This is a genomic window from Chitinasiproducens palmae (assembly GCF_900095735.1).
Classification (GTDB): domain Bacteria; phylum Pseudomonadota; class Gammaproteobacteria; order Burkholderiales; family Burkholderiaceae; genus Chitinasiproducens; species Chitinasiproducens palmae.
In genome coordinates this window covers 115,344-230,686 of record NZ_FNLO01000006.1, presented here as the reverse complement: position 1 = coordinate 230,686, position 115,343 = coordinate 115,344, and the positions used below count along the sequence as shown (strand labels likewise).

87 protein-coding genes and 3 pseudogenes (2 of these 90 cut by a window edge) are annotated in these 115,343 nt (G+C 64.2%); 32 read left to right on the top strand and 58 right to left on the bottom strand.

The window, feature by feature from the left end; all coding sequences use genetic code 11:
• Both BLU54_RS11895 and BLU54_RS24215 read left to right on the top strand, forming a co-directional pair.
• Positions 1-265, top strand: a pseudogene (locus BLU54_RS11895) (IS3 family transposase); it begins 877 nt to the left of the window's first position.
• Between the two features lie 143 nt (positions 266-408).
• Positions 409-534, top strand: a pseudogene (locus BLU54_RS24215) (conjugal transfer nickase/helicase domain-containing protein); the annotation flags it as partial.
• Positions 535-554: 20 nt separating this feature from the next.
• On the opposite strand, the gene brxL reads toward BLU54_RS24215, so the two are convergent.
• The 10 genes from brxL to BLU54_RS11840 form a co-directional block, all read right to left on the bottom strand.
• On the bottom strand, positions 555-2,657 hold the full coding sequence (brxL, locus tag BLU54_RS11890) for a BREX system Lon protease-like protein BrxL (RefSeq protein WP_091908370.1): 2,103 nt from the start codon (positions 2,655-2,657) through the stop codon (positions 555-557).
• A gap of 4 nt (positions 2,658-2,661) precedes the next feature.
• Positions 2,662-5,187: a PglZ domain-containing protein gene (locus BLU54_RS11885; protein ID WP_091908368.1), complete on the bottom strand. Its 2,526-nt coding sequence runs from the start codon at positions 5,185-5,187 to the stop codon at positions 2,662-2,664.
• A complete protein-coding gene (locus BLU54_RS11880; RefSeq protein WP_091908366.1) occupies positions 5,184-6,992 on the bottom strand; it encodes a DUF262 domain-containing protein in 1,809 nt (602 codons plus the stop codon). The genes BLU54_RS11885 and BLU54_RS11880 overlap by 4 nt, the downstream gene beginning before the upstream one ends.
• Positions 6,989-10,801, bottom strand: a complete 3,813-nt coding sequence (gene pglX / locus BLU54_RS23270) for a BREX-1 system adenine-specific DNA-methyltransferase PglX (protein WP_139169661.1) — start codon at positions 10,799-10,801, stop codon at positions 6,989-6,991. The genes BLU54_RS11880 and pglX overlap by 4 nt, the downstream gene beginning before the upstream one ends.
• A gap of 10 nt (positions 10,802-10,811) precedes the next feature.
• Positions 10,812-13,532, bottom strand: a complete 2,721-nt coding sequence (locus BLU54_RS11865; protein WP_091908364.1) for an ATP-binding domain-containing protein — start codon at positions 13,530-13,532, stop codon at positions 10,812-10,814.
• 2 nt (positions 13,533-13,534) lie between these two features.
• On the bottom strand, positions 13,535-17,176 hold the full coding sequence (gene brxC, locus BLU54_RS11860; RefSeq protein WP_091908362.1) for a BREX system P-loop protein BrxC: 3,642 nt from the start codon (positions 17,174-17,176) through the stop codon (positions 13,535-13,537).
• 28 nt (positions 17,177-17,204) lie between these two features.
• Positions 17,205-17,780: a BREX protein BrxB domain-containing protein gene (locus BLU54_RS11855; protein ID WP_091908360.1), complete on the bottom strand. Its 576-nt coding sequence runs from the start codon at positions 17,778-17,780 to the stop codon at positions 17,205-17,207.
• On the bottom strand, positions 17,761-18,549 hold the full coding sequence (locus tag BLU54_RS11850; RefSeq protein WP_091908358.1) for a BrxA family protein: 789 nt from the start codon (positions 18,547-18,549) through the stop codon (positions 17,761-17,763). The genes BLU54_RS11855 and BLU54_RS11850 overlap by 20 nt, the downstream gene beginning before the upstream one ends.
• A gap of 2 nt (positions 18,550-18,551) precedes the next feature.
• Positions 18,552-19,052, bottom strand: a complete 501-nt coding sequence (locus tag BLU54_RS11845; RefSeq protein WP_211435342.1) for a BrxE family protein — start codon at positions 19,050-19,052, stop codon at positions 18,552-18,554.
• Positions 19,053-19,114: 62 nt separating this feature from the next.
• Positions 19,115-20,029, bottom strand: coding sequence for a WYL domain-containing protein (locus BLU54_RS11840; RefSeq protein ID WP_091908356.1), 915 nt, complete (start codon positions 20,027-20,029; stop codon positions 19,115-19,117).
• Between the two features lie 236 nt (positions 20,030-20,265).
• Between BLU54_RS11840 and BLU54_RS11835 the strand changes: the two genes are divergently transcribed.
• The gene (locus BLU54_RS11835) at positions 20,266-21,330 is read left to right on the top strand and encodes a LysR family transcriptional regulator (protein WP_456236525.1); all 1,065 of its coding nucleotides are present in this window, start codon (positions 20,266-20,268) and stop codon (positions 21,328-21,330) included.
• A 668-nt stretch (positions 21,331-21,998) separates the two neighbouring features.
• Here BLU54_RS11835 and BLU54_RS11830 read toward each other — a convergent pair.
• Positions 21,999-22,217 carry a hypothetical protein gene (locus tag BLU54_RS11830; protein ID WP_091908354.1) on the bottom strand — a complete coding sequence of 73 codons (219 nt, stop codon included), beginning with the start codon at positions 22,215-22,217 and terminating at the stop codon, positions 21,999-22,001.
• A complete protein-coding gene (locus tag BLU54_RS11825) occupies positions 22,214-23,629 on the bottom strand; it encodes a YeiH family protein (RefSeq protein ID WP_091908352.1) in 1,416 nt (471 codons plus the stop codon). The genes BLU54_RS11830 and BLU54_RS11825 overlap by 4 nt, the downstream gene beginning before the upstream one ends.
• A 184-nt stretch (positions 23,630-23,813) precedes the next feature.
• Between BLU54_RS11825 and BLU54_RS23265 the strand changes: the two genes are divergently transcribed.
• The 6 genes from BLU54_RS23265 to BLU54_RS11795 all read left to right on the top strand — a co-directional run bounded on the left by BLU54_RS23265 (position 23,814) and on the right by BLU54_RS11795 (position 35,081).
• Complete coding sequence (locus BLU54_RS23265; RefSeq protein WP_139169659.1) at positions 23,814-24,236, top strand: hypothetical protein; 423 nt, start codon at positions 23,814-23,816, stop codon at positions 24,234-24,236.
• A gap of 48 nt (positions 24,237-24,284) precedes the next feature.
• Complete coding sequence (locus BLU54_RS24210; protein ID WP_235837932.1) at positions 24,285-24,380, top strand: restriction endonuclease; 96 nt, start codon at positions 24,285-24,287, stop codon at positions 24,378-24,380.
• Between the two features lie 354 nt (positions 24,381-24,734).
• Positions 24,735-26,558 (top strand): AAA family ATPase, encoded by a 1,824-nt coding sequence (locus BLU54_RS11810; RefSeq protein WP_091908347.1) that lies wholly within the window; start codon positions 24,735-24,737, stop codon positions 26,556-26,558.
• A gap of 3 nt (positions 26,559-26,561) precedes the next feature.
• Positions 26,562-27,212 (top strand): 4Fe-4S cluster-binding domain-containing protein, encoded by a 651-nt coding sequence (locus BLU54_RS11805; protein ID WP_091908345.1) that lies wholly within the window; start codon positions 26,562-26,564, stop codon positions 27,210-27,212.
• A 58-nt stretch (positions 27,213-27,270) separates the two neighbouring features.
• A complete protein-coding gene (locus tag BLU54_RS11800) occupies positions 27,271-33,693 on the top strand; it encodes an AAA domain-containing protein (protein WP_235837914.1) in 6,423 nt (2,140 codons plus the stop codon).
• Positions 33,690-35,081, top strand: a complete 1,392-nt coding sequence (locus BLU54_RS11795; RefSeq protein WP_091908341.1) for a hypothetical protein — start codon at positions 33,690-33,692, stop codon at positions 35,079-35,081. The genes BLU54_RS11800 and BLU54_RS11795 overlap by 4 nt, the downstream gene beginning before the upstream one ends.
• A 67-nt stretch (positions 35,082-35,148) precedes the next feature.
• Here the strand turns inward: BLU54_RS11795 and BLU54_RS11790 are convergent.
• Positions 35,149-35,979, bottom strand: a pseudogene (locus BLU54_RS11790) (oxidoreductase); the annotation flags it as partial.
• 93 nt (positions 35,980-36,072) lie between these two features.
• Here BLU54_RS11790 and BLU54_RS11785 point away from each other — a divergent pair.
• Entirely contained in the window at positions 36,073-37,053 is a 981-nt protein-coding gene (locus BLU54_RS11785; protein WP_091908337.1) for an AraC family transcriptional regulator, read from the top strand.
• A gap of 128 nt (positions 37,054-37,181) precedes the next feature.
• Here the strand turns inward: BLU54_RS11785 and BLU54_RS11780 are convergent, their stop codons facing one another.
• The 13 genes from BLU54_RS11780 to BLU54_RS23730 all read right to left on the bottom strand — a co-directional run bounded on the left by BLU54_RS11780 (position 37,182) and on the right by BLU54_RS23730 (position 50,795).
• Entirely contained in the window at positions 37,182-37,928 is a 747-nt protein-coding gene (locus tag BLU54_RS11780) for an SDR family oxidoreductase (RefSeq protein WP_091908335.1), read from the bottom strand.
• A 182-nt stretch (positions 37,929-38,110) separates the two neighbouring features.
• Positions 38,111-39,331, bottom strand: a complete 1,221-nt coding sequence (locus BLU54_RS11775; RefSeq protein WP_091908333.1) for an LLM class flavin-dependent oxidoreductase — start codon at positions 39,329-39,331, stop codon at positions 38,111-38,113.
• Positions 39,321-40,178, bottom strand: coding sequence for an LLM class flavin-dependent oxidoreductase (locus tag BLU54_RS11770; RefSeq protein WP_170845129.1), 858 nt, complete (start codon positions 40,176-40,178; stop codon positions 39,321-39,323). Before BLU54_RS11770 ends, BLU54_RS11775 begins: the two co-directional genes overlap by 11 nt.
• Positions 40,168-40,926 (bottom strand): SDR family oxidoreductase, encoded by a 759-nt coding sequence (locus BLU54_RS11765; protein WP_211435341.1) that lies wholly within the window; start codon positions 40,924-40,926, stop codon positions 40,168-40,170. Before BLU54_RS11765 ends, BLU54_RS11770 begins: the two co-directional genes overlap by 11 nt.
• The gene (locus BLU54_RS11760) at positions 40,923-41,882 is read right to left on the bottom strand and encodes an aliphatic sulfonate ABC transporter substrate-binding protein (RefSeq protein ID WP_091908329.1); all 960 of its coding nucleotides are present in this window, start codon (positions 41,880-41,882) and stop codon (positions 40,923-40,925) included. Before BLU54_RS11760 ends, BLU54_RS11765 begins: the two co-directional genes overlap by 4 nt.
• Before the next feature lie 16 nt (positions 41,883-41,898).
• Positions 41,899-42,744, bottom strand: coding sequence for an ABC transporter ATP-binding protein (locus tag BLU54_RS11755; protein ID WP_091908326.1), 846 nt, complete (start codon positions 42,742-42,744; stop codon positions 41,899-41,901).
• 2 nt (positions 42,745-42,746) lie between these two features.
• Complete coding sequence (locus tag BLU54_RS11750; protein ID WP_091908324.1) at positions 42,747-43,538, bottom strand: ABC transporter permease; 792 nt, start codon at positions 43,536-43,538, stop codon at positions 42,747-42,749.
• On the bottom strand, positions 43,535-45,091 hold the full coding sequence (locus BLU54_RS11745; RefSeq protein WP_091908322.1) for an acyl-CoA carboxylase subunit beta: 1,557 nt from the start codon (positions 45,089-45,091) through the stop codon (positions 43,535-43,537). The genes BLU54_RS11750 and BLU54_RS11745 overlap by 4 nt, the downstream gene beginning before the upstream one ends.
• Positions 45,088-46,398 carry a CaiB/BaiF CoA transferase family protein gene (locus tag BLU54_RS11740; RefSeq protein WP_091908557.1) on the bottom strand — a complete coding sequence of 437 codons (1,311 nt, stop codon included), beginning with the start codon at positions 46,396-46,398 and terminating at the stop codon, positions 45,088-45,090. The genes BLU54_RS11745 and BLU54_RS11740 overlap by 4 nt, the downstream gene beginning before the upstream one ends.
• A gap of 14 nt (positions 46,399-46,412) precedes the next feature.
• On the bottom strand, positions 46,413-47,138 hold the full coding sequence (locus BLU54_RS11735) for a GntR family transcriptional regulator (protein ID WP_091908321.1): 726 nt from the start codon (positions 47,136-47,138) through the stop codon (positions 46,413-46,415).
• On the bottom strand, positions 47,131-48,564 hold the full coding sequence (locus BLU54_RS11730) for an aldehyde dehydrogenase family protein (RefSeq protein WP_091908319.1): 1,434 nt from the start codon (positions 48,562-48,564) through the stop codon (positions 47,131-47,133). The genes BLU54_RS11735 and BLU54_RS11730 overlap by 8 nt, the downstream gene beginning before the upstream one ends.
• Before the next feature lie 521 nt (positions 48,565-49,085).
• Entirely contained in the window at positions 49,086-50,330 is a 1,245-nt protein-coding gene (locus tag BLU54_RS11725) for a cation:dicarboxylate symporter family transporter (RefSeq protein WP_407919416.1), read from the bottom strand.
• 255 nt (positions 50,331-50,585) lie between these two features.
• A complete protein-coding gene (locus BLU54_RS23730; protein ID WP_170845128.1) occupies positions 50,586-50,795 on the bottom strand; it encodes a hypothetical protein in 210 nt (69 codons plus the stop codon).
• 19 nt (positions 50,796-50,814) lie between these two features.
• Here BLU54_RS23730 and BLU54_RS11720 point away from each other — a divergent pair, with 19 nt between their 5' ends.
• On the top strand, positions 50,815-52,500 hold the full coding sequence (locus BLU54_RS11720) for a carboxylesterase/lipase family protein (RefSeq protein ID WP_091908315.1): 1,686 nt from the start codon (positions 50,815-50,817) through the stop codon (positions 52,498-52,500).
• Between the two features lie 751 nt (positions 52,501-53,251).
• Here BLU54_RS11720 and BLU54_RS11715 read toward each other — a convergent pair.
• Positions 53,252-54,133: an alpha/beta fold hydrolase gene (locus BLU54_RS11715; RefSeq protein WP_091908555.1), complete on the bottom strand. Its 882-nt coding sequence runs from the start codon at positions 54,131-54,133 to the stop codon at positions 53,252-53,254.
• A 2,397-nt stretch (positions 54,134-56,530) separates the two neighbouring features.
• Between BLU54_RS11715 and BLU54_RS23725 the strand changes: the two genes are divergently transcribed.
• Complete coding sequence (locus BLU54_RS23725) at positions 56,531-56,698, top strand: hypothetical protein (protein ID WP_170845127.1); 168 nt, start codon at positions 56,531-56,533, stop codon at positions 56,696-56,698.
• A 10-nt stretch (positions 56,699-56,708) separates the two neighbouring features.
• On the opposite strand, the gene BLU54_RS11705 is transcribed toward BLU54_RS23725, so the two are convergent.
• Both BLU54_RS11705 and BLU54_RS11700 read right to left on the bottom strand, forming a co-directional pair.
• Entirely contained in the window at positions 56,709-57,647 is a 939-nt protein-coding gene (locus BLU54_RS11705; protein WP_091908313.1) for a ParB/RepB/Spo0J family partition protein, read from the bottom strand.
• Positions 57,648-57,657: 10 nt separating this feature from the next.
• On the bottom strand, positions 57,658-58,827 hold the full coding sequence (locus BLU54_RS11700; RefSeq protein WP_091908311.1) for an AAA family ATPase: 1,170 nt from the start codon (positions 58,825-58,827) through the stop codon (positions 57,658-57,660).
• Between the two features lie 110 nt (positions 58,828-58,937).
• Between BLU54_RS11700 and trfA the strand changes: the two genes are divergently transcribed.
• Entirely contained in the window at positions 58,938-59,903 is a 966-nt protein-coding gene (gene trfA / locus BLU54_RS11695; RefSeq protein WP_235837912.1) for a plasmid replication initiator TrfA, read from the top strand.
• Positions 59,904-63,145: 3,242 nt separating this feature from the next.
• Here trfA and BLU54_RS11690 read toward each other — a convergent pair.
• A complete protein-coding gene (locus BLU54_RS11690; RefSeq protein WP_091908307.1) occupies positions 63,146-63,772 on the bottom strand; it encodes a hypothetical protein in 627 nt (208 codons plus the stop codon).
• Positions 63,773-63,996: 224 nt separating this feature from the next.
• Positions 63,997-64,134: a hypothetical protein gene (locus BLU54_RS23720; protein ID WP_170845126.1), complete on the bottom strand. Its 138-nt coding sequence runs from the start codon at positions 64,132-64,134 to the stop codon at positions 63,997-63,999.
• A 320-nt stretch (positions 64,135-64,454) separates the two neighbouring features.
• On the opposite strand from BLU54_RS23720, the gene BLU54_RS11685 reads away from it, so the two are divergent.
• The 5 genes from BLU54_RS11685 to BLU54_RS11665 all read left to right on the top strand — a co-directional run bounded on the left by BLU54_RS11685 (position 64,455) and on the right by BLU54_RS11665 (position 69,917).
• Entirely contained in the window at positions 64,455-64,850 is a 396-nt protein-coding gene (locus tag BLU54_RS11685; protein ID WP_170845125.1) for a TonB-dependent receptor domain-containing protein, read from the top strand.
• Positions 64,851-65,034: 184 nt separating this feature from the next.
• Positions 65,035-65,940 (top strand): LysR substrate-binding domain-containing protein, encoded by a 906-nt coding sequence (locus BLU54_RS11680; protein WP_091908553.1) that lies wholly within the window; start codon positions 65,035-65,037, stop codon positions 65,938-65,940.
• Positions 65,941-66,100: 160 nt separating this feature from the next.
• Positions 66,101-67,093, top strand: a complete 993-nt coding sequence (locus tag BLU54_RS11675; RefSeq protein WP_091908552.1) for a hydroxymethylglutaryl-CoA lyase — start codon at positions 66,101-66,103, stop codon at positions 67,091-67,093.
• Positions 67,093-68,307 carry a CaiB/BaiF CoA transferase family protein gene (locus tag BLU54_RS11670; protein ID WP_091908303.1) on the top strand — a complete coding sequence of 405 codons (1,215 nt, stop codon included), beginning with the start codon at positions 67,093-67,095 and terminating at the stop codon, positions 68,305-68,307. The genes BLU54_RS11675 and BLU54_RS11670 overlap by 1 nt, the downstream gene beginning before the upstream one ends.
• A gap of 74 nt (positions 68,308-68,381) precedes the next feature.
• A complete protein-coding gene (locus BLU54_RS11665; RefSeq protein WP_235837911.1) occupies positions 68,382-69,917 on the top strand; it encodes an MFS transporter in 1,536 nt (511 codons plus the stop codon).
• Between the two features lie 351 nt (positions 69,918-70,268).
• Here the strand turns inward: BLU54_RS11665 and BLU54_RS11660 are convergent, their stop codons facing one another.
• On the bottom strand, positions 70,269-71,930 hold the full coding sequence (locus tag BLU54_RS11660) for a methyl-accepting chemotaxis protein (RefSeq protein ID WP_091908550.1): 1,662 nt from the start codon (positions 71,928-71,930) through the stop codon (positions 70,269-70,271).
• Positions 71,931-72,399: 469 nt separating this feature from the next.
• Here BLU54_RS11660 and BLU54_RS11650 point away from each other — a divergent pair, with 469 nt between their 5' ends.
• Entirely contained in the window at positions 72,400-73,539 is a 1,140-nt protein-coding gene (locus tag BLU54_RS11650) for an SMP-30/gluconolactonase/LRE family protein (RefSeq protein ID WP_091908298.1), read from the top strand.
• A 25-nt stretch (positions 73,540-73,564) separates the two neighbouring features.
• On the opposite strand, the gene BLU54_RS11645 is transcribed toward BLU54_RS11650, so the two are convergent.
• The 15 genes from BLU54_RS11645 to BLU54_RS11570 all read right to left on the bottom strand — a co-directional run bounded on the left by BLU54_RS11645 (position 73,565) and on the right by BLU54_RS11570 (position 89,377).
• Positions 73,565-73,885 (bottom strand): antibiotic biosynthesis monooxygenase family protein, encoded by a 321-nt coding sequence (locus BLU54_RS11645; protein WP_091908296.1) that lies wholly within the window; start codon positions 73,883-73,885, stop codon positions 73,565-73,567.
• A gap of 111 nt (positions 73,886-73,996) precedes the next feature.
• Positions 73,997-74,959 carry a DMT family transporter gene (locus tag BLU54_RS11640; protein ID WP_091908294.1) on the bottom strand — a complete coding sequence of 321 codons (963 nt, stop codon included), beginning with the start codon at positions 74,957-74,959 and terminating at the stop codon, positions 73,997-73,999.
• A gap of 373 nt (positions 74,960-75,332) precedes the next feature.
• Complete coding sequence (locus BLU54_RS11630) at positions 75,333-76,601, bottom strand: porin (RefSeq protein ID WP_091908290.1); 1,269 nt, start codon at positions 76,599-76,601, stop codon at positions 75,333-75,335.
• 107 nt (positions 76,602-76,708) lie between these two features.
• Positions 76,709-77,677: an ABC transporter permease gene (locus BLU54_RS11625; protein ID WP_170845124.1), complete on the bottom strand. Its 969-nt coding sequence runs from the start codon at positions 77,675-77,677 to the stop codon at positions 76,709-76,711.
• Positions 77,674-78,609 carry an ABC transporter ATP-binding protein gene (locus BLU54_RS11620; protein ID WP_091908549.1) on the bottom strand — a complete coding sequence of 312 codons (936 nt, stop codon included), beginning with the start codon at positions 78,607-78,609 and terminating at the stop codon, positions 77,674-77,676. The genes BLU54_RS11625 and BLU54_RS11620 overlap by 4 nt, the downstream gene beginning before the upstream one ends.
• Positions 78,606-79,643 (bottom strand): ABC transporter substrate-binding protein, encoded by a 1,038-nt coding sequence (locus BLU54_RS11615; protein ID WP_091908286.1) that lies wholly within the window; start codon positions 79,641-79,643, stop codon positions 78,606-78,608. The genes BLU54_RS11620 and BLU54_RS11615 overlap by 4 nt, the downstream gene beginning before the upstream one ends.
• 20 nt (positions 79,644-79,663) lie before the next feature.
• Positions 79,664-80,539 (bottom strand): sulfurtransferase, encoded by an 876-nt coding sequence (locus tag BLU54_RS11610; RefSeq protein WP_091908284.1) that lies wholly within the window; start codon positions 80,537-80,539, stop codon positions 79,664-79,666.
• Between the two features lie 68 nt (positions 80,540-80,607).
• On the bottom strand, positions 80,608-82,011 hold the full coding sequence (locus BLU54_RS11605; RefSeq protein ID WP_091908548.1) for an NtaA/DmoA family FMN-dependent monooxygenase: 1,404 nt from the start codon (positions 82,009-82,011) through the stop codon (positions 80,608-80,610).
• A gap of 403 nt (positions 82,012-82,414) precedes the next feature.
• Complete coding sequence (locus tag BLU54_RS11600; RefSeq protein WP_091908281.1) at positions 82,415-83,350, bottom strand: amidohydrolase family protein; 936 nt, start codon at positions 83,348-83,350, stop codon at positions 82,415-82,417.
• A 137-nt stretch (positions 83,351-83,487) separates the two neighbouring features.
• Positions 83,488-84,699, bottom strand: a complete 1,212-nt coding sequence (locus BLU54_RS11595) for an LLM class flavin-dependent oxidoreductase (RefSeq protein ID WP_091908279.1) — start codon at positions 84,697-84,699, stop codon at positions 83,488-83,490.
• Positions 84,700-84,801: 102 nt separating this feature from the next.
• On the bottom strand, positions 84,802-85,791 hold the full coding sequence (locus tag BLU54_RS11590) for an ABC transporter substrate-binding protein (protein WP_170845123.1): 990 nt from the start codon (positions 85,789-85,791) through the stop codon (positions 84,802-84,804).
• Between the two features lie 338 nt (positions 85,792-86,129).
• Positions 86,130-86,822, bottom strand: coding sequence for an NAD(P)H-dependent oxidoreductase (locus tag BLU54_RS11585; protein WP_170845122.1), 693 nt, complete (start codon positions 86,820-86,822; stop codon positions 86,130-86,132).
• Between the two features lie 103 nt (positions 86,823-86,925).
• Positions 86,926-87,705 (bottom strand): ABC transporter ATP-binding protein, encoded by a 780-nt coding sequence (locus tag BLU54_RS11580; protein ID WP_091908547.1) that lies wholly within the window; start codon positions 87,703-87,705, stop codon positions 86,926-86,928.
• Positions 87,702-88,571, bottom strand: coding sequence for an ABC transporter permease subunit (locus BLU54_RS11575; protein ID WP_407919415.1), 870 nt, complete (start codon positions 88,569-88,571; stop codon positions 87,702-87,704). The genes BLU54_RS11580 and BLU54_RS11575 overlap by 4 nt, the downstream gene beginning before the upstream one ends.
• Positions 88,572-88,795: 224 nt before the next feature.
• Positions 88,796-89,377, bottom strand: coding sequence for a DUF1264 domain-containing protein (locus BLU54_RS11570; RefSeq protein ID WP_235837910.1), 582 nt, complete (start codon positions 89,375-89,377; stop codon positions 88,796-88,798).
• 293 nt (positions 89,378-89,670) lie between these two features.
• On the opposite strand from BLU54_RS11570, the gene BLU54_RS11565 reads away from it, so the two are divergent.
• Positions 89,671-90,306: an O-methyltransferase gene (locus BLU54_RS11565; protein ID WP_091908269.1), complete on the top strand. Its 636-nt coding sequence runs from the start codon at positions 89,671-89,673 to the stop codon at positions 90,304-90,306.
• 103 nt (positions 90,307-90,409) lie between these two features.
• Here BLU54_RS11565 and BLU54_RS11560 read toward each other — a convergent pair whose 3' ends face one another.
• Entirely contained in the window at positions 90,410-90,976 is a 567-nt protein-coding gene (locus BLU54_RS11560; protein ID WP_091908266.1) for a MarR family winged helix-turn-helix transcriptional regulator, read from the bottom strand.
• Between the two features lie 331 nt (positions 90,977-91,307).
• Between BLU54_RS11560 and BLU54_RS11555 the strand changes: the two genes are divergently transcribed.
• The 9 genes from BLU54_RS11555 (at position 91,308) to BLU54_RS11515 (ending at position 101,068) form a co-directional block, all read left to right on the top strand.
• On the top strand, positions 91,308-92,570 hold the full coding sequence (locus BLU54_RS11555) for an amidohydrolase/deacetylase family metallohydrolase (RefSeq protein WP_091908264.1): 1,263 nt from the start codon (positions 91,308-91,310) through the stop codon (positions 92,568-92,570).
• A 17-nt stretch (positions 92,571-92,587) separates the two neighbouring features.
• Positions 92,588-94,993, top strand: coding sequence for a xanthine dehydrogenase family protein molybdopterin-binding subunit (locus BLU54_RS11550; RefSeq protein WP_091908263.1), 2,406 nt, complete (start codon positions 92,588-92,590; stop codon positions 94,991-94,993).
• Positions 94,990-95,865 (top strand): FAD binding domain-containing protein, encoded by an 876-nt coding sequence (locus BLU54_RS11545; protein ID WP_091908261.1) that lies wholly within the window; start codon positions 94,990-94,992, stop codon positions 95,863-95,865. Before BLU54_RS11550 ends, BLU54_RS11545 begins: the two co-directional genes overlap by 4 nt.
• Positions 95,862-96,389: a (2Fe-2S)-binding protein gene (locus BLU54_RS11540; protein WP_091908259.1), complete on the top strand. Its 528-nt coding sequence runs from the start codon at positions 95,862-95,864 to the stop codon at positions 96,387-96,389. The genes BLU54_RS11545 and BLU54_RS11540 overlap by 4 nt, the downstream gene beginning before the upstream one ends.
• Before the next feature lie 24 nt (positions 96,390-96,413).
• A complete protein-coding gene (locus BLU54_RS11535) occupies positions 96,414-97,256 on the top strand; it encodes an SRPBCC family protein (protein WP_091908257.1) in 843 nt (280 codons plus the stop codon).
• A 3-nt stretch (positions 97,257-97,259) separates the two neighbouring features.
• Positions 97,260-98,534, top strand: coding sequence for a YlbE family protein (locus BLU54_RS11530; protein ID WP_091908255.1), 1,275 nt, complete (start codon positions 97,260-97,262; stop codon positions 98,532-98,534).
• Between the two features lie 3 nt (positions 98,535-98,537).
• The gene (hpxZ, locus tag BLU54_RS11525; RefSeq protein ID WP_091908253.1) at positions 98,538-98,927 is read left to right on the top strand and encodes an oxalurate catabolism protein HpxZ; all 390 of its coding nucleotides are present in this window, start codon (positions 98,538-98,540) and stop codon (positions 98,925-98,927) included.
• A complete protein-coding gene (locus tag BLU54_RS11520) occupies positions 98,924-100,141 on the top strand; it encodes an amidase (RefSeq protein ID WP_091908251.1) in 1,218 nt (405 codons plus the stop codon). The genes hpxZ and BLU54_RS11520 overlap by 4 nt, the downstream gene beginning before the upstream one ends.
• Before the next feature lie 90 nt (positions 100,142-100,231).
• Positions 100,232-101,068, top strand: a complete 837-nt coding sequence (locus BLU54_RS11515; protein ID WP_091908249.1) for a phytanoyl-CoA dioxygenase family protein — start codon at positions 100,232-100,234, stop codon at positions 101,066-101,068.
• 153 nt (positions 101,069-101,221) lie between these two features.
• On the opposite strand, the gene BLU54_RS11510 is transcribed toward BLU54_RS11515, so the two are convergent.
• From BLU54_RS11510 to BLU54_RS11495, 4 genes are read right to left on the bottom strand one after another with little or no spacing between them, the layout of a single operon-like run.
• Positions 101,222-102,121, bottom strand: a complete 900-nt coding sequence (locus BLU54_RS11510) for an amino acid ABC transporter ATP-binding protein (RefSeq protein ID WP_091908247.1) — start codon at positions 102,119-102,121, stop codon at positions 101,222-101,224.
• Entirely contained in the window at positions 102,118-102,774 is a 657-nt protein-coding gene (locus BLU54_RS11505; RefSeq protein ID WP_235837909.1) for an amino acid ABC transporter permease, read from the bottom strand. The genes BLU54_RS11510 and BLU54_RS11505 overlap by 4 nt, the downstream gene beginning before the upstream one ends.
• On the bottom strand, positions 102,774-103,418 hold the full coding sequence (locus BLU54_RS11500; protein WP_091908243.1) for an amino acid ABC transporter permease: 645 nt from the start codon (positions 103,416-103,418) through the stop codon (positions 102,774-102,776). Before BLU54_RS11500 ends, BLU54_RS11505 begins: the two co-directional genes overlap by 1 nt.
• Before the next feature lie 16 nt (positions 103,419-103,434).
• Complete coding sequence (locus BLU54_RS11495; RefSeq protein ID WP_091908241.1) at positions 103,435-104,298, bottom strand: transporter substrate-binding domain-containing protein; 864 nt, start codon at positions 104,296-104,298, stop codon at positions 103,435-103,437.
• A 420-nt stretch (positions 104,299-104,718) separates the two neighbouring features.
• On the opposite strand from BLU54_RS11495, the gene BLU54_RS11485 reads away from it, so the two are divergent.
• The 3 genes from BLU54_RS11485 (at position 104,719) to BLU54_RS11475 (ending at position 108,872) form a co-directional block, all read left to right on the top strand.
• On the top strand, positions 104,719-105,261 hold the full coding sequence (locus BLU54_RS11485; protein WP_091908237.1) for a MarR family winged helix-turn-helix transcriptional regulator: 543 nt from the start codon (positions 104,719-104,721) through the stop codon (positions 105,259-105,261).
• Between the two features lie 102 nt (positions 105,262-105,363).
• On the top strand, positions 105,364-106,452 hold the full coding sequence (locus tag BLU54_RS11480; RefSeq protein WP_091908235.1) for an XdhC family protein: 1,089 nt from the start codon (positions 105,364-105,366) through the stop codon (positions 106,450-106,452).
• A gap of 836 nt (positions 106,453-107,288) precedes the next feature.
• Positions 107,289-108,872 (top strand): aldehyde dehydrogenase (NADP(+)), encoded by a 1,584-nt coding sequence (locus tag BLU54_RS11475; RefSeq protein WP_091908546.1) that lies wholly within the window; start codon positions 107,289-107,291, stop codon positions 108,870-108,872.
• Between the two features lie 35 nt (positions 108,873-108,907).
• On the opposite strand, the gene BLU54_RS11470 is transcribed toward BLU54_RS11475, so the two are convergent.
• From BLU54_RS11470 to BLU54_RS11445, 6 genes are all read right to left on the bottom strand, one after another.
• Entirely contained in the window at positions 108,908-109,630 is a 723-nt protein-coding gene (locus BLU54_RS11470) for a GntR family transcriptional regulator (protein ID WP_091908233.1), read from the bottom strand.
• 81 nt (positions 109,631-109,711) lie between these two features.
• On the bottom strand, positions 109,712-110,947 hold the full coding sequence (locus BLU54_RS11465; protein ID WP_091908231.1) for a metal-dependent hydrolase family protein: 1,236 nt from the start codon (positions 110,945-110,947) through the stop codon (positions 109,712-109,714).
• A 43-nt stretch (positions 110,948-110,990) separates the two neighbouring features.
• On the bottom strand, positions 110,991-111,989 hold the full coding sequence (locus BLU54_RS11460; RefSeq protein WP_091908229.1) for a 4-hydroxyproline epimerase: 999 nt from the start codon (positions 111,987-111,989) through the stop codon (positions 110,991-110,993).
• Positions 111,990-112,110: 121 nt separating this feature from the next.
• Complete coding sequence (locus BLU54_RS11455; protein ID WP_091908227.1) at positions 112,111-113,013, bottom strand: dihydrodipicolinate synthase family protein; 903 nt, start codon at positions 113,011-113,013, stop codon at positions 112,111-112,113.
• A gap of 61 nt (positions 113,014-113,074) precedes the next feature.
• Positions 113,075-114,349 (bottom strand): NAD(P)/FAD-dependent oxidoreductase, encoded by a 1,275-nt coding sequence (locus BLU54_RS11450; protein ID WP_091908225.1) that lies wholly within the window; start codon positions 114,347-114,349, stop codon positions 113,075-113,077.
• Positions 114,350-114,406: 57 nt separating this feature from the next.
• Positions 114,407-115,343: the 3' portion of a branched-chain amino acid ABC transporter substrate-binding protein gene (locus tag BLU54_RS11445; RefSeq protein ID WP_091908223.1), read on the bottom strand. Its footprint extends 206 nt past the window's final position; 937 of the gene's 1,143 nt are visible here — the last part of the coding sequence; its start codon lies off the right edge, out of view; the stop codon is at positions 114,407-114,409.

Sequence of the window (115,343 nt, the reverse complement as noted above, 5' to 3'; positions counted from 1 at the left end):
CAGCCGACCAGGCAAGCCGACCGATAACGCCAAGTGCGAAAGCTTCAATGGCCGGCTTCGGCAGGAGTGTTTAAACGCACATTGGTTTTTGTCGCTGGACGACGCGAAGAGCAAGATCGAAGCGTGGCGAAGGGTTTATAATGAGTGCCGTCCCCACTCTGCATTGCAGTGGGCGACACCTGCCGAATTCGCCCGCCAGGCGCGGGAAACGGCGTTGTCAGAAGTAACTGCGAAGCCGGTTTTCTCTACTTCTGAGCGGGACTAATTCCGGGGTACGGTCACTGTATCCGCCTCCCGCAAAATCCGCACAATCTGCTCGTCGCCATATCGGCTCTTCTTCATGACGCTCCCACCCTCGATGCGCCATTATCCCAGATCAATTTGGCCTTACATTACCGGGACAGGTCAACAGGGCCTCGAAAGTCACGGCGGCTGCATGGCTATCTGCTGAACCAGCCACAGCTGATCTTTGATGAGACACCGCCAAACAATCCCTATTTGACAGCGATGAACCGCACGCCTACAGATACTTGATGGGAAAGCCCGGATCGGTTCTAGCCTCTGAAAATATCCACCTTTGTCTCTAGGCACTTGCGCAGGCTCAGATCATTTGCGCCAACCTCGAACCAGCCCGCTGGCTTCTGATAGAAGTCGAGGCCACGCCCAATTTTGATCACCCATCCGTTATCCAGGCGGATTTCGCGGTCGTGAATGTTCGGATTGAGCTTTACCTCTAGTTCTACATCCAACTCCAGCAGGCTCTGCTTCAACTCATCGAGCTTTTCGGCAATGTCGGCTAGTTGGGTTCGGTCGTCATAACCCGTGATCAGGTCGATTTTCTTCACCGTTCCAGCCTTCAGCACCGTCTCGCAGAAGCGCACGAAATTCTGAATCTGGTGTTGCAGGCGAATGTACGGATCTTCGATCACGACGGACTTCGCGCCTTGCAGATAAGGGCCTAAGATCGACTCATAGCTGTGTCCAGTATCGCCATAGAGAATGGTGAAGTGCTGTTCCTTGAGTTCGACCGATGATGCTCCCCCCGCCATCAAAACCACAGCCGGGGCCGCCGATACCGGCGTCGCCACCGTTGGGGGCTCCTGCGCAGCAGAGGCCATTTCTACGACGGGGCGCACTTCGGCTGCCTCGGCAGGCCGCTCATTCACCGGATTCAAACGACGGCGCGCAGGCTCTTGCGTTGCCGGTGCATCCTTCGACTCTGGGCAGAACACCACCACCTCATCACCACCGGCCTTGAAGTAGGACAGGTTGATCCGGGCGAACTCATCATCCGGCTTGCGCTTGTTCATCTGCTCCTTGACGCGGCGGCGGCATTCCGTCGCATAGGCCACGTATTCCTCGAACTCCTCGTCCGTTGGCGGCCCGTTCGGATGCAGCACCTTCAAGAATGCGCAGACGGTTTTCTTGATGCCTTTCTCGTCGCGCCCTTCAATTGATTTCCCGAGTCGAATGCGCTTGCTCACTTCCTCATACCGATTCGTGTGCTTGAACTGGTAATGGAAAGCTTCGGCCAAGTAATCGGTGATAAATCCGTAGTTGCTGGTCAGGAACTCGCTGCTGTTCTTGGGCATCTCCCAACCTGGGATGTACGCGGCGAATCGGTCCATCACTGCCAAGTCAAGCTCTGGCGGCAAGGGCTGAAACAGGTCGTGCTCGTTCGAATTGACCACCTGCTGCACCGACACATCGATGTTGCCGACAAAGCTCAAGCTGGCATCCGCGATGACTTCGGCTCCGCGCGAGAAGCGTCCATTGGCCATGAAGTCCTTCATGATCTGGATGGTGTCCGGGTCTCGCACCTTGATCCCGCCAACTTCGTCGAACGCAACAGTGTCCCAAAAGCCAACCAGTCCCACCTTGCGACGTGCGTTGTTGTAGAACAGTGTGGCTTTGGTGGCCTGGCCACCCGAGATCAAGGTGGCGTAAGGCGAAAACTCGCTGAAGAAGTAGGACTTGCCCGTGCCGCGTGGCCCCAATTCGATGTAGTTGTAGTTGGGCTCCACCAAAGCGGCCAACCTGGCGATGAAGTGCATCTGCACGCGCTTCGAGAGCTTGCTTGGCTCCAAGCCTACTGAGCGCAATACCGCAGCGATCCACTCATCACGCGTGAAGGCTGATCGGCCTTCTGCGTAGCGTTCGAAATCGAATCGCGTCAGTTGGATCGGTCGCAAGTCCTCAATAGAAAACGCATAATCGTCTTCATCAATGTCGTTGTGCGCCAGGGTGACCTCGGCCCAAATGCCACCTTCCAGCAGACGATCGTTATCCCGATAGAACTTCTCGGCAATGGCGATGCGTTGCGAGTTGAAGTTCTCCAGCGATGCCCAGTGGCGCTTTTCCTTTTCGACATAGCGAACATGCACTTTGTCGATGAAGCGGTGCTTGCCTTTTGTGGCCACCTTGGACTGCGCGGCATTGGCCTCATCTGGCCGCACATAGTTCTCCTGCAGCGACGAGAGCACTGCTTCCATGCCGGCGTCCATCTCAGCCTGGTCATTGCTGGCGCAGTACTTGGCAAGCAGGAACTCCAGGACGAACGTCGGGACGTTGGTGCCTTTCTTGATCCGGTGCAGCAAGTCCTTGCGCAGTACCTTGCCATCGAAAGTGGCGTTCAGTTTTTGGTCGAGTTCGTCCATGGGCTTACTCCGTATAGTCCGTTTCAAGCGCCAGATTGCTGTAGGCCGCCAAAGTCGTCGGGTTCAACGCCACAACTTTGAACTTGCCCCTGAAATCCTCATCCATTCGCAATGCAATCTGTTTGCGCTGGTTCGGCATCAGGGTCACCGTTCTCGTCGCAGGGTTCACATCACCACCGGGGCGCGGCTCTCCCACGACATTACCCTTGCTGTCCTGGGACTCAAGCAAGATTTCCACGCTCATGTCCTGCGTGAACATGTCATCGGATATCAAGGCCACTTCAATCACGGGCAGCAGGGTGGTGATGCGCTTGGCGCCGTTCTTGTAGCTCAGCTCCACCAGCACCTTGCGTGGTTCCGCATTGGCACCCTGGTCAAGACGAGCAACCAGAACGGGAACGACCGCCTCCGCCAAAGACGCACCACCATGAAAATAAAAATGGCCAGCGCGGTACGGAGCCATGCTGCGTGGCAACGCTACCTGGGTGAAATCGCCGCGAATACCAACCTTGTCTGCGCTGACGACCAGGCTGTGGCTGTCCGCCGTGCCGTTGCCCAGCATCATGCGGTCATGGGCATTCAGCCATTTCCCCTGCGGTTTCACGCACACATCGCCAGCCTCTGCCTGCGCGTTCAGGAAGAAACCGTGATCGGTCACGATGACCGCCTCTTTAAAGCCCATGCCACGCAGCTTGTGCAGTGCCACGCGGATCAGCTTGAGCGTGCCGGGGATCAGCCCCAAGGTTGTCTCGGGATTGTTTTCGAGTTGACTGTCTATTTCCGTAGAGCGCAGCACCAGCAGATCGACGGTCTCGGCGATCTTCGGTTTGCCACGCACAAAGTCGCCCAGCGGCATTTCCTCGAAGCGATCACCATACCGCTTGGCCAGTACACCCATGCGCTGCGCCACGCTTCCCACAGGTTCACCGTCTAACTTGGGCACCAGCGAATCGTTCTCCAGCGCCAGGGCCAGCCCGGTGCGGGCATTGGGCAACAGGCTGGCCATGCCGACCAAGGTGATGGAGGGCAACTGCGCATACGCCACCTGTAACTCAACAGGGCCATCCTCGGTCAGCAGCTTTTCAAGCGCCACGCCCAATTCGTAGCGCAAGGCATCTACCATCAAATACGCCACCTTGCGGCCACGCTCCTTGAGGCGATCAGCCACAAGGCGATCGAAAACATCGGCGTTGGCCAGTCGACCAGCAGGCGGCCAGCCTGCCGTCTCGATGTGCTTGACGAAGAGGCCTTGCACCTTTTCCGCCAGGCGGCGATAGCGCGCACGTGCCTGGTTGATGACCTCGTGCATCAGCCCATGCTGATCGAGAAAATCGCCCGCGGCCTGCTCAAACTCACGCTGCAGACGATCTGCCTCGCGCAAACTGTTCAGATAGAAGTCGATCAACTCCGCCTGCGATCGCGCATGACCAGGCAACTGGCGTTCGAAGTCGTCGCAGGCTTCCACCAAGCTCAGGCCCGAGCGCACCAGTTCCCACTGTGCCTGGCTTTCTCCTTTACCCAGCCAGACAGAGCCCTTGTGCCTGGCCAGCACTCGGCGCGTGGCATCCGTGTCGTCCGTGACGATGCCCTTGATGGCGGCGCGCAGGAACGTCCGCTCCTCAAAGGGAAAGGTATCCCGCTCGCCCAGGTCTTCCAGAGAGCCGCACAGCTCAACGAGATTGAGTTCCTTCTCTATGGTCTCTGCCCGGTCGATGTAGGCCGCACGTGCTTTGGGGTCATTGCGCAATTGATCGCACACCCCTTCGACGATAGGCCTGGCCTCCGGCGGCGCGTGCGGCACGCCATTCAGGGCATCGGGCAAGGCCAGGGGTAAATCAAAGACGAACTCACTGAAGAGCACATAGCGCCACAACTCGTCCGCCAGGGCGGGCCAGGTCTTGCCGCGCGTCTTCACGCTCAGTCCCAGGGTCGCTCGCAGGAAGTCGCGTGCCTCCTGTACCCAACCTTCCTGGACCTTCAATGCGTCGATCTGCTTGGCGCTGGGCACCAGAAGTGCGGCCAAAATCTCGCGGCCCGATTCCACCTGCAATGTGACTCGCAACTGGGGCCAGCTTACGCCGCCGCCAATCGCGTCGATGACAGCAAAAGTCGGCCCGGAGGGCGACGTGGCAAACACCTGGCGGATCTCAGTCGCGTGGTCCGGCCTCGCACGTAAGCACAAGCTCAGGTAATCGTCACCATCATCTTGCGGGAACACCGCACCGCATTCTGCATACAGGGCAAATGGATCTGCTTGCTTCTGTTCGTCGGTTTCCGGGCGCTTGGCAGGCACATAGATCAGCACAGCCCCCAGCGGCGCCTTGGGCTGGCCCACATCGCGCAGTGCCAACAAAGCAGCTTCGCGGCTTTCGATGCTGCTCTCGGATGCATCCACCACCCGCACCTTGTCAGCCGCCAGATCTAAACACTGCTCACGGTAGCGCTTGTCGGCGTCATACACCACCAAGGCGCCAGCTTGCATCAGACGTGGCCGCAGTACGCCTTCTCGGATAAATTCTGCAATCGTCATTTGTCCTCCCGCAGGCTCAGGATGGACATCACATCCTTGAGCATCTTGTCTGTTCGCGCCGTAATGGCGACCTCGTTCCACTCATCTCGGCTGGCCAATTCGGCATTCAGATACAAGCCGTTGCGGTAACCGATGAAGTCGCCCTGGTCGTTCTTGCGATCTCGCTTTTTCAAGAATTCCATCGTGCCGAGCTTGGAGTTGTAGCCACTCAGTGTCAGATTGCCGAGCTGGTGAGCACAGCGCTCGCGAATGGCAGCCGCAGTGTCTTTCTGCTCCCCTTCGAGCATCGTCACCCAGCCCGGCCCTAAGTTTTCGGTCTTCGGCAGGATGTGTTCGACGGTAAAGATGGGGCGATCATTGGCGTCATGCGCCCACAGGTCGCGTTTGTTTTCTCGGGTTTGGTGTGTCTCTTCCAGCTTGCATAGCATGAACCGCGTGGCCTCGTAGTTCTCAAGGTACACATCGCCCTTAAGGCGCGACTCACAAACCTCCTGCGCGGCTGCCCGTGCCAGCAGCCAATCAGTGGTCTGCTGAACGAAGCCGTCCAGCGTCGTGATCTCGCCACTGCGAATCTGCGTCAACAAGTAGCCGACCAGTTCCATGAACATCGGGTCTAGTTCGCGGGTGGGCGGCATATCGGTGAGGTTGCGCCAAAAGAACCACTTGGTGAGCAAAGTGGCCAGGCGGCTCACTGCATCACCCTCGGTCCATTTCTGACTCTGCGCCACCTGGCTGGCCCACAGCAAGAATGCGTAAGCCGGCGCAGCTCCCAGGCGCTGAAGGTCTTGCAAGGCCGCTGCGGCAGCGTCGCCCCATTTCGCGCGTGCAACGATGGGATTGAGCAGCGCCGAGTAGGTTGTGCCCTTGGCCTGAAGTGCGCCGAACAGCCACACCGGACGCTTGCGCAGCAGGGTGTCGTAGATGGTGATCAGGTTCGATCGTGTGGCGCGGGTGCAGCCTTTGACCTCGACCCGCTTGAGGTACTTGAACATGTTGTACAGCTGGCGCAGGAAGCGCTCCTGCACTGCCGGGTCGGGCAACAGGTCAATCAGGTCTTTCCATTCGTCAAACGCCCGGTCGATGCCGTAGTCCGGGCGCTTGTCCAACTCGGCTAACAGGTTGTTCTTGATGATGTCGATGGCCGAGAGCGGGATGCCTCGGTTATTGATCGACTCGAACAACATGAAGGCATCGGAATGGCTGCGCACCTCGATCTTGACCAGCATGGCCGCTTTAAGCTTTTCCAGCAGGGCCAATACGCTGTCCTGGCTCAGCCCTTCAAGTCGCTCGCAGAAGTAACGGTAGGCGCGTGCAATGCGGCGGTTGCCGAAATTGCTCAAGCCCTTCGGCGCTTTCACCTGCTTGGGGAACAAATCACTCAGCACCTTCTGGAAATCGGTCTTGTTCTGCGCCTGCTCGCTAGGCTCCAGACGCCACTGGCCAGAGGCGCGGACAAAGATGCGGCTCTCCAGGTTGTCCAGCTCTACCAGCAGACGGCGATCCGGATTCGGAATGGCATTCAGCTTGTCGTAGAACGCACAGAACAACAGGCTGATGGTGGTGAACCGTTGCTGGCCGTCGATCAGCTCCAGTCGGCCACCGGCCATGCCATCTTGCTGAGTGTTCACGCAGATGATGGAGCCCAGAAAGTGCCCACTGGGCGACTCCTCCAGGTCATTGAACAGCGCGTCCCAGTTCTTGCCGCCCCACACATACTCGCGCTGGTACTTGGGAATGAAGAACGATGTTGTTCCATCGGGACTGAAATAGAAGCTGACCGGCAGCGCTTTGACGTCCTGGATCATTCATCGCCTCCGGTCTTCTTTCTGCCGCGCGTCTTCTTCGGCGCTGCTTCGGGCTCGATGTACAAATCTTCCAGGCCGTGCGCTATGGCGAGTGACTTGTCGGTTTTGCACTTCTCGCGCACGCGCTCGGGCCAGTAGTTCATGGCCAGGTGCGCCCAGTCGTAGTCGCCTTTTTCCAGCTTGGCCCAGGTGTCTTTGAGCACCTTCTGCCAAGGTTTGTGGCGGAACAACGGCCACAGCGGCGCGGCGCTGATCTGCACACCGTCGTCGTGATTGGGCTTGTAGGTGGGCGCGAGCTTGAGCAGGGTGTCACGCAGTTCGATCAGCTCTAGCTCGAAGGCTTGCAGTGTTTCGAACTGCTTTTCGTCGTCTCGTGTCCTGGCCGAACCCTTGTTGCGCAGCGCCGTGACATCGTCGCCGACTTGCTTGAGCTTGGGCTCGACGAAGTCGTTGATAGCGGTATAGAGCGTCTGGCTGCTGAGACTGGGGTAATACACCCATACCGTGTAGCTCCCCGATGAAGTAGACAATGGCCAATACAAAGGAGCGTTTCTGCGGTTTGATGTGTATCTTTTGAGATGGTCCGCAAAAAATCCGGTTGGCTTCTCGATATAAGTCTCCAGGTCCTTTATGGAAAGAGCGGTGCAAATCTTGCTTTCGACTTCATCGGCCTTGCTTCCAAATATTTCGACCAATGCCCCCCGAACTCTGGATGCAAAATTCGAAAGCTGACCGCTTTCGTGATCAATCATTCCAAAGTTTCTTTGAGATACCTCGTGCTTGCCAGCTGAACCTTTGGCAACAGCGGATGATGATTGGGCAGATAAAACCATCGCGCCAGGTGGTGTTGACGGGGTCGGCTCGAACAGCCTAGATGGCTCAATTGAGCACCCAATTCTCGCTGCGGTCGGGTTCCAGCGATAGAAGGTTACACCGACAAGGTAGCTAAATATGCGCGAGGCATTCTCTCCGAGTGAGATCAATGGGCTCCAATTTTCGGCATCGACCGGTGGCAAATCGTCAGCTGAAACTCCGATTCTTTGAGCGATAAGAGCAGAGGCGTTCTTTGCTGCGCTTGTGACTTGCTGGAAAACCCCTTCGGAAAATCCCTGAGATTCGATGTTTGAATCGTCGAAGTATGGCCGAATGAAAAGAGGATTGGTTTCGTCGGTCGATTCCCATTCTCTTATCGCGTAGACCGCGCTGGCGGCGATCTTTTCCAGTTGGTCGGCAATAGGAGCCAAGTCATCCCAAGCAATGGGTAGATCCTTTAGTGCAATTGTCTCAGTTCTACGATGACGTCCATGCGCCTCGAAAAGAGCGAGGGCTGGACTACTATTGAGCAATGCCAAGAGCGGTAGATTCATTGCTAAGAGTTCGGGAAGTACAAAGACCGAACTTCCGGAAAATATTTCTCCGGCAGGTGCTACGCGAACTCCAAATCCCAACGTTCCAACGCGGGGATATCCCAATCCAGCGCGGAACCAAAGCTCTGAACTCTGCATGACCTGTGCGTCAGAACCGTGCTTGCTGGCCCCCCATGCTCGTACAGCGGCGCCGTCATTTTCCCAGTAGATTCGAAGTCTGCTTGCAGCGAAAAAAGGCTGGAAATCGCCTCCAGATCGGTATGGCTTCCATTTGTCCATGCTCCCAGCAGGAACTTCGTACCAAAGCCTAAGAAAGCGGAAATCATCGAAGGTCGTGTTCCCTTTGGCGATCCGCGCTACATTCTCCAAACGACCGGTCCGCTTCCACAGAGCAAGTAGGTTTTTTGGTACGTGGTGGCAGTAAGGGGCTTCTGCCACCCTTATGAAGTCTTCAGCCCGATGCTTGATCCATGATGCTCCAGGGTCTCGCATTAGCTCCGCTCTATGCTCGCGGGGGTGCTTTAGTAGATCTAACGACCAAAGCTCATCGTCGTTTCTATTTTTTGATGCTGTCCATATTGACGCTTCGACAGCCGCATCATCCATTACGCCATTCCCAACCTCGACGAGAAGTCGAGGAGAACCAAGATCGATCAGGTTCTGTCTAAGATCTCTTAGCTGACGACTGTACTGCCACATACTTGGCGTAATAGCCCCAAGCATTCCGTTCGAATTGAGCAGTTGAAGAGCTCGTTCGATGAAGGCCGCATAAATATCCTTCCAGGTATCTGGGTATGCACTTGTTAAGTGCGATTTCGTTGCAGCTGCTGGCAATCCAAACGGCGGATTCATCACCACCACATCGAACACTTCACGGCATAGATCGATGAGGCGGAGTCCTTGCAAGGCATCCTGTGCAAAAAGCCGCCCCTGATAGGTCGATTTGGCTGCCTGAGCGAATTCGGTGAGCGCCTCACGCAGCCGTGCTTCTGCCTGCTGCCAGTTCTCTAACTCCTGTTGGGCAAACAGGCCGGTGCCCTTGCCCACATAAACCTGGCGAATCAAGTTCGGTAGCTCGCGCTCGACCTGGAGCAGAACACCCAGCTCCGGCAGCCCCTTGAGCATTTGCAGGGTCTTCTCGAACAGCTCGGCATCTTTGCTGTCGAGGTTGGCCGCAAACTGCTGGCGCAGTTCACGCTCTGCTGGCGGCGCAATAGCTGCGACCACATGACCCCGTCCGATCAAGGGACGGTCTTTGGCCTTCACTCCCGCGTCGTGCCAAGCGCGCTGCGCCCGCAGCCACAGCGCCAGCGAGGCAATCTGCGCAGCGCGCGGATCGATGTCCACGCCATAAATGTTGTGTTCGATGATCAGGCGCGGTACGTCGCGCAGAAATGCTGCCTCGTCCTCGTAGGTCTGGCTCAGCGGTTTGAGCGCAGCATCGGGCTGCGTGGGGACATCCAATGAACCGGGGCCGTGATGATGCTCCCAGGCCCATGCCTCACGATAAATCTCGACGAACAGATCGAAGGCATACAGACCAAAGTGCATGGAGCCGCAGGCCGGGTCCAGCAGCTTCAGTGTGCGCGGGTCACGCAGTTTTGTGGCGGCCTGGGGCTGCTCATCAGGTTTCACCAGAAGGTATTGGCAGCGCTCGCGCAGGTCCGTTCCCCCGCCTGTGGCGTTGAACCACAGGCGCCCCAGCGTGTTGTCCACCAGAAACTCGACCACGTAGCGCGGCGTGAAGAACTGGTTACGCACCGCCAATTCGCGACTGTTGCGCGGCGCCTGACTGGCATCGCGCATGGCCTTGCGCTCTTCCTTGGAGTTGAAGTACTGGTAGATCCAGCCGATGGTTTCATCCTCGCTCCACAGCGGGGCGATTTCGGCATCGTTGATCAGGTTAAGCACTTGCAGCAGCGCCGCCTCACGCGGGAACAGGCGGCCCTGCGGCGAGTAGCGCTCGAACAGGCCGGGCAGGTCTTGGGCGAGCTCATCGAACACGCTGAACAGATACACGCGGTAGGCATCGCCGGTTTCGCCCAGGCCGGTGCCGGCCAGGCGCGCATAGAGCTGAAAGCCCTTGGCCTGGAAACCATTGCCGACTGATTCGACTAGCAGGCCGCGTGCTTCGGCCATGCGCAACGCCGCCAGACGGTTGAGCACCGTGAAGGCCTGCTCGCGCACGATGCGATCCAGACCCTGGGTGGCATTCATGTCGCCGCTGGCGGTGTAGTGCGCCAGGGTATCTCGCAGGATACGCGCGGTTTCGCGCTGGGCGTCGTTGATGTGGCGCAGGCTGGCCAGGTCAGCCACGGTGCCCGCGTTCGGGTCCATGCCGTAATCGTTTTGGAGCTGGCGGGTGAATTCCTCTTCCAGCACGCGGCGCGCATCATTGACGAAGCGCTGAAGGCGGTTTCTTGTTGTTTGGTCGAAGGCCATCGATCGATTCCTATTGTTCTGTGCCTGCTTGCTGTGAAGCGGGCGCTTGCCAATCCTGGCCAAAGTGAGCGCGCAGGCTCTCGATGGCGGGCGGCAAAGCGCCCTCACAGGTCACGCCTAGGTAAGTGGCCGCCCGTGTGGTGCCCACGTACAGATATTTGTCGAACAGTGCCGGGTGCTTTGCTGCGAGCTGGTCAATGCCAACGAAGAACACCGCTTCGAACTCCAGCCCCTTGATGTGCTGGATGTCGAACACGCGCACGTTGCTTTCCTGGCCCACCGCCTGACCCTCGCGGCAGGCAATGACCTGGTTGTTGTCTTCGGACAGGGCTTCGTTCAGCGCCTCAGCCACTGGTGCCACGTCGTCCTCGGCATTCACAAAGATCGCGGTGGACGGCAGCTGGCCGACGAAACGCTCGATCTCTCGGATGCGATCTGCCAGCCAACTGACAACGATTGCTGTGTCCGTTGCGTGCTCCAGGAGCGCGGGCGCGACGCCGCCACTGTCCACATGTGCAGGCAAGCTGACGTTCTGCTCGCTGCCGCCGACGGCACGGATCATGGCGCGAGCGAGATCGTTTAGTTGCTTGCTTTGCCGGTAGGAGACGGTGATCTCCTTGATGTCGAAGTCGGCAAAGACCCACTTCATTTCGTCGGCGGAGCGCGCACCCCAGGTGGTCAGACGTTGATTGAAGTCGCCGCAGGCAAAGAACGAGCGCAGCCGTGGATGCGCCAGGGCAGCCATGCAGGCAAGCTGGATAGGTGAAAAGTCGGTCGCCTCATCCACCAAGACCTGGTTGCGGTAGTGTCCCAGGAAGGGCTGGAGTGCCGACCAAGCGGAGCTGTCGATATCGCGCTGAATATTGGGCCGGCTGATCAGGTCGCCTGCGGCGCGCAGGATGGAGAGCAGCACAATGTCCAGTTCGAGCGGATGGATATCGCGGGCTTCGAAGCCTTCGTTGTGATACCAGTTCTCGGCCTGCTGGCGTTCGCGTCGGAACGCTCGGTAGCGCTTCGGAATGCCGTCGAGATAGCGCTTGACCGGGTTCACGAAGCGGCGCGCGTTGGTCTGCACAAGCAGACTCGCACCCACTTCGACGCGGTCGGTCTCCGTCAGGCCGCGCTCTGCCAGCCACTCGATGATCTTGCCGTTGCGAGACGACTTGCTGACCGCGCGCTTTGATGCTGCAGATCGTGCTTGGGCTCGCACCGCTTGCATGTAGGCGTTGAGAGCGGCGGCACGACCGGTGCGCGGTGCTGTGGTGTCCTCTTCCTCATCGGCATCAAGCTCGTCTTGTTCGTCGGCGTCGGTGGTCTGGGCTTGCTGCAGGCCGTCGATGAAGCGCGCCAACTCATCCAGGAACGCCCGATTGCGATTCAGCTGGAGGTTGAGCGCTGCCTTGATCTTGCCATCAGAGGCTTCCTTCAGGCCGGCGACGAGCGCCTGGACCTTGGGGAGCTCGGCTGCCAGCGATCCGAAGGTGGACGCCAACGCGCCATCGCCCGCTTGCGTAAGGATGTTGTGCAGCCGCTCGCCCAAGCTCTGGACTTCTGGCACCTTGGCTTCGCGGAGCATGTTGGCCGCTTCATGCAGCTCTTGCACGTAGGCGTTGCGCTGCCATGTGTTGAAATCATCGAACCACTGAATCGGGCGATCCAGCGCCCCTGCGCTCAGGCTTGGCAGGCTGTCTTTCAGGACAAAAGTGCCACCACCCGATGCGGTTCTGAGAACGCCGAAAGCGTTTCTGGCAAGTTCGCGCCGATAGTCCTGCCAGGTTTTGATGCGCTGATCGGACGCTGGAACGTCTTCACGAGCGAAAGCCTCCTTGAGGTACTGCTTAAGCAACTCGGTGGGCGTGAACATCAGCCAACTGTTGGCGTGGACGGTGCCCTGAGCGGTAGCCACCATCTCGACCAAGCGCTGTTCACCTTCTTCCAGAAAGGCGGTATCGAGCTTCTGGCCCAGGCGACGGATCAGGGTCGTCGTTTTACCTGTGCCAGGTGGGCCAAGAATCAGCAGGCGCTTGTCGAGTGGAAGGCGGAAAATCTCATCCTGGTATTGATCCAGAACGGGCTGGTCGCGAAGCCCCATCTTGGTGATGACACTGCGACGCACGCCGTCAATGATGTTGGCCTTGACGGTTTCTTCCGCCAGCAGTTGGCCCAAAAGGTCTTCAGTGACCTCTTCTCCAACAACTTCAGTCAACAGCGCCCGCAGCGACTCGATGGTGAGTGGGCCAAAGTGTTTGGCTTCCACTACGGTGTTGCGCGAATCCCAGCCGTTAGCCAGTGCGGAGGGTCGGAGTTGGGCGCGCTCTAGAACTTCGACGATATCGCCATTCGGCAGGGTGAACTCGGCCCCCACTGACAGCGAAGCCAGACGACCGACTGGCGCGCGATAGCTGGCCAGGTTGGAAAAGCCTGTTATCGGCGTAGTGCGGCAGATGTAGTACGTGCGCTCTTCACCTTCCTCGTCCGCGACGACAACACGAGCAATCGCTGGCTCCCTTTCCAGCACGGCATAACTGTCTCGATTGGCCTGGTTGATTTGGTCAAGGCGCTGCACGGTCGCGCCGGACGTCATGGTGTTGATGCTCGCCATGACATCGGAGCCGAGGGCTCGCCCATCGTGCAGCTTGCTTTTTGCAGCAGCAGCGATGCTGCCAAGCTGGGTCAGTGCTTCCTCTGCAAGCTGTTCGATGTGTTGCCTGGACTCTTTGGACACTTCCATCGCTAGCTCCCGCCCGTTCCTGGTTGATCACTGAGCACCAAAGACACCTCGATCTCGGAGTAGAGGCCAAGCTGTACCTTGATTTCAGTGAGCTGTTGGATCAATGCGTCGATGTCTGCGGCAGAGGTCATCTTCACGGGCACAGCGATCGACTTGCTGAGTTTGGCCGGACCTTTCTCGCCAGTTTTGGCCCTCTCTTCCTCCATGCGCTGGCGCAGGCGTTCCTGGCCTTGACGCTGGATCGACCGTTTCAGATCGTCGAGAGTGCTGTTGATGTCGTAGTCGCGCGCCAGCAATTTTTTGAGTCCAGCCAGATCCTGCGGCGCTGCGAGCGTGAGCCCGTCCAGACGATTCACGGCATTGCCACGCTCCTCCTGGGTGAGTTCTTCCCACTCGGGGATACGTTGCAGGTCTTCAACGCCTTCCTTTAAACGCAGCTTTTGCTGGTCTGAGAGCGTGATGACCGCATCGCGCACGCGGCCCTTCAAATGAGTGAGCTGTGAGTTGAAGTCTGCGGTGTGTTTGTAGAAATCTTCTTTGCCCAGGCGCTCCGACAGGGTTCCCAGGTCTTCGGCAAGTTCGCGGCGCAGCTCGCCTGGCACGCCGGTGTCCGGCAAGGTTTCAATGTCGCGGCGATGGGCTTGCAAGTCGCGCAGGGTGACGTCAAGGCCGTTGTCCAGCACCCGTTTCACTTCCAGCGACCACTTGAGGTTGTCGTAAATGGCGGAGGTTTCGGCGCCCAGGCGCTGCGGAGCATCAGAGGCATCGGTGAACAGGACGTCGGCAATGTCCTGGTTCAAGGTGCGAATACGGTCACTGCCTGCCAACCCAAGGCCAACAAGCTTCTCGGCCAAGGAGCCGTAGTCGTGCTGAAAGCGTGGGAAGTGCTTCGTCGCCGCCTTGCTGATCTCTTGTTCCAGCGGGATCACCATGTCACCGATCAGTTCAGAGAGGCGCTCAGCCGCCCGGCCGAGGGTTTCGATGGATGGACGCTCGTCGCGAAGTGAAACACCGATTTGCTTGAACGAGTTGTTGGTTTTCAGGGCGTCGATCGCCTGCTGCCCAGCCGCCGTGACTTCACGCCCAGAGACTTTGAGCTTGATTTCACCGGCCATGAGCATGGCGGCCACGATGTAGCGCGTTGTATCGGGCGACCAACCAAACGGGTCGTTGCCGAAGTCGTCAAGCAGACGCTTTCCATCGACCGTACCGCGCTTGTCGATGTAGTCGCGGATGCTGATCATCGCCTTGTGATCGGTCTTGAACGAGGCGCCCCCCGCTACGGTTTGCACCAGTCCGAGCGGGTCCAGCGTGCTGCTGATGGCTGCGGGGTTGGCAACCTTCAGGAATTTCTCGGCGGTGTCTGTCCCGGCACGCACCGGCGCTTCGACATAACGGTCGAAGACTTGGTCTGCGACGTCTGCAAGCAGCTTCTTGGCTGCTTCCAGCAGGTCGGCGTTCAACGCCGATACGGCAGTGGCTTGGCCTCGAAATACGAACGAGCCAGCCTGCAGGGTTTGTTTGATCTTGCTCTGTAGTTGAGTCGCAAGCTTGGCGGCGCGATCAAGCTGGCCTGAGCAGTAGTCCTTGACCTCTTGGTCGGGCTCGTTGCGATGCAGCTCGGCGATGCGCTGGCAGCGGTAGATTTCATTGGCCAGGTCGTCGAGGTCGGCATTGGAGCGGGCCAGCAGACCAATGACATTGCGACCGGCGCGACTACGGGAGTCGTCCAGCATCCGATGCTTGGATGCCTCGTAATCACTGGCAGGCACCAGTTCTACAACAGTCTGGATGGCATTGTTGTCACCAGCTAGGCTGGTGGTGGCGCTGCCAGCCTGGACTTTCAGGCCCGTTGCGACGGCCATAGTCCCGTGAAGGCTGACTCGGGGAAGCGGGTCGAAGGACTCGCGCAGCGCATCGTTGAAAATACGCTTCACATCGACGGTACGCAGCGCAATGGCACCGCGCTCTTGTTCGATGTCACGCAACTTTTCACTGAGAAAGACCAGGCTGCCGTCTTTCTCGCCCAGCGGCACATGCACGTCGCCCAGCATTTCCTCGACGGCCTTTTTGACCGTGTCGAGTTGCGAAGGCGCGGTAACAGATGGGTGCATCAAGCTGGCGACGTTCTGCACCGACACAGGCAGATTGCCCAGGATCTGCAGCACAGCGACGGACTTGGCGATGTCTTGATGGAGTTGCGAATCCGGGAAGCGAATCTGTACTTTGCCGACCGCCTGGTGGATGGACGTGAAGGCACGGCGGATATCCTTTTCCAATTCGTCGTACAGGGTGACAGTGGTCGCCAGCCAGCCCACGGGCTGATCGGCCATTGCCTTGGAGCCACCTTCGCCCTTCAAAACGTCCTGGATCACCTTGATCGCCGAGCGCAGACCGATGCCACCGGTGGATTTGGCCAGCGCACCCAGCAGGTGCAGCAAGATGTCAAAGTGCGCCGGCAAGAATGGGTACAGATTGGTGAAGCTTTCTTTGCTGAAGTCTGCGTCGTAATACTTGGCGTCTTGCAGTTTGGTGTTGTGTCGCAGCGCTTGGCCGTGGGCATCGAACAGCTTGCCCAGTTCAGTCTCCCCCGTTGGCGATTTACCGAGCAGGCGGCGGTAGCAGATCTCCTTGATGTCACTCGATTCAAGGTCAATCTGGATCGGGAAACGATCCTTGAGTTTGTAGAGCTTGTCGGAGTTCAATGCGGCGCGCGGATCATCCTCCGTCAGCGTCTGCTGCGCGGTAGAGATGATCCATGCCTTTCCGTCGCCCAGGCGCTTGAGATTCTTCGCCAGGCCATCGAGGTTGAGAATCAGGTTGTCGCGTGAGGCGACGTACTGTCCGACTTCGTCGACGATGAAGATGATGTTCTGCTTGCCGCTCTTTTCGCGAACGATGTCGATCATCTCCTGCACGCGCTGGTCTTCGAACTGGAAGAATCCCTCGGTGCTGGACGAGAAGGACTTAGCTTCCGGGAAGAGTGCGGGATACATCTCGTGGGCAATTTTTGGGATCAGGCCGTCGATAGCCAATGGGTTGTTCTGCACGCGCGTCCAGGTTGCGCCTGGCAGCGCTTGGGCGATGCGATCGTGCAACTCGGGCGTTCGACCATCTTTCTCGACCATCCGCTCGAATGCGGCGACCTTGAGGTTGCGCGAGTAGCCAGCCCACTGCAGTACCTTGAAATAAAGAACGGTGGAGACATCCTCCATCGTGGCGCCGGCGAGCATTTCGCTGGCAAGGTCAAGCATGACCACCGCGGCCGGGAAGCGCTTCGCGACAGTGGTGAGGAGCGCTCTTGTCTGCGGCTTGTGAAGACGGTCTTGCAAATAGTTGATGAACGGCGTGCCGTCGATGGTGCGCTGATCATCGAACGCCAGGCCGAGGTACTTGGTGAACGAACTCTTGCCCGAACCATAGAAGCCCGAGACCCAAACACCCACTTCGTTTTCGCCACCGGATTCCATCGCGAGTTGCATGCGATCGAGGAGCTTGCGGAACTGCTCCTCGATGCTTTCGGTAACCACGTACTCGGAGATCTCGGCCTTGAGGCGACCTTCTTGCGAGGCACCATAGGTGATGACCTTCTCGATGGTCCGGTAAATGTCCTTGCTTGGATCGAAGAGTGAGCGAATCGTCATAGATTTGTCCCAGGATTCTTTTGTCTGTTCAGCCGCCAACGTGTACGGAGCGGTAATTTCCATCTTCCGGGTAGAAGCCGAGAAACTTCAGGCGCGTTTTGCCGGTTCGCACGCCGGGGTAAAGAAAAATCGTCGGTACGTGAAACTTGCCTTGAAGCTGGCTTTCGATAGCACCAATCCGCATGAATGGATGCAGTGCTTCCAGGTCAGTGACCAGCAAGAGAGCGTTCTGCTGTCCCTCCAGAGGCTGCAAGGCAGCCTCAAGCCGATTGAGCAAGCCGTTCTCTGTTGTCAGGATGTCTGCCAGTGCTTTGTTGGTACGCGGCCAGTCCAGTGGTGCGGACTTGTCTTCCATCACGCAAAGTGTCCAGAATGGATCTTCTTTGAGCAAAGCCCACATTTGCTCGACGATGGAGAAGGTTTGCACATCCCAGCCTTCCTGGTGAAGCTTGGCCACCCAGGCAGGCGTTTGTCGTTTCACTTCGAGAATTTGCTCTGGCGGGAAGACCAGGTAGTAGATCGGCTCGAAGCTCGCATGGCCGAGTTCCCGCCCATGCCGAATGCGCTCGCGCAATTCGTCAAAATCAGCTTTGATTGAGAACATCGCAGAGCGCCTCCATATCCGTTTTTTTCCAGCTGATGCGGATCACATCGCCAGCAGCCTGGACGATGAGCAACCCTTTCAGCGAGAGTCGTTTGATTTCCTCCAGCACGTCTTCGCGCGCCAGACCAAATAGTTTCCAGTCGTCGTGGATCAGCAGCGCGTTGTCGCTGATGCCTGAAAAATGCAGTTCGTAAGCCAAGAAGGCGGCCACAGCTGGAGAAATACGAAACGGCAGGATGCGACGGCTCGAACGCAGCCCGCGCTCAAGCATTCCGTAGTCGGCACAGCAACCCGTTAGATAGCCAGAGACCCGTCGCATGGTAGTTTCCGACCAGCGCTTGATGGTCTTTCCGTCATCGATGCCGCGCTCGACAAAAGTCCGTGCATCGTCGTTGGTGATCTCGGTGAATGCACCGGCATATCGAGCCCAGTAGACGTGGCGCACGAAGTCGCCAAGGATCGGGTTCGCCCGACTCGTAAATACGAGCATGAGTTGCGTCAGATCAGCCGTGGACAAGGTTGCAGATAGACTTTTTAAATGAGCTGCCGGTGCGCCATTTGCTACGAGATAGCGTGGCGCGAAACATTCGACGACGATGTTGCGGAGTCGGCGTGCGGTGACGGTGGGGAACCGACCTGAATCCAACGCGACCAGATGCAACTGATTGGCCGACATGCCTGGCGACCACAGGTCGAGCAACGTCTTGGTTTCGTTGACGAGACCAAGACCTGCTTGCAACTGAGTCGTGTAGGGGGTGTTGTCGGCCACGATTACCCCACCAAATACGGATAGGTTTTGGCGTTTTGGGTGAAAGCCGACAAATAGGCGGCAGCGATGGCCTTCAGCGTGTCGGTGGAATCGAGATCCTTGATGTTCCCGACCACCGTTGGACCGACGCTGGACGTGCGGCCCGTTGCCGCCAATTGCTTCAACGCATCCAGCGCCGCCTCTTTGCTCTGTAGCGCCTGGTTGGCAAGTTTTTCTCCTACGCTGCTTTGCACGGTCGCGTGTAGGTCTTGCTCGACCTCTTCGGGCAACCGGAACAGGTGGTAGCTGCCCACGCTCAAACGATCGTCGTGCAATAGTCGGGCTGCTTCCAGCACGCCGTGATACTGAGCGAGACGACTCGTCTTGGAAAAAACAGGCTCAAGGAAAAGCTTGCTTGATGCCTCATAGAATGCCGTCGGCCACCAGGTACACTGAGCACGCTCGCCAAGGAAGCCGACAAGCATCCTCATCTCTAGCAATGTCGTTAGGTAGGGTTCTTTCATCTCATTTCTCATCATTCGTTTGCTCTGCTGAGGCTGCGCCATAGAGGCAGAGTGTTTCTTGATCAGTCAAAAGCGACTCCCGCTTCAGCACCTTCCGCGGATGCATACCCCGGCGCAAGCACTGCGTTGCGCACGCCATAAATGGCGAGATGGTCTTTCAACCAGAGCCGATACTCAGGGCCGCGCAGGCTGTGGTCAGGGGAGCAGTCCACACTCCACTTGCGCAGGACGTAGCCGGCCGTGGCGGCTCGCAGCTTCATGTGCAGCACGCCGTCCTGCATGCCGTAGTCCATTTCAGTGATCTCGGGCCAAGGCTGGTCTGGATGGGGCACTAGTTCCAGCTCGACGATCCGAGTCCACTGAATGTCTTGATCGCTCATCTCATGGAGGGCCACTGACTGGTCCTTGAGGATGACGGGACCTTTGATCCGGGTGATGACGAAGTCCCGGAAATCGTGGGACTTGCGATCGAAGGCGCGAACGTGCCAGCGCAGACCGTTGTCGATCAACGCAAACGGGACGATCTCCCGCTCTGTACGACCACTTGAGATGGAGTGGTATTCGATGCTCAGCGGGCCTTCCTGGTGGATTGCCCGGGTCACATGCGCCAGGATGTCCAAGTCAGGATGAGTGAGCCGGGACGGGCTTTCGCTGGCGACCCATGCCTTGAGCCGCATTGGCTCGCCATCACCGAAGCCCTGAGTCAGCCATGAGAGCACCCGCTCTGGCGGGAAGTCGAAGACGGGCTGAAAGCTAGGCCCCAGCACGTAGGACTTGCCTTTGGCGTCGTAGTCGATGTTGCCGGGAGCCAGCTCTTTGTACAGAGCCAAGTCCCTGGATGCCGCCGCGGACTGAATGCCAAACCGCGTGACCAAGTCCTGGCGACGCATCTCCCCAATAAAACGCACGCGCAGCTCCACGAACGCGAGCCGGTCGCGCTGTGGCTGGGTGAGATCTGCAAGCTTTTCGTGGGACATCCTGGTTGGCTCGTTCGGGTTAGCGAATGCTTGTATAGATTTTTGAAGAAAGTATATGGTCTGCGTTGAAAGTCGTCTATCAATCGATTTTGTTTTGTTGATATGCTGCATTATGATGACCATTTTGATGTGAAATGAATGACCCGGCCTGGCTGAAGTCGCCGAGGGGCCCGATCAAGCATGCTCGTGGGGGGCTTGTCTCTTTGTGCTGCACTGCCTTGACGTGAGCTGCCGGTATGCCTGCCATCGAAGCGAAGCGTGCATCGCTCGGCATTTTTGAGCGGCAACCGAGACGACCAATGGCTGTTGGGGGCTCTGATGAAGGTGACCAAGCAGGATGGCGAGATGGTCATTTCATTTTCAGGACTTCGCCACACGATCCGGGAGGCATGCCCTGCATGGAGTTGCGACACCTTCGTTGCTTTACGGCACTGGCCGAAGAGCTGCATTTCACCCGAGCCGCCGAGCGGCTGCATATTGAGCAGCGCCCTCTGTCCCGAGCCATCAAGGAGCTGGAAGACGAACTGGGGGTCAGTCTTTTCGACAGGGATCGACGCGGAATTCGGCTGACTCCGGCAGGCGCTGCCTTTTTGCTGGATATCCGCAGACTCTTCACTGTTGTGGACCAGGCCAGAGAAAACGTCAGGGCCATCGCGGCCGGTCAAAAAGGCAGCCTACGCGTCGCCATATCCGATGGCGCAGCCGATCAGCGGCTGTCTGCGTTCCTCGCACATTGCCGTGAGGACGAGCCCGAGATTGAGGTGCGGCTGTCCGAAGTCCCGCTGGCTGAGCAGTTGCGTGGGCTGCGGTCTGGCGATTTCACGATAGGGTTCGCTCACACGGCCGAGGTTGGCGATGGCATATGGGCCCAACCAATCTGGCAAGACCCATTGGTGATCGCCATGCCGATCCGCCACGAGTTGCTTGCCCATAAAGAGATACCGCTTCACAAGCTCGGGGAGCACCCGTTGATACTGTGTGACCCGCAGGTGTACGAGGGCTACTGCCGCGAGCTGACACGTCCTCGGCGACCCTTGGAGCGGGAGCCAAACATTGGCGAACACGCGTCGTCTTTGGACATAATGCCTACGCTGGTAGGAGCAGGCTACGGCATTGTCTTCACGACGGCGGTGAGGATGGCAACCAGTCAGCGCACTGATGTGGTTGCCCGGCCCTTGGCGGTGGATTCGGCTGTGATCAATACCTACCTGCCGCGCGCGAGCAATGACGCCTTGTCGCCGTCCTTGGAGCGGTTCATCGCTCGCCTGCGTTCGCAAGGCGGCAGCGCAGCAGATAAGTGAGGCCAACGTTCCCGATGGGCCAGCCATGGCTTCCAGTGGCTGTAGGTAGACTGCTGTGGACACACGTCTGTTGCCAGATGGCTGGAACTGGTACAGTCACTGGCCGGTTACAGTGCACGGAACCGGAAAATCCATTTTAGTCAATGGGTTGGATGCACGGGTTTGTTCCCATCGCCGGCTTCGCTGGTGCATCCACACTTGCGTAGCGCTCCGCGGGCCACGCGCCGTGCAGCAGTGCGCGTGCGTCAGTCCCCGTGGCTCGCCAACCGGCGACCGCTGCGTCGGCATCCGTGCGCGCAACGCTGAGAAAGATCCTCTGCGTCCGGCGACGCATTCCGTCGCCGGACGCCACGGAACGCATGAGACTGCCGCCGTCGCAGCGCGTGGCGGCGCTTCCGGATGTCTTTCGAGGCACGAAGGACACCCTCCAGACCCAGCCCGGCCGGGCTGAACCGTGTCGAAGCGGAGTTGCAGGTGCGGCGTTGCAGGTGCGACTTATATGCTCGCGCACCGGGACCCTCGGCTTGCGACGGGCGTGGCGGGAGCCTGAGCGCTGCTTGCGGCAGGCATATGACGAACGCCACGCTGGATCGCACACGCGTCGTGACGCGGCTAGGGCCGGGTTCAATAAAGCACCCATGCACCGACCGGGCTCGCTGTCCCACACGCTACGACGCAGACTCCGCCGCCGCCGCGCGCGAGGTGAAGTCTCTGCAGTGATCCCGCGGCATGACCAGTTGGTCGTGCAACAGGCACAGCCGGCTCTCCCCGACCGTCGCGCCATACGCCGAGCCGAACGATGCCAGTCCCGGGATCCGGGCTTCCAACATCGCGCGGTCATCGGCCCAGCGCGCGCAATGCCGACACGCCGTGGCAGGATCGCTCATTGTCCGAGTCCTGCCCAGTACGGTGCGAAAACGTGTGCTGACAAGACATAACCGATTACCACGTTCACCGCGACGCCGGCCGTGAAAGCAACGAGCGGTTTGACGCCGGTCCCGGTCAACGTGGCAAGACGTGTGGTCAGGCCGATGCTGAGGAAGCAGAACGTGAACGCCCAGGTGCGCAGCGCGACGATCGGCGCAACGAACGCGGGCGTGACCACGCTGCGATAGTCGGCCAGCGAGTAGTGGGACGCGATCCAGGTGACGATGGCAGACGCGATGACGAAACCAATCACGAACTTGGGAAAGCGGGTCCAGATCTCGCTGGCCTGCGCCCGACCGTGGACCCGGTCGGCCGGATCGCGCTCCCAGCGGGTGGTCGCGAAAATCGCCAGTACGAACGCCCAGATGCCGATCCAGATATCGCGTCCGACCACTTTCATCAGCACGAAGGCTTGCAGCGACGCTTCCGGCGCGCCGGCGACCGCGCCGGAAGCGTGCCGCGCATAGTCGCCATAAGCCTGCGCCGCGGCAATGCCGGCGGCGTCCGCGAATTCGGACGTACCGATCCAGGCCCCGGCGATGCCGGTCGGCAGTCCCAGCAAGCGTGAAATGCCCGGCAGGACGAACACCATGACGATTGCCCAGACCACGACCAGGGTGATCGCAACCGACGCTTGTTCACGCCGCGCGCGCACCGCGCCCGCGATTGCGATGGCGGCCGACACGCCGCAGACTGCGCCGCCGACGCCGAGCACCGCCGCGAAACGCTTGTCGATGGCAAGCGCGCGTGCCACGCCGAAGATCACGAAGAAGGTCACGAGCGAGACGATCGTGGCCTGGCCGATCGCTACCGGTCCAGCCCAGAAGATCAGCGTCAGCGGCAGCGTCGCGCCGAGCAGGACGATGCCTATCTTGATATAGAACTCGACGCGCAGCGCAGGCGCGAGCCAGGCCGGCAACGTGAACAAATTCGATACGATCAGGCCGAGCGCCAGCGCGATCAGCGGCGGCTCGAGGTTATAGGTGCTGGCCTGCGTCCACGCGCCCGCGGCGAAGATCAACGCCGACACGATGAACAGAACGAGGAAGCCCGGGATGAACTGTCTGACCGGCAGGCGCAATGCCGCGATGGCGACCGAGAACACCGCGGCGAATACCACGAACAAGGCGACGTAGCTGCCGGCGTGCGCCCCGAAGTCGGCGGCGAGCTGACCGACTGAGGCCCACTTGGCGGGTGCCACCGCGAGCCATTTGATGCTGCCGCCCGACGCAAACAAGATGTAGGCGACAACGATGGCGAACAAACCGATGGCTACCGCCCACCAGTCCTCCGTGCCGATCGGCCGGCGTCCGCCGGCGGACGCCGCGATGGGTTCGGCGGGCGCGCCGCCGACGATCGAACTGTCACTCATGGGTGCCGCTCCTTCCACTTTGCGCAAAGAGAGACTTAGCAGTATGAAAGTGCCGCCGCCGTTACGGAAATGACATTTTCTACTTTCGATATAGCGTGCGGTTGGACTTGCTGCGCCATGCGCCAGGTGCTCCCCGCCTTCGCCGCGGAGTGTTGACAGACGAGGCGCCTCAATAAACGAACGCGTGTCGCGCAACACGCCGGGAATGATGGCCGCCTTTCCGCCGGGCAGCCTCGCCGCTTCCGGTTTCCGGTTTCCGGTTTCCGGTTTCCCGTTTCCCGCTTCCCGCTTCTCCGCCGCCCGCGACCCGCTACCCGCGCGCATGGCATATTACGGCTGGAGCCAGATCGACGACGGCGGCACCGCCTCGCCCGCTCCGTTTCACGCCCCTAGCGGCCGCTTGCAGGCGGCCGCTCGACAATCGCTTCCGTATCCAACCCTCGCGGCGGGTCGAGCGTCCCCCGCACGCAACGAACCGCCGCCATGCACAGTCATGCCGATTCCGGACTATCAATCCCTGATGCTACCCGTGCTCCGCACGTTGCGGATGGCGAAGAGCATCGCATGCGGGATGTCGTCGAACGCCTCGCAGTTGAGCTCGGCCTGAGCTTGGAAGAAAGAAGTGCACTGATTCCGTGCGAATAAAGGCGTATTCATCACCACATCCGGCTTTGCCCGGGAACCGAAAGAGTACGCGAGCCACATTGCGTCGAAAATCATTTTGATCGACGGCGATCAACTGTGCGATTGATGGTCGATCACAGTGTCGGGGTGTCCACGGTAACCACGTTCCACGTCAAGAAAATCGACTCCGATTATTTCGACGGCGACGTTCTGTAGCGCCGCACTGCCCACCGGGCGTCTGCCGAAACCCGTTCTTGCAAGTGGACAATCGGCTGCGATCTGCAAGGCACCGCGTGAACGCACGCACGGCCGATGCGCGGAGATGCGCTCGCCTGACGCTGCGCCCCGTATAGCCGGTACGCTTTCAATGCCTCCGAGCGCGCGTCGGATTAATGACGGAGCACCTTGGCGGTTTGGAGACGGAGCCGCGAACTGCCTGTGGTAACGTTTTACTTCCAAGACGCACGAATAATCGATGCCGATGCCCTCCTATGTCAAACCCCGATGGTTGCGCGATTTACTGCGCTTCCTGCCGCTGAAAAGCCAGTTCGTTCTATCGGGGAATGTCCGGGATTTACAAGCGTGCGAGGTGGCGCCGGGTACGGTCACCGCGCAACCGCTGATCAGGGCGCTGGCAGACGAATTGCGGCAAGCAGGTTATGCACAGTTGGTCGTGTGGGACCCGGTCGGCGGCTTTCGCGTCGCGGAAGCGCTGGGCGCACCGGCGACGTCGGGCGAAGAAACGCTGCGGCGGCTCGGGCTGATGCCGGTGGACGGTGCGGCGCCCGGCGGCCTCGATGTGTTGGCTGCGACAGTCGAACGGCTGGTGGCGCTGGATGGCGAACCGATCGGACTCGTGGTCGATTTCGCGTCGCGCCTCGCGGTACGGACGGAATCGCTGAGCGCGGCGGAGCACGCGCTGTTCACGCGCGCGCTGGTCCTGGCGCACGCGGTTGCGCCGCGCCCGGCGGGCGAGCAGCGGCGGCCGTTCTTCAATACAGTGCTGTGGGTCGTCGACAAGGAAGGCGATCTGCCGGACTGGTTGCTGATCGACAACCCGCGTCTGCGTCACATACCTGTGCCGAAGCCCGACAGTGCCGCGCGTCAAGCGCTCGCGGCTGCGCTGCTGCGCGGCGTGCCCGGCTCACAGCAAGCGTCGTCCGATGTCGCCGCGGACGCGGCGCGGGCGTTCGTCGAGGGGTGCGAGGGCTTGTTGCTGGCCGATATGAACGCGATCGCGACGTTGGCACGCGTCGAGCAGGTCCCGATCGAGAAAATGGCGGACGCAGTGCGCCGGTACAAAGTGGGCGTCACCGAGGATCCGTGGCTGCTGATCGACCGCGACAAGATCAGGAACGCCAACGCGGTGATCCGCCGGCGGGTGAAGGGACAGGCTCACGCGGTCACGCATATGCTCGATCTCATCAAGCGTGCGATGACCGGCGTGGGATCGCAGCGCAAGGGCAGCCGCCCGCGCGGCGTCGCGTTCCTGGCCGGGCCTACCGGCGTCGGCAAGACGGAGCTTGCGAAGACCATTACCAGCCTGCTGTTCGGCGAAGAGAGCGCCTACATCCGGTTCGACATGTCCGAGTTCAGCGCGGAGCATGCCGATCAGCGGCTGATCGGTGCGCCGCCGGGGTACGTCGGCTACGACGTCGGCGGTGAGCTGACCAACGCGATCCGCGAGCGTCCGTTCAGCGTCGTGCTGTTCGATGAAATCGAAAAGGCGCATCCACGCATCCTCGACAAGTTCCTGCAAATCCTCGACGACGGCGTCTTGACCTCGGGCCGCGGCGACCGCGTCTACTTCTCCGAAGCCCTGATCGTTTTCACCTCGAACCTCGGCATCTATCGGGAGGACGAGACAGGCAAGCGCGTTGCGAACGTTCTGCCTACCGATGCGTTCGCCGACATGCAGGCGAAGGTCCTGCATGAGATTCAACGGCACTTCAAGCTGGTGCTGAATCGCCCGGAAATATTGAATCGTATCGGCGAAAACATCATCGTCTTCGATTTCATCCGCGACGACGTCGGGGAGGAAATCTTCGAGCAGATGGTCAGGAGCGTGCTCGACGACATCGGCATGCAAGGCATCGCGGTTGCCCTGAGCGACGAGGCCAAGGACCAGCTACGACAGCGATGCCTCAGCGATTTGTCGAACGGCGGTCGTGGCATTCGCAATCAGCTTGAGACGCATCTGATCAATCCACTTGCGCGCGGGCTGTTCGATCAGGACGCAAAGGCCGGCGATGCGTTCTCCGTCGAGGCCACGGCCTCCGGCGAGCCGCAGTTGCGCCGCCGCTAGCCGATGGACATCCGCCTGTCACGTTTGCATTTCCCGGTGACCACCTTGGGGCCGGGGCAACGCATCGGCATTTGGTTGCAGGGTTGTAGCATCCGGTGCCCCGGCTGCATTTCGGCGGACACATGGTCCGAGCACGGACGCATGACGCGCGTGGCCGATGTGCTGGCCCAGCTCGACAGTTGGTTGCCTCACGCAAGCGGCGTCACTGTCTCCGGCGGCGAACCATTCGATCAACCGGAGGCGCTGCTTGCCCTCCTCGCTGCGTTGCGTGCGGCGCCCGGCGCCGCGCAGCGCGACGTGCTTGTCTACAGCGGTCATCCGATCGAGTCGATTGCCGCCACGCTGGCTCGCGCCGAAGGCTTGATCGACGCGCTCGTGTCGGATCCGTTCGAGATCGACACGCCGCAGTCGCTCGCGCTGCGCGGCAGCGACAACCAGCGCCTGCATCTGTTGACACCGTTGGGGCAGGCGCGGCTGGCGAGCTACGAACGTCGGCGTGCCGGCGTGGACCGTGCGCTGGACGCGATGTTCGACGACGACGGCAGTGTGTGGTTTGCGGGCATCCCCGCGCGAGGCGATTTCAATCGACTCCGCGACCTACTCAATCAACAGGGCCATCGGGTCCAGATCAGCGCCGACAAGGCGCGCAGGTGACAGACCGGACATGTCCGCAATGATGCGTTTTTGCCCCAATTGCAAGACCGAGCGGTCTGTGCAGGAATGGTACTGCGAGGGCACGGTAGACGGCGCGCCGTGCAACTGGGACCTGTCGAATGTGGCGATCCGCGAGCATGGCTGGCGGCCGCGCGAGGTGGCCACGGTCGAGACCGTGGCCGCGGCGGAACGCCGGGCCGGCGCGGAAGCGCCCGCAGGCGGCGGCGCAGCCGGTACGCAGCACGTTTCGACTCCCCGCACGCCAGCGGGCGGCGACGAGCACGCTGCCACTCGTGACGATGCGGCAGTCGCCGTCACCGCGGACGATGGTGCCGGGTTGCACTGCGTGAATGGCCATCCAATGCACGCCGGCGATCTGCTCTGCCTGGTGTGCGGCGGCGATCCGTCACCGACACCGTCAAGCGCGCAGGCGAGCGAGCCCGCCGCGCGCTCGACGGTGTCGCGGGCGGACGCCGCTGCAATCGCGAGCACCGATGCCGCCGCGGCGGGCGAAACGCAGATCGACGGCTGGCGGTTGCTGCGCCAGATCGCCAGTACCGACGGCGTGCGCGAACGTTATCTGGCCCGGCATCGCGACACCGGCAGGCAGGCAGTCCTCACGCTTTACCGCGCCGGCGCGGAGCCCGATCCGTCGGTCTACGACGTGTTGAGACGCCTGCCGCGCGAGCATGTCCCGGAGATTCTTGCAACCGGGCGCTGGGACAACCGCGCATATGAGGTCGCGGAAGAGATGAGCGGCGGGACGCTCGCCGACCTTGGCATCGCGTTGCGCGACACCGCGACGCTGCACCGCGTGGTCGACGAACTCGGGCAGGCGCTGCACGCATTCTCGGAAGTGGGACTGCGCCACCGCGATCTGCGGCCCGGCACGCTGTTGGTTCGTAGCGAACAGCCGCTCGATCTGGTCATCAGCGGTTTCGGCTCGGCGCGGTTGTCGGAGTTCGATCTCGACATCGTCTCGCCGCTCGAAACCACGCGATACATGGCGCCCGAAGCCATTGCCGGCGGCGTGGCGGCGGCTTCCGACTGGTGGAGCCTGGGGATGGTTCTGCTCGAACAGATCACCGAGGGCCGCTGCTTCGAAGGTGTGCACCCGCGCGCCTTCCTGATCCATGTCCTCGCCAACGGCGTGTCGCTGCCCGACGAACTCGATCCGTCGCTGAATCTGCTGCTGCGCGGTCTGCTTGCGCGCGATCGGCACCAGCGGTGGCAGTGGCCACAGGTGCATGCCTGGCTGGCTGGCGAACCGGTCGACGCGCCGTCAGCGGCGGCTTCCGATGCGGACAGCACGGAGGGCGCGGAGCTCAGTCTTGGCGGTCGGAGCTACCATAAGCCGACCGTCGCTGCGCTGGCCGCCGCCGAGCGCGATAATTGGGACGAAGCACGCGACCATCTGCTACGTGGCGTGCTGGCGACTTGGGCCGAACAGGCCGGAGTCGCGCCGCAGGCGCTGGCAGGCCTGCGCCAGGCGGCCCAGCTCGACGGCGTCGATGACGACGTTCGCCTGATGGTCGCCCTCAAGCTGCTCAATCCTGAAATTCCGCTGATCCTGCGCGGCGAGATCGTAACGCCGGGCTGGCTGCTGCAGCATCCAATCGACGGCTATGGACTGGTGAGCGGCCCCGTGCCGGGCTTCCTGCAGCGGCTGCAAACGGAAACCTGGCTGTCCCGGCTGCAGGCACGCGCCGACGAGGTACGGCTGCGCGCGCGCAACCACGGTATCGAACTCGACGAAGAGACGTTGCGCATTGCGCTGCTCTCGACCTCGCGCGCGCGGCTGGCGGCACAGTGGGAAGCGCGCAGGACCTTGCTGCCCGACTCCGATCATCCCGGTCTGCTGTCGCTGGCGGAGCGGCGGGTGATCAGCGAGGAAGATCTCATCATCCTGCTGAGCGCGGCAACCAGCCAATACCGCTCGGTCGACGAGATTGTGCAACAGGCGACTGCGCTGGCCGAGCACGAACAGGTGCTCGCGTTCGACGCCGACACGGCGCGACAGGCGTTGGCGCTGCCACGCGCCGAGCTGTTCCGCCTCGTCGATCAGCGCATCGCGGGTTTCGCTCGCACGGGCAGCCCGACCATCGACGGCTGGGCCGAACGCTTCCGGCTCGAGCGCCGTTTGCCGTTGCACGAGGTTGCCGTTCTGCTGTCCGTGCCCGCCGAACAATGGTTGGAGCCGCAGAAACAGCAGTACGTGACGCAGATCCTCGACTTTTTTGAAAAGAAAGTGGCAACAGCGGTCCTGCGCGGGCCGCTGGTGCGCATGACGATCGGTCGGACCACGGGCCGCATCGATCTCAACGAGTTGCACGGCGGCCGCCACACCGGCACCGCGCTGCTCGAGCACCTGCTGCAACGCAACGCCCGCTCGGTGCCGATCGATCCGGCGGTCTTCGACGCGAATGGCGTGCTCGATGGCCGCTTCAACACGCTGTATCGGCAGACCACGCTCTATAAACGCGACACCGGCATCGACGGCCTCTATCTCGGTTTCCCGTTCCTGCTCTACAAGGATCAGCGCAGCACGACCCGGACGCGCATCGCGCCCGTTTTGCTGTGGCCGGTCGAACTGCTGATGGAGCCCGGAACGCGTGGTCAGGCCGCGCTCGCGTTCGACGGCGAACGAGAGGAAGTGCGGCTGAATCCGGCGCTCGAAGGGCTGCTCGGAGCGGAGAGGCTGAAGGCCTGGCGAAGCGCCGGCGACGACGTGCTCGGCCGTTCGGCGTTGAAATTGGCCGACGTGATGGATGCGTTCGGCATGCTCGCCGCCGCCGAGGGGCGGCAGTTGGCGGCCCTGCCGCCCGCCTCGCTCGAACTGCCCGCCGGCGAAATGCGGCTGGCATGCGCGGCGGTACTGTTCCATGTGACATTCATCGGGCAGGCCGTGGGCGAGGACCTGCGGCAACTGAAGATGCTGTCGCCCGCTGGAACCGCGCTCGAAGCGATGCTCCGCTTGACATCGAACGACGCTGCGCAGGCAATCGAGAACGGCGCACCTGCCGAGCGCGACCGCTATCTCACCGTGGCGAGCGATCCGTCGCAGGAAGCCGCCGTCTTCCAGGCACGCAATGGTTCCGGTCTGGTCGTGGAAGGTCCACCCGGGACCGGCAAGAGCCAGACGATCGTCAACATGGTGGCCGACGCGATCGGCAACGGCAAGAGCCTGTTGATCGTTTGCCAGAAGCACGCTGCGCTGGAAGTGGTGCACAAGCGGCTGATCGCGGAGGGACTGGGCGAGCGCATCGTGATGGTCAACGACATCAATCGCGATCGCGAACCAACCATTCGCGCCGTGCGCGAACAATTGGAGATGCTCTTCAAGGGGCCGCCAGCCGAATACGATTGGTCTCGCCAGCGCGAACAGACGGCCGCCCGCATCGCTAGCCTCGAAGGCGAACTCGACCGGCAGCACGAAGCGCTGCACAGGGTGGACCCGGCGAGCGGCCGCAGCTACCGTGCGCTGCTTGGCGAACTGATCGCGCTGGAGGCAGGCGCGCCACCGCTTGATGCGCCAGCGCTGCGTGAACGCCTGGCGGCACTCGACATCGCTGCGCTGACCACGCTCGAGGATCAATGCGCCCCGCTGGTGCGTTACTGGTTGCCCGCCAGGTTCGAAGGGAGTGCGCTTGAGAACCTGCAAGCCTTTGCCACCGACCGCGCGACACTCGATGCGTTTCACGCCGCTTTTGCGGCCTTGCTGGAGGCGGAGCGACTGCGCGCCGACACGCTCGCCGCGCATCCCGCCACGTTCGACCTCGACGATCCGGAACCCGCGCGCGCATGGCTGAGTGCGAACGCGCAACGGCTGTTGGACCTCAGCGACGACGCGCGTGCGAGTCTGGCGCGGTGGCTGCCTCTGTTCCGACCCGCGGCCGAGAGCCGAACCGTCGGCGACGAACGATGCGCCACGCTACAGGTGCTGCACGATGCGCTGCGGCAGATCGATGCCACCGCCTATCATGCGGCACTGTCGCCCGCGATGGCGAACTTGTCGGACGGCGAATTCGAGACGCTGGCGGCCCGCATCGCATGGCTGGCGAAGCCGACGACGTGGCTGAGCGCGCTCAATCCGATGACTTATATCCGGCGCGCGCAACTCAGACGATTTGCCGAGCAAGCCGGCTCGACCGGCAGCGACCGATCCGAGCAACGATTCCATCAACTGCAGGCCGTCGCGCACCTCGAAGCGCAGTGGCGTCCGCGCCGGGCGGAATGGGCTGCCGTGCGCCGGGCGCTGCAACTGGACGCTGGCGGCACGCTCGACGGCACCGCGCTTGCCGACGCCGTCCGGCATGATTTCGAACGGCTGAAAGCGGTAGGCGGGTGGGCTCGACAGCTGTCGTTGGCGCCGCACAGCGAGGCGTTCGACGCGGCAGTACTGAGCGGTGAGCGCGGGCAGGTCGACGCTCTGCTGCACGGTTTCGAGACAGCGTTCGTGCGCCAGCACGTGCGTGAACGGAGCCTGCGCGCGCTGGCCGCGCTGCAGGACTGGCTGACGCCGGCGTTCGCCGACGCATGCCGACGCGCGGTGCAGGACAATGCCGCAGCGCATCCTGCGCTGGCACCGATAACCGCCGCGTTGCCGGCGCTTCCGGCATTCCAGCAATTCCGCCTGCGAGCGCAGCGCCTGGATGCCGAGGCGCTGCAGGTCTTCGCCATGCTGCGACGCCACGAGGCAGTGCTCGAACGCGTGCCTCCCGACGACCTCGACGCCGCGGTCCGCCGCTTGATCCGGCGCGAGGCGCGGCTCGGCTGGAAGCGGCGCTTCGAGCAGACCTTTCCCGAACTGCTGCTCGACCGCAGCGAAACGACCGCCAAGATCGCGGCGCTCGCGGCTGCCGACGAAGCCATGCGCGCTTCGAACCGTGACGCGCTTCGTCGTGGCGTTGCGCGAGACAAGTTGGGCGCGCCGCGCAGTTGGGAAGACCTCACTCGCCTGACCGGGCGACGCGCACGACGACTGCGCGAGTTCGTCGAACTCGGCACGCCGCTTGGCTTGATGGCGCTGCGTCCAGTCTGGCTGATGAATCCCGACGTGGCGAGCCGCCTGCTGCCGTTGAGATCGCAGTTGTTCGACGCGGTGGTGTACGACGAGGCATCGCAGATGCCGGTGGAGTACGCGATCCCGACACTGTTCCGGGGCCGTCGTGCGATCGTCAGCGGCGACGAGAAGCAGATGCCGCCCACCGCATTCTTTTCGAGTCAGGTGGACAGCGACGAGACCGGCCTTTTCGACGGTGAACTGCCGGACGACGAGGCCAGCGAGGAAGAACGGGCATTTTTCGAGGAGACCTGGAACCGGCGTGAAATCAAGGACTGCCCGGACCTGCTTCAGCTGGCCCGCACCGCGCTGCCGGTCTCGACGCTGCAGATCCATTACCGCTCCGCATACCGGGAGTTGATCGCCTACTCGAACGCGGCATTCTATGAAAACGCGCTGAGCATACCGGTCAGACATCCCGACGCCACCGTGCGTGCCGTCAAGCCCCTGGAAGTGATCGCCGTCGACGGGCTGTACCAGCAGCAAACCAATGCGGACGAAGCGGCGCGCGTGGTGGCCTACCTCGCCGATCTGTGGCGGTCGCCGTACGGGGAACGCCCGTCGGTCGGGGTGGTGACCTTCAATCGCAAGCAGGCGGACCTGATCGAGGAGCAACTCAAGCTCCGAGCCGAACGCGACGAGGCGTTTCGCCAGGCTTACCGCGAGGAGCGCGAGCGGGTGGAAGGTGGCGAGGACATGGCCGTCTTCGTGAAGAACGTCGAGAACGTCCAGGGCGACGAGCGGGACATCATCGTTTTCTCGACGACCTTCGGCCGCAACAGCCAGGGCGCGTTTCGCCGCTTTTTCGGCGTACTGGGACAGCAAGGCGGCGAGCGTCGCCTGAATGTCGCGGTCACGCGCGCACGCAAGAAAGTCGTGCTGGTCACGTCGATGCCGATCGGGCTGATCTCCGATATGCTGGACACGCAGCGCGGCCCCGCGATACCGCGCGACTACCTGCAGGCGTACATGGCCTATGCGCGCGCCATGTCCGACGGCGAACTGGCAGGTGGACGCGCGTTGCTCGGGCGGCTGGGTCATGCCTCGCAGCAGCGTGAACGCACGGAATTGCGCGGCGCTGCCACGGGGGACGGCTTCGCCGCCGAGGTGCTCGCCTTCCTGCGGTCGCTCGGCACCGAGCCGGTCGTGACGCACGAGGACGACGCCTTCGGACTGGATTTCGCGATAGCCGATCCGGGCACCGGCCTGTACGCCCTTGGCATCGAATGCGACGCGCCGCGTCACCGCCTGCTCACGCAGGCACGGGCACGCGAAATCTGGCGTCCAGCGGTGCTGAAACGGGCGATCGGACGGCTCCACAGGGTGTCGTCGCAAGCGTGGTATCACGAACCTGAAATCGAAAAAGCTCGCCTGCAGGCGGCCGTCTCGGCCGCTCTGGGCGCGGAGGTCGTTGCATGAGTGGGCCCAAGGTCGTGCGAATCGTCACGCGCGAGGAAGTTCTCGCCGATTGCCACAGGATGCTGCGCCGTCTCGATCGCACCATAGCGGCCTGGACGAAGGAAGGACAGGGCCTCGGACAATTGGCCGACGGCGAGATCGCGGCGACGCAAGCGCGTCGGCGCGCGCTCGCCACCTTGCTTGCAACGGACGCGACGATCCGCGCATTGCGTGATGCCCAGCGCGAACTTTCCGACGAGACGGCGTTCCTCGGCGCCGATCTGGAACGTCGCCGCACGCTCGCGGTCGATCACGCAGAACGTGTGCAGCGCCGTCGCCGGCAGGCCCGGAGCAGCGCGCAAACGCTTCTCCATACGTTCGCGTCCCGACGCCTCGAAGTGCCGGCCGCGCTTGTCGAGCGCATCGCGGCGATTGCCGAAGGACAGGCAGGCCATGACGACGCGGTGCAGACGGATGCGGTCCTGGCGCAGGGCTTCGCGCAATTGAGTCCGCCGGCGGACGCGAGCTTGTCCGCAGGTTCGTCCGAACCGAGCGCTGCGCAGCGCGAACTCGCGGCACAGCTGACCGACGGCCAGATGTCCGTGACTTTTGAAAGCTGGCAGGCGGCCCATCTTGCCTTGTCGCGCGAACCGGCGTTCGAGCGGCTGGACCGGCAGATCGCCGAGGCCGACGTGTTTCTGCCTGCCGCCGAGACCGCCGGCTTCGCGGACCGCCTGCGTGACATCGAGGCGCATCCGACCGGCGCGCATCGCAATCTCCTGCTGGACAGCCTGACATTGGACCTGTCGGACGCGGTAGCCGGCGCGCGCGCGCATCGCTCGGCCATCGACGAACTCGAAGAACTTGCCGCCGAAGTGCGGGCCAGAGCGTCCGACGACACCGGGCCCCTGCTGGCCAGGCTCGACGCGCTGGGCGGTGCCGTGACAATGGATACGATCGAGGAATTGATCGAGCATTGCCGTGCCGCGCTTGCGCGCGTGCAGCAGCGTGAAGCCGCGCAAGCGCGGCGCCAGGCTGTGCTCGAGGGCATGGCGCGACTGGGTTACGACGTGCGCGAGGGGATGAGCACCGCATGGGCCCGCGACGGACGCATCGTGGTCGGCAAGGCGTCGTTGCCCGGCTATGCGATCGAGGTTGGCGGTCAGACACAGACCAGCCGCCTGCAGGTGCGCGCGGTCGCGCTGAGCGCCGAGCGCGACCTGGCGCGCGACAAGGACGTCGAGACCCTCTGGTGCAGCGACTTTGCCCAGCTGCAGGCCGAACTCGCGCAACACGGGGACGACCTGCTGATCGAACGCGCGCTGGGCATCGGTGAGGTACCGCTCAAGGTGGCCGACGCCGCCGAGGCGGCGATCGCGACAACCTCGAAGGCTCGCACGTTGCGTTGAGAAGACGGTGTGCTGACCCGCGCAACGCGCCGCGCACGGCACAACGTTCCGCGGCCATATCCGCTCGGCCGTCGGTCGAGCGGGTCAGCGCCTCCCAAGCGCGGTATTCGTCGGCCAGCGTCGCCAGCTTTTCGTGCACCAGCGCGAATGCGTCGCTGCCCAACAGAAGGTGCGCCGGTGGCGCATCGCTGTCGATCACTGCCAGCATCGCGCGAGCGGCTTTTTTGGGATCACCGATTTGCTTACCGCTCTTTTCCTCACGTGCCTTGCGAATCGGATCGAACAGTGCGTCATAGTCGGCAATCGAGCGCGCCGTGCGGGACATTGACCGCCCGGCCCAGTCTGTGCGAAACGAACCGGGTGCAACGGCGGTGACGTGGATGCCAAACTGTCCCACCTCCTTGCCGAGCGCCTCGGAAATGCCCTCCAGCGCGAACTTGCTGCCGCAGTAGTATGCGATGCCGGGCATCGTGATGAAACCGCCCATCGAGGTGATGTTGAGCACATGTCCGCGTCGGCGCAAACGCATGTAGGGCAGCACGGCCTTGATCATCGCCACCGCGCCGAATACGTTGACGTCGAACTGTCGACGCAACTCGGACAGCGGCGCTTCTTCGACGACGCCTTCGTGTCCGTAGCCGGCGTTGTTCACCAATACATCGATCGGCCCGACGTTCGCCTCGACGTCGGCGACGACGGCGTCGATGGCCTCGACATCGGTCACGTCGAGCACCCGGCCTACGGCATGCGCGGAGTCGAGTGCCGCGAACGCTTGCGCTGCCGATTCGCTTCGCACGGTGCCGACGACGCGGTGACCCGCCGCAAGCGCCGCCACGGCCAATGCTCGTCCGAAGCCACTGCTGACGCCAGTAATGAACAAGGTTTTGAAAGATGACATGAACGGGCTCCACGCAGAGTTGAGGTGGATGTACGATAGTCAATCGAGGCAGGCATTTTCAGCTTCAATCCTCTCCTTTTATTGCCTATTTCTATGGCGAACCGAAAGCCTGCCGGGAACAGCCAGATCGCTGCCGCGCCTCGGTCGCGCGAGCAGCGGCGCTCGATCGCTTTGCTTCGCACGTTGGCGCCAGTAGAGGGATACAACCTGACACCGCTGCCAGACGTGCGCATCCTGCGCTCCGATCGTGCGTTGGCGCGCACGCCCGTGTTGTACGACCCCGGCATCGTGATTGTTTGTCAGGGACGGAAGCGCGGCTATTTCGGGGGCCAAGTGTATTTGTACGATGAGCAGCAGTATCTGGCGGTCGCCGTACCGGTGCCGTTCACGATGGAAACCGATGCCACGCCAGAGCGTCCGCTGTTGGCCCTCTATATGCACCTGGACTTTCAGCTCGCCGCCGAGCTGATGGTTCAGATCGACCAGCATCAATCATCGGCACCACAGGACGCGCCGCTAAGCATGATGTCCAGTCCGATGGACGCGGCGATGCGCAGCGTCGTGTTGCGCTTGCTGGAAGCGATCAGTCGGCCGCTGGACGCAGCGCTCCTGGGCCCGGCACTGGTGCGAGAGGTGTATTTCCGCGTGCTCACCGGCGCACAGGGCAACGCGATGCGCGCGGCTTTGACGATGCAGGGTCAGTTCGGGAAGATTGGCAAGGCGCTGCGCTGCATTCATGCGCGCTATGCGCAGCCGATCGACTTGCCGCAACTGGCTCGCGAGGCCGGTATGAGCGTGGCGACGTTCCATAGCCACTTCAAGGCCATCACGCGCACCTCTCCGATGCAGTATCTGAAATCCACGCGCTTGCATCAGGCGCGCTTGCTCATGGTGCGTCAAGGGATGACCGCCGAGACAGCCTGCCACGCCGTGGGCTACGCAAGCCCTTCGCAGTTCAGTAGAGAGTTCAAGCGACTTTTCGGGTTGACGCCCGCGGCGGAAGCCAGGCGAATGCGTGAGCGCTTTGCGATGCCACCCGCACACCCCGGATCGGCCTATGTTTCGTCGCATTGAGGTGGGTCCGGTTCGGAACGCGGGCGGTGACGCGCGAACGCCGGCCCGCGCGGCCCCCGCGCCGCCGCGGCGGCATGCGCGTCCGTGGAGGCCGGTCGGCGCGGGACGTCGCCCGGCGTGCGCGGCGCTTAAGCGACGGGGTCCGACTCGCCGACATAACGGCCGCCGTCGACGATGAATTCAGCGCCGGTGCTGAAGCGTGATTCGTCGCTCGCGAGGAAGGCAACGAGATTGCTGATGTCGTCCGGTCGCCCCGGTTCCTTGATCAACTGGTTCGGTCGTATCGGACTGTTCAGTCCGGCGGTCAGGTCGGTCACGATGCGGCCCGGGTGGATCGAATTGACGCGAATGTGATACGGCGCCAACTCGAGCGCCGACGCCTTGGTCAGGCCACGCACGGCCCACTTTGCCGCGACATAGCCCACGGTGTTGGGCAGCCCGAACATGCCCGCGATCGACGAGACGTTGATGATGCTGCCGCCGCCCGCGCGGATCAGCGAAGGACCGATGATCTTGGTACCCAGAAAGGTACCGTTCAGATTGACCCGCACGACTTCATCGAAATCCTCGAGCGAGGTGTCGAGCGTCGTGCCGAGTTTCTGGATGCCTGCGTTGTTGACGAGAATCGACACGGGCCCGAACGCTGCCTCGGCCGCCTCGCGCGCGGCTTGCCAGCTTTGTTCATCGGTTACATCGAGATGCACATAGCGCGCCGCGTCGCCCAGTTCGCGCGCAAGTGCCTGGCCCTGCTCGTCGAGCAGATCGCCGATCACCACCTTGCCGCCCTCGGCAACGAAGCGGCGGCTGTGCGACGCGCCCAGCCCCCGTGCGCCACCGGAGACGAATGCCACTTTTCCTTCGAAACGTCTGCTCATCTTCAAACCTCGGATCGATTATGTCGTTGTTGCATGCTTGGGGTGACGCTTTTGCCGGATGAAGTGCGGCCATGCCGGGCAGCGCCCACGCGGCGCAACCCGATCATCACCGGGTGCACCACAGCGAGCTTGGCGCGGCCGCCATGCCGCCAGTACACCGTCGGCGCAGCGCCGTCACGTCGTCAGTGGTCGTGCAGCGTCAGTCCGAGCCGCTCGCGCAAGGTGATTGCCGACGTCGGCTCGCGCAGCAAGCCGCGTTGCGCCAACAGCGGGATGACACGGTCGACAAAGACGTCGAGATCGCCAGGCAACGCGTGTGGCATGATCATGAAGCCGTCGGCCGCCTCGGCCTCGAACCACTCCGCCATGTGCGTTGCGATGGTCTCGGGCGCGCCGGACACCGCGACGTGGCCACGGCTGCCGGCCAGCAGGTTCAGCAGCGCACGTATCGTTTGCGGCCGCTCCCGTTCGATCAGGCCGGCAATCACGCCGAAGCGGCTTTTGATCCCCTCGAATTTCTCGATGTCGCCCAGCACTGGCGGCAGCGGTCCATCGAGCGGCATTCCGGCGAGGTCGACGCCGAAGCCGGCCAACCAGGCGAGCGACGCCTCGGGTGCGATCAGCCCATCCAGCGCCGCCTTGCGCTGCCGCGCGTCGGCATCCGATGCGCCAAGCGACGGACTGAAGCCAGGGATCACCTTGATGCGGTCCGGGTCGCGACCGTACGCCTGCGCCCGCTCCCGTAAATCGCTTCGGAAGGCCTGCGCGTCGGACAGCGTGTTCTGGGCAGTGAAGACGATCTCCGCGTAGCGCGCGGCGAAGTCGCGCCCCTGCGGCGACGAACCTGCCTGTACCAGAACGGGCCGCCCCTGGGGCGATGGCGGGATGCCAAGTGCGCCCGCTGGTCCCTGTCGCCACAATGCCAGCACGTCCTCGACGAGCGCCCCGCCACGCGCATAGCGCTCGGCGTGCGGTACCGGTTTTTCCTGCCCGAAGTTCGCACTGGCCTGCGGTTCGCCATTGGTGACGATGTTCCACGCCGCACGGCCCGCACTCGCCTGATCGAGCGTCGCAAACGTGCGCGCGATCTCTTCCGCGGAAGCGAACGTGGCGGATCCGGTCGCAATCAGCCCGATGGTGGCGGTCGCCGCCGCCACCCCTGCCATCAGCGTGATCGGGTCCAGTTCCCAACGCGGGCTGTAGCGGACCCCGGGGTAGTAGACGAAGAAGTCCGCAACGAACATCGCATCGAAGCGGCCGCGTTCGGCGGTGCGGGCAATCTCCTGGTAATAGGCGATGTCCCGCAAGCGCGTCGGCTGCGCATCGGGCAAACGCCAGGCCGCCTCGTGATGACCGGTGACCAGCGCGTTTACCAACAGGATCATCTTCCGGTCATTCGACATCGTGCGTCTCCCCGGTGAGGGGCAAGGGGATTTGCCAGCGATCGCGCAGCGTGCTTGCCGCGGTACCGAGCGCTTCCGTCGACTGGCGATTCAGCGCAGCGAGCTGCGCGGGCCAGCGTTCCGGCTGATCGGTCGGCACGAGCAGGTAGTGCAACGGTCTAGCGTCCGTCCGCGTGCCGCGCGGCCGCAACGCCTTGCAAGCAGCCCAGCCATCCGCGGCCTGTAGCGCACCCGCCGCTTCCCCGCTGCGCAGATCGGCGTCGACGCTTACGCCACCGTCACTTACGGCATCGTCACTTACGGCATCGTCACCCGCTCCGTACAGCACCGGGTGCCGTTGCGGCGGACGGGGAATGTCCAACGGACCCGCCACCGCGAAATGTTCTCCCGCGAAATCCACCCGGCGAACGCGCGCGGTGTCGACGTAAAGGCCCTCGCGCTTGTCGAAACGATGGGCGTCCGGCAACCAGCTATCCCACAACGCCCGAAGCACTTGGGCATACTCGGCGCGCTGGGCCCGATTGTCATGGACCCGCACGCGCCATCCGGCCCGGCCGCCGCTGATGTGATCGAGCGCCGCGAGGCGGCGCGCCGCCGTGTACGGCGGTGTGACGAGCGGATCGATTTCAGCGACCAGCCCGATGCGGGCAGTCGTCGATGCCAACGCCGCCAGCGCCGTGATCGGTTCCAGCGCGCCAGGCCCGGTTTCGACGAGCACCGCGGCCCAGCCACTGCGCTCAGCCGCATGCACGCTCGCCTGGAGGTCGGCAAACGATGCGCGCGCGCTTGCCGGTACCACGAAATGCAAGTGAGCCGCCTCTGACAAGGCCCGCGGATCAGTTGGCAAGGAAACCTCCATCGCACGGGATGATCGCGCCGTTGACATAGTCGGATGCCGACGACGCAAGAAACACGGCCAAGCCTTGCACGTCCGCCGCTTCGCCCCAGCGTCCCGCCGGGATGCGAGACAGGCTGCGCGCCACCGCGTCGTCGTCGCGTTGCAGTGCGTCGGTCAATGCAGTCCGCATGAAGCCTGGCGCGATCGCGTTGACCTGAACCCCGAACGGCGCCCACTCGTTGCACAGCGACCGCGTGAGTTGGGCGATGCCACCCTTGCTCACACCGTACGCCACCGCGCCATAGGAGCCGACGAAGCTGCGAATCGACGCAAGGTTGATGATCTTGCCGCGTCCTCGTTCAATCATGCCGGGCGCGATGTGCTGGCTCAGCAGGAAGGCGGCCGTCAGGTTCAGCGACAGGGTCGCCTCCCATTCGGCGCGGCCGTGGTCCACTGCTGCCGCGCGGAACTGGTGGCCGGCATTGTTGACCAGCACGTCGATTCGCCCATCGAAGCGGCGCAGTGCCCGGTCGGCGGCGCTCCGCACCGCCTCGGGCTGCGACAGGTCGGCCTGCAGGGCAAAGGCCGGCTTGTTGCCCGGCGCAGTCGCGTCGGATGGGCGGACGTCGATGATGCCGACCTCGGCACCCGCGGCGGCGAGTGCCGCGGCAATCGCCGCGCCGAGACCCTCCGCGCCGCCCGTGACGAGCGCTCGCCGGCCGCCGAGATCGAAAGCAGCGGGGCCAAACACGTTCACTGCCCCTTCGGGAGGTCGATGAAACTATCGATATCCAGCGGATTGCGGATCAGGCGGTTGTCGAGCAGGAACGTCACCGAGCGCTTCAACTCTGCGCGGACCGCCGCGTCGACCGGCGGCACCCAGACCGAACGCGTGAACGCAACCTGCGTCTGCTCGGGCGTGAGACCGAACACCGGCGCAAGCTGCTTCGCGGCGGCCTGCGGCTGCTGGCGCAGGAATGCGGCGCCACGTTCGATCGCACGCAGGTAGGCCTGCACGTATTGCGGGTGCTGTTTGAGGATCTCCGCGGACGCGATGATCGGATTGAGGTTGCTCTTCAGACCTTCGCCGGTCTTCAGTACCCGAACCTTGCCGGTCGTATCCAGGCGCACGAAGACCGGATCCCACACCAGTGCGGCATCGATATCCCCCTTGAGCAGCGCGGCGCCCATGTCTTCGAGGCCCAGGTTCACGAACTGGACATCGGTCAATTTCAGTCCGGCGCTGGCCAGGATCAACACGAGCAGTTCGTGCACGTTGCCGCCACGGAGCGTCGCAACCTTCTTGCCCTTCAGTTCGCGTACGTCGTGGACCGGCGAATCGCTGCGGACCACCAGCGCCTGCGCTTGCCCGCCCTTGTAGGACAGGCCGATCATCCGATCGTCGATACCCGAGGCATGTCCCACCAACGCGGGTGTATCGCCAAGGGCGGCAATGTCGATGTTGTGCGATGCCATCGCTTCGTTGACCGGCGGACCGCCGGCGAACTGCACCCACTTCACCGAGACGTCGGCTTGTCCCGCGCGACGCAGCTCTTCCTCGATCCAGCCGTTCTGCTTGGCGATCAGGCTGGCGGAATACGGCACGAATGGCATGAAGCCAACGCGCAGCGTGTCGGCTGCGTGGCTGACACGCGCGCCAAACAGCAGGACGAAGGCAACCAGTGCCAGAAGACTGCGAAATAACCCCTTCATCTCATTTCCCCGATTGCTACGATTGTGATTCCCCGGACGGGACGTCCTGGGCGTGACGGAAGAACTGCTCGTAGAGCGCGATGCGTTGCCGGCCGAACGCCGGGTCGGCGCGGTCGCGAGGGCGTGGCAGGCTCACCGGCACCACCGCGCGCACGCGGCCCGGGCGCGCCGACAACACGACGATGCGATCGCCGAGATACAGTGCTTCCTCGATATCGTGGGTCACGAGGACGGTCGTGATGCCCTCGCGTGCCTGGATTCCCAGGAATTCGTCCTGCAGTTGCATCCGGGTGATCGCATCCAGCGCGCCGAACGGTTCGTCGAGCAGCAAGACCCTCGGTCCATGCGCCAGGGCGCGGGCGATCGCGACGCGCTGCGCCATGCCTCCCGAAAGCTGCGCCGGCCACGCTCCGCCGAAGTCGCGCAGGCCGACCCGCGCGAGCACGTCGTTCGCCACGCGCCGTCGTTCCGCCGGCGGCTCACGGTGCATCGCCAGTTCGACGTTCTGCCGCACCGACATCCACGGCACCAGTCGGTGATCCTGGAATACGAAACCTCTGTCGAGCCCCGCGCCGACGACCGTCGTGCCACCGACTTGCACATGCCCCGTATCGGCGCGCTCCAGCCCGGCGATGATGCGCAGCAACGTGCTTTTGCCGCAGCCGCTGGCACCCAACACGCACAGGACCTCGCCGGGCGCGATGTCGAGATCGATATCGCGCAACGCGTCGACCGGCGTGCCGTCGGCGCCGACGAACGACTTCGACAGACCGCCGAGATGCACGGCGACGCTGCCTTTCGGCGCGGCATGTGCACGGGCAGCAGACACCGGCACTGCATTTGGCAAAGCGAGTTCTTGCATGGTCAGAGTCCCGAAAACTGCGTGCGCCAGCGCACCAGGCGCTTCTCGGCATGGCGCAGCAGATCGTCGGTGAGCTTGCCGAGCACACCCAGGACCAGCATGCCGGCCAACACCAGATCGGCTTGCGACATCGCTCGTCCATCCATGATCAGGAACCCGACGCCGCTCGATGCAGCGATCAGCTCCGCGGCAACGACGCACATCCACGCCATCGCCAAACCCAGCCGCAATCCGCTCAGAATCTGTGGCAGCGCGCCAGGGATCACGATCTTGCGCACGAACAACGTGCGCGGCAGCTCCAGCACGCCAGCCAGTTCCACGTAGCGACCATCGATCTGACGGATCGCATCGACAGTCGAGGTGAGGATCGGGAAGAACGCGCCGAGCACGATGATGAAGACCTTGGCACCCTCATCGATGCCGAACCAGAGGATCGACAGCGGTATCCATGCGATCGGCGGCACCGGCTTGAGTATCTGCATCAACAGGTCGACCAGCCGGTTCAGCGGACGGAACAGTCCCATCGCCACGCCAAGCGCGATTGCCAGCACTGCCGCAATCGCATATCCCTCGATCACGCGCACCGCACTGGCCTGGACGTCGCGCCACAGCTGTCCGGTCGAGGCCAGATACCAGACGGTCTGCAGTACATACCAAGGCGATGGCAGCAGGGTCGGCGAGATCAGCTTCAGCGACGAGCCGAGCTGCCAGAGCGCGACCAGCGCAACCGGCAGGACGAGCGCAGTGGCACGGTCGGTGAACCCACGCGACGAACGGCGGCCGGGACGTTTCATCGTTGATCTCCACGAGGCAACAGTTGGGCGAGCGTCGTCTGCATTGCCGAGACGAAACGACAGAGATAGCGACGCGTGTCGCGCGGATCGATGATGTCCTCCACACCGAAGGCCTGTGCGGTGGCCCACGGCGAGGCCAACTCGCGAAGCTGCGCCTCCAGTTCGGCACGCCGCGCTGCGGGATCTGCAGCGCCGGCGATTTCACGGCGGAATGCGACGTCCACGCCGCCCTCCACCGGCAGCGAGCCCCACTCCGCCGACGGCCACGCCAGCTTGAGGCCGAGCCCGTTCTTCTCGGTCGTCGCCATGCCGCCCATGCCGTAGCATTTGCGAATCACCAGCGTGATCTTCGGCACCCGGGCCCGTACGCCCGCGGCGACCGCCTCCATGCCCGCGCGCAGCGTACCGTCACGCTCGGCCTGCACGCCGACCATGAAGCCGGGCATGTCGACGAAGAAAATCAGCGGGATGTGAAAGGTCTCGCACAGCTCGACGAAGCGCTGCTGCTTGCGCGCTGCCGTGACGTCGAGCGCGCCGCCGCCGCGTTGCGGATTGTTCGCGATGATGCCCACGACATGCCCGCCTAGCCGCGCCAGTGCGCAGATCAGCGCCGCCCCATGCGTCGGCTGCGGTTCGAACATCGAGCCGTCATCGACCACCATCGCGACAAGAGCCCGCATGTCGTACGGCCGGCGCCTGTCCCGCGGCACGATATCGAGCAGCCGATCGTCGCGTCGCGCCGGCGGATCGAGCGGCGGCAGCGAGGGCGGCAGCGCGCCGGTGTGCTGAGGCATGTAGCTGAGGAAGCGCCGCACCACCTCGAATGCTTCTTCCTCGGTGTCGACCGCGCAGTCGATCGTTCCCGCAGTGTCCACCGCCACGCGGCTGCCGCCGAGGGTTTCACGATCGGGCTCGGTGCCGAGGGAGCGCGCAACCACCGCAGGCCCGGTGCAGAACACCTGGCTTTGCCGACGCACCATGACCGAGAAATGAGACAGCACCGCGCGGCCGGCCGGGCCGCCCGCGGCCGCCCCCAACACCGCACTGACCACGGGTACGCGGCCGAGCAACGCCACGGAACGTTCAAAGCCATGCACACCGGGGAACACCGTGTGCCCGCGCGACAGCGCGCCTTTCACCGATCCGCCGCTGCCGTCGATCAGGTTGACCAGCGGCAGCCGATACTCGTAAGCCAGGTCCTCGACGAAACCGCCCTGCCCGCCCTTGCGGCGATCGCCCGCCCAACTCACGCCACCGCGAATCGTGAAATCCTCGCCCCCGACGGCTACGTCCCGTCCGGCGATTCGCGCAAGTCCCATCACATAGGGCGCCGGCGCAACCGTTCGCCCATCGTCGTCAGGCGCGATGGCATGGCCAGCGAGCTTGCCCACCTCTTGAAACGACTCCGCATCGACCAGGGCCGCGATGCGCTCCCGGATCGTCAGGCGGCCCTTGGCGTGGTGGCGATGAACGGCCTCGGTACCGCCGAGCAGTTCCGCCCATGCGTGGCGCCGCGCCAGTTCCTCGACTTCATGCGACCAAACCGCACTCATGAACGTCCTCCTTCCAGCAACACGGTGCCGCTCGCGGCCAGCGCCGCGATTTCGCTTTCCGACAGCGCGAGGACCTCGCGCAGCACGCGTCGGCTGTCCTGGCCGACCGCCCCCCCGCTGTGTCGGATCGTGCCGGGCGTCGCGGAGAGGTTGGGCAGCGGCGCGGCCAGCGTGACTTCGCCAAGCTTGTCGTGGGCGACGCGCCGCAACATCGCGCGGGCCTCGAAGTGCGGATCGGCAAACACATCCGCCATCGAGAAAATGCGCGATGCGGGGACCTCGTGACGATGCAAGCGGGCCTCGACGTCGGCGAGCGGCAGCGTCGCGCACCACCGCGCGATTTCGCCGTCCAGCGCGTGCTGATGCTTGACGCGCTCTGGCGCACGACTGAAGCGCGCATCGGAGGTCAGGTCGCTACGCTCCATCGCCTCGGCAAGTCGGCGAAAGACCGCATCCGCCATCGCTGCCAGCACGATGTAGCCACCGTCAGCGCACACGTAGAGGTTGTTCGGCACGCTGCCCGGCAGGCTCGACCCGGTGCGGGCTGGGATCGTGCCGTGCGCGGCAAAGGCAGGCACGAACGGCTCCATCATGCTGAATGCGCTCTCGTAGAGCGCCGCATCGACGCATTGCCCGCGCCCGGTCGTGGCACGCGCCAGCACCGCGAGCGTCGCGCCCCAGGCGCCATACAACCCAGTCAGATAATCGGTCATCGAAACCGCGACGCGGGCCGGCGGGCGATCGGGATCACCCGTCATGTGCCGAATCCCGCTCGCTGCTTCGCTGATCACGCCATAGCCCGCACGCTCGCGATAAGGACCGGTCTGTCCGTAGCCGCTGATGCGCACCATGATCAGCCGCGGTGCCACCTTGCTCAACGACGTGTAGTCGAGTCCCCATTTCTCCAAGGTGCCGGGACGGAAGTTCTCGACCACGATGTCGCTTTGCAGTGCAAGGCGGCGCACCAGCGCTTGCCCCTCCGCGCAGCGCAGATCGACTGCCAGCAGGGATTTGTTGCGCAGCAGGCTGGCCGCGTACAGCGATACGCCGGCCTCGTGCTCGCCCATGGTGCGCAGCGGATCGCCTTCCGGCGGTTCGACCTTGATCACCTCCGCGCCGAAATCGGCGAGCAGGCGCCCGCAGAATGGGCCGGCAACGGTGGATCCCAATTCGAGCACCTTCAGGCCCTGCAATGGCAGGTTTGGTCCGCGAGGGACGTGGCGCTCGCCCGCGCCCGTGTCGTGGGTCGCTTCGTGGGCGGCTTCGTGAGTGGCGGCCCGGATGGCATCGTGCAAGTCGGCAGTCATGTCGCGCGGCACCGTCACAGGACGAAATTGCGATAGCGCACGAACCACTCGAGGCCGCTGCGCATATTGGCCTTGCGCAGCGTCTCGGCGGCTTCGGCGTCGCCACGGTACAGGGCGTCCAGCACGGCACGATGTTCGAGCAACGCCTGAGCGCCCCGCCCGGGCAGGATGATGATGCGACGAGACAACGCGTTGATCTTCTCGCCTATGCTGTCGAGCATGTCTCGCAATGTCCGGTTGTTCGCCGACTCGATGATTTTCAGACGGAAGGCCTGATACCCATCCGCGAAGGCGTCGAAGTCCCCCGTTTCGACAAAGCCCGGCATGGCATGCTCGAAGCGCTCGACGAACGGCTGCCAGACCTCGGGCGTGGTGTTCTGGGCGGCCAGGCGCGCGCACATGCCCTCAAGCGGTTCGCGCACGGCGAAAATCTCGACGATCTGTGCGAAGTCGAGCCGACTGACCACCGCCCCCTTGTTCGGGACCCGTTCGATCAGTCCGCGCAGCGCAAGCACGAGAAAGGCATCGCGAACCTGCGTGCGTGACACGCCAAACTCTTCGGCGATTTCGCCTTCGCGCAGCACGGCGCCGGGCAGCAGGATCTGCCGCGCGATCCGGCGACGCAGTTCGACCTCGATGTCGTGCGCCCGTGCGACGCGCGGCGCGGACGCCGGCGTTGCTGCGTCGTCATGCGAGGAGAGCTCGGCGGCACCGCCCCGGGACAGCAGCGTCTCACTCATAGCGCTGCACAACCGTTTTGATCGCGGTGAGCGCTTCGAGCGCGGCCAGGCCTTTCTCGCGGCCGTGGCCGCTACGCCCAAAGCCGCCGAATGGCAGTTCGACGCCGCCGCCAGCGCCGTAGCAGTTGATGAAGACCTGGCCGCTGCGCACACGCTGCGCGACACGCGTCTGACGCGAACCGTCCTGCGTCCAGACGCCGGTGACCAGCCCGTAGGGTGTCGCGTTGGCAAGCGCCACTGCATCGGCCTCGTCATCGAAGGGCAATGCGCACAGCACCGGCCCGAACACTTCTTCGCGAGCGATAGGGTGATCGCGCGGCACGTTTGACAACAGTGCGGGCGCATAGAAATAGCCTCGACTGTCCGCGTCCGCAGCGATGCTGCCGGCGGCAACCTGTTGAACACCGTCGCCGCAGGCGCGCGCCACGAAAGCACGGACGCGATCGAGTTGCGCTGCATTGATCAGTGGACCGCAGGCATGCCCGCCCGAGGGGGGGCCGACTGTGAGGTCCGAGAAACGCTCGGCGACCCGCTCAAGCCATTCGGCGTAGCGCGAGCGCGCGATCAGCAGGCGGCTGCCAGCGGAACAGGTCTGCCCGGCGTTCTGAATGATGGCATTCACGATGCTCGGCAGGGCTGTCTCGATGTCGGCATCTTCGAAAAGAATCTGCGGCGACTTTCCGCCCAGTTCGAGCACGCAAGGCGTGTGATGGCGGGCCGCCGCCTGTTGTATCAGGGTGCCGACTTGCGGCGAGCCGGTGAACGTGATGAAGTCGATATCGGCATGTGCCGCGAGTGCGCCGCCCGCCTCCTCGCCCAGACCTGTCACGACGTTCAGCACGCCGGGCGGCAGACCCGCCTCCAGCAAGAGCTGCGCGAGTCGCAGCGAGCTGAGACAAGCATCTTCAGCCGGCTTCAATACGGCTGCGTTGCCAACCGCCAATGTCGGCGCAATCGTGCGGGCGAACATGACGGCTGGATAGTTCCACGGAATGACGTGCGCGGTCACGCCCACCGGCTCGCGCCGGGCGATCGCCGTGTGTCCGGGGAGAAACGGAATCTCGGCGCCCGCGAACTTATCGGCGGCCCCGGCATAGAACTCGAAATACCGTGACACGACGTCGAATTCGGCACGCGCCTGCACAAGCGGCTTGCCGGTATCGCGTGACTCGACCGCGGCAAGCTCGTCCGCGTGTCGGGCGACAAGCACGGCCATGCGCGCCAGCAAGCGTCCGCGCTCCGCCGCCGACCATTGATGCCACGGTCCTTCGAAGGCAGTGCGCGCGGCGCGGACGGCATCGTCCACGTCGACCGCCATGCCCCGCGCCAGTTGCGCGAACGGCGCTCCCGTGCACGGGTCGGCGACGTCGAGCGACTGGCCTTCTCTTGAGGCCCGCCACGTACCGTCGATCAGCAATGTATCCATGTCCCAGGTCCGGACGGCGTGCTCGCACACTTCCCGGACGTTGCGTCGTCATGGCGTCAACTGTACGAGCGCGGCGCGCGCAGCCGAACCAATTTAAGCAGGAATGCATACACGTCTTGTTCATAAGACGAATCGAGATTGCATACAATCTCGTCGACAATTCCCGTTGGCTGTTCCGGAATGTGACGTAACGTAGCGCCGCTCGATCGCCGTCGTCTCGACCATAGAAAGTCGCATGCCGAGCGGTACAACTGCCGTCGGCGGCGATGCGCTGCAACATGAGAGCCTTGAGGGAGGCGTGCACGGCGCGCGTGTTGCCACCTCGCGCGCGTATGCGAACGGAACGGCTGAGGCAACGGCAGCGCACGCCTCGAGTTGTAGTGTCGCGCGCCGTTTCGGACGGCGCCGGCCGCCCTGGCCCCGCGCTATGGCGCCGTCGCGCTGCTCACACCGAATACCGGAAGACGGCAGACGTCACCGGGTGGGCGGTGACCACGGGCTTGCGGGCGCGTCAAACGGATCTACGCGCGTCGGTTGCTTGGCGCCGGCGAATCATCGGGAAGCGGACGCGCGTCGACGTCGCGCAGCGCAAGCGACAAACGTTCGCGGTCGCAAGCGTCCTCCCATAAAGCGACAAAGATCACCGCACAGGCGTTGCTGATCACGCTGGTAAGCGCGCGCGCCTCCGACATGAAACGATCGATGCCGACCAGCAATGCCACGCCGGCTACCGGCAGATCAGGCATCGCGGTCAGCGTCACCACCAGTGCAATCAAGCCGCTGCCTGTGACGCCGGCCGCGCCTTTTGACGTCAACAGCATCAGGCCAAGCAAGAGCACGATTTGCGACGCGCTTAGCGGCAGGTCGCACGCTTGCGAAATAAACAGGCAAGCCAACGTCAGGTAAATGGCGGTGCCTGACAAATTGAACGAGTAGCCCGCTGGCAATACCACGCCGACAACACCCTTCTCGCAGCCAAGCGCTTCCAGCTTTGCGATCAGTCTCGGCAGCGCGGGCTCGGTCGACGAAGTCGCGAGCACGATGAGCAGTTCCTCCCGGATGTAGCGCAGCAGACGCCACAGCGAGAAGCCATGGACACGCGCAAGCGTCGCCAACACGAGCAGCACGAACAGCACGCACGCGACGTATAGCGAGGCGATCAGCATCCCGAGCGAACCAATGGAACGAATGCCGAAACAACCCACCGTGAACGCCATCGCGCCGAACGCGCCCAACGGCGCGAGCCGCATGATGAGCGCTATCACGCGGAAAAACGCATCCGCGACTGCGTCGATCAGGCCAAGCAGCGGTTGCGCAGCGCGTGGCAAACCGTTCAACGCCGCACCGAAGAGGACCGACACCAATAAGACGGGCAGCACATCGCCCTTTACGAATGCCGCCGTTACGGTGTCTGGAATGATGCCCAGCAGCACTTCGGTCAGCCCGCTTGGGGGATGCTGGCCAAGCAGCGGCGCGAGGCTGCGGGTATCGAGACGGTGTAGATCGACGTGCATGCCGGCGCCGGGATGCAGCACATACGCTACGGCAAGGCCGAGCAACAGCGCAACCGCCGTCAGCCCATAGAACAACGTCAGTGCCTTCGCGATCGTGCGTCCGATCGTCGTGCCGCTGCCCAGCGATGTAATGCCCCGCACGATGGTGCAAAAAACGATCGGTGCGATGGTCATGCGAACGAGGGCGATGAAGCCATCGCTGAGCGGTTTGAGTGCTACGCCGGTCTCCGGCCACACATGACCCAGCACCATGCCGAACAGTGTCGCGAGCAGTACCTGCGCGTAGAGCGGGCGGAACGGCCGCAGCCATTTCACGATGCCGTCCCGCACGCGGCAGCAGCGCGATTGATGCACCGGCCGGTCCCGACCGTCCCCTGCCTTGCAGCGCGCCGGCATGGCGGCGCACTACCGGCCCTGCTTCGATGCATGTCCGTCAATACGGTCGGCAACGCGCACCCGCAGGTGCGTGCCAAGTCGGCTTTCATTGTCCTCGTCTCCTCGCACCGGTCAGTCGGTGCCGGTGCCGGCGTGGGCCGCCGGCTCTTGTTCCCGGGCGGCCGTCCGATGGCAACCGCTGGTGGCGTACTCGCTGGCGCGCCACTGATACGAGAGGCGCATCGATTCATATGTTTTTTGCAATTTACCTCGGACGAGACACGCGCCAGACTCGATGTCGCACAAACCGGGCGTTTGATCCGGGCAGTCCACGTCGTTCATACAATCAGGGAGACACCTCATGCCGATTCGTCCGAAAGCGCCACGACCTGGCACGCGCGGCCGTCCAACCACGCATCCCGAAACGGATAGCCGTCTTGTGGCCAACCGACGCGGCGACAACGCTCGCCCCGGACGCCGGCTCGGCAACGGTTCGACGATGCCGTTCCGGCTGGCCTGCGTGGCGGCGTCGCTGTCGCTACTGAGTCTAACTGGCTGCGGCGGATCGGCCGTGCCGACCGAGAGCGCAAACGCGGCGCCGATCGTTGCGCTGACATCCGGCAAGGTCCGGGGATCTGGCGACGATATTGTCTCATTCAAGGGCATTCCGTACGCAAAGCCGCCGACCGGCGCGCTGCGCTGGACAGCACCGATCGACCCCGAGCCTTGGACAGGCGTGCGCGATGCCAGCGCCTTCGGTCCGGAATGCATGCAAGCCGGCACTGCGGCGATGAGCGAAGACTGCCTGTTCATCAACGTTTGGGCGCCGAGATCCGGCCTCGCCTCCACCCGTAAGCTGCCTGTGCTGGTATGGGTCTACGGCGGCAGCTTCACCAGCGGCAATGGCAACGTGGATGGCAGCGTCGTCGCCAATCATGGCGCCGTGGTGGTCTCGATGAACTACCGGGTGAGCACGATGGGCTTCATGGCGCATCCGGGGCTGTCGGCCGAGTCGGCGCGCAAGGTCTCCGGCAACTACGGGATCCTCGATGTCGCGCAAGCGCTCAAGTGGGTAAGGGCCAATATCGCGCAGTTTGGCGGCGATCCGACCAACGTGACGATCTGGGGTGAATCCGCGGGCGCCAGCGTGATCACGACACTGCTTTCGTCCCCTGAGTCGGCCGGCCTGATCGATCGCGCCATTCTTGAAAGTCCAGGGTCGTGGCGACACTGGAAGTCGCTCGCCGCCGCCGAACAGGATGGCCTGGCACTGGGCGCCGACATCCAGGCATTGCGTGCATTGCCTGCCACTCAAATCCCGGTGATTCTGAACCCCGGCGGCGGCGCGCAGATACGCGCGCTTGCCGAACCGCGCGTGATCGGTCCGGTTCAAGACGGCGTAATCCTACCGCACGAAGAGCGCGTCCAATTCGAAGGCCATCGCGCCACGCAGGTGCCGCTCCTGGTGGGCAATAACACCGACGAGGGCTATCTGTTCACCAACGGGTACACCATCTCGACCGTCGATCAGTATCGAAGCTATCTGTCGGATCCGGCGATTTTTGGTTCGTTCGGCAACCAGGCCTTCTCGACCTATCCGGTAGACAATCCGGCGCAGATTGCCTCGGCTATCGCATTGAGTTTCGGCGACGATCAGTTCTGGTTCGGCGCGCGAGGTATCGCGCGTCTCTACGCCGACGCTGGCCTGCCCGTTTATCGCTATTACTTTACGCGGAAGCAGCTGGGCGGCACCGGCAGCGACGCCCATCACGGCGACGACGTCGCCTATGTCTTTGGAGACGCGAAACTGTCCGCGGCACCCTATACGGCCGACGACGTGCGCATCTCGAACGAGATGATCGATGCGTGGGTCCGCTTCGCAGCGACGGGCAATCCAAACGGCGGCGCGATCAACGACTGGCCCAAATACGAGACAACGACCGAGCCGGTCTACCAGATCGACGCGTCGCAACGGATCGTCAATGGCCCGCGCAACGCGCAGCTGGACTTTATCGCCAAATTCGATGCGTCGATCCCGGCCGACTGAGCGTGCATCGGGGGCCAGCCGGCCGCGTTGGGTGCGCCTGTGCTTTGCAGATGGGCAACCCGGCCGGCGGCATCGTGGTGCATCGAAGCAGCAGTCGACCGATCGGTGTTCGCCAAGATAGCCGCGCCACGACGCGCTCCGGGCATGGGTCTGAGGTCTGAGGTCTGAGGTCTGAGGTCTGAGGTCTGGAGGGCTGGAGGGCTGGAGGGCTGAGGTCTGAGGGGCTGCGGGGCGGCGGGCGGCGGGCGGCGGGGCTCAGGGGCTCAGGGGCTCAGGGGCTCAGGGGCGCTGGAGGCGCGCGCGGCATCGGCAAGAAGCGATTCGGCGTTGCCCGCATTGATTCCGACCACTTTCACCTGTTGCATGGGTACGGCGTGAATGAATAGACGCGCGGCGGCGATCGTGCAGACTCGATTACCGAACCGACCCATAAGCAACGCATTTGCTCCGGCCGAGCGAAATCGCCAGCGGCTAGCGCCGCATTTCGGTAGGAGTCGCCCTGCCCTACCCTGGTAGGCACCGAATGCCATCGCGGGCAGCGGGCTCGGCCGCCTGCGGCCGCGCCGGTTCAGACGCCCTTGCTTACCGAGAACCGAGACTATCCAATTGCAAGCGAGGTGCAAGCGATCGCCGCAAGGGCGTGTTCCCGCCACGTTCGGCCATGTGCTTCATCCCACCGCCGACATTCATCGGCGTCGGCATCCGTCGCTGGGACGCGTTGTCGACCGACGCATCGCGTAGAACTGGAGTATCACGACGCGAAGAATCGCGCCATTTCTTCCGCGATCCGCTCGGGCGCCTCTTCCGCAAGATAGTGTCCGCACTGGACAGCGTCGCCCGACACGTCGCCGGAGGCAGCGCTGCGCCACAACGAGAGAACGTCGAAACATCGACCCACGACGCCGTGGTCGCCCCACAAGACGCGTAATGGTGCGACGATACGTCTGCCGGCATCGCGGTCTGCGCGGTCGTGCAGCAAGTCGATGCCCGCAGAGGCCCGGTAGTCGCTGCAGATCGCCGAAGCCGTACCGGGAATCGCAATGCAGCGTTCGTACTCACACATGGCTTTGTTCGAGAAGACTGCCAACCCTGCGTGACGTCGACCCATCACATCCCGGAGATAGGCGATCGGATCCGCTTCGATCAGTCGCTCCGGCAACGGTGCAGGCTGAATCAGAAAGAACCAGTGCCAGTACGCGCGCGCAAATGCCTCGGTGGTCTGCTCATACATGTCGAGCGTCGGCGCGATGTCCAACAGTAGCATCCGCTGGACATGAGCGGGATGGTCCAACGCCAAGCGATGAGCAACGCGGGCGCCGCGATCATGGGCACCTACCGCAAAGCGATCGAAGCCGAGCCGCTTCATTACTCCCACGACATCCGCCGCCATCGCACGCTTCGTGTGAGCGCCGCTGTCAGCCCCCGGCGAAGGCCGATCCGAATCTCCGTAGCCCCGTAGATCAGGCAACACCACTGTGAACCTTTGCGCCAGCGTCGGCGCAACAAGGTGCCACATCGCATGCGTCTGAGGGTGCCCATGCAGCAAAACAAGCGGCGGCCCTTCGCCGCCGACGCGGACATGCAGCCGGACGCCATTGACCACCAATTGCCGGCTCTGAAAATTGTCGAACATCATTGCTGATAGCCCTGCCATGGGCGACTTATGAACCTATAGGCCTTCATTGAGTGCCATTACGCTTCTCCGGACGCTGGATCGGCAAACGGCATTGCGATTTGTCGCGGCAGAAGGCGTCGAAACACGACATGAACACTCAAACCACCGAATAAGTCTGATAATTTTTATAACCCACCTTTTATTGAAGTGGGGTAATTGCGATTAACTATCTATCGATGGGAGATTTATCTAACAAAAACAACCGTTTATGCGTCTTTCGCTGCTTCTCAGTGTAGACCGGAACGAAGCAATTTGGAAGCTCTATCAGTCACCTTGGCTTTTCAGGCAGGTCGCTCCTCATATTTGCCTGAGAGTGCGTGAGAAACGGCGCCGGCGCTCGCAGTACTGTGAGGCGCCCTGCACCACTATCTACTGCGCACCGGTCTTGCGCCGCAGGTGCGAAATCGCCCCATTATCTCGTCTCTTGACCGAGTTCAAGCCGACCGCGACGGATCATTCGACGAGGTCTCGCCAAGCCCGCATTCCGCCGTAAGTCATCACGCCCGAAGGCCGAACGCTAACGGGGATAGACGTGCTACGGGTAGGTGGAGACGAGCTGGCACTACCGGCGGGCGCAACGGGCCTGTCCTTGGGCCTGTCCTTGGGCCTGTCCTTGGGCCTGTCCTTGGGCGTGGACGCTTCATGCAGCTCAGCCAGTTTCGCTATGCAAAGTGCAATCGGTCTGCCCTTCGTTCTGCTGTCGATGACAAAGAGGAGGGCCACCCATGGCAATTTCGCCGCGGTCGGCATTACCGCATACGCTGACATTGGATGCGCGCGGTTACCAGTTTGGTGCTTGCCTCTCGCGGCTGTCCCTCACATGCACCACGACGCCATAACGGCTCGGATGCTGATAGAACGATCATCCGGCGGCGCGACCGGTCGACCGCGCTAACGGGCAGCTATCGATCAGTTGTGATATTTGGTGGATAGAAGAACATCGCCTTACTGACCGGACGCCACGATCGCAGCGCCAACGCATATCCTTCTCGCTGGTTTCGACACGTGAATCTAGCGACTTCGCCGTTTAATGCTTCGGTGCATGTTCCATGAGTCTGGCCGCCGAGCCATGCTGCCATGGGTTGTGAATACGGTCTTGAAACTTGACGTCGGTCCAAGACGCTCGCTACATACGAATCTATTGGATTGCCGCGGCTTTACACAACGGCCTCCACAGATGCTCACGATGGAGCCAAGCGACCGAACGCCGTGTTTTCTTAAATGGTGTCCTTGCGTTCACCCGGGTGAACAAGGCAGGCGGCGTCTCCAATGTCTTGTTCCGAATCGCGACAGACGCCCAGCGCTGCCGGCGATCGATATCGGCATTGGCACGCGCGGTTGGGCCGCATAAGAACTATTGCATCCGCAGACTAGCCTCATTGGACCTAGCGCACTGAGCGCAACGTGCTAATCGGGAGCTGGCTGAGCAGGCCCAGCTGACCAGTTGATGAGGCCGGCCTCGGCCCTTGAAATCGCTGGTCGCACGCATGAAGCACGGTCGGTCCCACGGGCGACGCGCCGCGCCGATAGCGGCGAGCTCCTAGGCTTTCTGGGCAACGACGACGGACCAGCCGAGCTGACTACCAACCGGTGCAGGCCGACGACTTATACCCGATACCTAGTCGGTAAGCGCGTTTGGGAAATAGCGGGGTCCATAAGGTCCGTGATGTCGCCGGGGCGTAGCACATATAAACGCGGCGTGTACGAGGCGCTGATTGCCCCGGCCGTACCGGCCAATTACGCTGGAACGTCGTGCGGCGGAGCAAGATGTCCGGCGCTGAGTGCCAGCGACTCAGGTATATGGGCGCGCAGTGACGCCGAACTAGGAGGACGACTGTTCACCCGGGTGAACTATTGGAGCACCGCAGTCCAGAACCGATCAACCGTCCTGGAGAGCGAACCGTTGCAATGGTGAGGCAGTTCGCCGACCTTCAGCGTGAGTGGGACCGAACAAAGCTCGGCCAGTTGACCGCCTCTTGGCCTCCTGGCCTCCTGGCCTCTTGGCCTCTTGGCCTCTTGGCCTCTTGGCCTCTTGGCCTCCTCGCCTGCTGGCCTGCTGGCCTGCTGGCCTGCTGGCTTTCTGGCTTTCTGGCTTTCTGGCTTTCTGGCTTTCTGGCTTTCTGGCTTTCTGGCTTTCTGGCTTTCTGGCTTTCTGGCTTTCTGGCTTTCTGGCTTGCTGGCCGCCGAGCGTTCCACTGAAATGCTGGCCCGTCCGTTTGCGTTTGTAGCACTGTCGCGCGCCATGCGTTGGTCGAACGGCACGTTTGGGCTTGCGACACTTTTCGGCGACTCGGTCTCCACTCGACAATCTATCTGCCGCCGCGTTCACCCGGGTGAACCAGAGCGGGAGAAGACATGGCCGATAACGATCGCGCAGGCGCGCAGTGCGACATTCGGATCGCGGCGCCGATTGCCAGAAAGCCTCGGTCGCTGGCAGAAGTCGCGGCACGAAACCGCGCCACGAGTGACGGAATCCAACCGGAAAAAGAAAAAGGAGGCTACGCCTCCTTGCTGTCTATGTAACGCGATGCCTCTAGAGGCTTTCGAGAAATGCTCGCAAGCCGTCCATCTGCTCTGGTGTCAGCCGCCGCTTCTGCAAAGTGACGGTTATCGCCCGCTCGTCCTCCTGCAAGTGACCGAAGTGAAAGTTCACCCGGGTGAACTGTTTCGTCTGCTCGTTCAACAGCGCTTGGAACACTTCCTTGGCCGGGAGGGCCTTACCTCGAACCTGCTTGGCGGCCTGCAATACCGCAGGCGCATCTGCTTCAAGTACCTGCCTGAGCTTCTCGGCCCATTTCGGTTGGATCTCGTTCGGGTTGGAGAATGCCTCCACCACTTGGCGCGGCAAGTCCGCCAACGCGCTATAACGACTGACCAGCCCCTTTGTTTTCCCCAGCACTGCAGCCAGTTCGGACCAGTTCTTGTATAGCTTCAGATCAATGGCGCGTCGATAGTGAAGGGCGAGCTCGTAAGCAGACAAGTCTTCGCGGCGGTCGTTCTCCCGACTCATCTCCTCGAACAACTCTTTGTCCGACATGTCTTCCTGGATGACAGCTGACACCCCAAGGCCCAGTTCAAGACAGGCCCGATGTCGCCGGTGCCCGAACACCACCTCGTACTCGTCCTGTCCGACCGGCCTAACCTTGATAGGCTGAACATTGATGCCCGCGGTACGAATATCTTCCTTCAACGCGTGGAACGCCGGCCCCTCGAACGAAAGGCTGATCCGATTGGCAAAACGAGAAGGGCGAATCTGTTCGGGACGCAGCGTACGAACTGGCAGTGCGCCGTCGTACAGCGCAAGCTTCTTCTTCGTCTCGTCGAGGTCTTTCTCAACCCGCTCCAACTCGCCCGTGAAATCCGTGACTGCGCTCATCGCCAGTCGGGGCGGCCGCCTACTCAATCGGGGCGCAAGTGCCGGATCGAGTGCCGCAGCGGCGAGACGTGCAGCCTCCTCTTTCTTGTTGCTCATTGCTATCCCCTTAGTCCTTAGCCCAAATGCGGCGAATCTGTGCTTCCACCTGATCAACCGCCGCATCGTAGGCGACGCGCGCGGTTTGATACGTCTTCGCACTTCCCGTGTACTTGGTGATGTCGTACACGGTGGAGAACTTCGTCCCCGAAGAACTTGAAACAACCGTTTTCGGAATTTCTCCGGTCATCAACTTATCACCGTAGGCGACTTTCACCCACTCGCGAACCACGCTCTCGTTCACGTTGCCCTGGCCCTCCGTCATGCAGAGCAGCACGTTGATGAACGCCCACGTTTTCTCGCCTCCGGTCTGTTCAGCGATGGAAGACGCCAGACCAGAAAACAGCGTCCAAAACTGGCTGGAGCTTGCGAAGTCCATGCCGCGCGGCGGAATCGGCATGATCAGTCCATCGGCTGCGAAGAAGGCGTTCAGCGACAGGTAAGACAGCGTCGGAGACGTATCAACCAGTACCACGTCATAGTCCGCACGAACATCTTCCAAGCCTCGATTGAGCACGTCGTAGAAGCGGAAACCTGGTTCCCGCTTTGATTGACGACTGGGGATGTGAAATTCGGCAGCGAATGCGACCGGGCTGCAAGCCACCACATCGAGCCCGTCCCAGTACGTCGGCTTAATCGCATAGCGCAGAGACGTCTCGTCTCCGGCGCAGAGCGGCAAAATGGTATCTGACTCGTCGACCTGGGTGTCCGGAAGATAGCCGCACAGGCTCGTCAACGACCCCTGCGGGTCCAGGTCGATGCACAGGACGCGATAGCCGCGCAACGACAGACCCTGGGCCATGCACATCGTAGTCGTGGTTTTACTGACCCCGCCCTTGCTGTTACCCGTGGTAACGACCACTGCCCGGTCCCTGCCGCTTCTAACGTGCGATCGGCCGTAGGCTCGCGCCCATTTGCGCGCTTCGGCCAGCGAGAAATCGCGCTTTGCGCGATTGACCTCCTTTCCTGCGGGCAGATCGCCCTTGCTGATCCGACGCATCAATGCACTGCGGTCAATTCGGCAGAGTGCGCAGAGCTGCGTCACCGAAAAAGTCGGCGGCGTCTTCACATAGTCGGGTGAGAAGATGCTGTTTCTTACCCGCTCTACGACATCGGCGACCCTATCTGCCTGTTCCTCGATGTCCTGAATCGTGTATCCTGCACGCAGTGGATCTAACATTTGTTTGTCCGATCAGAAAATCGTGTCTTTTGATCAAAAAGTGATCGGCCATAGAATACTCGATCACCGATGCCAGTCCAAGCCTTATGACACCTAGAAAGCCTTCCAGGTTGATTCCGACCGCGCTTTTCGGCGACGACAAGTCGGTGGACGGCGATGACGCTGCGCGCGTTGCATTACGTGAGACGCCGCTCGACATTGCCACGCGTCTGCAGAAGGCCGCCGAGGAGCGGCAGGCTGCTATGCTTGAGCCGGCACGCTCCGTGCGTCGGCTTCAGATTCCGCTCTGGTCCGACGGGCATCGTCCGGTATTGCACGACCTCGTCCGTTCCGCGCTGTTCACGTGCGGCCAACGCGATGCCCGCGAAGATTTCAAGGCCAAACCAATCTACGCGCTGGAGCATATCAAGATCACGTACACAGGCGAAGAACTTCGCCAACGTGACTATGACGTGTATCTGCAGATCCTGCATCTGTCTCGCGGCGCCACCGTCGATGATCGGCAGGAGTGGGTCGAGTTCGACGCTCGGGCGCTAGTCAAGCTGCTCGGCTGGACGCAAAACAGCCGAAGTCTCGTCGAACTGCGTGAAACGATCCGGCGTTTGACTGCCTGCGCGCTCGAAGTAACCCGCGCGCGGACCAAGCAGAGTCTCGCCGTCGTATACGGTGGTCCGTTGCTATTGAAATACGCCGGGGCTCAAGAAGGCAGTTTCGACGAAGTCACGTTCTGGAAGGTACAGATCAACACGGAAGTCGCCTCGCAACTCCGGCCTGGCGACTACACCCGTATCGATTGGCACACGCGGGCACAGCTGTCCCCGCTGGAGAAATGGCTCCACGCCTTCTATTCGACCAATCAGCAACCGTATCCGATGAAGGTCGAGACTATTCACAAGCTCTGCGGCTCGCGGATGGCCGAGATCAAGTTCTTTCGGCGTGCACTCAAGGCCGCCCTGTCACGCCTTGTCGACGTGGGCTTCCTGGGCAACTGGGAAATCGACGACACGGACAAAGTGAAGGTCACGCGTAGTCAAATGATCACCATCGCCGAAGTCGCCGGTGATTATTTGACTTAAGAAAGGGCCTCTACCCGCCGCCGAGGGCTCTGGTAGCAAGTCAAATGGTCACCTCGCCTGGACTACTCGGTGACCATTTGACTACCTTGGCGTGTTCCCGCCACGAATCGACCTGTCGAGTTGCAGAAAACCCAGTACCCAGGACGCTTTGAGCCGGTTTTGCGAGCCGGCTTGGCAACCGAAGCACTCTAAAACACTGTCAACCCAGGCAAACGGGTCTACGGCTGGTGACTATTTGACTTGTCCACACCCGCGGCAGTCAAATGGTCACCACCGAAGTCAATTGCGCACCAACTCTCGTCAAATGATCACCGGATTCCGTCAAATAGTCACCGGACTCCGTCAAATGATCACCGACGATTTTCTTAACCTGCTGGTTCTTCGGGACTTTCGGGTCTCGATCGGCGCCGCTAGAAGGTTTTTAGAAGGTCTTTAGGTTTCTCTAGAAAGGCTTTTGATATAAATCACCCCTGGTACCTCGTTCAGACCTGACGAACCGTCCCTCGAAGATTCCCGCATATGTGCACCGAAAAGCACAGCCTCAGGCGACGCGGCGCAACTCAACCGTCCAATGCGTTTTCCGCCCCCTGGCGCCTTATACCGACGGACATAGGCTATCCGCCCGTACAAACCGGACGACGCGCAGCCCAGCTCTACGGTTCTATGACGCCCTGGAGCGCTAGCCGCTTGGCCGCCATTTCCCCATGATCCGAGACCGCCCAAGCCCGTTTCTTTCACACCGTGAAGACAGACCGCGATAGAAAGCGCTAACGTACCGGTGGTCATCTGACTTGATCCAGCCATGACAGTTCGGCGCGCCACGCGCTCTGCCCCTCTTTCCGTCCGGGTATTTTTATCTTTGTCCAAGAGCGACAACACCTCACGGCCCTGCCTCGCCGGTTGCTCCACCGTCACCCCTTAATAACTGCGTGAACAATGCGCCGCCGGTGAGTATCGTTGAACCAGCTCAAGCCTCACTTTCACGCGTCACCTGCGAGCCACGTCGCATCCGGACAAAACACGACACATTGCCGCCGCCATAGCTTTCGAGTCTGTCGCGCGAGACCGCTTGACGCTGCTTGAAGCAGCTTGACGCCGCAGTGCAGCGAAGCCGTGTTGGCTACCGCGCCGCGCCACGCGATTGGCCCGGACGGAACCATTGCTATCCACGTCGGATCCTGTCAGACGCGCGAGCCACGGCTCGGTCAAAACTCCGGCGCAAACAAAGCGCACGGGCGTTCCGCACGCGCTCAGCGTGCCGACCTCCATGCGCCAGCGACCGCCTGAGCGGAGAAGAGGTGATGTTGGAAGGCGACCGGGGCGTCCTGTCGGCCTCGTGAGGCCCTCCGGCCATCCTGCCCGTGTCGCGCTCCCAGCATAGGCCATCAGCAGTTCGCTAACCCAGCGCCAGCGACATCGACCAGACCCGTGGTGAGCAAGCCTTACGGGTCCTACCGTCTGGAACGGGATTTAAAAACGTTCAACGTATCGCAGCAGCCCGGATAGCACCAACGAATGACGCGCCTTGCTTTGCCAGACGAAGATGCAGCCCCTTTGAGTCATTGGACGCCACCGCCTCGTTTCTCCTGGCGCAGAACCGCCGCCGCGCCCGGGCCTGACTCAAGCGGCGAAGGCAGACCCGCAAGCGCACGAGCGGCAGCTTCGCCTCGCTACTATCGACTGAGAACGTAGCCGGCGCCTCAAGCCGCCCTCCGGCCCCAGTACGCTCACGATACCGTGCATGAGCAGCCGCTGAAATCTCGCAGGCGAGCGGGTATGGCGGTGATCGCTGTGCATGGGCTGACCGGCTCTCCAAGCCGTGGCGGATGCCTGCGTTGGAAGCAGCCGGCCGTCCGGCTGCGAGCACCCCTTGCCGCAACAAGCCTGATGCGCGTCCGTGCGACGACCTGACCGTGGCGCTGGACGTAATCAAACGCTCCGCCTCCAGCGAAGCTCGACGCGTCCCCACGCTGCAGGGCAGGCGCCGTCCCCGGCCGGCGCCTTGCCTTCCGCTTGATCGTTGCGATGCGGCAACATGGATGGCGCGCTAACCCTGGGCTCCCGACGGAAGTCGTGACGGCTTGGAGCGGTCAATCGGAAGCAGTCTGTTTACTCATCCCGGCGGACGTCTCGCGGCGAACGCGCGGAGCGGCGCCGGACGGACGCCAATTCAGCCTGACGCAACTTGCGGCGTCGTGACACGCCGCGTCGTCGCGCACGCACCGACTCGTTCAGCGACGCAGACGCCGGGCGACGTCGTCGATCCGCGCCACATACAGGCGGACCGTCCCAACGTCTCCTGACGAAATTTCGTCGACAGTTGCATCAGACAGTGACCGCACCAGACCACCCACCGAGCCCCCGAGATTATTAATGTCCTCACGTGTTGATGCCTTGGAGTTCGACGCAAGCACGCCCCCGGGCTGACCCAAATGCCGCCGCGCTGCGAAGCCAGGGTCTGCAGGTAGATCCGTGTCAGCTGCTTGTCGCCGTTAAGGCTCGCGCTGTTGGTAAAGCCGCCAAATACCTTATCCTGCCAGTTGCGTGTGGACCACTGCTTAGAGGTGGCGTCGCCAAACCGTTTGAACTGCCACGGCGCGCCAGCCATATAGGTTCGCGTACCAAACACAATCGCGATGGCCTGCGCCAATCTTTCCAGTCCGACTCCGATACGGTTCCTTCGCCATCTATTTCGATCAGTTTCGCATTGACCCTGCACCCGGCAGCCTCGGCGATGTGCTTCCCGTGAGAGTTTGCTGAAAATCGACAATGACATCCTCGATATGTCGGATTCCAAAGTAAGGTAAGTAACAAGCCTGAATCAGCTACGGACGTAGCGTCCATGTCGGGTGAGATAGGAACCGTTAGGGCAGGACGGGCGTCTCGGCACAAGGTCGGTCGCAGATCGGCGCGTGCCCTACCATCGGGGCAGTCGACCGCCGTGAACGACTGAAAACGGGACGCAAGTGTCGTCGGCCTGTGGTCCGCCTGCAGTCGACCCGAAGCCAGTCGATCGCATAGGCAACCCGATACAACGGCACTGCTTGCCGTTCTTGGCCGCTCTGCCGCTTACCAGCTGCTTCGTTTATCCCGCCAACAGCGGAATCGCCGCGCGCTCGGCTTCAGGGCCAACCCTTTGTATAGCCTGTCCGTGACGCGCCCGGTCCCGCCACAGCCGTGCGAAGTTGGGTGTTGCAACGACCGTCCGGTGTTCCACGCAGTCGCTAGCCGACCGTTCACGGCTATCCTCGGGAACCAGGGCCACGTTCCCAGGTATCGGACGAATACACTTGCATCCCGGCGACCCGATGCACCGCCTTGCGCTCCGCCCACGGGCCGCTTCGTCCGATACGCACCCGACCGTCTTCGCTCACGCGCCGTCGCATCGGGGGGCCGACGTAACACCCTGGCACCGGCGCACAGCTACCCGACGTATCGCAACAGTCGCGTTCCTCGACGCGGCACAATTCGCGGATCTCCACCGTGCAGGCGCCGATGCATTGCGTCACCTCATAATAGGCGACGCGTTCAGTGGGGATGCCGGAGGCCTCGCAGAGCACGTCGCCGACCGCCAGCGGGTTGCGCGCCTGCATGCAGTGTTGCCGGCGCGTCTTGGACGCTTCGGCTCGCTCACGCAGACCGTTGAGCCAGTGCGCCACGAAACTGTCGGCGTGCGGGCGTGTTGGAAAGCGTAAATGGAAATCGGGTCGCTTGCGGCGGCCCGAGAAGCCCAACACCGTCTGCTCGTTCGAGTCGATCAGCGCGAGTGCCTGGAGCGAGGGATCGTCCACCAGGACCTGATAACGGGCAGGGATATGCCCGTCGCGGTGAAAGCAACGAATGGAGAAAAGTTCGTCATCCTTAATCATGGCCTGGTCCCCGTACTCAGTGTTTGGCGCGATGTGCGGGAAGCATGAGGTGTACCCGAGCGGCCGGGCCCGCGTCTCGGCAGACGCTGTCCTTCAGTCTGCTGCAATGCGTGAGCGTCCTCGGACATGACGAGCGCGAGGACCCACGGCACTTTGACTAAGGCAACCGGAACACGGCTTGAGCAGGCCGTCGGCGCTTGAGCAAGTCAAATACTCACTCGTGCTCACTGGCGCAGCGCCGCCCCGGCGTCCGCCGGGCGGTTCGTCGGCAGGCAAATCTGCTCTGAGTCGTTGACCACGAGGAACGCGTCGGACCAATGTGCGAAGCGGGGTTTCGAGAATGGGTCGAGCGGCGGCGACATGCCGGGGTGCTCGTGCTGGTCAGGTAATAAGGCAGCGAACGGGAGTGGAGGCTGGTGTCGTGCGCCGCCCGACGATGGGCGCGGTTACGATCGTCAGGCACGGGAAGTCGAGCGCCACGCAGGCGTTGGTGAGGGCCGCGTCCGCGCCATTGCTTCCAGACCACCGTTGAAAACCTTGCACTGATCGCTGTTTTTCATCGCCTGCTTACCGAAAGCTCTTGCTTTGCAGATCAGTCGGTCTCGATCGATGCCATTGTGGGCAGGCTAGCCGGTGGGAATCAGCGTTTTCGACGCGGCTCACATGTGATGGCCTTACCCCGTTGCCGAACCTCGACGTCATTGCCGGCTACACGTTGGCCAACACCCGCAACGTGTCCAGCCCAAGCACGCAGGGGCAAGCGTACGACGGTGAGACGCCGCAGCACCTTTTCAAGATCTGGTCTACCTACCGCTTCACGCAGGGTCCGTTGGAAGGATTCACGTTGGGCGGCGGCGCCTACTTCCAGAGCAGTACCTATCGCACGACCAGCTATGTCCAGGGCGGTTATACGGTCTTTTCGGCCAAGCTCGGCTACCAGTTCAACCGTTATCTGAGCGCCGACCTGTCATTCGACAATCTGTTCGACAAGCAGTATTTCGCGCGTGCGCCATACACCATCTATAGCGAGTACGGCGCCCCGCGCAGCGTGATGCTGACCCTGCGGGCGACCTATTGAGGTCGCCCCTGCGCTGCCGCTGACTTCACTGGCTGCAGCGGCGTCCCGGCGGCCTTCGTGAGGCCCGCATGAGGCCCCATGAGGCCCCATGAGCCCCATACGCGCGTATGCCGAACTGATCTCGCCGCCGACCGGCGCGGGCCGATGCCTCGGGGCGCGGCGATATGCTATGTTGCTCGCCAACATGACGCCGATCGACCAGACCACGCTCCGGCTCTTCATCGCAGTGTGCGAGGAGGGCACCATTGCCCGCGCCGCCAGCCGCGAGGCCATCACCGCGTCCGCGGTCAGCAAACGGATTGCCGACGTGGAGGCAGCGATTGGTACACCGTTGCTGGTGCGCAGCCAGCGCGGCGTGGCCCCGACGCCGGCCGGCAGCGCGCTGCTCGAAAGAGCCCGCGCCATCATGCTCAGCTACGAACGGCTCAGCGCCGAACTTGGCGAGTATGCGCAGGGCATTCGCGGCCACGTCAAGGTGCTCGCCAATGTATCCTCGTTGATCGAGTTCCTGCCGGCAGCCGTGGCGGCCTTCATGAATCTCCATCCGCAAGTCCGCGTCGATCTCGAGGAACGCGTCAGCGGCGAGGTCGCCCGAGGGGTGGAGGAGGGCGTTGCCGACCTCGGCGTGTGCCGCGACTTCGTCGGCACCGGCCGTCTGGAGACCATCCGGTATCGGGCCGATCATTTGGTGGTGGCGGTGCGGCGCGACCATCCGCTGGCGGGCCGCGGCAAGATGGCCTTCGAGGAGACACTCGGCTTCGATCACATCGGACTGTCGTCGAATGCCTCGGTGAATGCGCTGATGGACCGCATCGCAAGCGAGAGGGGCGGCGTGCTGCGCTACCGCGCCCATGTCTCGAATTTCGACGCGGCCTGCCGCATGATCGAAGCCGGCATCGGCATCGCGATCCTGCCGCTCGAAGCCCTGGCCCGCGTGCGGCATGTATACGGTCTGGAGACCGTGCTGCTCGACGCCCATTGGGCGCGGCGCCAATTCATTCTGTGCGTGCGAGAGCGCGCCGCCTTGTCGTTGCCGGCCGCGCGTCTGCTCGAGCATCTGCTCGCGACTCGGGACAGTGCTCCGGATTGACACCTACCGGTCTCTGTCAATCGCCGGAAATGTCAATCGAAGCAATCACTTGGCGCCATCTCGTGCGGCGATGGAGTCCATCTCGAAACGCGTCTGTACAGTGCTTGCCGGATTCCTACACAGTGTGAAGCATCTGGTCGTCCCGTCCCTGGAGAAAACGATGTCCGCAACCCCATCCGGCACCGCCGAGCAAGCCGTCCTGGTCACCGAGGTTGGCCTGCGCGACGGCTTGCAGAGCATTGCGCGGACCATGTCGACTGCCGCCAAGCTGCAATGGCTCGACACCGTCTACGGCGCGGGCGTGCGCTCGATGGAGGTGGCATCGTATGTACCGCCGCGGCTGCTGCCGCAAATGGCCGACGCCGACGCAGTCGTCGAGCGCGCCCTGCAACTGCCCGGCCTGACGGTGACGGTGCTGGTCCCGAACGCGAAAGGGGCGGAACGTGCGCTGGCCGCCGGTGCCCACCGCATCGTCGCGCCGCTTTCGGTCAGCGAGGCGCACAGCCAGGCCAACGTGCGCCGGAGTCGCGATGCGATGGTCGACACGCTGCGCGAGATCTGCGCGCTGCGCGATGCCAGCGGCAAGCCCGCGCGGATCATCGGCGGCCTGTCGACGGCGTTCGGCTGCACGCTGCAGGGCGAGGTGCCGATCGCCGACGTCGTCGAGTACGCGTCGCGCGCGCTCCAGGCGGGCGCGGATACGGTGGCGCTGGCCGATACGACCGGCCTTGCGACGCCTGCACTGGTCGATGCGACCTTGCAGGCGGTGCGCGCCGCAGTCGGCGAGCGATGCAATGCGGTGCATTTTCACGATACCCGCGGCATGGCATTGGCCAACACGCTGGTGGCGCTGCGCCACGGCATCCGTGAATTCGACGCGTCGCTCGGCGGCATCGGCGGTTGCCCGCACGCGCCTGGCGCGAGCGGCAACGTCGCGGCCGAGGATCTGGTCTTCATGCTGGAAAGCATGGGCCTGTCCACCGGTATCGATGTGCGCGCATTGATCGACGCACGCTCCGTCATCACCGACGCCCTGCCCGGCGAATCACTCTTTGGAAGCATCGCGCGCGCGGGCGTCCCGTCCTATTACCGCGCCGCATGCGCGGACGTGGCGAACATCAGCGGCGCCGCTGCCGCAATGGAGTCTGTCTGATGAATCGTAGTGAAGCCCAGCAAGCCGCGCCGTCCCTGCCGCTGGCCGGCATTCGCGTGGTCGAACTCACCCATATGGTGATGGGGCCGACGTGCGGGATGATTCTTGCCGACCTGGGTGCCGAAGTCATCAAGGTCGAGCCGCCCAAGGGCGACGGCACGCGCCGTCTGCTCGGCGCCGGCGCCGGATTCTTTCGTACCTTCAACCGCAACAAGAAGAGCATTGCGCTGGACCTGGAGAGCACCAGCGGGCGCGAAGCGCTCGCGCGGCTGGTCGCCACTGCCGACGTGTTCGTCGAGAACTTCAAGCCGGGCCGCATGGCCGGCATCGGCTTCGATTACGAGACGCTGCACGCGCGCCACCCCGGCCTGATCTACGTGTCCCACAAGGGCTTCCTGAGCGGACCGTACGAGAACCGTCTGGCGCTCGACGAAGTCGTGCAGATGATGGCGGGCCTGGCTTATATGACCGGGCCGGCGGGCCGGCCGCTGCGCGCCGGCAGCTCGGTGAACGACATCATGGGCGGCATGTTCGGCGCGATCGGCGTGCTCGCCGCGCTGTACGAGCGCCGTGGCACCGGCGTCGGCAAGGAAGTCCAGAGCGCGCTGTTCGAGAACTGCGTGCTGCTGTCGGCGCAGCACATGCAGCAATACGCCGTAACCGGCAAGGCGGCGGCGCCGATGCCCGAGCGCATTAGCGCCTGGGGCATCTACGACGTGTTTGCGCTGGCCGGCGGCGAGCAGATGTTCGTCGCCGCCACCGGGCAGGAGCAGTGGCGCACGCTCTGCCGTCTACTGGGGCGGGACGATCTGTTCGCCGACCCGCGGCTGACCACCAACAACGATCGCGTGCTCGCGCGTGAATGGCTGATTCCGGCGCTTGCCGAGACCCTGGCGGAACGCCGCGGCGAAGAACTGGCCGCGGCCTTCGAGGCCAACCAGATTCCGTTCGCGCCGATCACGCGCCCGGAGCAGTTGTTCGACGACCCGCACTTGCAGCAGAGTGGTGGCCTCGCCACGCTGACGCTGGAAGACGGCGCCCAGACTCCGATGCCATTGTTGCCGATCGCGTTGGGCGGCGAGCGCCTCGGCCCGCGCCGGCCCATCTCGCGAATCGGCGAGCACACGGCCGACGTGCTGGCCGAGCTCGGTTACGACGCCGAAGCCATCGCGGCACTGGACGTGATTTCCCGGGACGACGCACAGACTGCCTAGCGGCACGCCGGCCGGCGCCCGTCGGTCGGCCCCCTCGACGCGAACCGGCGACAGACCGGTCCAAGGAGACAAACATGCAGAGCCCTTCCAACCGGACACTGAGTGCGACGCTTGGCGCACCGGCCAGTTCGACGCAGCGCGTTGCGGACACGTTAAGCAATCCGAATCGTGCGAGCGACGCCTCGGCGAAGAATGACGCGCGACCGTCGCAGGCGGGCGCCGCGACCGCGGCGATGACCAGCGCCGAAGCCATCTCGGCACGTCTCGACCGTCTGCCTGCCACGAAAACCATCTGGCGCTTCGTCGGTCTGCTCAGCCTCGGCCTTTACTTCGAGCTGTACGATCTGATGTTCTCGGGCTTCATCGCGCCGGGGCTGGTACGCAGCGGCATCCTGACGTCGACCACCCACGGTCTTTTCGGGACCACCGGCATTGCGAGCTTCATCGCGGCGCTTTTCGCCGGGCTGTTCGTCGGCACTGCCGGATGCGGATTTCTGGCTGACCGTTTCGGTCGACGCGCGATCTTCACCTATTCGCTGCTGTGGTACACCGCGGCAAATATCGTGATGGCGTTCCAGACCGACGCGTTCAGCCTGAATCTCTGGCGTTTTCTCGCCGGCATCGGGATCGGCGTGGAGACCGTCACGATTTCGTCCTACATCAGCGAACTGGTGCCGAAACACCTTCGCGGGCGCGCCTCCGCCTGTTCGCAGGCAGTCGGATTCTGCGCGGTGCCGACCGTTGCGTTTCTTTCGTGGTCGCTGGTGCCGCACGACTACTTCGGTATTGCCGGCTGGCGCTGCGTCGTCCTGCTGGGCGTGGTCGGCGCGCTGTTTGTCTGGTGGATCCGGCTGCACCTCCCGGAGAGCCCGCGCTGGCTGGCGCAGCAGGGTCGCATCGCCGAAGCCGACGCTGTGTTGCAACGTATCGAGGCTGCCGTCGAACGCGAGTCGGGTCGTCCGCTGCCGACGCCCGCGGCGCCCGAACGCGTCAGTCCCCGGACCAGGCTGCGCGAGCTGTGGGTGGCACCGTACCGGCAGCGCGTATTGATGCTGATCGTGTTCCACGTGTTCCAGACCATGGGCTACTACGGCTTTGCAAACTGGATTCCAACACTGTTGGTGCGGCAGGGTGTGACGGTCACGTCGAGCCTGATGTATGCGGCGATCATCGCCATCGCGGCGCCGGTCGGACCGCTGCTCGGCATGCTGATCGCGGACCGGCTCGAACGCAAGACGGTGATCGTCGTGATGGCGGGCCTGAACGTGTTGTGTGGCCTCGCCTTCAGTCAGGCGCGCGATGCCACGCTGCTCACCACCCTGGGGGTGTGCCTGCTGCTGGCCGGCAACACCATCTCCTACACCTACCACGCTTACCAGACCGAGTTGTTTCCCACTGGTCTGCGGGTGCGTGCGGTGGGCTTCGTCTACTCGTTCAGCCGCGTCTCGGCGATGTTCTCCGCGTTCGTGATCGCCGCCATCCTGAAGCACTTCGGCGTCGACGGCGTCTTCGTGTTCATCTCCGGTGCGATGTTGATCGTGATGCTCACCGTCGGCGTGCTGGGTCCGCGCACCCGCGACGTCGCGCTGGAGGATATCTCGGCACGTTGAGTCGACGACAGCGCGGTGCCCGCGCAGCGCTTCCGGCTGCGTGTTGTTACCGCCTGGCTTGCGAACCCGATGGTCAGCGCCGACACGAGCGCCGGCACGAGCGCCGATAGGAGCGCCGATAGGAGCGCCGGCACGAGCGCCGCGACGGATCGCAGGCGCGGCGGGAAGTCGAGCGGGAAGTCGGCGGGCAGGCAAGCGTGGCGGGGCCGGGCGGGAGGGCCGGCGCGAAGGCCGACCTGATGGCCGACGCGATACCGGAAGCGGGCCGCTCGCCACGCGAGCGCGCTGGCGGAGTGGCTTGGCAGTCCGGCTTGGCGGTTGTCAGCCCGCCGGGCCGGAGCGCAAAACGGCTCAGAATGCTTCCCAGCCCAGCTCGCCGGCCGGCGCTGCCGGGCTCACCGACGCTGGCCGACGGGCCGGGCCCGCGCTGGCGGATCGTGTGGTTGCGGGCCGCACCGCAGCCGCGGCGACGCCCTCCACCTGGAACACCGAGACGGTGCGGTTCAGACCATCCGCCTGGCTTTCGAGCGATTGCGCTGCCGCCGCCGCCTCTTCGACCAGCGCTGCATTCTGTTGCGTGACCTGATCCATTTGCGCGACGGCGTGCGCAACCTGATCGATGCCGCGCGTCTGTTCCTCGGTGGCGGCGGCGATCTCGCCCATCAGGTCGCGCACCTGGCGCACCGCGAGACTGATGTCTTCCATCGTGCGGCCGGCTTGGTCGACAAGTTCGCTGCCGGTCTCCGCGCGGGCCACCGAGGCCTCGATCAGCGTCTTGATCTCCTTCGCGGCAGCCGACGAACGCTGCGCGAGCGTGCGCACCTCGCCAGCCACCACCGCGAAACCCCGCCCTTGCTCGCCCGCCCGCGCCGCTTCGACGGCCGCGTTGAGCGCCAGGATGTTGGTTTGGAACGCGATGCCTTCGATCAGCACGATGATCTCGGCGATCTCGGACGAACTGCGATTGATCTCGCCCATGGTGCCGACCACTCGGCCCACGACTTCGCTGCCGCGCCCCGCGATCTCGGCCGCGTTCGCGCTGAGTTCGCTGGCATGCCGGACGGTCTCGGCATTTTGTTTTACCGTGCCGCTGAGTTCTTCCATGCTCGATGCGGTTTGCTGCAAGGCCGACGCCTGTTCTTCCGTGCGCGACGACAGGTCGAGATTGCCCGCGGCGATCTGGCGCGTCGCGGTCGCAATGGCCTCGCTGCCGCTGCGCACCGACTGAACGGTATGCGCGAGGCGCTCCTTCATGTGCGCGATGCCGGTCAGCACCTGGCCCATTTCGTCATGCACGTGGACGTGCACGGGACGACGCAGTTCGCCCGTCGCAATTGCCTCGAAATGCGCGAGCGCTTCGGCGAGCGGCCTGCCGATCGCGCGGCGCAGCACCACGAAGGCGCCCAGCGCCGCGCACATGCCTGCCGCCAGCGCGAGGCCGGTGATCAGCCGGAACGTGCGGAACGTCGATTCGACGCGCGCGACGCCGCGCTCGGCTTGTTCCGCCTGATATTTACGCAGGGCTTCGCTGGCCGACGACATGGCGCCATAGCTGGACTGCAAGCCGATCGCGCCGGCGGTGATCGCATCATGGTCATTGGCGGCGATGACCTCGGCAAACTTGTCCAGCGCGGCCTTGTATTCGACGCGTGCACGCTGTACGGCCTGCGCGAGCTGGTCTTCGTCGGCGCCGCGCGGCAGCACCAGGAACCGTTGCCACTCCGATTCCGACGTGTCATACATCGTCTGGGCGCGCTTGATGGTGTCGGTCACCTGCGGCGTGCCGGCGATGAACGCGGCGCGGTCGAGCGCAAGGCGGGCTCGCGCCGCGAAAATTTCGGCGGTGCCAATGTGCGCGGTGCTGGGCAGCCGATTGTGCGAGGTTTCTCGGTAGGCTTCGTTCGAATGGCTCATCCCGACCAGGCCGAGTCCGCCGGTGACGAGCAGCAGGAGGGCGAGAAATGCCATGGTCAGGCCGATTCTGGCCTTGATCGATATATTTGGGATGCGCATGCTTTCGCCTTTCGGATCGTTGGTTTGACGATTCGCTGCGGCGGAGCGCGAGTTCGACAAACGCGGAGCGCGACTGCCCCGCGAATGATCTAACGGCCGTTTGAAAACTTTCTTGAATTCGATACGTGCGCTGACGGGAAATCGGCAGCACTAAGATCTGCCTAGGCAGTGGTGGCCAGCGCCAGCCAGAGCGGCAAGCAGTGCGATGGACAGCACGTTCGTGCTGTCCATCGCACCACGGCGCGCGGCCACCGCGCACGCATTGGCTGCGCGGCGCTGGATGGTCGGCGGCGCGCCGACGCGACCTCGAAGGCGCTGCCGCCAGCGGCACGCGCGGCGCCGGCGAGCCGACAGAGTCGCGGCACCGCGTCCGTCGGAGAACGGGATGCACGTCTGGAACAGTGTGTGCTCGACCTCCGCGGACATTCGACCGAAGCGGCGAGCCGCTTCACAGCAGGAGCACGTATCGATGAGAAGCCTACGAACGATTGCCGTGCGGCGCGTCCGTGCCACGGCGGCGTGGACAGCAGTGGCGATCGCCGGCGCGGCCGGCATCGCAGGATGCGCCACATCGGCCAGCGAAATCCCGACCCTGGTGCCGGTCTATCACGGCAACCGCGTGTGGAACGGTGTCACCACGACCCATGACGGTCGAACGTTCGTCAGCTATCCGCAGGCCGATGGACCGGGCGTGCAATTGGCCGAACTCGACGGTGACGGCCGCGCGGTACCGTATCCGGCCGCCAGTTGGAACACGATCGCCACGGATCGCGACCTCGCGCACCGCTTCGTGCATGTCAACGCGGCGCGGATCGGCCCGGACGACGCGCTGTGGGTGGTCGACGCCGGCGCGCCGGGCATCGGCAAGCCCGTGGTGCCTGGCGCGGCGCGCCTGTTTCAGATCGACGTGTCGACCGGGAAGATGGCACGCGTTTATGCGCTGGCCGACGCGACCCGGCCGCAGTCGTACATCGACGATGTGCGCTTCAACGGCCGTCGCGCGTATCTGACCGACGCGGGTGCACCCGGACTGCTGGTACTGGATCTCGACACTGGCGCGGTCCGGCGCGTGCTCGACGGGCATCCTTCGACGATCGATACCCGCGCGCTGCGCGCCGACGGCAAGGTGGTGCTGGACGAGAGCGGTACGCCGCTGCGTGTGCACGCCGACCAACTGGAGGTGGCGCCGGACGGCACCTGGCTGTACTACCAGCCCGCGTCGGGACCGTTGGTGCGAGTACCGACCCGGCTGCTCGACGATGCCACGGTCTCGCCGGACGCGCTGGCTGCCGCCGTGCAGCCGTGGGCCGACACGCCGACCACGGGCGGCACCGCGATCGACGCGGCCGGCAACATCTATCTGAGCGACACCGATCACCGGCGCATTCTGAAGGTGTCGCCGGCTGGCGAGACCAGCACGCTGATCGCCGATCCCCGGCTGATCTGGTCCGACGCAATGTGGATCGACGCCAGCGGCTATCTGTGGTTGCCTGCATCGCAGCAGAACCGTACCGCCGGTTTCAACCAAGGCCAGATGACGGTGTCCTATCCGGTGTGGATCTACAAGCTGAAGATCGGCGTGCAGCCGAGCCCGATCGATCACCGGTAAGCGGGCGCGTGGCCGGCACGAAACCCTACTTCACCGTCTGGATGACCTCGAATCCCTCGAATTCGGGGTGACCCAGGTAGGTCGGCCGGCTCGGGCTGCTGTTGCCAGCGTTGCGGTGCGAGGCGCGGAACGCGTCTGACTTGGTCCACGCTTCGAAAGCGGACTGATCCGCCCAGATCGTATGGCTCGAATAGAGCACGTGATCGTTCCGGCGCGGGCCGCGCAGCAGGTGGAACTCGACGAAACCCGGCACGTCCTTCAGGTGCGAGTCGCGCGTCGCCCACAGCGTTTCGAACGCGTCCTCCGAACCGGGCGCCACCTTGAAGCGGTTCATTGCGATATACATGCTTGTCTTGCCTCGCTGTCGATGTGCCTGGGAGCGGCACGCCCTGCCGATTATAGGTGGGGCGCCGGGCCACGGTGCGACACCCGGGTGGCCATTGTGGTCGCTTGCCTGTCAGCGACCGCGATCTGGCGTGGCCCGGCGCAACCAGCTTGCCAGCAGGACATGACCGTTGACCACGAAGACACCGGCGAGGACCAGCGCCGCGCCGACCAGAAAGCGGGGCTCGAGCGGCTCGTGGAGCAGCCACGCGGCGAGGCCGACGCCGAAGAACGGCGTCATGAACGACAGCACGCCGACGCGCGAAGCCAGGTAGCGACGCAGGATCCAGAACCACACCAGATAGCTGAAGAAGGAGACGACCAGACCTTGATACGCGAGGCATAGCCAGTCGATCGGCCCCGGCGCGAAATGCGTCTGGCCGGTCAGGGCGGCGAGCGGCAACAGCAACACTGTCGAGGTCAGCAACTGGTAGAAGAGGGACTGCATGGCGGGCGCCTCGCTCAACCGGGTGCAGCGCACCGCAACCGTGCTCATGCCCCACGCGGCGCCGGCCAGGATGCCGAACACATCGCCCACCAGCATGGTCGACGCATCGAGGTCCTGGGCGGCGCCTGTTGGAGGGCCGGCGTCAGGGCCCAGCAGCGTCACGGCGATGCCGACGAACGCAACGCCGATGCCGAGCCATTGCGCGGGCGCCAGGCGCTCCGCGGGCAGGCGCCAATGCAGGACCAGCGCGGCGAACAGCGGCGCCGTGTAGAGGAAGACGGCCATGTGCGCCGCCGTCGTGTAGCGCATGCCCTGCGCGATGAACAGAAATTCGAGCGCGAACGCCACGCCTGCCACGAACCCCCCGCCCCTTACCCCGGGCAGCCAACCGCGCCAGCGACCGGCAGCCGCCACCAGCCCGACCACCAGGGTGCTGACTGCCGAGCGGATCGCAACCTGCAACACCGGCGCCACGTGCGGCGCGGCCACCTTGATGGTGATCTGCTGCATGCCCCACAACAGGCAGAGGGTCAGCATGATGGCAACGGCGGACGCATCGACATTCTTTCGATTCGGTACGACAGGCATGGCAAGTCGGGCAGGGGTGACGCCGGCGCAGCGGACCGGGCGGGGTCGCTATTATGCGGTCTCGCGGGCGGACGCATATTGCTGTTAACCGCCACCGTGTCGAAAGCGCGTCCGGCACCGCTCGCCGTCGTGCTTGCGCGGGTCCGCGCAGTCCGGGAACGCGCGGCGGGCCGCGTCGCTGGCGCGCAATGGGTAGATCGGGCGCATCTCGGGCGCGACCGATACCGCGAGAACACGCCGCGTGGTCCGCCCTGAGCGCATCTGCGGCGTCGAGACGCGGGCGCGTTCGAGCCGGTCGCCGGCGACATCGGCGAGCGGAAAATGCAGTGCGAACGGAGGCGCCGTCGACGCCAACGCCGCCGCAGCGAGCCGCTCAGAACTTCACGCGAAAGGCGGCATGCGCCAACAACTGACTGCGCGTCGACGAGGCGGGGATCAGGCCGATCTGCGCCACTTTCGCATCGCCGCCCGCGCGCTGGTAGGCAAGCAGGAAATAAACGTCGGTGCGCTTGCTCAGACTGTACAGCGTGAACAGATCAACCTGCCGGTACGCCGGCTTCTGGCCGGTTGCATTGACCTTGCCACGCGTCAGTTCGAACGCTCCCGACACACTCCAGTTCGGCTGGATGCGGTAGTCGGTCTGCACCATGTAGCTGTCGAAGCGCACGTTCTGGCCGGCCAGGCCGTTGTCGAAGACGTTGTGCGTCATGCCGATCTTGCCGCTCCATTGGCCCACTGCGACGCGCGCCCCTGCGCCTCGTGTTTCCAATGTGCTGGCCTGGGCGAGATAGGTTCCGATCGTTGCGATCGAGGCGGCACCCGTGCCGTCATACCATGTCTGGTAAGGATTGCGAACCGTCGTCGCCGCGGCGGCCAGCTGCACGATCCCGATCTTGTAACCCGCGCCGATGCTCCATACGCTGTTCCGGCTGAAATCGCCGGCCTGCCCGCCGAGGCTGTACAACGCGCCGAAGCTGAAGCCGCCAAGCGTCGGACTCATGTACTTGATCGCATTCGGCGAACGTCGGTTGGCGCCCTCGTTGTCGAGATCGTAGATCGTCGCGACCACGCGGCCCAATGCCATGACCGGAAACAGGTACTCGACGTTCATGTCGTACTGGGTGCCGAACGAGACCTTGCCATACGACGGGGTATCGATCCCGACGAAGGCTTGTCGGCCAAACATGCGTCCGTTCTGCTGGAAGTTGCCGGTGCCGGTGTCAAAGCCATTTTCGAGCGTGAAGAACGTTCGATAGCCGCCGCCCAGGTCTTCGGTTCCGCGCAGACCGAAGCGCGAGCCATCGAGCAGACCGCTGCGCATCTGATAGGCGTGACCGCCGCCCTGGTTACTGGTGTACGAGATGCCTTCGTCGACAATGCCGTACAGCGTTACCTCAGCGTGCGCTGCAAGCCCGTACGTGGCCAGCGCGAGGCCGAGCGCGGCGCGGGTGGCGCGGGCGGCATGGGTGACGCCGCACCGATGCATCCGCCAGGCCCGGCGCAGGGCGTCCGCGCGTGGACGGTATGGGAACGCGAGCGATTCCACGCGGACGGCGGATACCGGAGCGTTCGATGGCAGGCGGAACGCGGCGTGCGTGGCGTCGGTACGGGCACGTGAAACGGGCAGGACGGATCGGGTCATTGCTGCAGGGGCTGTGAGTGGGTTGCGAAGCGAGGGGACGAGCGGCCGGATCGGGCGCGCGAATATCGGCCCGAGGTGGCGCTCCGTACGGTGTCGTGGCAGTCGGATCAGACGCGACGGCGCTGGCTGATGTGCCAGGGAATCAAACGACGTTCGACCAGGAGGAATCCTCGGTTGAGGACGTAGCCCGTTGCCGCGAGCAGCAGTACGCCCACATAGAGGTCGACGATTGCCATGTTCTGTTGACTGTTCAGGATGAAGTAGCCGATGCCGCTATTGCCGGCGATCATTTCGACGAAAACGGTTACGACCAGAGATACCGAGAGCGCCAGGCGCATGCCCACCAACACTGTCGGCACCGCGTGCGGCAGCGCCACCTGCACCAGCGTCTGCCACGGCGTAAGCCCGAAGCTGCGCGCGGTCTCGTCGAGGGTGCGCGGCGTGCTGCGGAACGCCGCATAGGCATTGGCGAAAACCGGGAAGAACGATGCGATGGCGACGGCACCGACCTTCAGGCCCGCGTCGATGCCGAGAAACAGCATCAGCAGCGGCACGACGGCGGCGATCGGCACCGGCCGCGTCAATTCGAGCAGCGGTTCAAGCAGGTCGTGTGCAAAGCGGCTGCGGCCGGTCGCCATCCCGATCGTGATGCCAAGCGCACAACCGATCAGATAACCTGCGAACATCCAGTGCAGCGTGTGGCCCAGTTGCAGCAGCACGGTGCCTTGCTGCAGCGCGCCGACGGTCCGGCGCACCACGTCATCCACCGGCGGCAGCACTTCGGCAAGGCCGGGGACAGTCAGCGCCGCCCGCTGCCACGCGGCGAGCAGGGCGGCGATCAGGAGCCAGCCGCTGGCGCGCCGCAATGCCGCCGCAAGGTGCCGGAAGCGCGGCGAACGCGGCGAATAGGGTGAATGCGGCGAATGCAGCGATGCGGCGGTCGAGGTGGCGCGGGCGATGGATGACGGCCGCGGCCGGCCGTCCGATGTGTCCGCCGGTGGGGCCGCGCCGCGCGTCGCATCGGACGGGCGTGCCTCGTGGCCCAGGCTGGCGTGCAGGCTGTCGTTCGAACTCATTCGGTTTCCACTACCCATTTGGTGAGACTGCGCCGGTAGTCGAGGAACGCGGCACTCTCCTTCGTGCCCAATTGCGTCCGTGGCCAGGGCAGATCGATCTCGAGATCGTGCGCGATGCCAGCGCCGTCCGGGGCGAGAACCAGCACGCGATTCGCCAGGTAGACGGCTTCGTCAATGTCGTGTGTGACCATCACGACCGTCAGCGACAGCTCGTGCCACAGTTGCAACGTGAGGTCCTGCAGGCGCGCCCGGCTCAGCGCGTCGATCGCGCTGAACGGCTCGTCCATGAACAGGAAGCGCGGCGCCGATGCCAGCGCGCGCGCGATGGCCAGCCGCTGCTGCATGCCACCGGACAATTCGTGCGGGTAACGATTCGCAACGCTGGCCAGGCCGACCTGGCTCAGGTAGTGATCCGCATCGGCGGGCGTCAAACCACTGTGCCGCAGTCGGTGCCGCAGGCCGAACGCAACATTGCGTGCGACCGTCTGCCACTGAAACAGCGATTCGCTGAAATCCTGGAACACGAAGCGCGCGAACGTTGGCGGCCGACCGCGCAGCACCTCCCCGCCCACCGTGACGCAACCCTGGCTCGGTGCATTCAGCCCCGCCATCAGGCGCAGCAACGTCGACTTGCCGCAGCCGGAGCGGCCGACGATTGCCACGAATTGCCCCGGCGCCACGGTCACGTCGGTGCTGGCCAGCGCCAGCACGTCACCGTGACGCCCCGGATACACTTTCGCGACGTCCCGCACGACGATGCCAGCGCGTGCCGGCGACGCACCCGCGTCCCGATCGCCCGGCGCCGCGCCGCGGTCGTGACGCGACGCGTGGCGGGACACGGCGGCCGACGCACCGGCGGCGGCCGCCGACAGGCCGGCGGCCAGTCGCCCGGCCGCTGCGATGGCGGCACTCGCGTGCGTTGTACCGCTCATCGCTGGCCGCTCAGCGCGGCGCTCGACGCCGTTGCTGTCCAGTAGATGTTAGGTGCGATCGCGTAAGGTTTCGCAATGCCGCGCTCCTGGACACCCAGATCGACATAGGCCTGCGTGGCCGCCGCGTCGATCGGTCCATCGAACAGTTGTCCCCATTCCGGGTTGAGCAACAGGCCGGGTATCTGCTGCGTCAGTCGCGCGTAGTCGAGCCCCGCGATGGGTCCTTGCCAGGCGGCCTTGGTACGATCGTCGGCTGCGGCGAAGCGGGCTGCGGACGAACGCAACACCCGCACGAACGCGACCACCGCGTCCCGGTGTGATTCGATGAACGCGTCAGTCGAATAGTAGTTGGCGCCTGCCGCGCCCGGTGGCGTGACCGACTTCAACGCGGCCACGGTCTTGCCGCCGGCATGCTCGAGCTGGCGCTTGGTGACGAAGTCGAACGCGAACACGGCATCCAGGCTGCCTGTCTTCATCGCCGCGAGCTGCCCGCCAATCGGAATCGTGACGAAGTTCACCGAATCGGGATCGCCGTGATGCAGACGCACCCAATGACGGACCACTGACGCGGTGTACGGCGTAGGCGTCACGCCAATCCGCTTGCCGGCGATGTCGTCGCCGTTCTTGATCGGGCTGCCCGGCGTCGCGATCACCCACGAGTCGGTGCCATTGGCGGGCGCAATCAGCTTCAGGCCGGTGAAGCCATTCTCCAGCGCGGCAACCCACGCGAAGGTGTCGCCGTAGCCGATGTCGACCATGCGGCGGGCGGTCGCCAGCAGAATGGCGGGCCCGGCCTGCAGGAACACCGGTTCGATACGCAGGCCGGCGCGCTCGAAGTCGCCGTTGCGCTGCGCCAGTTGCGCGGCTAGGGCCGAGCCCTTGAACAGACCCACGCGGATCGTGACCGGTTCGGGCGGCGCGGCGCGCACGTCGCCGGCGGCGATCGGCAGCACCTGCGAGCCGAGCAGCAGCGCGCCGACGGCCGCGCGGCCCAGTGCGCGACGGCTCAGGCGGCGCGAGGAAAAGAATGTCATGAGGAATCGTCAGTCGTGGTTCAGCCGGGCTGGTCGCCGGTCGCGATCGCGCGTGCCTGGTCGTGGCTCCATGCAGACCACGAACCGACGTACAGGGCCGCCGGGATGCCGATGCTGGCAAGCGCGAGGATTTCATGAGCAGCAGTCACGCCGCCACCGCAATAGACACCGATCGGACGCTCGGCGGAAACGCCCGCCACGCCGAAGCGCGCTCGCAACGCGCGGGCATCGAGGAACGTGCCATCCGCGCGCAGATTGCCAGCCGTTGGCAGGCTGATCGCACCAGGAATGTGTCCGGCGCGCGGTTCGTCGGCCTGTTTGGTCTCGCCGGTGTAGGCCGTGCTGCCGCGCGCGTCGATCAGCACACCCTGACGTGCGATGTCGGCCGCGGCGTCCGCGTCGATCTGCTGGAGGGCGTCGCCACGCAGCACCACGTCTCCCTGTGCCGCGGTCACGTCGCCACCGACCAGCGGCAAGCCGGCATCGCGCCAGGCACGCAGGCCGCCGTCCAGCAGGCGGACGTCCGTGAAGCCGGCCCAACGCAACAGCCACCAGGCGCGGGCAGCCGACAGGCCCTGGCGATCGTCGTAGACGACGATCGGTTGACTCAGCCAGCGCAGGCCCAACCGTCGCAAGGTGGTCTGCAGTGCGGCGAGATCGGGCAGCGGGCGGCGCCCGACGCCTGGCGAAGCTTCGCCAGCCAGATCGGTGGGCAAATCGACATAGCGCGCGCCCGGCAGATGCGCGTCCAGATAGGCGGGTCGGCCGGCGGGGCCGTCCAGCACGAAGCGGACGTCGAACAGGGTCGGCGCGTCCGCTGTGTCGAGTTCCTGCGCAAGCGCGCGTGCATCCACAAGGTGCTGCGTACGCAGCGCCAGATGATCGGCATCGGTCATCGTTGAAATTCCAGAATGGAGTCCAAGGTGCGTCGGCATTCGACGCTCGGCAATCAGGCGCTCGGCAATCAGGCGCTTTGTGCCAGCGCCGCGTCCGCGGGCGCGACGGCGGCCGCCGCGTGGGAGCGCGCCGCGGCGAAGACGTTGGCGGGTTTATCGAGGCCGAAATGGTCGCGCAGCGTGGTGCCGTCGTATTCGGTGCGGAACAGGCCACGCTGTTGCAGTTCCGGCACGACCAGCTGGAAGAACGCTTCGGCGCCGCCGGGTACATACGGCGGGAAGATCATGAAGCCGTCGGCGGCGCGCGATTCGAACCAGTGTTGGATGATGTCGGCGATGGTGGTGGGATCGCCGACGATCTCGCGGAAATACCATCGGCGGTGGAACGAGAGGAAGAGGCGGCGCAGCGTGAAGCTTCCCGGACCGGCATTTGTCCGCGCATCGGCAACGATCGACGCTGGCTTGCCGACCAGCCCCCGCAGCGCCTCGACGTCGTCTACTTCGGTGGTGTCCGGCAGCCCGCTCAGGTCGACGCCGAGCGCGTCGCCCAATGCCTGCAGGTCGCTGTCCACCAACGTCAGATCCTGAATTTCGCGATACCGGCGATGTGCCGCTTCTTGCGTACGCTCGACGTACACGATCAATCCCGGAATGATGAATTGCTTGTCCGGATCGCGCCCCTGCGCCGCGGCACGGGCCTTGAGATCGGCGTAATAGGTTTGCGCGCCTGCCAGTCCGAGCGCCGTCGAATTGGTGAATTTGATATCCGAGTACTTGCTGCCGAATTCGATCGAGCGGTCGCTGCGCCCCGCGTTCACGATTGGAATCTGTCCCTGTACCGGTCGTTCGACATTCAGCGGACCGTCGATTGAGAAAAACTCGCCGCGATAATCGATGCGATGTACTTTGTCGCTGTCGAAAAGAACGCCGCGCTCGCGGTCGGCGATTTTCGCGTCGTCTTCCCAACTGTCCCAGAGCAGTTTGACCGCTTCGGTGAACTCCGACGCCCAGTCGTAGCGTTTTTCGTTGTCCCAGTGTTCCTTGCGGCCATAATTGGCGGCGGCGGCCTCGGCTTCGCCGGTGACCACGTTCCAGCCGAGCCGGCCTTCGCTCAGGTGGTCGAGTGTTGCAGTGGCGCGCGCGACCGAATAAGGATCGGCGTAGGTCACGTTGACGGTTGCGACGATGCCGATACGGCGTGTGGCGGCGGCGACAAAGCCGGCATAGGTCAGCGCCTCTGGCCGCAGCACCTGGTTCGGCCGCTCGAACTGCCATTCGGGCAGACCGACCACCTGGTCGCCGATGAAGAAGAAGTCGAATTTCGCGGCCTCGGCCTGTTGCGCCAGCTCGCGCAGGAATCGCGCGTCCGAATTGCCGTCGGATTTTGCGCCTGGCAAACGCCAGCCGGCGGGATGGAAACCGGTTGGCCAGACAGTAAATCCGAGATGCAGTTTTCTTTCCTTACCAGACATTGCAGCCGACTCCCGAAATGTTGCGAGGAATGTCTTGAACGTGACGGTGCAACCGATTCGCAGTACGAATCGAGCATGCATTAAGGCCGGGATGGCGATCGCTTATGCTTTACCGCTAACGCGAACGAGTCCGGAAGAAAATTTATCAGACGAGACGATGACTTCAAATCCGATCTTCTTATTAATAATGCAAACGTATTCAGAATTTGAAAGTAATGTAATGCCGGGGTTTGCGGTTTTCTCGATGATGCATGCCGGTGTGCGCGCGGAGCGGGTGTCGCACCCGGCGAGCGAAGCCCAGGCCGTCACGCCTTGGCCGGCGCAGGCCGCCTTGCATCGTCGCGCAATTCTTCGACGCTCAGTCGCGAAGGCAGTTCTCGTGCGATGTGTGCAAGGCGCCGCGTCAGCCCGCTGCGAGCAGGCGTCGCGCGTTGCCATGCGCGATCAACGCTTGCTCGGCATCGTCGAGGCCCGCTGCGGCGAATGCGGCGAGCGCGCGGGCGCGTATCGGGGCCGCGTCGATTGGCCAGTCGCTGCCGAGCAGGACATGGTCGGCGCCAAGCAGCGATACCGTGGCCCGGATCAGCGCGGCATCGAAACCCATCGTGTCGATGTACACGTGGCGGCGCAAGGCCTCGGCAGTGCCGGCGCGCAGGCGCGGTGGATCGCCGAACGCCGAAGCGAGCAGCACACCGCCAATGGCGAGGGTCGTGACCACGATTTGCAAGTCCGGCAACGCGTCGAAGGTACCGCCCTCGAGCAACGCCAGCAGCGTCGCGCCATTCACGGTGCCGCGCGCGAAGCGCTGGCCGAGCCGGCCGAACGGCGCCATCCGTTCCGTCAATCCAGTGGGGTTGATCGGATGTACGAACACAGGCATGCGTAGCGCGGCGGCGGCTTCGAGGGCTGGCTGTGCCTGTGGCGCGTCGAGCAGCAGGTCACCCTGTGCGCTTTCCACGAAGATGCCGCGCAGGCCGAGGTCGCGGTGAGCACGCCTCACTTCGTCGGCGCCGCCCGTGCCGCTGAACGCGTCTACGGTGGCCAGGCCCAACAGGCGTCCGCGATGACGCTGGACAAGTTCGGCCAGGCAGTCGTTGTTGCGTTGGAGTTGCGTCGCTGCTGGCGGGCGGCCGGCGGGCGCGAACTGCTCGGCCGGGATGCTCACCACCCGCTGGTCGACGTCGGCGCCGTCGGTGCCGTGCAGCAGCGCATCCAGGTCGGTCAGGAGGCGGCGCGTTCGAGCCGCTGCCGGCGTGTCGGGCTGCGGCTGCGACGTCAACAGGTCGGGCGGGACGTGGTGACAGTGGAAGTCGACAAGTTGCAGTTGAGGATCGGACATGCTGGCGAGCGTTGGCGCGACGCTTCAAAGGACCAGTGAAGCAGCGTCGCGGTCGTGAAGGCGGCTTGGCCCGAACCGCATTGCGTGACGATAAGCAACGGGACGCTAATCTGTTCGTCTTGTTCCGGTTGGTACAGTCAGGCGCGCAGCGGTTCAACGGATGCAACGGGTTCAACGGGTCTGACGGGTTTGGCGGATTCGCCGTTGGCATGCCGTGCGCCTGGCGCGTCGTCGCACACAGGCGCGTGTCCGCCGCTCGTGAGCCGGTCCCGCACGCGCGGTATCACTTCCGCGGCGAAGCGTTCCTGCTCCGCGATCATCGGGAAGAACGACAACAGGAAGGTGTCGACGCCGATGCGATGGAAGGCGGCGATGCGGTCGGCCACCTGGTCGTAACTGCCGACGAAGCCCGGTATGGTTCCGCCGTTCGCGCCGATTAGCCGACCGTTCTCGTACTGCTTGACGTAGTGGATCGTGCTGGCCTCTGGGTCGACTTGTCCGGCCTGCATGCGGAATGCGTCGCGTTGTCCCTCCTGGACGGCGAGCCAGTGCGCGAGTTCTTGCTGGGCCAGCGCCTCGGTGTCGCGCACCAGTGCGAAGCCGGTCGTGCCGAAGCGCAAGGGTGCGCCGACGCGAGGCCGCGCGCGCAGGTCCTCGATCATCGGACGCATGTCCTCGACGGGGCGGCCGTTGATCAGCCAGCAATCCGCGTGATCGCTGGCCAACTGACGTCCGGCGCGCGATTCGCCGCCAGTGTAGATGTAAGGGCGGGCGCGGTACGCGCTGCTTGGATGAAGCTCCAGCGCATCGAGCTTGAATGAATGGCCCGCGTGCGTCAGCGCTTCCCCACCCATCAGCGCTTTGACGACCGATAACCATTCGCTGCTGTATGCGTAGCGCTCGTCGTGTTCCGGGAAACCGATGCCGGACCGTTCGAGCTCAGGCTTGTACCATGCGCTAACGACATTCAATGCGAAACGGCCCTGACTGATGTCCTCGATGCCGAGCGCCATCTTCGCCAGCACCGCCGGATGATAGAGGCGCGGCTTGATTGCCGCGATGATCTCGATCCGCGATGTCAGCGCGGCGGCGGCGGCCGCCGCCGTCCATGCCTCCAGCACGTCGGCGCCAGGGTCCTGCGGATTGATCGTATGCTGCGCAAACAGCACGGTATCGAAGCCGCTGCGCTCGGCGCTGAGCACGACATCGCGTGCCAGCGCGAAGGGCGCGCGAGCGGGGCCGTCGCGCGGGTCGCTGACCCAGTTGCCACGATGTGGCGCCCAGATCCCGAAGCGTACTGACCGAACCGGCGAGACCGCCAGTTCAGGATGCGGATGGAAGGCGGACATGGCTCGAAACGTGGAGGATGCGGGGGTAAGGCCAAGACAGAAGCCAGGGAGGAAGTCGGGCGCCGCCTGCCACAAGCGGGTGAGCGCGCCGTTCGATCGGGGTCATTTCCTGAGTGACGCGTCGAAGCTGCCATCGAATTCCTGGCGTGCGTCGATGCGAGCGGGAATCAATTTCTGTTCGGCGAAGGCATCGGCGATGCGCTGCGTGTAGGCAGCCAGCTTGCCGTCGCCCACCGGCACGAGGCGCGGTGCCATCACACGCGACGCGGCCAGCACGATCTCCGGCGGTACGCCGTAGCGTGGTGCGAGGTAAGCGGCGCGCTCCTGCAGGTGTGACTGGATCCAGGGCAAGTGGGCGTCGAGGGCGGTCACGAAGCCGCCGAGTGCGTTGCGCTTCGGACCAGCGATCGTGTTGGTGCTCGCCATGTAGTAGATCGAGCTGTTCACGATGCCGGTACCGTCGACCAGCACTCGCGCCCCGCGCGCTTCGGCAATCTGGATATTCGGCGCGGTCAGGGTCGCCGCGCCGATCTGTCCCTGGACCAGCGCGGTCACCGTATCGGCCGGGCCGAGGAAGATCGGCTGAATGTCCGCTTGCTTGAGGCCCACGCGGCCGAGCGATTGAATCACCAGCCAGTGTGTGTTGGTGCCGCGCACGAACGAGATCTTCTTGCCACGCAGATCGCCGACCTGGTGCAGCGGCGAGGCCTGGTTCACGAGAATGGCGGTGGCGGTCGGCTGTGGCGCGGTGGAAGCAATTACCTTGATTGGCTGCCCCGCGCTCTGCGCGAAGATCGGCTGCACTTCGCCCGTTTCACCGACGTCGATTGCACCGGCGCTGAGTGCTTCCAACACATCGTTGCCGGTTTCGAGAGCGACAAGCTCCAGGCGTACGCCGGGTATCGCCACCTTGGCCAACGGGAAGTCGGCGAGATACCCTTGCGTGCGCAGATAGCCGACGCGCAGCGTCACCTCGGCGCGCGCGGGCGACACGCCGATGAGTGAAGCGACCGACAGCGCAGCCAGCAGCAGGGCGGACAGGACGGCGCGGCCGGAAAGGAAACGCAGCAACAGGGGCAAACGCAAAGGCATCGAACGCATCATGACGAGGTTGGCAGTGCGGTGAGAGTTAGGTGTAGCTCTGGATGCAGCCCGGGGTGCGGCTCGGGCTGCGGCCCTGGGGTACGGCTGGCGGTTCGACTGCGGTTTCGACTGCGGTTTCGACTTGGCTGCGCGACGATATGAGCGTGCCGATGCGGCTTCGGCGCGCTGACCTGGCGACGTGCCGGCCGTGGCGACGCCTGATGGACGCGCACCACGCTTGCGCCGATCGTCAGTGCGGCCGAGCGGACGACGGCCTGGCGCGCGGCGCAGCATGCCGGGCATGGTGCAAGGTCGAATGCCGGGACGATGTGAGTTGGGGACGCGCTTCAGTCAAGCGCGAAAAGCGCTTCGCAGCCGCGTCGCGAAGGGCGCGGGCGGGGCAGCGTCGGCTTCGCGTCGGCAGGGGCGGCTTCGATCGTTGCCAGGGATGCGAAGAAGTCAGCGGTACGCTGCCGGATCGCGGCGGCGCGATGCGCGAACAACTCGGCGCGTTCGGACAGGACCAGATCGAGTTGTGCCACCGCGTGCTCCAGACGTTCGCGCAGGCTTTCGTCGGTGGCGTAGCCGTGGTCGGACTGCGCGATCAGTTGCGCCGGGGTCGCGAACACGTGCGGCGCGATGCGGCGCGCGCCCAGTGACGACAGCACCGGCAGCAGTGCGCAGTCCAGGGCCAACAAGTCGGAGAGACTGGTTCCGCTGGCCAGCACGAGCACTTCCTTGCCTACCAGGCCGCGCTGCGGCAGCACGTCGAGGAACAACTTCAACGCGCCGCTGAACGACGACTGGCTGACGGGCAAAGCGATCACGATCGCCTCCGCGGCGTCGACGCTCGCGAGCGCGGCCGCAAGCGCCGGCGCCTGGCTGTCCGCCGAGACGAGCGCGTCGGCAGGCAGCGCAGGGATATCGATGCGTTGCACCGTGCGCCGTCGGCGACGCAAGGCGGCATCGGCAAGGTCGAGGAGATGAGTGCTGCGTGCAGTCGGCGAGGGACTGCTGGAAATCAGCGTGGTGTGAGCCATCACAAACGTCGGTCGAATGCTGCGGAACAGGAGGCGTTGCGGACCAATGGTCGATCGGCGCGCTGACATCGTCCGTCGCGAGCGGTCCTCGGGCGGTATGCGCTCATGGGTTGCTCACTGCGGTCGCAAGGACGCGCTGCAATACGTCTTCCTCCGCCACCGCGAACGGCTCGCTGCCACGGGCGCGTGGACGCGGCAGATCGATGCGTCGGTCGAACGCGATCCGGCCTGCGTCGAGGACGATGACGCGGTCGGCGAGCGCCACGGCTTCTTGCACGTCATGCGTTACCAGGACTGCGGTGAAGCGTCGATCCGCCCACAGCTGTGCAATGAGCGCCTGCATTTCGATCCGTGTCAGCGCATCCAGCGCGCCCAGGGGCTCGTCGAGCAGCAGCAACGCCGGTTCGCGAACCAGTGCGCGCGCCAGCGCGACGCGCTGACGCTGGCCGCCCGACAATTGCGCGGGCCAGTCGTCCTGGCGGTCGCCCAGTCCCACCGCGCGCAGCGCCTCCCGCGCCCGCTCGCGCGACGAACGCGGCAGGCCGAGCGCGACGTTGTCCAGCACGGAGCGCCAGGGCAACAGGCGCGCATCCTGAAACATGATCCGAACCGGGCGGGCGTCGACTGTGACGCGGCCGGCCTCTGCCTGCGCCAGGCCGGCGATCAGCCGCAGCAGGGTGCTCTTGCCGCAACCGCTACGGCCAACGATGGCAACGAAACTGCCGGCTTCCACATTCAGGTCGAGCGCGCGCAGGACCGTTCGCGTCCCGAAGCGCTTCGTGACGCGTTCCAGTCGTACGCTCGCGTCGGCGGACTGTCGTCCGTGTGTCCGCGCCGGCGCGACTTGGTTGCCGGCAGGCTTGGCCGCAGGCACCGCGCTCATGACGACCTCGCGGACGCGCGCGCACGCTGCCACGGCAGCAGCGCGAATTCGAGTGCTTTCGCCAGCAGATCGGCCAGCTTGCCGAGCAGCGCATATAGCAGGATGCCGACCAACACGACGTCGGTCTGCATGAACACGCGCGCATTCATCGTCATGAAGCCGATGCCGGATTGCGCCGAGATCGTCTCGGCGACGATCAACATGACCCACATCAGGCCCAGCGCGAAACGCACTCCCACCAGAATCGACGGCAGCGCACCCGGAATCACCACATCGCGGCACAGTGGCCAGCCGCGCAGATCGTAGCTGCGCGCCATCTCGATCAGGTCGCGATCGACCGAACGAATGCCATGATATGTATTCACGTACACGGGGAAGAAAACCCCCAGCGCAACCAGGAAACGCTTGGCACTTTCATCAATGCCGAACCACAGGATGACCAGCGGAATGGTGGCCAGCGCCGGGATGTTCCGGATCATCTGCAGCGTCGAGTCGAGCAGCGCTTCCAGCCACCGCGACAGACCGGTCGCCAGGCCGAGCAAAAGGCCGAGCGTCGCGCCGACCGCAAACCCGGACAGCGCGCGGCCCGTGCTCGCGGCCACGTCGGTCATCAGACTGCCGTCGAGCCAAAGACGCCACGCCGCGCGGGCGACGCTCAGCGGTTCGGGCAGGATACGGGTCGCCAGCGCGCCGCTGCGCGAGGCCATCTCCCACGCGGCAAGCAGCAACAACGGCAGCAGCCACGGGGCAAGATGCCGACGCAAGCGATGCAGTGCCGACCGGCTCGCGGCGGGTGGGCGCGCCCACTCTGGCGCGCCGACGTCGCAGACGTCCAGATGACCGTGGGAGGCGGCCCATAGATCCAATGTCGCGGCCGGGGCGGCGCCGCCACTTGGAAGCAGGCCATCATTGTGCATCCGCCCCGCGCGGCCACCTGAAGGCGTGGCGGGCACATGTCGCGCTGGCGAATCGACGGTATGCGTTGAGGTGGGGCGGCTCATCAGGTTTCACGCGCTGCGCACGGTCAACTGCGCGGCGCGACGGCATGGCGGAACGGGTCAGTGCATGTTAGCCGCCGACCGCGTCAACGCTAACCAACGATTCCAGCGCTTGATATCGGCGATCGCGCTAAGCGGTGCGCCGGCTGCGCGGTAGTTTCGCGGCGGACGGCATGCTGTCGCCGCTTGGTCGATTCGACCTCGGCGCGTGGTTCAGCGGTGCGCGGCGGTATTCGGCGGTAGTCAGCGGTATGCAGCGGTATGCGGCGGTAGTCAGCGGTAGTCAGCGCCCGGCGCTTCGCGCGTTCTGTCCCGCCCCCGGAAAAGGCTGCGTGGGATGCGGCGCTGCCGTGTCCGGCATGCGCCGCGCCGGTTGGATCCGCAAACTGCACGACGTGCCGCTGTTGCCATGCGTCGGCTCCGGTGTCCACGGGCGGGCTCGAAATGTCTTCACGAGCGCGTCGTCGCGCTGCCGAATCGATGCCGAGGCGCTCGTCGCGCGCCTTGACCATCGCAGGGTCGACCTGTCCGTCCTTGGTGAACCCCATCATCAGCTGCGGCACGCCCAGCGGCAGCGTCTTGTCGCGGTCGGTGTGCCCGGTGTGGAACGTCTTGCCGTCCGTGTCGCGCTGGCCTGCATGCCGCGTTCCGCCCGCTCCCGGCGCCTTGTTCAATAAGCAGTGGCGCGCATGCCGGGGCGGCCGGCAGGGTCGCCCGTTGCAATAAAACGTAACCTGCGCACGCCGCGCGCGAGAGAGAATGCAATGCAACGGACGGTGTACGCCGCGCGAGCGGCTGGCAACGCGGCAGCGCGTATTCGCATAGGGCTTGAATCGTGCAGGGCTTGAATCGCGCAGGGCTTGAAGCGGCGGGAGCGCGGGAACGGCCTGCGATGGTCGGCGCGCGAGCCCCACCGCGCAAGGCTTCCGGCCGCGCCGCCCCGACCCGACATTCAAAGGAGGAGCCGATGGACGAACGCATACAGGCGGTGTTGGACACCTACCACCGTCGCATCGACGACGAGAAACTGGCCAGGCAGCGTGATCCCGGCTTGCGCGACAGCCTCAGCAACGACCAACTGCTGCGCGCGGTCGGTCCGCAGACCGGCCAACTGCTCAATGTGCTCGCCAGGAGTCTGCGCGCACCGACCATCGTCGAGATCGGCACGTCGTTCGGCTACTCCGGCATTTGGCTGGCCGAAGCGGCGCGCGCCACCGGCGGCAGGGTGGTGACGATGGAGATGTACGCACACAAGTCCCGTCACGCCGAGGAGATGGCATGTCGCGCCGGCTTGGACGGGCACATCGTATTCCAGGTGGGCGACGCGCTGGAATTGCTTGAGGCGCTGCCGGCCGGGATCGATTTCGTACTGCTCGATCTGTGGAAGGATCTGTACGAGCCGTGCCTGGAACTGTTCTATCCGAAGCTGAATCCCGGCGCGATCGTCGTGGCCGATAACATGATCCAGCCGGCACACGAGGGCATCGCGTCGTATGGCCGTGCGGTGCGTGCCAAGCCGGGCATGACGAGCGTGCAGGTGCCGGTCGGTTCGGGTCTTGAAATCAGCCGCTTCGAGCCGACACCGGCCTACGGGGCGGCCTGAGCGCGGGGCCCCTCAGCCGGGCGAAGCCGACCTCGACGCGGCTGCCATGCGCGGTATCGGGAGGCACGGCGGGCCGCATCGTGCCGGCCCCGCCGACCATTGGTCAGGCCGCGTCGGCAGACGCCGCGTCGTCTTCGATGGCCTGCGTCCCGGGCAGGCGCAGCGGCACCAGATTATCCGCATGATTGGCTTCCACCAGGCGAATCAAATGGAGCATGAACACGTCCCGCTCGTCCGGCGACAGATGTTCGATGGTTCGGTCATGGGCGCGTTGCACGGCGCTGGCCATTTTCTTGACGAGTCGTCTGCCAGCCGGCGTGAGTTTGACCAGCCGCATGCGCTTGTCGTGCGCCGCCTGGCTGCGGCTCACCAGACCCCGCGCGCTGAGGCGTGGAATCACTTCGGCAACGCTTGAACGTTCCAGTCCGACCTCGATTGCCAGACTGTTCTGGTCCATCTCGCCGTGGGTCTCCAGTGTGGTGAGAAGGCTGTACTGCACCGGCGTGATGTTGTGCGCGCTCGTTTCCTCCCCGAACAGGAAGGTGTGGATCTGATGCACGCGGCGGATCAGGAAGCCGGGGCGCATGAACAACGGCGAGCGCGCCTGCCGATCGGCAAGTTCGGCTCGGACGCGTTTGATGTCGAGATGATCAGTCACGGATGTTCGTATGAGGTCAGCCCCGCGCGCGGGGCGGCATTTCGAGATCGCGCAACGGGGCCGCGCAAGCCGTCATTCTAGGCCCAAGCGGCGCGCCGTCGCAAACCATGGGGCATACCAAGCAATCACCATAAAGAGGCATCGTGCGTGCTGGCGGTGCGAAGCGTCCGAAATGGTGCGCGTTCGTGTTGCAGGCAATCCGTGGCATGGCTCGCGGTCGGCTCGCGCGTATCCTGTAAGCTATTGATTTATAGCGTTTAAAGTATCGATCATGCGGCGCGGTCGAAACCGGCATACGATTTGCGGTACACCACACATCTCGTTATCGCCCAGTGTATCGACCATGTCTCAAGTCTTGCTCGAAGGGGGCCGCGTCATCGATCCGGCTCAGCAGATCGACGCCACGCTCGACGTTCTCGTGGAGGACGGCGTCATTGCCGCGACGGGGCCTGACCTGGCAGCAGGTGCGCCGCGCGCCGAGCGCATCGACTGCACCGGCAAGCTGGTGCTGCCCGGTTTGATCGATACGCACGGTCATGTATTCCAGTACGTCACCGGTCGTTTCGGCCTGAATCCCGACCAATGCGGCGTACAGTCGGGCGTCACGACCATCGTCGACCAGGGCGGATCGAGTTGCATCACGATTCCGGCCTTTCGGCACTTCCTCGTCGAACGCTCGGCCACGCGGGTGCTGGCCTACCTTTCCGCTTACCTGGTCGGTGGCCTCGAAGGCCATTACTACCCGGACCTGTACCGTCCCGACTGCGTGAGCGTCGATGCCACGGTGAAGTCGGCCCGCGCGAACAGCGACCTGGTCAAGGGCATCAAGGCGCATGCGGAAATTGGTGGCTTCGCACGCTGGGGCCTCGATGTCATGAAACTCGCAGCGCAAATCGGCCGCGAGGCGGAGCTGCCGCTCTACATCCACTTCGGGCAGTTATGGCCGAAGCCCGAGGCGGGCGCGTTGCCGGTGCGTCCGGACTCGATCTTCAATCAGGTTGTGGAGACGCTCAAACCGGGCGACATCCTCGCGCATCCGTTCAGCCGGCATCCGGGCGGCTTCGTCGAGGAGAACGGCCGCCTGCATCCGCTGGTCCACGAGGCGGTCGCGCGCGGCCTCAAGATCGACGTCGGACATGGCTCGCACTTCAGTTTCAAGACGGCGCGCATCGTCCTTGATGCGGGCGTCGTGCCCGACACTCTCGGTGCCGATATGCACGGCTACAACACGCACGTGCCGGCGCCTGCCGGCACGCCGGACAGCCATCCGGACGAGGAACACTCGTTTCTCGGCCGCACGCAGTTCAGTCTGGTGAGCGCCATGACCAGCATGCTCGCGCTTGGCTTGCCGCTCAACCATGTGGTTGCGATGGTGACCAGCAACGCTGCCCGGCTGGCTGGCATGGCCGATCGCATCGGCTCGCTGCAGGTGGGCCGCGCTGCGGACGTCAGCGTGCTGGACGATCAGCGCGGCCGCTGGGTGCTGGAGGACAACGAAGGGACGCAGGTGATCACCGACCGCATGCTGTCGCCGCGCTTCTGCCTGCGCGACGGCGTGCGCCACGACGCGATCTCGCCGACGCTGCCGCTGGCACGCGCCGCCTGAGCCAGCAGGGCAAAGCCATGATCAAACGCGCGCAGAGACGAGCCGATCCGAACCGGGCGCAAGGCATCGGTGCATCGCTGCCTCGCAAGGAAGACGAGCGCTTCATGCACGGACGCGGCGAGTACGTGCCGAACATCCGCATGGTCGGCATGCTCGACGTGGCCTTCGTGCGCAGCCCGATCGCGCATGGACACATCGTCGGCATTGAAAAGCCGGACGGCTTCGAAGGCGCGATCTTCACGCTGTCCGATCTGGACGGTGTCCAGCCGATCGTCGCGAATTCCGGGCTGCCGGGTTTCAAGCCGTCCCAGCAGCCGGTACTGGCCAGCGGCAAGGTGCGTCAGGTCGGGGAGCCGATCGCGATGTGCGTGGCGGCCAGCCGCGCCGCGGCGGAGGACATTGCGGCACAGGTCTTCGTCGACTTCGAGGAGTTGCCGGCCGTGGTCGACATGATCGACGCGCGCCGCGATGACGCCCCGCTGGTCCACGAGGCGTGGGGCGACAATGTCTTTCTCGAAACGCTGGTCGATGCAAAGGCCGACGTCGATCTGGAGGCAATCCGCCGGGATGCGCCGATTCGCGTGCATCGCAGGTTGCGGACCGCGCGGCAGAGCATGGCGCCGATGGAGGGACGTGGCGTCGTCGCGCATTGGGATCGACGACTTGCGCAACTGATCGTTCACACGTCGGCGCAGATGCCGCACATTACCCGTACGGGGCTGGCCGGATGTCTCGGGCTCGACGAGGGGCAGGTGCGGGTGATTGCGCCGGACGTGGGCGGCGGCTTCGGCTACAAAGGCATCCTGCTGCCAGAGGAAGTGTGCTGCGGTTGGTTGGCGATGCACCTCGAGCGACCGGTGCGCTGGATCGAGGATCGCCGCGAGCAATTGACCGCCAACGCGAACTGCCGCGAGCACGACTACGACATCACCGCCTACGCGAGTCGTGACGGCCGCCTGCTGGCGGTCGACTGCGAGGCCCACGTCGATTCGGGCGCCTATTCGTCCTATCCGTTCTCCGCCTGCCTGGAAGCCGCGCAGATCGGCAGCATTCTGCCCGGCCCGTACAAGATGGATCGCTATCGGTGCCGCACCTGGTCGGTTGCGACGAACAAGCCACCGATCCTGCCTTATCGAGGCGTGGCGCGTACCGGCGTGTGCTATGCGATCGAAACCGTGATGGACGGCGTCGCGCTGGCGGCGGGCATCGAGCCCCACGAGGTGCGGCTGCGCAACCTCGTCGAACCGCACGAGATGCCGTACGACAACATCACCAGCAAGCACTTCGACAGCGGCGATTATCCGCAGGCCGTGCGCCGCGCGATCGCCGCGATCGACCTGCCATCGGTGCGCGCCCGGCAGGCGCGCGGCGAGCCCGACGGCAGACGGATCGGGTTTGGCATGGCGATTTTTTGCGAGCAGGGCGCGCACGGCACGTCGGTCTACCACGGTTGGGGCATCCCGATGGTGCCGGGCCGCGAGCCGGCCGTGCTGCGCCTGACGCCGGACGGCATCCTCGAAGTGCGTGCGGGCGTGCATTCGCACGGCCAGAGCATGGAGACCACGCTTGCACAGATCGCGCACGAAGTGTTGGGCATCGACACCGACCGCGTGCGCATCGTGCTCGGGGACACCGGCGTTACCCCCTACTCGACCGGGACGTGGGGCTCGCGCTCGATCGTCATGGCAGGCGGCGCGGTGGGACGCGCCGCCAAGGAGTTGCAGGCACGCCTGATCAAGATCGGCGCGTGGCTGCTGCAGGACCGTGTCGACGAAGTGCGCTGGGAGGCGGGCGCGGTGGTCGGCAAGGATGCGCGACGCACGCTCGAGGAGATCGCGCGGACCTGGTATCTCGCGCCACAACTGTTGCCGCCCGATGTCGATCCACGCGGCCTCGAAGTGTCGACCGCCTACCAGGCGCAGCGCGACTCCGGCACGTTCAGCTATGCGTGCCATGCGGTGGTGGTCGCGGTCGATACCGCACTCGGGCAAACGGAGATCCTCGATTACGCGATCGTCGAGGACGGAGGCGTGCTGATCAATCCGATGGTCGTCGACGGGCAGGTCTTCGGCGGCGTCGCGCAGGGCATCGGTACCGCGCTCTACGAAGCCATGCCCTACAGCGAGGACGGCCAACCGCTGGCCTCGACGCTTGCCGACTACCTGCTGCCTGGAGCCACCGAGGTGCCGGCGATTCGCATCGAGCACATGGAGACGCCGGCACCATATACCGAATTCGGACAGAAAGGCATCGGCGAGAGCGGCGCGATCGGACCGCCGGCCGCGATCGCCAACGCGGTCAATGACGCGTTGCGCGGGCTCGGCGTGCGGATCGACCAGTTGCCGGTGACGCCGAAGGCAATCATCGCGGCGCTCGCGGCGAAGCGCCAGGCAACCGACGCGGCGACGGGGGTGCTGGCATGAAGGCGGCCCGCCACGACTACGCGAAACCTGGCGTATGCGAGCAGGCGATCGCCCTCGTTGCACCGAGCGAGGGCATGGCCAAGTTCGTCGCCGGCAGCCAGTCGCTCGGCCCGATGATGAACCTGCGACTCGCGCAGCCGGACATGCTGGTGGACCTGCGCGGCATCGCTGCGCTGCGTGCCTGCCAGGTGGACGACGCCACCGTGACGCTGGGCGCGTGCGTCACCCATGCCGAAATCGAAGACGGCAAGGTGGACACGGGCACGCGTGGGCTGATGCCCTATGTCGCGCGCGGCATCGCCTACCGCGCGGTGCGCAATCGCGGCACGCTCGGCGGCAGTTTGGCGCATGCCGATCCGGCCGCCGACTGGATCAACACGATGTGTGCGCTCGACGCGGAGTTCCTGCTCGCAGGGTCGAACGGTGAGCGAGTCGTGCCGAGCCGATCGTGGATGCTTGGCGCGTTCACGACCGCGCTCGAACCGGACGAGATCCTGACCGCGGTGCGCTTCCAGCGCCTGTCGGCCGCGGCACGATGGAGCTATTACAAATTCAACCGCAAGCCGGGCGAGTTCGCCGAGGCCATCGCGGTGTGCATCGATGACGCGCCGCGCGGCGTGTGCCGGGCGATCGTCGGCGCGATCGATGGCCCGCCGCATGTCATCGACGATGCCCGCGCGCTGCTCCACGGTACCGGCGACGCCGCGCTCGACGCCGGGCTGTTCGACACCCGGCCGTTCGACACCCGGCCGTTCGACGCTCACATCGCGGCGGCCGGCATCGAAGCCGACAGCTATGAATTCCAGGTCCATCGCGTTGCGCTGATGCGCGCGGCGGCAATCATCCGCGGCCGGGACGGGACGACATCATGAACGAAACCTTCACGAAATCCATCGACCTGGTCGTCAACCAGCGCAGGGTCGCGGACTGCGTCGAGCCGCGCACCAGCCTGGCCGATTTCCTGCGCGAGCAGCGCATGCTCTGCGGCACCAACATCGGCTGTGAACAGGGCGTCTGCGGCGCATGCACGATCGAGGTCGACGGCGCGCCGACGCGCTCCTGCATCACCTCCGCGGTGAGCTGCACAGGCAGCACCGTGCGGACCATCGAAGGTTTCGACGCGGATCCGGTGATGAACGCGCTGCGCGAAGCCTTCACCGCGGAGCATGCGCTGCAGTGCGGCTATTGCACGCCCGGCATGCTGATGACCGCGCGCGACATCGTCACGCGTCTGCCCGACGCGGACGACGCGCGGGTGCGCCTGGAATTGTCGGGCAACCTCTGCCGCTGTACCGGCTACGTCGGCATCGTGCGCGCAATCCGCCGCGTGCTCGATGCGCGTCGTGCCGAAGCGGCCATGTCCAACCCGGCGACGACGGCGGTCGCCACCGTCTGATTCAAGAACACGGACGCCAGCGCAATGGAAATCGAACAGAGCTTCACCGTACCCTATCCGCGCGACGCGGTCTGGGCACATTTTCACGATGTCCCCGAGATTGTTGCCTGCCTGCCCGGAGCCTCGCTGACGGCACCGGTCGAGAACGGCCTGCTGAAGCTGGCGATGACCGTCAAGCTCGGACCGATCATCGCGTCCTTCGCAGGCGACGGCGAGATGACCCTGGACGACGAGAATCGTCAGGGCAGCATCACCGGCACGGGCGTCGACCGCAAGAGCGCGTCGCGCGTGAAGGGCGTAGCCGCTTTCTCGCTCGCGGCGCCGTCGCCAAACGAGACCCGCGTCGACGTCAAGGTGGAATACACCATCGGCGGCAGCCTCGCCCAGTTTTCGCGTGGCGGCATCGTACGCGAGCTGGCCACGCGCATGACCGAAGCCTTCGCGGACAATCTGAAGGCACGTCTCGACGCGGCCGCGGCCGCGCCGCCAATGGCAACGCCGCCAATCGCAACGCCGCCGACGCCTGCAGCGGGCGCCGACGCGGCGACCAGCGCTGGTTCCTCGCCACCGGCGCATGGTGCGTCGTCTGTGCCGGGCGCGACGTCCAGCGATGGCCCGGCCGCTGCGTCGGCACCACAGTCGGCACCAGAGTCGGCTGCGGTTTCGGCTGCGGGATCGGCTGCAACGCCGGCTGGCGTGCCGCCCGCCGCGCCGCCAGCCTCGGCATCGCCGTCGTCCGATTCACCCGTGCCGCAGCGTACCGCGCCGCGCACGCCCGTGCCGAATGCGCCGCTCGATGTCGGCAATCTGTTCTGGAAGATGCTGTGGGCGCGGCTGCGCGGCATGTTCGGTCTTGGCGCCCGCTGAACGATGACAGCGGATGCCAACAGCCGCGCGCTGCGCCGCATTCATGCGGTGCGGCCGCAGTGGCGCGCCGTCATGCCGGCCCGCGAAGCGGTGGGACTGCCGTCGCATACGCTGCTGCACGCCGGGCCACCGTTCGTTGACGCGCGTCAGCCTTCGGCGCCGGTGCTGTCGTCGGCAGTGCTCTGCTGCCTGTACGAGGGGTGGGCGCGGGACGAGAGCGAGGCGCAGCAATTGATTGCGACTGGGCGCGTCAGGCTCGAAAGCGCCCAGTCCTATGACGTCGTGACGCCGCTCGCCGCAGTCATCTCGCCGCGCACCGCCTTGGTCGAGGTGGCGGATGGGACCTCGCCCGCGCGCTGCGCGTGGTCGCTGCTGGGCAGCGGCGCGGGCCCACAACTCCGCTTTGGCAGTCGCGACCCGCTGATCCTGCCGCGTCTGGCGTGGCGCGACGCGGTGCTTGCGCCGGCGCTCGAGACGATGCTGCAGCAAGGTGCGCTCGACCTGTCGCCGCTCGCGCGCGCCGGTCTCGACGACGGCGACGACCTGCATGCGCGAACGACCGGCGCAACGGCGGCACTGCGCGCCGTGCTGGCGTCACGGTACGGCGAATCGGAATCCGCTCCGGTCGTCGATGCGATGCTCGCCCAGACCCCTCTGTTCTTCCTGACGCTCTGGATGGCGGCGTGTGCGTTGATGCTGTCCGCCGGCGGGAACGGCGCGACGGGGGAGCGGCGCGCCGAGCAACGGTTCCCCCGCGCCGCACAGCCGCCAACACCGGCGTCGGCCGGGGCCGGCCCGGACCACGATGCCACCCTGGTGATCGCCCTCGCGGGCAACGGCAGCGAGGTTGGTATCCGCCTTGCCGGCGCACCGGCGCGCTGGGTCACCACGCCGGCATCCTGTCCAGTGGGGCCGCGTCTGCCGGGACACAAGCAAACGCCCGCGGCGCCTCTGGTCGGCGACAGCGGCGCAATCGACGCGGCCGGCTTCGGTGCGCAGGCACTCGGCGTCGCGCCCGACACGGCGCAGGCCTTCGCGTCCTTTCTGCCGTCGAACTGGCAGACCATGCAGCCGCGCGTTCATACCGATGGGCATCCGTTGTTCGGACGGCTGCCGGGCGTGCTGGATGCGACGAGGGTCGCCGAAACCGGCATCGCGCCGCTCGCCGCGATCGCAATGGTCGGGGAAGATGGGCGCGCCGGCTTGTTAGGGCGAGGCCTGTACACACCGCCGGTGGACCTCTTTCAGCGCGCCGTCGCGCAACTACGGAGCGCCTGAAACGTGAGCTCGCCACTGATCGACGATCCCGCCACGCGGGCTGCCGTCGAAGCCGCCTTCGACGAATACGAACGGGCATTGACCAGCAACGACGTGGCCGCGCTCGATGCGCTGTTCTGGGACAGCCCCTGCACTGTGCGATACGGCGCCACCGAAAACCTGTACGGCTACGAATCGATCCGCGCGTTCCGGGCAGCGCGACCCGGCAAGGGGCTGATGCGCACCGTGATCGAGCGCATGGTCACGACTTTTGGAACCGACCACGCGGTGACCAGCATCGCGTTCACGCGAGTCGGCGAGGCACGCATCGGCCGTCAGTCGCAGACGTGGGTACGGTTCAACGGGCACTGGCGCGTGGTGGCCGCGCACGTCAGTTGGATGGAGCCGACATGAACCGCGCTGGCTTGCTCGCTCCCGGCCTGCACGGCGCGTTTGTCGCCGACGGCTTTGGCCGTGCGCCCGACGCGGCGCTGGCCGCCGGCGCCCGCTTGGCCGGCAAGCGCCTAGCGGTCAAGGATGTGTTCGACATCGCCGGGCTGCGAACGGGCAGCGGCAATCCCACCTGGCGCGCGCAGCAACCGGTTGCCGGCCGTACCGCCCTGGCAGTGGCCGCCTTGCTGGCGGAAGGTGCCACCTGGGTCGGCAAGACCGTGACCGACGAACTGACGTACAGCTTGGCCGGCGTGAACGCGCACTATGGCACGCCGACCAATCCCGCCGATCCAACGCGCATTCCGGGCGGCTCGTCGTCGGGCTCGGCGGTTGCCGTCGCAGCCGGCCACGCGGACATCGGGCTCGGTACCGACTGCGGCGGTTCGGTCCGTCTGCCGGCGAGTTACTGCGGCATCTGGGGCATGCGGCCAAGCCATGGACGCATCGCGGGCGACGGGTGCCTGACCCTCGCGCACAGCTTCGACACGGTCGGCTGGTTCGCCCGCGACGCCGACACCCTGGCCGAGGTCTTTGCCGTGCTGGCCCGGGTCGATCTGTCGCCGACGCCGGCGTCGGCACTCGCGGGACGGCTGGCGGTGCCCCGTCACCTGCTTGACTGCGTAGACGCGCGTGTCGCCGCTGCTTTTGACGCCTGGTTGCCGACGTTACCGGTCGCGGTCTCGCGGCTTGCGCAGGACGTCTCGCTGGCCGAGTGGGCACAGGCGTTCCGCGTGTTGCAAGCGAGCGAGATCGCACAGCGATATGGCGCCTGGTTCCGCGCGCACCACACGGCTTTCGGTCCGGATGTCGGCACGCGTTTCGCGGCGGCGCTGGATGTCACGAGCGCGCAGGTGGCGCGGGCACAGCTGACGCGCCGTCGCGCCAGCGCCGCGATGAGCGAGGCGCTTTCCGACGGACGCTACTGGCTGATGCCGACGGTGCCGGATGCGGCGCCGAGATTGGACGAACCGCCGTCGAGCGTCGAAGGCACCCGTGCGCGCGCGCAACAGATGCTGTGCGTCGCCGGTCTGGCCGGCTTGCCGCAAGTGAGCATGCCGTGGCTCACGCTCGACGGCGCGCCGCTCGGCGTCTCGCTGATCGGTGCGCGGGGCGACGACGAAGGCGTATTGGCCGCGGCGGTCGCCTTGCATGCTGGCTACAGCGGCGTCGCGTGACACGCATTCGCTGCTGAGCGCGGGCCAGGGCGTTGCCTGGCGTCGTATCGAGATATCGCTGTCCGATCGAAACACTTCAAAGGAACGTCCATGACCAAGCACCTCACGCAAGCGCAGGTAGCGCACTTCCGGCAACACGGCTACGTCTATCCGATGCGCGGCGTCAGCGCGGAGGAAGCGCTCGGCTATCGCCGCATCATCGAGGCCTACGAGACGGCTTCGGGACGGGACGTCAACGAGACGTTGAAGATCAAGGGCCACCTTGCGCTACCCGCGATCGTCGAGCTCGCGCGCCGGCCGGCGATCCTCGATGCGGTCGAGGATCTGATCGGGCCGGACATTCTGCTTTTCGGGGCCTCGATCTTTGCGAAGAACGGGCGCGACCCGCGCTACGTGTCGTGGCATCAGGACTCGACCTATTTCGGTCTGACGCCGCACGAGGAGGTCACGGTATGGCTCGCGCTGACGCCGGCCAATGCGGTCAACGGCGTGCTGCGCGTGCTGCCTGGCTCGCACGCGGGTCCCGACTTGCGACATGTCGAGACGCATGCGAAAGACAACATGCTGGCGAAAGGGCAGACGCTGGTCGGCATCGACGAAGCACTGGCCGTCGAGATGCCGCTCTCGCCGGGCGAATTTTCAATGCATCACGAACGCACGGCGCACAGCTCGTTGCCGAATCGATCCGACGATCGACGGATCGGCTTCGCGTTTTTCTACGTGCCGGCCCACGTGCGCTCCAGTTCGGGTCGCCGACGCGCGACGCTGGTGCGTGGCACCGATCGGTTCGGGCATTGGGATGCCGATACGCTTCCTGAATATGACTGCGATCCCCGCGCGATGAGCGAGTTGGCGCAGACGTGGGGAAAGTACAAGGATGGCGAAGTCCGCCAGGCGGCGGACATGGTCGCGCGCCAAGCGGGCTAAGTGCCTGAAGCGTTGCAAGTGCCCGCAGCGCCGCGCGTGCGGCCGAAGCAAGACGCGGTGCCGCCGCCGGCATTCGGTAGCGGCGGCGCACCGGCGCGGTCGTGGCGGGCTTGGCGGCCCTGAGGGCCCTGACGGCCCTCACGCCGGCGCGCCTTAGTCCTTGCCAGACGCGTTGTCAGCGGCATCTCCGTGCGCGCGGAAGCGGGCCAGGAACTGCTGGGCGCGCGGCGTTTGCGGCGCACCGAAGAACTGCGCGGGCGGCCCGCTTTCGATCACCTGTCCGCCGTCCATGAATACCACGCGGCTCGCCACCTGCCGCGCGAACGCCATCTCGTGCGTCACGATGACCATCGTCGCACCGTCCTGGGCAAGCGCACGCATGACGTTCAAGACTTCGCCCACCAACATCGGATCGAGTGCGCTGGTCGGTTCGTCGAACAGCAGGATGTCCGGTTGCATTGCGAGCGCGCGCGCAATGCCGACGCGCTGCTTCTGGCCGCCGGAGAGCCGTGACGGGAACGCATCCATCTTGGCGGCCAGACCGACGCGTTCCAGCAGGGCCTCGGCCTCGGCGCGCACGGCGTCGCGAGGGCGCTTCAGCACATGTATCGGCGCTTCCATCACGTTCTGCAAGACCGTCAGATGCGGCCACAACGCAAAGTGCTGAAACACCATGCCGATGCGCGCACGCGAGCGCGCGAGTTCGGCATCGTTGGTCTTGTGCGCGGACCCCTCGCGGACGCCCATGCGTTGTCCCGACACATAAACGGTGCCCGCATCCGGCACTTCGAGCCAGTTCACGCAACGCAGCAGGGTCGACTTGCCGCAGCCGGACGGACCGAGCAGACATACGGTTTCGCCCTTGTGCACCGTCAGCGACACATCCCGCAGCACGCGGTTCTCGCCGAACGACTTCGAGATGCCGTTAAGTTGCAGAACCGCATCCTTCATGCCGCGCGCTGGGGCGCCCGGCTGGCCTGCGGCGCTGCCGGGCGGCCGTGCGCCGTCGGTGGCGCGCAGCGCCGTGGGCGGAACGTCGTGCGGGAAATTCATGCTCTGCGTTCCTCGGAAAGACGCGACAGGTAACCGCTGCCGGCCTCGATCACCAGACAGATGGCCCAATACAGCAAGACCGCCGTGGCGAAGGCAGCGAACGGAATGAAATAGGTTGCCTGGATGCCGTTCATCTGATGCGTCAGTTCGCCGACGGCGATCACCGTCAGGAACGCGCTGTCCTTGACGATCTGCACGAGTTGATTACCGATCATCGGCAAGGCGGTCGTGAAGACTGGCGGCATGATGATGCGGCGAAGCAAGGTAAAGCCGTGAAAGCCGTAAGCACGGCCAGCCTCGACCAACGGCGCGGGCAGGCCCATCCACGCGCCGCGCAGCAGTTCGGCCATGTATGCGGTGTTGTAGAGGACCAAGGCGATGGCGCCCGCCCACCAGTTCGACAACCTCACGCCGACGGTGGGCAGGCCGAAGTAGATCAGGTACACGAACAACAGGAACGGCGCGCAACGCATCGCATCGACGTAGAGGGTGGCCAGGCGAACGATCGCCGGACGCCGCGACATCAGCGCCGGCGCGAGCGCGATGCCAAGGGCGAGGGACGCGAACGCGGCGACCACGAGCAGCCCGATCGTGTCGAGCAGGCCGGACAGCACGTCGCCGCGTTGTTGCCAGATGATCAGAAAGTGTTCCATCAGACGCGTGCCTCCACGGGACGACGCCGTTCCAGCACGCGTTGCGTCCTGATCAGTGCGAACACGATCAGGCCGTAGAGCAGGAGGGCGAACACGAAGGGCGGAAGCGGATCATAGGTGCGTGCGCCCACCCGCAGCGCGGCGCGGGTGATCTCGACGATGCCGATCACCGCGACCGCCGGCGTCGCCTTGATCTGCAGCGTCATCTCGTTGACCAGCCCAGGCAGGCTGGCGCGCCACAGTTGCGGCATCACGATGCGGCGGAAGCGCAGGCTGCGCGGCATCGCAAAGGCGAGGGCGGCATCGTACTGCTCACGTGGGAAGTTCATCAGCGCGGCACGCCAGATCTCGCAGTTGAACGCCGCGGTGCTGATCGTCAAGGCCAGGATCGCAGCCGGCGTCGGATCCAGCGACAGACCGAACTGCGGCAGCGCGAAAAAGATGAGCAGGGTGAGCGTGACGGCCGGGCAGGACCGGATCAGGCTCACGTAGACGATCACCACGCGGTTCGCGAAAGGGATCCGGGCCCAGCGAATCAGCGCAAGGCCGAGGCCAAGCGGTACGCCGAGCACGATGCTGGCGAGCGACAGGACGACGGTCGCCAGCGCGCCTTGCGCGATGCTCCAATAGTCGAAGGCGTTCATTGCTGCGCTCGGCGTGTCAGTTGACCGACTGCGGCATGTCCTTGTAGGTCGCGCCCAGCCACTTCTGCTGCAACTGATACATCTCGCCGCTCTTGCGCAACTCCAGCAACACGCTGTCGACCATCTTCAGAACGTCGCGGTTGCCTTTCTTGACGGCCCACGCGATGTAAGTCGGCTTGCCGATCGCCTGTCCGACGGCGAAAGTGTCCGGGCGCGTCTTGACCAACGAGTTCAAACTGATCTGCGTGTTCGCTACCGCGTCCACGCGTCCCAGCGCGAGATCCTGATAAGCCTCGGGATACGACTGGTATTCGACGATCTGTTTCAGCCCCTTGCCGCCGTGCTTCGCCTTCAGCGACTCGTTGAACAGCTTGAGGTCGGCAAGCATTGCGCTACCGGTTTCCGCACCGACCACCTTGCCGACGAGCGCATCGGCAGTGTTGATTGACGAACCTTTCTTCGTGCCATAGAACGTGATTGCCTCGCAGGTCGGCGACGCAAAGTCGAAGTTCTTCTTGCGCTCATCCGTCACGAGGACCGCCGACAAGGCCATGTCGTACTTGCCCGTGCTTACGCCGGGCAGGATGCCCGACCAGGGCATCACCTGCTGACGGACTTCGACACCGATCTTCTTGCGCACCAGCGCGAGCAGCTCGTTGTCATAGCCCGTCGGCTTGCCATCCGCGACGAATTCGAACGGCGTGTAGTCGTCTTCGGTCGCGACGCTGAGATAGCCGCGCGTCTTGATTTCCTCGGCGCTGGCGGCGAGTGCGACATGGTTGACGCTGACCACCGCAGCGAGTGCGAGCACGCAGGTGCGCGCCCAGGCGGCGGCGCGGCGTGCCGGGCGCGAAGCAAGGCGAGTGTGGCGGACTGACATAGAGGGCCCCTTTTTGAGTTGGCACCGCGCGTATCGGCGACACGCGGCGGACGGCAAGCGCCGTGGTTCGCGAATCGTTTGGGTACTGACGATTCCGGCCGCTTCACGCAAGCGATATGCCATCGACGGTGCAAGCGACGACTTCTCGACGGGCGCTGCGCTTCACCCGTTGCCGCGGCGGCCAGGCCGATACGTGGTGCACCACACATGAATCAAAAGCCTTCAAATCGTGCATCGACGCACCGCTTTGCAGCATTGCCAGGCTGGCTGGATCAGCCGCCAATGTTGTCTGTCCAGGCGACTGCGGGCGGTGCGCCGGGCAATATCCGATGGCGGCGTGCAGCGCCGCGGCGCCAATACGTTGTATGCTGATGAATCGGCGCTCCACTTGCCGTCCGGCAGCCAGAACGACCACACCGCATGGATGCTTCGACCCCCTCAGTTGCCACGCAACCCAATGACGCCGCGTCGGACTTCGGACACCGCACGCTCAATGAGCGGCCCGGCTTTCTGATTCGCCGACTGCATCAGATCCACGTCGCGCTGTTCATGGAGGAATGCGCGCCGGAGGGCATCACGCCGGTTCAGTACAGCCTCTTGACCGCGCTGGCGCAGCTGGGGCCTTCCGAGCAGGTCGTACTGTCGCGGGCGGTAGGTCTGGATCGTGCTAATACCGCCGACGTGATCATCCGCCTGGCGCAGCGCAAGCTGCTGCAGAGTCGGGTGTCGCGGACCGACCGCAGGAAGAAGGTTGCCGAGTTGACGGAAATCGGGCGAGCCGTGCTTGCGCGGCTCGAGACGCGCGTGGCTCGGGCGCACGAACGCACCATCGCCGCGCTACCGGCCGAGGCGCGCGAGACTTTTCTCGACTACCTCCACCTGCTGGTGGAGCGGAACACTGAACACAGTCGCGGTCCGCTTGGCAATGCCGGCGGCCAACGAAATGCGGCGCGGATCGATTGAACAGGGTGCGGCAAGCCGACGCCATCCGTATCGGCGCGGCGCGGGCCGGCCGGTACGCACTGTCTCTTGACTGAAACGCACGCGCGAGCGCAGAGGACGATCATGGACAGCGTGGACCTCGAGGTCTTGAAACACAGCGTGCGATGGCTTGATGAGGGCCGCCGCGTGTTGTTGGTAACCGTCGTGCAGACCTGGGGCTCGTCGCCGCGTCCGGAAGGGGCAATGCTGGCGGTCCGCGACGACGGGCACGTGGTGGGTTCCGTATCTGGCGGTTGCATCGAGGACGACCTTATCGAGCGGGTGCGCGCGCGAGGCATCGAGCAGTCGGCGCCGGAAGCGGTCAAGTACGGTGTCACCGCGGAGGAGGCGCACCGTTTCGGCTTGCCATGCGGCGGCACGATCGAGTTGGTGCTCGAGCCGTTGAGTGCGCGCAGCGGCATCGCCGACTTGTACGAGGCGGTTCAGGCCGGCCGACTGGTGGTGCGCACGCTGGACATGGCCAGCGGCGCGGCGCGGCTGGGCGACGCGCACGTCACCGACGGTCTGCATTTCGATGGCAAGTCGCTCGCGACGGTGCACGGTCCGCGCTATCGCATGCTGGTCATCGGCGCCGGTCAGTTGTCCCGTTACCTGTGCGGGATGGCGGTCGGCCTGGACTACCACGTCACGGTCTGCGATCCCCGCGAGGAATATACCGACGAGTGGAACGTGCCCGGCACCACGGTCGTGCGCACGATGCCGGACGATACCGTGATGGACATGCATCTCGACGAACGTTGCGCCGTCATCGCACTCACGCACGATCCGAAACTCGACGACCTGGCGTTGATGGAAGCGCTGAAGACACCGGCCTTCTATGTCGGGGCGCTCGGTTCGCGCCGCAACAACGCCGCACGCCGCGAGCGTCTGAAGGAATTCGACCTCACCGACACCGAGATCGCCCGCCTGCACGGACCGGTCGGCATTTTCATCGGCAGCCGCACGCCGCCCGAGATTGCGGTGTCGATACTGGCGGAGGTAACCGCTGCGAAGAACGGCATTTCGTTGCCGGAACTGCTGCAGGTCGAGGGTGCGAAGGCGGCGCGGGAGTCGGAGCGCAGCGGCTCTCACGGACGCGTCGAGGCGGCGACGGTCGGATCGCCGGCAGCGGCGATGACGCCGGGCGCGGGCGGCCACGCCTGCGGGGTGTGAGGGGGAGCGCGCGGCATCACGGCGGGCCGGCGCACGCGACCGCAGCCGTGGCGGTAGAGCAAGGACGACTTCGCTCGCCACAAGACGGCATGCCGCGAGCCGCTGCGCCGGTGATTCGCGACTGAATCGGCTCGCGTTGGCGACCGCGTACGGCGGGGGCGTATAAGTCGTAGTGTTGCCTCGCACCACAAAACGTCCGTCTTAAGGCGTCCGTTGCACCAATCTCGTGGCCACCACGAAATCGACCTGATCTCCGGTGGCCAGCGTGTGATGCGGCCGCTCGTCCGCGACAGGCTGCTTGCAAACTTCCGAACCGAGGCGATCGACACCCCGGAACTGTACGCTCATGCGTTCGTAACTGGCGAATCGGACCGTCGATCTCGTCCGGCCGCATCGCTGCGAGCGCCGTTGGCATAGAACGGGGTCGCCTGCGGCTGGGCGCTGGCAGCTGGGACGTGGACAAGGCGGCGATGAAGCCGTGACGGGAGCTGTGCCGCGTCTCCGACTGCGCGGCCAGGCCATCGTGCGCGCGGGAGCAAGCCGGATCGGAGCTCAGAGCGACGGCTGTGCAGATGCAAGGCTTGATGGAACAGCAACGAAGGGTATTGCCTGCGCCTGGCGGAGTCCGACCGGGCGTCCGCGCACACTCGACCACGCTTCGCTGCATCGCCGGATGGCCGGCACACACATATAATCGAGCGAGAATATTGTATCCAGGATACTATTCGTCATCCAGCTTTTGTAGTTTCAAGGCAAGGCGGTTGGCGCGTCGCCGCGCGGACCTGCCGCGTCTCCCCGGACAAATTCGCGTCACGCTTCGCAAGGACACGCATCCGATGCAACTCACCGGTAATTTGCTGATTGGTCGACACTCGTTCCACGGGATCAACGGTTCGATCGACGCCGTCGACGCCGCGACAGGTGAGCGCATCACGCCTCCTTTCGGGGGGGCGAGTCTCGTCGATCTCGACCGTGCGTGCGCACTCGCGTGGCAGGCGTTCGATCTCTACCGCGACACCGCGCTGGCAGCGCGCGCGAATTTTCTTGAGACGATCGCGCAGAACATTCTCGACATTGGCGACGAGCTGATCGAGCGGTGCATGACCGAAAGCGGGCTGCCGCGCGCGCGGCTCGAAGGCGAACGCAGCCGTACCGTCGGCCAACTGCGTCTGTTCGCCGGTGTCGTCCGCGTCGGCGATTTCCTCGGCGCGCGCCTCGATCCGGCTCAGCCGGACCGAAAGCCGCTACCGCGCGTCGACTTGCGTCTGCGTCAGATCGGGGTAGGCCCCGTCGCGGTCTTCGGCGCGAGCAATTTTCCGCTGGCATTCTCGGTCGCCGGCGGCGACACCGCCTCGGCGCTGGCCGCCGGTTGCCCGGTGATCGTCAAGGCACATTCCGCGCATCCGGGGACGTCCGAACTCGTCGGTCGCGCGGTGCAGAAGGCGGTGAACGATTGTGCAATGCCCGAAGGCACGTTCTCCCTACTGTTCGATAGTGGTCGCGAGATCGGTCAGGCACTCGTCACTGATCGACGCATCAAAGCGGTCGGCTTCACCGGCTCCCGCAGTGGCGGCACAGCGCTGATGAACCTCGCCGCGGCCCGCGCCGAGCCAATCCCGGTGTACGCGGAAATGAGCAGCATCAATCCGGTGTTGCTGTTTCCTAATGCCCTGAAGAGCCGCGCAGCAGACCTCGGTCGCGCGTTCGTTGGTTCATTGGTGCTTGGTGCGGGACAGTTCTGTACCAATCCGGGATTGGTGATCGCTGTCGAGGGTCCCGAGCTCGACGCGTTCGTGGCGGCGGCATCGACGGCGCTCCGGCAGACGCCTGCTCAAACAATGCTCACGCCGGCCATCGGAACGGCGTACGCCAGCGCGGTGGCGAAAACTGCGGGACACCCGAAGGTGACGATGGCGGCGCGTGGGCTCGAAGCAAGGGCCGTCAATGAAGGCCAGTCCGCTCTGTTCGTCACCGACGCCGACAGCTTCCGCGATCATCCCGAATTACAGGAAGAGATCTTCGGCGCGGCGGCATTGATCGTGCGATGCCGCGGCATTGACGCGATGCGCGAACTCATCGAATCGCTTGAAGGGCAGCTGACGGCGGCGCTGCACATCGACGAAGCCGATTACGCCGACGCAAAGGCCTTGCTGCCCGCGCTCGAGCGTCGAACCGGACGCATCTTGGTGAACGGCTTCGGGACGGGCGTGGAAGTGGGACACGCGATGGTACACGGCGGTCCCTTCCCGTCGACCGCGGATGGCCGTTCCACATCGGTCGGCAGCCTGGCAATCAGTCGTTTCTTGCGACCTGTCTGCTATCAGGACGTTCCTGCTCCGCTGCTCCCCGACGCGCTGAAGAACGACAATCCGCTGGGGTTGAACCGCCGCATCGACGGTGACCTGCGCATGGCGAAGTAAGACAAGACGCGATGAAGTCGCGTGCTTGCGCCGTCCTATCGCGACATCACCGCTTCGACGACAGCCATGATCTGTTTTGACGCGGTCTTTACGTGTTCTTCCAGCAGCTTGGCGCCGAGCTTCACATCGCGAGATCTGCAAGCCTTGATCATCGCCATGTGCTCTTCATGCGACTGCTCACGAACAGGCACCTGGACCGCCTGGAAACGAAAGTAGCGGTCACTGCGATCGTGCAACACGCGCAGCATTTGGAGCGTGATTTCCTTTTGCGCCGGCAAATACAGCGTCTCATGCAGACGCCAGTTAAGCTGGCCCCAAACGCCCGAGTCGGCTTTATCCATCTCCTTGACCAGACGCTCGGCCTTGCGGATCTCCGCTTCGGTGATGCACGCTATCGCTTCCGCGAAAATCCATGGTTCGAGCCTGAGACGAATGTCGAACGTCTCCTTTACCTCGTCGACCGATAGTTCGGCGACATACGCGCCTCTATGCGGGACGCTGGTCAGGAGACCTTCCGCCGTCAAACGCGTGATCGCCTCACGAACGGGCACCCGGCTTACGCCGAGTTCGTCGGCGAGCGCCTCTTGGCGAAGCACTTCCCCGGGAGCGTACTCGCCGCTAAGGATTCGCTGCCGCACTGCTGTCGTCACCAATTCGACCGTGGTGGGTCGAACAATCTTTCGCGTCGTCTCTTCCGCGAGGACTTCGCTGGGTGCTGACGCTTCGTTGCTGCGTCGTTTGGCGGCGGCCTGGCGCATGAAAGTTCAGGACTTAGGATACATTAGCCATAGTAGCATGTTCCGTTCGCCAGGATACAGAATCCAGTCAGAGAGGTTTCGTCAGGACAGTGTTTCACGTACCCATGCGCCACCCTTCATCACCCCGACGATACGCTCGCCTTGACCCGTCAATACCCCGATGTCCTGTAACGGGTCGCCGTCGACCACTAGCAAGTCTGCACAAGCACCCGCCGCCACCACGCCCAGCTTGCCCTGCTGCCCGACAATCTCGGCGCCGATCGCCGTTGCCTGGCAAATCGTTTCAAACGCGCCGAGGATATCCGAGCGAATGCGCAGCTCGTCACTTTGAAACCGATGCATGTTGCCCAGCAGATCGGTGCCAAGCCCCATCTTGACCCCGTGCCGCTTGAGCAATTCAAGCGCCTTCAATCCCTGGATTCGAACGTTCTCGTTCTTCGCCAACGCGCTCTCCGACACCCCCGCTTCGGCGCCGACCTTGCTCATTGCGTCGTAGGTCACCAGCGTCGGGACCGCGAATGCGCCGTGTTCGGCCATCACCGCCGCAGCTTCATCGTCGATCAGATTGCCGTGTTCGATCGTCCGAACGCCGAGCCTGACCGCGCGCGCAATGGCTTTGCCGGTATAAGCGTGCGCCATCACGTACGTCTGGTGCGACGTCGCTTCCTCAACGATCGCTTTGATTTCATCGACGGAAAACTGCAGGTTGCCGATCGGGTCGGTGGGCGACGCGACGCCGCCGGAAGCCATGATCTTGATGTGGTGCGCACCGGCACGCATCTCTTCGCGAACGGCCTTTCGCACATCGTCTACACCGTCGACAATGCGCCCGATCGCGCCTAGATTGCGATGGCATCCGCAGGGGTCCGGATTCGAATCGTCGAAGCGCTCACGGAAGTCTCCGTGTCCGCCGGTCTGCGACAACGCCTTGCCCGCGACAAACAACCTCGGCCCGGCAATCACGCCTTCCTCGACTGCGCGCGAGAGGGCGTAGTCGGCGCCGCCCGCATCGCGCACGGTTGTGAAGCCGCGATTGAGCATGTCGTGCAAAATGGGCACGGCCCGCAGGACCGCGAAAGTGTTGGGTAAACGGCCGTTGTTGCCGAGGTGCGCGACAGAAGCGATAACGTGCGCGTGGCAGTCGATCATGCCGGGCATGACCGTCTTTCCGTCAAGGTCGATCACCTGCGCGCCGTCTGTCGACACCGGCTCAAGCGTGACGTCCTTGATGACATCTCCGTCGACAACAATGGCGTACCGCCCCGTGTCGCGCTCGTGGTTGACGTCTAGAACGCGCGCGTTCTTCAATATCAGCATTGGATTTTCCGAGAATGTATGGCGTGATCGAGCGCGTCGGTCGTCACTTCAGCAAGAAGCCCCTGGCCAACGGGTCCCGGTCGTCGACGAAGATGGTGTTGTGCCCCGTGACGCGCGCCCAGCCTTCGATACTTGGCACAATGCCGTCGTGCGTGCCCACTGTCGCCGTCGATTCGGGGATTCCGTTGAACATCGTCCCGATAATGCTTTCATGGACGAAGCGCTCGCCAATGCCGAGTTTTCCCTTGGCGACAAGCTGTGCCATGCGCGCGGAGGTACCGGTGCCGCAAGGGGAGCGGTCGATGGCCTTCTCACCGTAGAAAACCGCGTTGCGCGAGCTTGCGCCGTCGACCGTCGGCTCGCCGGTCCACATCACGTGGCTCAGGCCCTTGATCGCCGGCGTTTCAGGATGGACAAACGAGTATTTCTCGTTCGCTTTCCGACGAAGGATGGGACTCAGCCGTTGGATGTCCGACGGCTTCAATTGGTGCAGACCGGCGTAGGCGGATTGGGGCTCGACGATCGCGTAAAAGTTGCCACCGTAGGCCACGTCGAATCTAACTTCGCCGAGTCCGTCCACCTCGACCGATAGATCGGTGGCGTACAGAAACGACGGAACGTTGATGAGCCGGACCGAGTCGACGTGGTCGCCATCCATCTTGTAGCGCGCGATGACGAGGCCAGCGGGCGTTTCAAGGCGCAGGACGCCAGCCTCTCGAGGGCGAACCAGACCATTCTCGATGGCGGTCGTGACGGTTCCGATGGTGCCGTGCCCGCACATCGGCAGACAACCGCTGACTTCGATGAACAGAATTGCCACGTCACAGTCAGGACGCGTCGGAGGGTACAGAATGCTTCCCGACATCACTTCGTGCCCGCGCGGCTCGAACATGAGCGCCGTGCGAATCCAATCGAAGTCGCGCTCGAAGTGGGCTCGTTTCTCAAGCATGTTGGCGCCTTCGAGTGCGGGCGCGCCTCCCGCGACGACACGAACCGGATTCCCACAGGTATGCCCGTCGATGCAGAAGAATGTCGATTTCATTGCCGTACCATCAAATTGTTTTACGAGGTCGCGCGACGCGCGCGCAACGGCTGCCCGCGTCGCCGGTCGGTGTGCTCGCGGCGGTATCGGCCGCGAAGCGACTCGCGGGCAGGTTGGCCGATTACCGCGCCAACGCCTGCAGATCAGTCATCGTCTTCTCGACGATGGCGACCACTTTCTTGCGCTCTTCGCCTTCGAGCTTTAGGCGCGGCGCCTTGACGTGCTCCGGGTAGCCCGCCGTGATGTTTTCCGCCAGCTTGATGTACTGAACCAGCTTCACATGCGTGTCCAGGTGGAACAGCTCGATCAGCACGCGGTAGAGCTTGCGTGCCGCCTCAAAGTTACCCGCGACTGCCAGGTCGATGAGTTCGACCGACGCCTTGGGCACTGCGTTGGCCATGCCCGACACCCAGCACTTGGCGCCCAGGGCCACCGATTCGAGCACCAGATCGTCGACGCCGCAGACCACGTTCAGGCGACCTTCGAAGCGGCTGAGCAGATCCGTGACGCGTGTGGTGTCGTACGACTCTTCCTTGATGGCCGTGATGGTCGGCTCTTCGAGTAGCGCTGCCACCACGTCCGGGGTCAGGTCGACACCGTAGCCACGCGGGTTGTTGTACAGCAGGATCTCGAGCTTCGACGCCTTCGCGATAGTCTTGTAGAACGCGATCGTTTCACGGCTTTCCGACTTGTACGTAAGACCTGGAAAAACCATCAGGCCTCGCACGCCGAGGGCTTCGGCATCCTTCGCGAACTGAACGGCGGCCGCCGTGTTCGTTTCCGCGAGACCAGAAATGACCGGCACGCGACCGTCGACGGTTTCGACCGCCAACTTCAGGACCGTGCGCTTTTCTTCCGGCGTGAGCTGTGCGTTCTCGCCGACCATGCCCATCATGACGACGCCGCTCACGCCATTCTCGATGAGGCGATGCAAGCCCGCCTTGATTGCGTCGTGGTCGAGCGAGCCGTCGTCCTTCAGCTTCGTGGTGACCGCGGGAAAAACACCTTTCCATTCAACTGCCATGACACACCTTTAGATAGTAGTGCGGGACGCCCGCTGCAAGATAGAGGTCGCGGGGACCCCGTTAATTCCGAAAGCGACTGATCGAGTAGGGCTCGAGGTTGATTCCGGGTGTACGGCCGGCAAGCAGGTCCGCGACAAGCGCCCCTGTGGTTGCCGACTGCGTGAGACCAAGATGCCCATGGCCGAACGCATAAATGACTGACGATGCGCGGGGCGAGCGACCAATGACTGGCAGCGAATCCGGTGTCGCCGGCCGATGACCCATCCACTTCACCGCGCCGGCGTCGTTGATGCCGGGCAGGAAGCGCTTGCCGAGGGCCAGCAACGCGTCGCTGCGCTTGTAGTTCGGCGGCGCCTTCAAGCCCGCGAACTCGGCCGCGCCGCCAATGCGCACGCCAATGTCGAGCGGCGTGGCGACGAACTTGCGCTCGGCGAAAATCACTTCACGCGACAGACCGATGCCATGCTCGGGCAACGTCGTGTTGTAGCCCCGCTCGCTGTCCAACAAGACACGGTCGCCGATCGACTCGGCCAGGGCGGCGGACCAAGCCCCCGTCGCGACCACGATCCGGCGCCCCCGGATGTGCTCATCGGTGTCCGTGACTGCGGCAGGCGCAAGCGAAGCGGACATGTCGAGGCGCGTTACCGTACCTGAAACGAAGGTCGCGCCCAGCGCGCGGACGCGGTCGCGCAACTGTGTCACGAGTTGCTTCGGGTCACCGATGTGCGACCAGTCTTCCAGAAACACGCCATGCCGAAAAACCGGTGCGAGCGACGGCTCGAGCGCTTGCACCTCGGCCTGCGAAAGGGCTCGCCAGCGCACACCCAGTTCACGCTTGAACGTCCATTCCCGCTGGTCGGCGGCGAAGGCTTCGTCTGTCTCATAGACCGTCATGGCGCCGCGACGGTACAGCTGTTTCATCGCACCGATGTCTTCGAACATCGGAACAATGTCCTGGTAGACGCGGTCGTTCAGTTGCGCCAGCGCGAGCGAGATGGCTCGAAACCGCTCCTTGTTTCCACAGCGCTGAAACGCCACGAGCCACGGCAATGCCGAAGGCAGATGCTTCCAGTCGAGCGACAACGGGCCCAGCGGGTCGAACAGCCACTTCAACGCCTTCGTGTACATACCGCTCACGGCAATCGGCGTGGTCTCGGTGACCGCGATGCCACCGGCGTTCCCATGCGATGCGCGATCACCTTCGAAGTCGCGGTCCACCATCGTGACGGTCGCGCCTTCGCGCAGTGCCGACCATGCGCAGGAAAGGCCAACGATTCCGCCTCCCACGACCACTACGTCGGAAACCTTCGATGAAACTTCAGCTTGTTGAGTCATGTCGTGCCGTGAGGGTTGCCCGCGACTGGGCGGCGCTGCCGCGCCGCATGGCATCGCTTACTTCGAGCCAAGTACGGTCGCGGGCGTCCATTGCCCGTTCTCGCACTTGTAGACGGTGATGATCGCATCACGCAGGTCGCCATATCGGTCGTAAGCGAAATGCTCGCTCGTCACACCCTTCATGTCGGTTTTCGCAAGCACCGGCAGGTATGCCGCCGGATCCGACGAGTTGGCCTTCTGCATCGCTTGCATCATGGCCATCGCGCCGTCGTAGGTGTAAGGCGCATAGGTGGTGGGCTCCGAGCCAAACTTCGCCTTGTAACGCCGCGTAAAGCCGGGGCCACCGGGCATCTTGTCGAGCGGCAGGCCCGCGAGCGAGACGATGGCGCCCTCCGCCGCCGGACCCGCTATCTTGATGAACGCTTCGGTCTTCGACATCTCACCGGACGCGAACGTCGACTTGATGGCGAGGCTGCGCGCCTGCTTGAGCATCGGCGCCGACTGCGCGTCCGCGCCCGCGTAGTAGATGAGGTCAGGGTGCTTGGACTTGATGACCGTCAGAATGCCGCGAAAGTCGACGGCCTTGTCGGAGGTGAATTGGCGGTCGACGATGGTGCCGCCGGCCGCCTTCACGGCTGCTTCGAACTGCTCGGCCAAGCCCTGGCCATAGGCAGTGCGGTCATCGATGAGCGCGACGCGCTTCGCCTGAAGCGTCTCGACGACGTATCGACCCATGACGCTGCCCTGCTGCGTATCGGAAGTCATCATCCGAAAGGTTGTCTTGAAGCCTTGACGCGTGTAGGCCGGCGCGGTGGCGGTCGAGATCTGTGGAATGCCGGCACGCGAATAGACGGCCGACGCCGGGATCGTCACCCCCGAATTGAAGTGGCCCAACATGCCCTTGATGCCGTCGTCGACGAGTTTCTGGGCAACAACGGTGCCGGCTTTCGGATCGGCCTGGTCGTCGAGCGCCTCCAGTACGAATTTCGTCTCC

Excerpts from the sequence above, each read along its gene's own strand:
- brxL (WP_091908370.1), bottom strand. The coding sequence starts at position 2,657 with ATGGACGAACTCGACCAAAAACTGAACGCCACTTTCGATGGCAAGGTA.
- BLU54_RS11885 (WP_091908368.1), bottom strand. The coding sequence starts at position 5,187 with ATGACGATTGCAGAATTTATCCGAGAAGGCGTACTGCGGCCACGTCTG.
- BLU54_RS11880 (WP_091908366.1), bottom strand. The coding sequence starts at position 6,992 with ATGATCCAGGACGTCAAAGCGCTGCCGGTCAGCTTCTATTTCAGTCCC.
- pglX (WP_139169661.1), bottom strand. The coding sequence starts at position 10,801 with ATGGCCTTCGACCAAACAACAAGAAACCGCCTTCAGCGCTTCGTCAAT.
- BLU54_RS11865 (WP_091908364.1), bottom strand. The coding sequence starts at position 13,532 with ATGGAAGTGTCCAAAGAGTCCAGGCAACACATCGAACAGCTTGCAGAG.
- brxC (WP_091908362.1), bottom strand. The coding sequence starts at position 17,176 with ATGACGATTCGCTCACTCTTCGATCCAAGCAAGGACATTTACCGGACC.
- BLU54_RS11855 (WP_091908360.1), bottom strand. The coding sequence starts at position 17,780 with ATGTTCTCAATCAAAGCTGATTTTGACGAATTGCGCGAGCGCATTCGG.
- BLU54_RS11845 (WP_211435342.1), bottom strand. The coding sequence starts at position 19,052 with ATGAAAGAACCCTACCTAACGACATTGCTAGAGATGAGGATGCTTGTC.
- BLU54_RS11840 (WP_091908356.1), bottom strand. The coding sequence starts at position 20,029 with ATGTCCCACGAAAAGCTTGCAGATCTCACCCAGCCACAGCGCGACCGG.
- BLU54_RS11835 (WP_456236525.1), top strand. The coding sequence starts at position 20,266 with ATGCCTGCCATCGAAGCGAAGCGTGCATCGCTCGGCATTTTTGAGCGG.
- BLU54_RS11830 (WP_091908354.1), bottom strand. The coding sequence starts at position 22,217 with ATGAGCGATCCTGCCACGGCGTGTCGGCATTGCGCGCGCTGGGCCGAT.
- BLU54_RS11825 (WP_091908352.1), bottom strand. The coding sequence starts at position 23,629 with ATGAGTGACAGTTCGATCGTCGGCGGCGCGCCCGCCGAACCCATCGCG.
- BLU54_RS11810 (WP_091908347.1), top strand. The coding sequence starts at position 24,735 with ATGCCCTCCTATGTCAAACCCCGATGGTTGCGCGATTTACTGCGCTTC.
- BLU54_RS11805 (WP_091908345.1), top strand. The coding sequence starts at position 26,562 with ATGGACATCCGCCTGTCACGTTTGCATTTCCCGGTGACCACCTTGGGG.
- BLU54_RS11795 (WP_091908341.1), top strand. The coding sequence starts at position 33,690 with ATGAGTGGGCCCAAGGTCGTGCGAATCGTCACGCGCGAGGAAGTTCTC.
- BLU54_RS11785 (WP_091908337.1), top strand. The coding sequence starts at position 36,073 with ATGGCGAACCGAAAGCCTGCCGGGAACAGCCAGATCGCTGCCGCGCCT.
- BLU54_RS11780 (WP_091908335.1), bottom strand. The coding sequence starts at position 37,928 with ATGAGCAGACGTTTCGAAGGAAAAGTGGCATTCGTCTCCGGTGGCGCA.
- BLU54_RS11775 (WP_091908333.1), bottom strand. The coding sequence starts at position 39,331 with ATGTCGAATGACCGGAAGATGATCCTGTTGGTAAACGCGCTGGTCACC.
- BLU54_RS11760 (WP_091908329.1), bottom strand. The coding sequence starts at position 41,882 with ATGAAGGGGTTATTTCGCAGTCTTCTGGCACTGGTTGCCTTCGTCCTG.
- BLU54_RS11755 (WP_091908326.1), bottom strand. The coding sequence starts at position 42,744 with ATGCAAGAACTCGCTTTGCCAAATGCAGTGCCGGTGTCTGCTGCCCGT.
- BLU54_RS11750 (WP_091908324.1), bottom strand. The coding sequence starts at position 43,538 with ATGAAACGTCCCGGCCGCCGTTCGTCGCGTGGGTTCACCGACCGTGCC.
- BLU54_RS11745 (WP_091908322.1), bottom strand. The coding sequence starts at position 45,091 with ATGAGTGCGGTTTGGTCGCATGAAGTCGAGGAACTGGCGCGGCGCCAC.
- BLU54_RS11740 (WP_091908557.1), bottom strand. The coding sequence starts at position 46,398 with ATGACTGCCGACTTGCACGATGCCATCCGGGCCGCCACTCACGAAGCC.
- BLU54_RS11735 (WP_091908321.1), bottom strand. The coding sequence starts at position 47,138 with ATGAGTGAGACGCTGCTGTCCCGGGGCGGTGCCGCCGAGCTCTCCTCG.
- BLU54_RS11730 (WP_091908319.1), bottom strand. The coding sequence starts at position 48,564 with ATGGATACATTGCTGATCGACGGTACGTGGCGGGCCTCAAGAGAAGGC.
- BLU54_RS11725 (WP_407919416.1), bottom strand. The coding sequence starts at position 50,330 with ATGGTGCTGGGTCATGTGTGGCCGGAGACCGGCGTAGCACTCAAACCG.
- BLU54_RS23730 (WP_170845128.1), bottom strand. The coding sequence starts at position 50,795 with ATGAACGACGTGGACTGCCCGGATCAAACGCCCGGTTTGTGCGACATC.
- BLU54_RS11720 (WP_091908315.1), top strand. The coding sequence starts at position 50,815 with ATGCCGATTCGTCCGAAAGCGCCACGACCTGGCACGCGCGGCCGTCCA.
- BLU54_RS11715 (WP_091908555.1), bottom strand. The coding sequence starts at position 54,133 with ATGTTCGACAATTTTCAGAGCCGGCAATTGGTGGTCAATGGCGTCCGG.
- BLU54_RS23725 (WP_170845127.1), top strand. The coding sequence starts at position 56,531 with ATGGCCGATAACGATCGCGCAGGCGCGCAGTGCGACATTCGGATCGCG.
- BLU54_RS11705 (WP_091908313.1), bottom strand. The coding sequence starts at position 57,647 with ATGAGCAACAAGAAAGAGGAGGCTGCACGTCTCGCCGCTGCGGCACTC.
- BLU54_RS11700 (WP_091908311.1), bottom strand. The coding sequence starts at position 58,827 with ATGTTAGATCCACTGCGTGCAGGATACACGATTCAGGACATCGAGGAA.
- BLU54_RS11690 (WP_091908307.1), bottom strand. The coding sequence starts at position 63,772 with ATGATTAAGGATGACGAACTTTTCTCCATTCGTTGCTTTCACCGCGAC.
- BLU54_RS23720 (WP_170845126.1), bottom strand. The coding sequence starts at position 64,134 with ATGTCGCCGCCGCTCGACCCATTCTCGAAACCCCGCTTCGCACATTGG.
- BLU54_RS11680 (WP_091908553.1), top strand. The coding sequence starts at position 65,035 with ATGACGCCGATCGACCAGACCACGCTCCGGCTCTTCATCGCAGTGTGC.
- BLU54_RS11675 (WP_091908552.1), top strand. The coding sequence starts at position 66,101 with ATGTCCGCAACCCCATCCGGCACCGCCGAGCAAGCCGTCCTGGTCACC.
- BLU54_RS11670 (WP_091908303.1), top strand. The coding sequence starts at position 67,093 with ATGAATCGTAGTGAAGCCCAGCAAGCCGCGCCGTCCCTGCCGCTGGCC.
- BLU54_RS11665 (WP_235837911.1), top strand. The coding sequence starts at position 68,382 with ATGCAGAGCCCTTCCAACCGGACACTGAGTGCGACGCTTGGCGCACCG.
- BLU54_RS11660 (WP_091908550.1), bottom strand. The coding sequence starts at position 71,930 with ATGCGCATCCCAAATATATCGATCAAGGCCAGAATCGGCCTGACCATG.
- BLU54_RS11650 (WP_091908298.1), top strand. The coding sequence starts at position 72,400 with ATGAGAAGCCTACGAACGATTGCCGTGCGGCGCGTCCGTGCCACGGCG.
- BLU54_RS11645 (WP_091908296.1), bottom strand. The coding sequence starts at position 73,885 with ATGTATATCGCAATGAACCGCTTCAAGGTGGCGCCCGGTTCGGAGGAC.
- BLU54_RS11640 (WP_091908294.1), bottom strand. The coding sequence starts at position 74,959 with ATGCCTGTCGTACCGAATCGAAAGAATGTCGATGCGTCCGCCGTTGCC.
- BLU54_RS11630 (WP_091908290.1), bottom strand. The coding sequence starts at position 76,601 with ATGACCCGATCCGTCCTGCCCGTTTCACGTGCCCGTACCGACGCCACG.
- BLU54_RS11625 (WP_170845124.1), bottom strand. The coding sequence starts at position 77,677 with ATGAGTTCGAACGACAGCCTGCACGCCAGCCTGGGCCACGAGGCACGC.
- BLU54_RS11620 (WP_091908549.1), bottom strand. The coding sequence starts at position 78,609 with ATGAGCGGTACAACGCACGCGAGTGCCGCCATCGCAGCGGCCGGGCGA.
- BLU54_RS11615 (WP_091908286.1), bottom strand. The coding sequence starts at position 79,643 with ATGACATTCTTTTCCTCGCGCCGCCTGAGCCGTCGCGCACTGGGCCGC.
- BLU54_RS11610 (WP_091908284.1), bottom strand. The coding sequence starts at position 80,539 with ATGACCGATGCCGATCATCTGGCGCTGCGTACGCAGCACCTTGTGGAT.
- BLU54_RS11605 (WP_091908548.1), bottom strand. The coding sequence starts at position 82,011 with ATGTCTGGTAAGGAAAGAAAACTGCATCTCGGATTTACTGTCTGGCCA.
- BLU54_RS11600 (WP_091908281.1), bottom strand. The coding sequence starts at position 83,350 with ATGTCCGATCCTCAACTGCAACTTGTCGACTTCCACTGTCACCACGTC.
- BLU54_RS11595 (WP_091908279.1), bottom strand. The coding sequence starts at position 84,699 with ATGTCCGCCTTCCATCCGCATCCTGAACTGGCGGTCTCGCCGGTTCGG.
- BLU54_RS11590 (WP_170845123.1), bottom strand. The coding sequence starts at position 85,791 with ATGCCTTTGCGTTTGCCCCTGTTGCTGCGTTTCCTTTCCGGCCGCGCC.
- BLU54_RS11585 (WP_170845122.1), bottom strand. The coding sequence starts at position 86,822 with ATGGCTCACACCACGCTGATTTCCAGCAGTCCCTCGCCGACTGCACGC.
- BLU54_RS11580 (WP_091908547.1), bottom strand. The coding sequence starts at position 87,705 with ATGAGCGCGGTGCCTGCGGCCAAGCCTGCCGGCAACCAAGTCGCGCCG.
- BLU54_RS11565 (WP_091908269.1), top strand. The coding sequence starts at position 89,671 with ATGGACGAACGCATACAGGCGGTGTTGGACACCTACCACCGTCGCATC.
- BLU54_RS11555 (WP_091908264.1), top strand. The coding sequence starts at position 91,308 with ATGTCTCAAGTCTTGCTCGAAGGGGGCCGCGTCATCGATCCGGCTCAG.
- BLU54_RS11550 (WP_091908263.1), top strand. The coding sequence starts at position 92,588 with ATGATCAAACGCGCGCAGAGACGAGCCGATCCGAACCGGGCGCAAGGC.
- BLU54_RS11545 (WP_091908261.1), top strand. The coding sequence starts at position 94,990 with ATGAAGGCGGCCCGCCACGACTACGCGAAACCTGGCGTATGCGAGCAG.
- BLU54_RS11540 (WP_091908259.1), top strand. The coding sequence starts at position 95,862 with ATGAACGAAACCTTCACGAAATCCATCGACCTGGTCGTCAACCAGCGC.
- BLU54_RS11535 (WP_091908257.1), top strand. The coding sequence starts at position 96,414 with ATGGAAATCGAACAGAGCTTCACCGTACCCTATCCGCGCGACGCGGTC.
- BLU54_RS11530 (WP_091908255.1), top strand. The coding sequence starts at position 97,260 with ATGACAGCGGATGCCAACAGCCGCGCGCTGCGCCGCATTCATGCGGTG.
- BLU54_RS11520 (WP_091908251.1), top strand. The coding sequence starts at position 98,924 with ATGAACCGCGCTGGCTTGCTCGCTCCCGGCCTGCACGGCGCGTTTGTC.
- BLU54_RS11515 (WP_091908249.1), top strand. The coding sequence starts at position 100,232 with ATGACCAAGCACCTCACGCAAGCGCAGGTAGCGCACTTCCGGCAACAC.
- BLU54_RS11510 (WP_091908247.1), bottom strand. The coding sequence starts at position 102,121 with ATGAATTTCCCGCACGACGTTCCGCCCACGGCGCTGCGCGCCACCGAC.
- BLU54_RS11505 (WP_235837909.1), bottom strand. The coding sequence starts at position 102,774 with ATGGAACACTTTCTGATCATCTGGCAACAACGCGGCGACGTGCTGTCC.
- BLU54_RS11500 (WP_091908243.1), bottom strand. The coding sequence starts at position 103,418 with ATGAACGCCTTCGACTATTGGAGCATCGCGCAAGGCGCGCTGGCGACC.
- BLU54_RS11495 (WP_091908241.1), bottom strand. The coding sequence starts at position 104,298 with ATGTCAGTCCGCCACACTCGCCTTGCTTCGCGCCCGGCACGCCGCGCC.
- BLU54_RS11485 (WP_091908237.1), top strand. The coding sequence starts at position 104,719 with ATGGATGCTTCGACCCCCTCAGTTGCCACGCAACCCAATGACGCCGCG.
- BLU54_RS11480 (WP_091908235.1), top strand. The coding sequence starts at position 105,364 with ATGGACAGCGTGGACCTCGAGGTCTTGAAACACAGCGTGCGATGGCTT.
- BLU54_RS11475 (WP_091908546.1), top strand. The coding sequence starts at position 107,289 with ATGCAACTCACCGGTAATTTGCTGATTGGTCGACACTCGTTCCACGGG.
- BLU54_RS11470 (WP_091908233.1), bottom strand. The coding sequence starts at position 109,630 with ATGCGCCAGGCCGCCGCCAAACGACGCAGCAACGAAGCGTCAGCACCC.
- BLU54_RS11465 (WP_091908231.1), bottom strand. The coding sequence starts at position 110,947 with ATGCTGATATTGAAGAACGCGCGCGTTCTAGACGTCAACCACGAGCGC.
- BLU54_RS11460 (WP_091908229.1), bottom strand. The coding sequence starts at position 111,989 with ATGAAATCGACATTCTTCTGCATCGACGGGCATACCTGTGGGAATCCG.
- BLU54_RS11455 (WP_091908227.1), bottom strand. The coding sequence starts at position 113,013 with ATGGCAGTTGAATGGAAAGGTGTTTTTCCCGCGGTCACCACGAAGCTG.
- BLU54_RS11450 (WP_091908225.1), bottom strand. The coding sequence starts at position 114,349 with ATGACTCAACAAGCTGAAGTTTCATCGAAGGTTTCCGACGTAGTGGTC.